111 protein-coding genes and 1 tRNA gene (1 of these 112 only partly in view) are annotated in these 100,784 nt (G+C 59.7%); 49 read left to right on the top strand and 63 right to left on the bottom strand.

The features are described from left to right. The 4 genes from Q0677_RS14725 to Q0677_RS14710 form a co-directional block, all read left to right on the top strand. The coding region (locus Q0677_RS14725; RefSeq protein ID WP_298911306.1) for a thiamine pyrophosphate-dependent enzyme at positions 1-735 on the top strand (735 nt) is incomplete at its 5' end. Positions 736-844: 109 nt separating this feature from the next. Beyond that, positions 845-1,885, top strand: coding sequence for a YeiH family protein (locus tag Q0677_RS14720; protein ID WP_298911315.1), 1,041 nt, complete (start codon positions 845-847; stop codon positions 1,883-1,885). Positions 1,886-1,911: 26 nt separating this feature from the next. Then, on the top strand, positions 1,912-2,934 hold the full coding sequence (gene pta, locus Q0677_RS14715; protein WP_298911304.1) for a phosphate acetyltransferase: 1,023 nt from the start codon (positions 1,912-1,914) through the stop codon (positions 2,932-2,934). Positions 2,935-2,945: 11 nt separating this feature from the next. Further along, a complete protein-coding gene (locus Q0677_RS14710; RefSeq protein WP_298911302.1) occupies positions 2,946-3,314 on the top strand; it encodes a cupin domain-containing protein in 369 nt (122 codons plus the stop codon). A gap of 230 nt (positions 3,315-3,544) precedes the next feature. On the opposite strand, the gene Q0677_RS14705 is transcribed toward Q0677_RS14710, so the two are convergent. Continuing rightward, a complete protein-coding gene (locus Q0677_RS14705) occupies positions 3,545-4,252 on the bottom strand; it encodes an IS6 family transposase (protein WP_298911300.1) in 708 nt (235 codons plus the stop codon). Positions 4,253-4,515: 263 nt separating this feature from the next. On the opposite strand from Q0677_RS14705, the gene Q0677_RS14700 reads away from it, so the two are divergent. Next, positions 4,516-4,902, top strand: a complete 387-nt coding sequence (locus Q0677_RS14700; protein WP_298911298.1) for a hypothetical protein — start codon at positions 4,516-4,518, stop codon at positions 4,900-4,902. Positions 4,903-5,265: 363 nt separating this feature from the next. Here the strand turns inward: Q0677_RS14700 and Q0677_RS14695 are convergent. The 7 genes from Q0677_RS14695 to Q0677_RS14665 form a co-directional block, all read right to left on the bottom strand. Beyond that, positions 5,266-5,340 (bottom strand) — tRNA-Gln (locus Q0677_RS14695). A 193-nt stretch (positions 5,341-5,533) separates the two neighbouring features. Further along, a complete protein-coding gene (gene kdsA / locus Q0677_RS14690) occupies positions 5,534-6,358 on the bottom strand; it encodes a 3-deoxy-8-phosphooctulonate synthase (RefSeq protein WP_298911296.1) in 825 nt (274 codons plus the stop codon). A gap of 1 nt (position 6,359) precedes the next feature. Beyond that, on the bottom strand, positions 6,360-8,024 hold the full coding sequence (locus tag Q0677_RS14685) for a capsule biosynthesis protein (protein ID WP_298911294.1): 1,665 nt from the start codon (positions 8,022-8,024) through the stop codon (positions 6,360-6,362). Then, positions 8,002-8,661, bottom strand: a complete 660-nt coding sequence (locus Q0677_RS14680; protein ID WP_298911293.1) for an ATP-binding cassette domain-containing protein — start codon at positions 8,659-8,661, stop codon at positions 8,002-8,004. Before Q0677_RS14680 ends, Q0677_RS14685 begins: the two co-directional genes overlap by 23 nt. 209 nt (positions 8,662-8,870) lie before the next feature. Beyond that, a complete protein-coding gene (locus Q0677_RS14675) occupies positions 8,871-10,169 on the bottom strand; it encodes a Na+/H+ antiporter NhaA (protein WP_298911291.1) in 1,299 nt (432 codons plus the stop codon). A 160-nt stretch (positions 10,170-10,329) separates the two neighbouring features. After that, a complete protein-coding gene (locus Q0677_RS14670) occupies positions 10,330-11,367 on the bottom strand; it encodes a permease (RefSeq protein WP_298911289.1) in 1,038 nt (345 codons plus the stop codon). Continuing rightward, positions 11,360-11,701 carry a metalloregulator ArsR/SmtB family transcription factor gene (locus tag Q0677_RS14665; protein ID WP_298911287.1) on the bottom strand — a complete coding sequence of 114 codons (342 nt, stop codon included), beginning with the start codon at positions 11,699-11,701 and terminating at the stop codon, positions 11,360-11,362. The genes Q0677_RS14670 and Q0677_RS14665 overlap by 8 nt, the downstream gene beginning before the upstream one ends. A gap of 96 nt (positions 11,702-11,797) precedes the next feature. Between Q0677_RS14665 and Q0677_RS14660 the strand changes: the two genes are divergently transcribed. Then, entirely contained in the window at positions 11,798-12,385 is a 588-nt protein-coding gene (locus Q0677_RS14660) for a uracil-DNA glycosylase family protein (protein WP_298911285.1), read from the top strand. Between the two features lie 12 nt (positions 12,386-12,397). Beyond that, a complete protein-coding gene (locus Q0677_RS14655) occupies positions 12,398-13,186 on the top strand; it encodes an SseB family protein (protein WP_298911283.1) in 789 nt (262 codons plus the stop codon). 215 nt (positions 13,187-13,401) lie between these two features. Here the strand turns inward: Q0677_RS14655 and Q0677_RS14650 are convergent, their stop codons facing one another. Further along, positions 13,402-13,644, bottom strand: coding sequence for an accessory factor UbiK family protein (locus tag Q0677_RS14650; RefSeq protein ID WP_133487168.1), 243 nt, complete (start codon positions 13,642-13,644; stop codon positions 13,402-13,404). A gap of 94 nt (positions 13,645-13,738) precedes the next feature. Between Q0677_RS14650 and lgt the strand changes: the two genes are divergently transcribed. Genes lgt through pgeF form a run of 3 tightly spaced genes read left to right on the top strand, consistent with a single transcriptional unit; the run spans position 13,739 to position 16,474 of the window. Beyond that, positions 13,739-14,635 (top strand): prolipoprotein diacylglyceryl transferase, encoded by an 897-nt coding sequence (lgt, locus tag Q0677_RS14645; protein WP_298911280.1) that lies wholly within the window; start codon positions 13,739-13,741, stop codon positions 14,633-14,635. Then, the gene (locus tag Q0677_RS14640; protein ID WP_298911278.1) at positions 14,632-15,699 is read left to right on the top strand and encodes an SAM-dependent methyltransferase; all 1,068 of its coding nucleotides are present in this window, start codon (positions 14,632-14,634) and stop codon (positions 15,697-15,699) included. Before lgt ends, Q0677_RS14640 begins: the two co-directional genes overlap by 4 nt. Positions 15,700-15,715: 16 nt before the next feature. Next, positions 15,716-16,474: a peptidoglycan editing factor PgeF gene (gene pgeF / locus Q0677_RS14635; protein ID WP_298911277.1), complete on the top strand. Its 759-nt coding sequence runs from the start codon at positions 15,716-15,718 to the stop codon at positions 16,472-16,474. Between the two features lie 57 nt (positions 16,475-16,531). Here the strand turns inward: pgeF and Q0677_RS14630 are convergent, their stop codons facing one another. Continuing rightward, positions 16,532-17,032 (bottom strand): Lrp/AsnC family transcriptional regulator, encoded by a 501-nt coding sequence (locus Q0677_RS14630; RefSeq protein WP_133487176.1) that lies wholly within the window; start codon positions 17,030-17,032, stop codon positions 16,532-16,534. A 243-nt stretch (positions 17,033-17,275) separates the two neighbouring features. Here Q0677_RS14630 and trxB point away from each other — a divergent pair, with 243 nt between their 5' ends. The 3 genes from trxB (at position 17,276) to Q0677_RS14615 (ending at position 21,323) form a co-directional block, all read left to right on the top strand. Beyond that, the gene (gene trxB / locus Q0677_RS14625) at positions 17,276-18,217 is read left to right on the top strand and encodes a thioredoxin-disulfide reductase (protein ID WP_298911275.1); all 942 of its coding nucleotides are present in this window, start codon (positions 17,276-17,278) and stop codon (positions 18,215-18,217) included. A 229-nt stretch (positions 18,218-18,446) separates the two neighbouring features. After that, a complete protein-coding gene (locus Q0677_RS14620; protein WP_298911273.1) occupies positions 18,447-20,522 on the top strand; it encodes a bifunctional sulfate adenylyltransferase/adenylylsulfate kinase in 2,076 nt (691 codons plus the stop codon). Positions 20,523-20,690: 168 nt separating this feature from the next. Then, positions 20,691-21,323: a DUF1629 domain-containing protein gene (locus Q0677_RS14615; protein WP_298911271.1), complete on the top strand. Its 633-nt coding sequence runs from the start codon at positions 20,691-20,693 to the stop codon at positions 21,321-21,323. A gap of 6 nt (positions 21,324-21,329) precedes the next feature. Here the strand turns inward: Q0677_RS14615 and Q0677_RS14610 are convergent, their stop codons facing one another. Next, a complete protein-coding gene (locus tag Q0677_RS14610; RefSeq protein ID WP_298911269.1) occupies positions 21,330-22,436 on the bottom strand; it encodes a hypothetical protein in 1,107 nt (368 codons plus the stop codon). A gap of 87 nt (positions 22,437-22,523) precedes the next feature. Continuing rightward, positions 22,524-22,937, bottom strand: a complete 414-nt coding sequence (locus Q0677_RS14605; RefSeq protein WP_282181254.1) for an Hsp20 family protein — start codon at positions 22,935-22,937, stop codon at positions 22,524-22,526. A gap of 161 nt (positions 22,938-23,098) precedes the next feature. Here Q0677_RS14605 and Q0677_RS14600 point away from each other — a divergent pair, with 161 nt between their 5' ends. From Q0677_RS14600 to Q0677_RS14590, 3 genes are all read left to right on the top strand, one after another. Next, the gene (locus Q0677_RS14600) at positions 23,099-23,317 is read left to right on the top strand and encodes a DUF465 domain-containing protein (protein WP_108855770.1); all 219 of its coding nucleotides are present in this window, start codon (positions 23,099-23,101) and stop codon (positions 23,315-23,317) included. A gap of 76 nt (positions 23,318-23,393) precedes the next feature. Then, positions 23,394-23,882, top strand: coding sequence for a 5-(carboxyamino)imidazole ribonucleotide mutase (gene purE, locus Q0677_RS14595; protein WP_298911265.1), 489 nt, complete (start codon positions 23,394-23,396; stop codon positions 23,880-23,882). Continuing rightward, positions 23,875-24,951, top strand: a complete 1,077-nt coding sequence (locus Q0677_RS14590; RefSeq protein ID WP_298911263.1) for a 5-(carboxyamino)imidazole ribonucleotide synthase — start codon at positions 23,875-23,877, stop codon at positions 24,949-24,951. The genes purE and Q0677_RS14590 overlap by 8 nt, the downstream gene beginning before the upstream one ends. Here the strand turns inward: Q0677_RS14590 and Q0677_RS14585 are convergent. Beyond that, positions 24,932-25,126, bottom strand: a complete 195-nt coding sequence (locus tag Q0677_RS14585; protein ID WP_298911261.1) for a hypothetical protein — start codon at positions 25,124-25,126, stop codon at positions 24,932-24,934. The genes Q0677_RS14590 and Q0677_RS14585 overlap by 20 nt on opposite strands. Positions 25,127-25,188: 62 nt before the next feature. On the opposite strand from Q0677_RS14585, the gene Q0677_RS14580 reads away from it, so the two are divergent. Then, complete coding sequence (locus Q0677_RS14580) at positions 25,189-25,902, top strand: outer membrane beta-barrel protein (protein WP_298911259.1); 714 nt, start codon at positions 25,189-25,191, stop codon at positions 25,900-25,902. A 29-nt stretch (positions 25,903-25,931) separates the two neighbouring features. Here the strand turns inward: Q0677_RS14580 and Q0677_RS14575 are convergent, their stop codons facing one another. Both Q0677_RS14575 and proS read right to left on the bottom strand, forming a co-directional pair. Next, a complete protein-coding gene (locus Q0677_RS14575) occupies positions 25,932-26,417 on the bottom strand; it encodes a DUF2937 family protein (RefSeq protein ID WP_298911257.1) in 486 nt (161 codons plus the stop codon). A 159-nt stretch (positions 26,418-26,576) separates the two neighbouring features. Next, positions 26,577-27,929 carry a proline--tRNA ligase gene (gene proS / locus Q0677_RS14570; protein ID WP_298911256.1) on the bottom strand — a complete coding sequence of 451 codons (1,353 nt, stop codon included), beginning with the start codon at positions 27,927-27,929 and terminating at the stop codon, positions 26,577-26,579. Positions 27,930-28,088: 159 nt separating this feature from the next. Between proS and Q0677_RS14565 the strand changes: the two genes are divergently transcribed. Then, positions 28,089-29,453, top strand: coding sequence for an FAD-dependent oxidoreductase (locus Q0677_RS14565; protein WP_298911255.1), 1,365 nt, complete (start codon positions 28,089-28,091; stop codon positions 29,451-29,453). Here Q0677_RS14565 and Q0677_RS14560 read toward each other — a convergent pair whose 3' ends face one another. Further along, complete coding sequence (locus Q0677_RS14560; protein WP_298911254.1) at positions 29,454-29,645, bottom strand: hypothetical protein; 192 nt, start codon at positions 29,643-29,645, stop codon at positions 29,454-29,456. 177 nt (positions 29,646-29,822) lie between these two features. Here Q0677_RS14560 and Q0677_RS14555 point away from each other — a divergent pair, with 177 nt between their 5' ends. Genes Q0677_RS14555 through Q0677_RS14540 form a run of 4 tightly spaced genes read left to right on the top strand, consistent with a single transcriptional unit; the run spans position 29,823 to position 35,429 of the window. Continuing rightward, positions 29,823-30,911 carry an AI-2E family transporter gene (locus tag Q0677_RS14555; RefSeq protein WP_298911253.1) on the top strand — a complete coding sequence of 363 codons (1,089 nt, stop codon included), beginning with the start codon at positions 29,823-29,825 and terminating at the stop codon, positions 30,909-30,911. Beyond that, positions 30,911-31,594, top strand: coding sequence for a DnaA/Hda family protein (locus tag Q0677_RS14550; protein WP_298911252.1), 684 nt, complete (start codon positions 30,911-30,913; stop codon positions 31,592-31,594). The genes Q0677_RS14555 and Q0677_RS14550 overlap by 1 nt, the downstream gene beginning before the upstream one ends. Before the next feature lie 41 nt (positions 31,595-31,635). Next, positions 31,636-33,834 carry an RNA degradosome polyphosphate kinase gene (locus Q0677_RS14545; protein WP_298911250.1) on the top strand — a complete coding sequence of 733 codons (2,199 nt, stop codon included), beginning with the start codon at positions 31,636-31,638 and terminating at the stop codon, positions 33,832-33,834. A gap of 50 nt (positions 33,835-33,884) precedes the next feature. Further along, the gene (locus Q0677_RS14540) at positions 33,885-35,429 is read left to right on the top strand and encodes a Ppx/GppA family phosphatase (RefSeq protein WP_298911248.1); all 1,545 of its coding nucleotides are present in this window, start codon (positions 33,885-33,887) and stop codon (positions 35,427-35,429) included. Here the strand turns inward: Q0677_RS14540 and Q0677_RS14535 are convergent. From Q0677_RS14535 to Q0677_RS14475, 13 genes are all read right to left on the bottom strand, one after another. Then, positions 35,426-35,758: an AAA+ family ATPase gene (locus Q0677_RS14535; protein ID WP_298911245.1), complete on the bottom strand. Its 333-nt coding sequence runs from the start codon at positions 35,756-35,758 to the stop codon at positions 35,426-35,428. The genes Q0677_RS14540 and Q0677_RS14535 overlap by 4 nt on opposite strands. Before the next feature lie 27 nt (positions 35,759-35,785). Continuing rightward, the gene (locus tag Q0677_RS14530; protein WP_298911243.1) at positions 35,786-36,811 is read right to left on the bottom strand and encodes an endonuclease/exonuclease/phosphatase family protein; all 1,026 of its coding nucleotides are present in this window, start codon (positions 36,809-36,811) and stop codon (positions 35,786-35,788) included. Between the two features lie 9 nt (positions 36,812-36,820). Then, positions 36,821-37,501, bottom strand: coding sequence for a molecular chaperone DjiA (locus Q0677_RS14525; RefSeq protein ID WP_298911241.1), 681 nt, complete (start codon positions 37,499-37,501; stop codon positions 36,821-36,823). Positions 37,502-37,531: 30 nt separating this feature from the next. Beyond that, positions 37,532-38,008 (bottom strand): GNAT family N-acetyltransferase, encoded by a 477-nt coding sequence (locus Q0677_RS14520; RefSeq protein WP_298911313.1) that lies wholly within the window; start codon positions 38,006-38,008, stop codon positions 37,532-37,534. Next, positions 38,005-38,619: a VOC family protein gene (locus Q0677_RS14515; protein WP_298911239.1), complete on the bottom strand. Its 615-nt coding sequence runs from the start codon at positions 38,617-38,619 to the stop codon at positions 38,005-38,007. The genes Q0677_RS14520 and Q0677_RS14515 overlap by 4 nt, the downstream gene beginning before the upstream one ends. Positions 38,620-38,687: 68 nt before the next feature. Continuing rightward, entirely contained in the window at positions 38,688-40,814 is a 2,127-nt protein-coding gene (gene scpA, locus Q0677_RS14510; RefSeq protein ID WP_298911237.1) for a methylmalonyl-CoA mutase, read from the bottom strand. 58 nt (positions 40,815-40,872) lie between these two features. Continuing rightward, a complete protein-coding gene (locus Q0677_RS14505; RefSeq protein WP_298911235.1) occupies positions 40,873-41,388 on the bottom strand; it encodes a hypothetical protein in 516 nt (171 codons plus the stop codon). Continuing rightward, on the bottom strand, positions 41,385-42,941 hold the full coding sequence (locus Q0677_RS14500) for a hypothetical protein (RefSeq protein WP_298911233.1): 1,557 nt from the start codon (positions 42,939-42,941) through the stop codon (positions 41,385-41,387). The genes Q0677_RS14505 and Q0677_RS14500 overlap by 4 nt, the downstream gene beginning before the upstream one ends. A gap of 1 nt (position 42,942) precedes the next feature. Beyond that, positions 42,943-44,991, bottom strand: a complete 2,049-nt coding sequence (locus tag Q0677_RS14495; RefSeq protein ID WP_298911231.1) for an acetyl/propionyl/methylcrotonyl-CoA carboxylase subunit alpha — start codon at positions 44,989-44,991, stop codon at positions 42,943-42,945. Between the two features lie 143 nt (positions 44,992-45,134). After that, positions 45,135-45,341: a hypothetical protein gene (locus Q0677_RS14490; RefSeq protein WP_298911230.1), complete on the bottom strand. Its 207-nt coding sequence runs from the start codon at positions 45,339-45,341 to the stop codon at positions 45,135-45,137. Positions 45,342-45,675: 334 nt separating this feature from the next. Next, positions 45,676-46,026: a hypothetical protein gene (locus tag Q0677_RS14485; protein ID WP_298911311.1), complete on the bottom strand. Its 351-nt coding sequence runs from the start codon at positions 46,024-46,026 to the stop codon at positions 45,676-45,678. 14 nt (positions 46,027-46,040) lie between these two features. Then, positions 46,041-46,511 carry a DUF6497 family protein gene (locus tag Q0677_RS14480; RefSeq protein ID WP_298911228.1) on the bottom strand — a complete coding sequence of 157 codons (471 nt, stop codon included), beginning with the start codon at positions 46,509-46,511 and terminating at the stop codon, positions 46,041-46,043. A 2-nt stretch (positions 46,512-46,513) separates the two neighbouring features. After that, a complete protein-coding gene (locus Q0677_RS14475; protein ID WP_298911226.1) occupies positions 46,514-48,046 on the bottom strand; it encodes an acyl-CoA carboxylase subunit beta in 1,533 nt (510 codons plus the stop codon). Between the two features lie 198 nt (positions 48,047-48,244). Between Q0677_RS14475 and Q0677_RS14470 the strand changes: the two genes are divergently transcribed. Together Q0677_RS14470 and Q0677_RS14465 are read left to right on the top strand one after the other, a co-directional pair. Further along, positions 48,245-49,477, top strand: a complete 1,233-nt coding sequence (locus Q0677_RS14470) for a multidrug effflux MFS transporter (protein ID WP_298911224.1) — start codon at positions 48,245-48,247, stop codon at positions 49,475-49,477. 89 nt (positions 49,478-49,566) lie between these two features. Next, positions 49,567-50,970, top strand: a complete 1,404-nt coding sequence (locus Q0677_RS14465; RefSeq protein WP_298911310.1) for a short-chain fatty acyl-CoA regulator family protein — start codon at positions 49,567-49,569, stop codon at positions 50,968-50,970. Positions 50,971-51,047: 77 nt separating this feature from the next. Here the strand turns inward: Q0677_RS14465 and Q0677_RS14460 are convergent, their stop codons facing one another. From Q0677_RS14460 to betI, 4 genes are all read right to left on the bottom strand, one after another. Beyond that, the gene (locus Q0677_RS14460) at positions 51,048-51,287 is read right to left on the bottom strand and encodes a YdcH family protein (protein WP_298911222.1); all 240 of its coding nucleotides are present in this window, start codon (positions 51,285-51,287) and stop codon (positions 51,048-51,050) included. Positions 51,288-51,369: 82 nt separating this feature from the next. Further along, a complete protein-coding gene (gene betA / locus Q0677_RS14455) occupies positions 51,370-53,025 on the bottom strand; it encodes a choline dehydrogenase (RefSeq protein ID WP_298911220.1) in 1,656 nt (551 codons plus the stop codon). Between the two features lie 22 nt (positions 53,026-53,047). Next, entirely contained in the window at positions 53,048-54,556 is a 1,509-nt protein-coding gene (gene betC / locus Q0677_RS14450) for a choline-sulfatase (protein ID WP_298911217.1), read from the bottom strand. After that, positions 54,553-55,134: a transcriptional regulator BetI gene (gene betI, locus Q0677_RS14445; RefSeq protein WP_298911215.1), complete on the bottom strand. Its 582-nt coding sequence runs from the start codon at positions 55,132-55,134 to the stop codon at positions 54,553-54,555. The genes betC and betI overlap by 4 nt, the downstream gene beginning before the upstream one ends. A gap of 186 nt (positions 55,135-55,320) precedes the next feature. On the opposite strand from betI, the gene choX reads away from it, so the two are divergent. The 4 genes from choX to choV all read left to right on the top strand — a co-directional run bounded on the left by choX (position 55,321) and on the right by choV (position 58,801). Beyond that, positions 55,321-56,253: a choline ABC transporter substrate-binding protein gene (gene choX, locus Q0677_RS14440; RefSeq protein ID WP_298911213.1), complete on the top strand. Its 933-nt coding sequence runs from the start codon at positions 55,321-55,323 to the stop codon at positions 56,251-56,253. Positions 56,254-56,324: 71 nt separating this feature from the next. After that, positions 56,325-56,939, top strand: a complete 615-nt coding sequence (locus Q0677_RS14435; protein ID WP_298911211.1) for a LysE family translocator — start codon at positions 56,325-56,327, stop codon at positions 56,937-56,939. 3 nt (positions 56,940-56,942) lie between these two features. Then, positions 56,943-57,779 (top strand): choline ABC transporter permease subunit, encoded by an 837-nt coding sequence (gene choW / locus Q0677_RS14430; protein ID WP_298911210.1) that lies wholly within the window; start codon positions 56,943-56,945, stop codon positions 57,777-57,779. 2 nt (positions 57,780-57,781) lie between these two features. Then, positions 57,782-58,801 (top strand): choline ABC transporter ATP-binding protein, encoded by a 1,020-nt coding sequence (choV, locus tag Q0677_RS14425; protein WP_298911209.1) that lies wholly within the window; start codon positions 57,782-57,784, stop codon positions 58,799-58,801. A 10-nt stretch (positions 58,802-58,811) separates the two neighbouring features. Here the strand turns inward: choV and Q0677_RS14420 are convergent, their stop codons facing one another. Continuing rightward, positions 58,812-59,252, bottom strand: a complete 441-nt coding sequence (locus tag Q0677_RS14420) for a hypothetical protein (RefSeq protein ID WP_298911208.1) — start codon at positions 59,250-59,252, stop codon at positions 58,812-58,814. 107 nt (positions 59,253-59,359) lie between these two features. Between Q0677_RS14420 and Q0677_RS14415 the strand changes: the two genes are divergently transcribed. The 3 genes from Q0677_RS14415 to Q0677_RS14405 all read left to right on the top strand — a co-directional run bounded on the left by Q0677_RS14415 (position 59,360) and on the right by Q0677_RS14405 (position 61,288). Beyond that, positions 59,360-60,118 (top strand): TIM barrel protein, encoded by a 759-nt coding sequence (locus tag Q0677_RS14415; protein WP_298911206.1) that lies wholly within the window; start codon positions 59,360-59,362, stop codon positions 60,116-60,118. Positions 60,119-60,193: 75 nt separating this feature from the next. Further along, positions 60,194-60,562 carry a VOC family protein gene (locus Q0677_RS14410; protein WP_298911204.1) on the top strand — a complete coding sequence of 123 codons (369 nt, stop codon included), beginning with the start codon at positions 60,194-60,196 and terminating at the stop codon, positions 60,560-60,562. A gap of 3 nt (positions 60,563-60,565) precedes the next feature. Continuing rightward, a complete protein-coding gene (locus Q0677_RS14405; protein ID WP_298911202.1) occupies positions 60,566-61,288 on the top strand; it encodes a YafY family protein in 723 nt (240 codons plus the stop codon). Positions 61,289-61,355: 67 nt separating this feature from the next. On the opposite strand, the gene polA is transcribed toward Q0677_RS14405, so the two are convergent. The 4 genes from polA to Q0677_RS14385 form a co-directional block, all read right to left on the bottom strand. Then, positions 61,356-64,148 (bottom strand): DNA polymerase I, encoded by a 2,793-nt coding sequence (gene polA, locus Q0677_RS14400; protein ID WP_298911200.1) that lies wholly within the window; start codon positions 64,146-64,148, stop codon positions 61,356-61,358. Positions 64,149-64,242: 94 nt separating this feature from the next. Next, positions 64,243-64,431 (bottom strand): zinc-finger domain-containing protein, encoded by a 189-nt coding sequence (locus Q0677_RS14395; RefSeq protein WP_133487263.1) that lies wholly within the window; start codon positions 64,429-64,431, stop codon positions 64,243-64,245. Between the two features lie 69 nt (positions 64,432-64,500). Beyond that, a complete protein-coding gene (locus Q0677_RS14390) occupies positions 64,501-64,884 on the bottom strand; it encodes a histidine triad nucleotide-binding protein (protein ID WP_298911198.1) in 384 nt (127 codons plus the stop codon). A gap of 3 nt (positions 64,885-64,887) precedes the next feature. After that, on the bottom strand, positions 64,888-66,465 hold the full coding sequence (locus Q0677_RS14385) for a DUF5928 domain-containing protein (protein ID WP_298911196.1): 1,578 nt from the start codon (positions 66,463-66,465) through the stop codon (positions 64,888-64,890). A gap of 150 nt (positions 66,466-66,615) precedes the next feature. Here Q0677_RS14385 and Q0677_RS14380 point away from each other — a divergent pair, with 150 nt between their 5' ends. Together Q0677_RS14380 and Q0677_RS14375 are read left to right on the top strand one after the other, a co-directional pair. Next, positions 66,616-67,434 carry a sulfotransferase family protein gene (locus Q0677_RS14380; RefSeq protein WP_298911194.1) on the top strand — a complete coding sequence of 273 codons (819 nt, stop codon included), beginning with the start codon at positions 66,616-66,618 and terminating at the stop codon, positions 67,432-67,434. 26 nt (positions 67,435-67,460) lie between these two features. Next, positions 67,461-67,877, top strand: coding sequence for an OsmC family protein (locus Q0677_RS14375; protein ID WP_298911192.1), 417 nt, complete (start codon positions 67,461-67,463; stop codon positions 67,875-67,877). Positions 67,878-67,940: 63 nt separating this feature from the next. Here Q0677_RS14375 and Q0677_RS14370 read toward each other — a convergent pair whose 3' ends face one another. Continuing rightward, a complete protein-coding gene (locus tag Q0677_RS14370) occupies positions 67,941-68,933 on the bottom strand; it encodes an adenosine kinase (RefSeq protein WP_298911190.1) in 993 nt (330 codons plus the stop codon). After that, positions 68,930-69,574 (bottom strand): endonuclease III, encoded by a 645-nt coding sequence (gene nth / locus Q0677_RS14365; protein WP_298911188.1) that lies wholly within the window; start codon positions 69,572-69,574, stop codon positions 68,930-68,932. Before nth ends, Q0677_RS14370 begins: the two co-directional genes overlap by 4 nt. Before the next feature lie 116 nt (positions 69,575-69,690). On the opposite strand from nth, the gene Q0677_RS14360 reads away from it, so the two are divergent. From Q0677_RS14360 to Q0677_RS14350, 3 genes are all read left to right on the top strand, one after another. Beyond that, positions 69,691-70,551 (top strand): bifunctional helix-turn-helix domain-containing protein/methylated-DNA--[protein]-cysteine S-methyltransferase, encoded by an 861-nt coding sequence (locus tag Q0677_RS14360; RefSeq protein ID WP_298911187.1) that lies wholly within the window; start codon positions 69,691-69,693, stop codon positions 70,549-70,551. Positions 70,552-70,652: 101 nt separating this feature from the next. Further along, on the top strand, positions 70,653-71,315 hold the full coding sequence (locus Q0677_RS14355) for an OmpA family protein (RefSeq protein ID WP_298911185.1): 663 nt from the start codon (positions 70,653-70,655) through the stop codon (positions 71,313-71,315). Positions 71,316-71,433: 118 nt separating this feature from the next. After that, complete coding sequence (locus Q0677_RS14350) at positions 71,434-72,189, top strand: FCD domain-containing protein (RefSeq protein ID WP_298911183.1); 756 nt, start codon at positions 71,434-71,436, stop codon at positions 72,187-72,189. Positions 72,190-72,257: 68 nt separating this feature from the next. Here Q0677_RS14350 and Q0677_RS14345 read toward each other — a convergent pair whose 3' ends face one another. The 5 genes from Q0677_RS14345 to Q0677_RS14325 form a co-directional block, all read right to left on the bottom strand. Continuing rightward, positions 72,258-72,818: a F0F1 ATP synthase subunit B gene (locus Q0677_RS14345; RefSeq protein ID WP_298911181.1), complete on the bottom strand. Its 561-nt coding sequence runs from the start codon at positions 72,816-72,818 to the stop codon at positions 72,258-72,260. Positions 72,819-72,822: 4 nt separating this feature from the next. Further along, positions 72,823-73,362, bottom strand: coding sequence for a F0F1 ATP synthase subunit B' (locus tag Q0677_RS14340; RefSeq protein WP_298911179.1), 540 nt, complete (start codon positions 73,360-73,362; stop codon positions 72,823-72,825). A 76-nt stretch (positions 73,363-73,438) separates the two neighbouring features. After that, on the bottom strand, positions 73,439-73,675 hold the full coding sequence (locus Q0677_RS14335) for a F0F1 ATP synthase subunit C (RefSeq protein ID WP_055188564.1): 237 nt from the start codon (positions 73,673-73,675) through the stop codon (positions 73,439-73,441). A gap of 60 nt (positions 73,676-73,735) precedes the next feature. Beyond that, the gene (locus tag Q0677_RS14330) at positions 73,736-74,539 is read right to left on the bottom strand and encodes a F0F1 ATP synthase subunit A (RefSeq protein WP_298911309.1); all 804 of its coding nucleotides are present in this window, start codon (positions 74,537-74,539) and stop codon (positions 73,736-73,738) included. A gap of 40 nt (positions 74,540-74,579) precedes the next feature. After that, entirely contained in the window at positions 74,580-74,918 is a 339-nt protein-coding gene (locus Q0677_RS14325) for an AtpZ/AtpI family protein (protein WP_298911177.1), read from the bottom strand. 229 nt (positions 74,919-75,147) lie between these two features. Here Q0677_RS14325 and Q0677_RS14320 point away from each other — a divergent pair, with 229 nt between their 5' ends. Then, positions 75,148-75,480, top strand: a complete 333-nt coding sequence (locus tag Q0677_RS14320) for a metalloregulator ArsR/SmtB family transcription factor (protein WP_298911176.1) — start codon at positions 75,148-75,150, stop codon at positions 75,478-75,480. Here the strand turns inward: Q0677_RS14320 and Q0677_RS14315 are convergent. After that, positions 75,477-76,370: a LysR family transcriptional regulator gene (locus Q0677_RS14315; RefSeq protein WP_298911174.1), complete on the bottom strand. Its 894-nt coding sequence runs from the start codon at positions 76,368-76,370 to the stop codon at positions 75,477-75,479. The genes Q0677_RS14320 and Q0677_RS14315 overlap by 4 nt on opposite strands. A 124-nt stretch (positions 76,371-76,494) precedes the next feature. On the opposite strand from Q0677_RS14315, the gene Q0677_RS14310 reads away from it, so the two are divergent. Both Q0677_RS14310 and Q0677_RS14305 read left to right on the top strand, forming a co-directional pair. Next, on the top strand, positions 76,495-77,055 hold the full coding sequence (locus Q0677_RS14310; RefSeq protein ID WP_298911172.1) for an NAD(P)H-dependent oxidoreductase: 561 nt from the start codon (positions 76,495-76,497) through the stop codon (positions 77,053-77,055). 99 nt (positions 77,056-77,154) lie between these two features. Then, positions 77,155-77,868 carry an SOS response-associated peptidase gene (locus Q0677_RS14305; protein WP_298911170.1) on the top strand — a complete coding sequence of 238 codons (714 nt, stop codon included), beginning with the start codon at positions 77,155-77,157 and terminating at the stop codon, positions 77,866-77,868. Positions 77,869-77,926: 58 nt separating this feature from the next. On the opposite strand, the gene Q0677_RS14300 is transcribed toward Q0677_RS14305, so the two are convergent. Beyond that, the gene (locus Q0677_RS14300) at positions 77,927-78,589 is read right to left on the bottom strand and encodes a hypothetical protein (RefSeq protein WP_298911168.1); all 663 of its coding nucleotides are present in this window, start codon (positions 78,587-78,589) and stop codon (positions 77,927-77,929) included. Positions 78,590-78,801: 212 nt separating this feature from the next. Here Q0677_RS14300 and infC point away from each other — a divergent pair, with 212 nt between their 5' ends. Continuing rightward, positions 78,802-79,347, top strand: coding sequence for a translation initiation factor IF-3 (infC, locus tag Q0677_RS14295; protein WP_133487300.1), 546 nt, complete (start codon positions 78,802-78,804; stop codon positions 79,345-79,347). An 88-nt stretch (positions 79,348-79,435) separates the two neighbouring features. On the opposite strand, the gene Q0677_RS14290 is transcribed toward infC, so the two are convergent. The 4 genes from Q0677_RS14290 to Q0677_RS14275 all read right to left on the bottom strand — a co-directional run bounded on the left by Q0677_RS14290 (position 79,436) and on the right by Q0677_RS14275 (position 82,199). Further along, complete coding sequence (locus tag Q0677_RS14290; RefSeq protein WP_282181297.1) at positions 79,436-79,792, bottom strand: c-type cytochrome; 357 nt, start codon at positions 79,790-79,792, stop codon at positions 79,436-79,438. Positions 79,793-79,974: 182 nt separating this feature from the next. Further along, a complete protein-coding gene (locus tag Q0677_RS14285; protein ID WP_298911167.1) occupies positions 79,975-80,958 on the bottom strand; it encodes an XdhC family protein in 984 nt (327 codons plus the stop codon). A 104-nt stretch (positions 80,959-81,062) separates the two neighbouring features. Beyond that, the gene (locus Q0677_RS14280; protein ID WP_298911166.1) at positions 81,063-81,647 is read right to left on the bottom strand and encodes a DUF6691 family protein; all 585 of its coding nucleotides are present in this window, start codon (positions 81,645-81,647) and stop codon (positions 81,063-81,065) included. A gap of 3 nt (positions 81,648-81,650) precedes the next feature. Further along, on the bottom strand, positions 81,651-82,199 hold the full coding sequence (locus Q0677_RS14275; RefSeq protein ID WP_298911164.1) for a YeeE/YedE thiosulfate transporter family protein: 549 nt from the start codon (positions 82,197-82,199) through the stop codon (positions 81,651-81,653). Positions 82,200-82,322: 123 nt separating this feature from the next. On the opposite strand from Q0677_RS14275, the gene Q0677_RS14270 reads away from it, so the two are divergent. The 4 genes from Q0677_RS14270 to Q0677_RS14255 all read left to right on the top strand — a co-directional run bounded on the left by Q0677_RS14270 (position 82,323) and on the right by Q0677_RS14255 (position 86,225). Continuing rightward, positions 82,323-82,751, top strand: a complete 429-nt coding sequence (locus Q0677_RS14270; protein WP_298911162.1) for a hypothetical protein — start codon at positions 82,323-82,325, stop codon at positions 82,749-82,751. 80 nt (positions 82,752-82,831) lie between these two features. Next, positions 82,832-83,875: a dihydroorotase gene (gene pyrC / locus Q0677_RS14265; RefSeq protein ID WP_298911160.1), complete on the top strand. Its 1,044-nt coding sequence runs from the start codon at positions 82,832-82,834 to the stop codon at positions 83,873-83,875. A 25-nt stretch (positions 83,876-83,900) separates the two neighbouring features. Next, positions 83,901-84,581 (top strand): orotate phosphoribosyltransferase, encoded by a 681-nt coding sequence (locus tag Q0677_RS14260; RefSeq protein ID WP_298911158.1) that lies wholly within the window; start codon positions 83,901-83,903, stop codon positions 84,579-84,581. 150 nt (positions 84,582-84,731) lie between these two features. Beyond that, complete coding sequence (locus tag Q0677_RS14255; protein ID WP_298911156.1) at positions 84,732-86,225, top strand: replicative DNA helicase; 1,494 nt, start codon at positions 84,732-84,734, stop codon at positions 86,223-86,225. A gap of 18 nt (positions 86,226-86,243) precedes the next feature. Here Q0677_RS14255 and Q0677_RS14250 read toward each other — a convergent pair whose 3' ends face one another. Further along, complete coding sequence (locus Q0677_RS14250; protein WP_298911154.1) at positions 86,244-86,651, bottom strand: DUF6314 family protein; 408 nt, start codon at positions 86,649-86,651, stop codon at positions 86,244-86,246. Positions 86,652-86,779: 128 nt separating this feature from the next. Between Q0677_RS14250 and purB the strand changes: the two genes are divergently transcribed. From purB to Q0677_RS14230, 4 genes are all read left to right on the top strand, one after another. Next, entirely contained in the window at positions 86,780-88,087 is a 1,308-nt protein-coding gene (gene purB / locus Q0677_RS14245; protein WP_133487319.1) for an adenylosuccinate lyase, read from the top strand. A 68-nt stretch (positions 88,088-88,155) separates the two neighbouring features. Further along, positions 88,156-88,317: a chitin-binding domain-containing protein gene (locus tag Q0677_RS14240; protein WP_133487321.1), complete on the top strand. Its 162-nt coding sequence runs from the start codon at positions 88,156-88,158 to the stop codon at positions 88,315-88,317. Positions 88,318-88,447: 130 nt separating this feature from the next. After that, complete coding sequence (locus Q0677_RS14235; protein WP_298911149.1) at positions 88,448-89,506, top strand: FliG C-terminal domain-containing protein; 1,059 nt, start codon at positions 88,448-88,450, stop codon at positions 89,504-89,506. A 92-nt stretch (positions 89,507-89,598) separates the two neighbouring features. Further along, the gene (locus tag Q0677_RS14230) at positions 89,599-90,492 is read left to right on the top strand and encodes a lysophospholipid acyltransferase family protein (protein ID WP_298911147.1); all 894 of its coding nucleotides are present in this window, start codon (positions 89,599-89,601) and stop codon (positions 90,490-90,492) included. Between the two features lie 3 nt (positions 90,493-90,495). Here Q0677_RS14230 and Q0677_RS14225 read toward each other — a convergent pair whose 3' ends face one another. The 10 genes from Q0677_RS14225 to yajC form a co-directional block, all read right to left on the bottom strand. Beyond that, the gene (locus Q0677_RS14225; RefSeq protein WP_298911145.1) at positions 90,496-91,227 is read right to left on the bottom strand and encodes a thioredoxin family protein; all 732 of its coding nucleotides are present in this window, start codon (positions 91,225-91,227) and stop codon (positions 90,496-90,498) included. A 511-nt stretch (positions 91,228-91,738) separates the two neighbouring features. Then, positions 91,739-92,290: a DsbE family thiol:disulfide interchange protein gene (locus tag Q0677_RS14220; RefSeq protein WP_298911143.1), complete on the bottom strand. Its 552-nt coding sequence runs from the start codon at positions 92,288-92,290 to the stop codon at positions 91,739-91,741. Further along, the gene (gene ccmD, locus Q0677_RS14215) at positions 92,283-92,438 is read right to left on the bottom strand and encodes a heme exporter protein CcmD (protein WP_298911141.1); all 156 of its coding nucleotides are present in this window, start codon (positions 92,436-92,438) and stop codon (positions 92,283-92,285) included. The genes Q0677_RS14220 and ccmD overlap by 8 nt, the downstream gene beginning before the upstream one ends. Beyond that, on the bottom strand, positions 92,431-93,165 hold the full coding sequence (locus Q0677_RS14210; RefSeq protein ID WP_298911140.1) for a heme ABC transporter permease: 735 nt from the start codon (positions 93,163-93,165) through the stop codon (positions 92,431-92,433). Before Q0677_RS14210 ends, ccmD begins: the two co-directional genes overlap by 8 nt. Before the next feature lie 69 nt (positions 93,166-93,234). After that, entirely contained in the window at positions 93,235-93,891 is a 657-nt protein-coding gene (gene ccmB, locus Q0677_RS14205; protein WP_108855698.1) for a heme exporter protein CcmB, read from the bottom strand. Beyond that, positions 93,888-94,529, bottom strand: a complete 642-nt coding sequence (gene ccmA / locus Q0677_RS14200) for a heme ABC exporter ATP-binding protein CcmA (protein WP_298911136.1) — start codon at positions 94,527-94,529, stop codon at positions 93,888-93,890. Before ccmA ends, ccmB begins: the two co-directional genes overlap by 4 nt. 10 nt (positions 94,530-94,539) lie before the next feature. Further along, complete coding sequence (locus Q0677_RS14195; protein WP_133487339.1) at positions 94,540-94,893, bottom strand: Mth938-like domain-containing protein; 354 nt, start codon at positions 94,891-94,893, stop codon at positions 94,540-94,542. Positions 94,894-94,903: 10 nt separating this feature from the next. Further along, positions 94,904-95,659 carry a sulfite exporter TauE/SafE family protein gene (locus tag Q0677_RS14190; RefSeq protein WP_298911134.1) on the bottom strand — a complete coding sequence of 252 codons (756 nt, stop codon included), beginning with the start codon at positions 95,657-95,659 and terminating at the stop codon, positions 94,904-94,906. Next, positions 95,652-98,282 carry a protein translocase subunit SecD gene (gene secD, locus Q0677_RS14185; protein ID WP_298911133.1) on the bottom strand — a complete coding sequence of 877 codons (2,631 nt, stop codon included), beginning with the start codon at positions 98,280-98,282 and terminating at the stop codon, positions 95,652-95,654. The genes Q0677_RS14190 and secD overlap by 8 nt, the downstream gene beginning before the upstream one ends. Positions 98,283-98,340: 58 nt before the next feature. Continuing rightward, entirely contained in the window at positions 98,341-98,670 is a 330-nt protein-coding gene (yajC, locus tag Q0677_RS14180; protein ID WP_133487345.1) for a preprotein translocase subunit YajC, read from the bottom strand. Between the two features lie 165 nt (positions 98,671-98,835). Between yajC and serS the strand changes: the two genes are divergently transcribed. Beyond that, positions 98,836-100,128 (top strand): serine--tRNA ligase, encoded by a 1,293-nt coding sequence (gene serS, locus Q0677_RS14175; protein ID WP_298911128.1) that lies wholly within the window; start codon positions 98,836-98,838, stop codon positions 100,126-100,128. A 9-nt stretch (positions 100,129-100,137) separates the two neighbouring features. Here the strand turns inward: serS and Q0677_RS14170 are convergent, their stop codons facing one another. Then, positions 100,138-100,784, bottom strand: the 3' portion of a protein-coding gene (locus Q0677_RS14170; RefSeq protein ID WP_298911126.1) for a DUF2235 domain-containing protein. It continues 499 nt past the right edge of the window; only the last 647 of its 1,146 coding nucleotides appear in the window; its start codon lies beyond the right edge, outside the window; it ends in the stop codon at positions 100,138-100,140.

Genomic DNA, 100,784 nt, shown 5'->3' with positions numbered 1-100,784 from the left:
CAGAAGAAATCGGCCTGGGCCCAGCAGCTGACCGAGATGACCCACGAGGACGACGATCCCGGCACCACCTGGAACGAGCGTGCGCGTGCGGACAAGCCCGACTGGATGAGCCCCCGCATGGCGTGGCGCGCAATCCAGCAGGCGCTGCCGAAAGAGGCGATCATCTCGTCCGACATCGGCAACAACTGCGCCATCGGCAACGCCTATCCGTCCTTCGAGGAAGGCCGCAAGTATCTGGCCCCGGGCCTGTTTGGCCCCTGTGGCTATGGTCTGCCGGCTGTTGTTGGCGCCAAGATCGGTTGCCCGGACGTGCCGGTTGTGGGCTTCTCGGGCGACGGTGCCTTCGGCATCGCGGTGACCGAGCTGACCGCCATCGGCCGCGAGGAATGGCCCGCCGTGACCCAAGTGGTCTTCCGCAACTACCAGTGGGGTGCGGAAAAGCGGAACTCGACCCTGTGGTTCGACGATAACTTCGTGGGCACCGAGCTGGACCAGCAGGTCAGCTATGCCGGCATCGCCAACGCTTGTGGTCTGAAAGGCGTCGTCGCCCGCACCATGGACGAACTGACCGCCGCGATGAGCCAGGCTGTGGAAGACCAGAAGAACGGCATCACCACCCTGATCGAAGCGATGATCAACCAGGAACTGGGCGAACCCTTCCGCCGCGACGCGATGAAAAAACCCGTCAAAGTCGCTGGCATCAACAAAGACGACATGAAACCGCAACAGGTTTGATGATCTCTCCCTTGCCGGGGCAGGCCTACGCCCCGGCAGTCCCTGCGCCCTCTCTTCGACCACCCTTGAAGAAGAGGGGGCGCACTTTTCTTTTTGAAGGATGAAAGTGATGATGCAGGACAGCACAGCCCCCGCATTTGCACCCCGTATGATGGCGTTTCTGCAGGACAACTGGCGCGGATTTCTGGTGTCAGTCGTCGTGGCTGCGGCGGCGCAATTTTTGTCGGAGCATTACGGCGCGCCCGCGATGCTGATGGCGCTGCTTCTGGGCATTGCTTTTCATTTCTTGGCAGAAGACAGCGGCGGCGTCTGTAAAGCCGGGATCGAGTTCACCGCCCGTACCGTGCTGCGCTTTGGTGTAGCGCTTCTGGGCGCACGCATCAGTGTCGAGCTGATGGTGGGCCTTGGGCCAAAGCTGATCGCGGTTGTTGTGCTGGGTGTGATCCTGACCATCCTGTTTGGCCTTCTGATGGCACGTGTCCTAGGGCGCGGCTGGCGCTTTGGTCTTTTGACCGGCGGATCGGTTGCAATCTGCGGTGCCTCGGCGGCTATGGCCATCGCTGCAGTCCTGCCGAAGAACGAACATTCCGAGCGCAACCTGATCTTCACCGTGCTGTCGGTCACCGTCCTGTCGACCATTGCGATGATCGCCTATCCGATCCTGACCGAGGCCTTCGATTTCAACGACGAAGTCTCGGGCGTGTTCCTTGGCGGCACGATCCATGACGTGGCGCAGGTGGTTGGCGCGGGCTTCTCGGTCTCGGATCAGGCGGGCGAAGTGGCCACGATGGTCAAGCTGATCCGCGTGGCAATGCTGGCCCCAGTGGTCCTGATCATCTCGATCATGGTGCGCCGCTTTGCTGAGGACAATGCAGCAGAGGGCAAACGCCCGCCAATCCTGCCGACATTCGTCGTCGGCTTCCTGATCTTCGCCACCCTGAACTCGCTTGGCCTGATCCCGGCTGCTTTGGTCGATGCCATGTCGTCGCTCAGCCGTTGGGCGCTGCTGGTGTCGATTGCCGCGGTGGGCATGAAAACCTCGCTCAAGCGCATTCTAGAAGTAGGCGGGCAGGCCATTGCGATGATCGTGGTCGAGACAATTTTCATTGCGCTCTTTGTCCTCGCTGGCGTCCTGATGTTGGGCCACTAAGCAAATCCGTCGAGAAGGATCAGACGATGAAACCGCTTGAAATGCTTTTGAAAAACGCGGCACGCTCGCAAAAGAAGATCGTGCTGAGCGAAGGCGCCGATCCGCGCGCGGTGGCAGCGGCCATTGAGGCACGCGCCCAAGGGATCGCCCGGATTGTGCTGGTGGGGCCTGAGGCCGATGTGCAGGCCGAACTTGCCCGCGCGGGTGCCGCGTCTGGTGACGGGATCGAGATCCAAGACCCGGCAACCTCGCCTTTGTTGGACGAGCTAGCAGAGCTGTTTCACAAGCTGCGCGCGCACAAGGGCGTCACGCCAGAGATGGCCCGCGACGCAGCGCGTTCGCCCCATGTCTTCGCCGCCCTTCTGGTCAAGTCGGGCCACGCCGATGGCACAGTCGGAGGCGCTGTCGCCACCACCGCCGAGATCGTGCGCACCGCCATTCAGGTGATCGGCCCCAAGCCCGGCTCCAAGCTGATTTCAAGTTTCTTTCTGATGCTGTTCTGCAAGGATCACCACGCCAAGAAGGGCGCGCATATCTTCACCGATAGCGGCCTTGTGGTGGATCCCTCGGCCGAGGAAATGGCCCAGATCGCGCAAGCTTCGGCCGAATCCTTCGTCGCCCTGACCGGTGACACGCCGCGGGTTGCGATGCTGTCGTTCTCAACGCGCGGGAGTGCCTCGCACGACAAGGTGTCGAAAGTGGTCACGGCGACCGAACTGGCACGGGCGGCCAACCCAGATCTGTTGATTGATGGCGAGCTTCAGTTCGATGCGGCGTTCGTTCCGGATGTGGCGGCCTCGAAGGCCAGCGGATCGCCGTTGGGTGGCGATGCCAACATCTTTGTCTTCCCCAATCTGGAAGCAGGTAACATCGCCTACAAGATTGCACAACGCGTGGGCGGTGCCGCGGCAATCGGCCCAATCCTTCAGGGTCTTGCACGCCCCGCCAACGACCTGTCACGCGGCTGTTCGGCGGAAGACATCTTGCACATGATCGCAGTAACCGCCGCACAGGCCGAGGCCGCAGACATCCCGAACACTGAAGCTTAAGGAGAAGACGCATGATCCCTCACGTTGTTGATCTCAGCACACCTACCGACACCAAAACCTCGCGCCGCCTTGCGAATATCCCGGATTGCGTGGTCGAGGGCGACCCGCATCAAGATATCTGGGTTCATTCGACGAGCCCGGATAGGAAGCTGACCGTTGGGGTCTGGACCTCGACCCCCGGAAAATGGCACGCCTTCGCAGGCAAGGACGAATACTGCTATATCGTGTCCGGGCGATGCGCTTTGATCCATGAAGACGGGACGCGGCAAGAGTTCACTGCGGGGGGCTCTTTCTTCATCCCCGATGGGTTCAAAGGATTCTGGGAAGTTCTGGAAACAACAACGAAGCATTTCGTGATCCGCGATACCAGTTCCCAGTGAACTTCCCGTCTTCAGTGTGCTGTCAGACGAATTCCAATCAGTCTCACCTAGGGCAACAGGACTGTCCCTTATGCCGCGCAGGTCCCTCGCCATTCGACAAGAGCAGCGGTGCGAGTATGCGTAAAATGTTCACGCCTAAATAGGCTGTGATCCTGATTGAAGTGGTTGAAGACGGAGTGTGTTGTCAGACTAATTCGAACCAGTCTCAGCTAGGCCAGTCTCGCTGTCCTTTATGCTGCACAAAGACCGCGCCACTCGGCAAGAGCGGCGGTTCGGTTGAGCTTGAAATGTTCGCGTTTCGAAAGACTGCGATCCTGATTGAAGTGATTGAAAACGGAAGAGTGGTTGGCGACGAATTTCTGTAGACTTCGCATCCTTCGAAATCGTGACATCGCGCGTTCTCGTCGTCGAAACGGAAGATTCGAGTTTTCAATCCGGTTGTTCAGGTAGCGGCCGGTTGCCTGCTTCTCGGCGTTTCCAATCTCCCGCATTGCAGCTCCGTAGGATCTGAGTTGATCTGTAACGATAAGTTCAGGTTGGCCATACCGTTTCATCGCTTTCTTCAAGAATTTATTGGCTGCACGCTTATTCCTTCGCTTCGTGACGTAGCTTTCCAGCACCTCCCCTTCATGATCAATCGCTCGCCAAAGGTAATGCCGTTCACCATTGATCTTCACGAACACCTCATCCAGGTGCCACTGCCAACGTGAAAAAGTACGGAGCTGCTGAACCCGTTTTCTCCGGATCTCAGATGCGAACAGCGGTCCAAATCTGTTCCACCAATACCTTACGGTTTCGTGGCTCACATCAATCCCACGTTCATGCAGCAGGTCCTCGACATTACGAAGCGAGAGTGGAAACCGAACGTAGGGCATTACCGCCAAACGAATGATCTCAGGGCTGGTTTTGAAATAGCGGAAAGGGGAAGGTTTGGACATGACAGCACGCTAAGTCAGCACCCTGCCCGTCTCAAGCTGGTTTCTTCTGACAGAGCCGCCAGCATCTCTCACGGGCGGCACACCGTCATGAGCTGCTGGTTGTTCCCGATGTCGTTGCCTCCGGTCGCGCGCAATCTGCCGCCGAAGCGTTTGTTGCCAAGCTACAGCCTGACGGGTTGAACGGCTGCCCACAGATTATCAAGACGGGCACAGTATCCCCAGATCATCTGCAAATGGAGCTCTGCGCGGAAGCGCTGTCCAAAGTGCTGGATATTCCACCTCAGGACATTCAGCCCTCCTTGCGTCAGATCATGGCGCCCTTCGCCTGCCGTCGGCGCGGGGTCGAGATGAAGATCATTGCCGGAGAGCGTGAACCCATTCCAGGCGCAACGCTCAGGCGTGCCCTGCACAATGCCCACATTTGGACAGATCAGCTTAAGACGGGTGAGACACTAAAACAGGTCGCAGCACGTGTCGGAAAGACGGAGAGCTATATTCGGCGGATCACACCTCTGGCCTTTCTCTCGCCCCGCATTCAAACCGCCATTATGGAAGGCACCCAGCCCGTCGAACTTACATTGGAATCTCTGGTCAGAACGTCCCTTCCTCTGGATTGGAGCGTGCAGGAAAAACTGCTCAGGTTTGCATAACAGCCCTTCCCTGATCGTCTCCGAACAATCCCTGTTACCTCAAAAGATTTCCCTGTTATTGCGATTAATTTCCCTGTTCCGCGAAGCAGGGAAATCTCTCTCCAAGCCCCTGATTTAATGCGGAAACATCAGCGTCAAATCAGCCAAATCCGGTCAAAAAAGTAAAAATTCCCTGTAAATTCCCTGTTAACAGGGAAATCACGGCAATCCGCACCGTCGAAATTGCGCGCCTGAGACGATTGGGAAAATGTGATGAAAACCGTGCGACGACTGCGTCTCAGGGAAACACTCAACGCCACAACGCACGGAAATCGCGCGATGAATTCGCAAGAAACGCGTGAAGGGATTTGAGACGGGAATGACTGGCTGGGGTGGTAGGATTCGAACCTACGGTACGCGGTACCAAAAACCGTTGCCTTACCACTTGGCTACACCCCAACCGTGCGGGTGTAACTAGCCAAAGCGGAAACGGGGTGCAACCCCAAAAGTTTGCTTCTTGCGGGAATTTTGACTGGTTCACTTGATGCATGAACGTTCAGCGTCTTTTCCTGCACTGTACGTCGTCTGAGCGTTAATTTTTTGAAACTGCAGTAACGTCAATCAGACGTCATGACAAGTTAGCGCACGGTCCTCACGGGCGGGCCTTCGCGAGAGAATCGAACGCCGCGAGTTCCTTAAGTAGCGCGGGTATCTGGTCGATAGGAATCATGTTCGGACCATCCGATGGTGCAGTGTCTGGATCCTGATGAGTCTCGAGAAAAACGCCAGCCACACCGACCGCGACAGCAGCCCGCGCCAGCACCGGTGCAAAATCCCGCTGCCCACCAGAGGACGCGCCCTGCCCGCCCGGCATTTGGACGGCATGGGTGGCATCCATGATTACAGGATGGCCCAGCCCAGCCATCTGCGGAAGCCCTCGCATATCGGTGACCAGCGTGTTGTAGCCGAAACTCGTGCCTCTTTCGGTCAGCAGGATTTGTGCATTTCCGGCCGTTTCCAGCTTACCCGCCACATGCGCCATATCCCACGGGGCAAGGAACTGACCTTTCTTTACATTCACAGGCCTGCCAGTGCGCGCGGCGGCCACCAGAAGATCGGTCTGCCGGCACAGGAAGGCCGGGATCTGCAGCGCGTCCGCGACCTCGGCCACTGGGGCGCATTGATCTGGCGAATGAACATCCGTGATGACCGGCACGCCAATGGCGGATTTGACCGCCGACAGCATCTCAAGTCCGGCTTCAAGCCCCGGGCCGCGCGCACCCTGCGCGGAGGTTCGGTTGGCCTTGTCAAACGAGGCTTTGAAGACGAGCCCCACGCCCGCATCCTCGCAGGCCTGTTTGAGCCGCTCGGCCAAAAACAGGGCGTGATCGCGTGTCTCAAGCTGGCAGGGCCCTGCAATCACCGACAAGGGCAGATGGTTGCCAAAGCGCACCGGGCCGATCAACACGTCAGACATATCAGGACGAGATCTGTTCACGCAGGATCGACGCGGTCAGCGACAGCATCAGGTAGATGCCGGAAAAAATCAGGAACGCCAGAAGCGTGTTTTCGAACGCTTTGGGATAGGTCGGCTGGTCCGGCGCCACGGGACTAACGTTGGTCGACAGATAGCGGGTCTGCTTGTTGGCTTCGATACGGGCGACTTCCAATTGCTGCAACGCCTGTTGCATCAAAAGCGTCCGCGTTTCCAGATTGGTTTGCGCGATCCGCAGCTGCCCACTGATGGACGCCAGAGACCCGTTTTCGCCCCCAGTATCCGTCAGCTTCCCACGCAGCTCGGCAATCAAGGTTTCAAGCCGCGCAATATCACCTCGCACACCATCCACACGGGCTTTGTTGGGATTGGCATTGTCCAGAAGTTGGTCCAACCGCAACCGTTTGTCCTGCAATTGCAGTTCAAAGGTGTTGACCTGCGCCATCAAGGAAGACGCATCCGAGGTCGCATCAAATACGCCCATATCTTCCTGCAATCTCAACACGCGGTCCTGCGCGGCCAGCATCTCGGCCTCGGCGTCTTCATAGCTGTCTTGCGCGCCTTGCATCTGATCCTCGCGCTTGCGCTGGGTCAGGTTGTCGACACGCTCTTCCGCATAGGCGATCAGCGATTTCGAATACCGCTCGCTGACCTCGGGCGAGGCAGCGACCACCTCCATCTTGATGATACCTTCTGTCGGGTCGAAACCTATCTTCACCCGTTTGCGATAGACCTTATAGGCGGTTTCATTGCTGGCATCAGGATCAAGCCGTTGCACAACATCAATCGACGGATCGCTGAAATGCTCTTTGAATCCGACATCCCGATCTAGCCGCAACATCGCCTCGCGCGAGGTCAGATAGCCCTGCACACCGATGCTGTCCTGACTGGACGCAAGGCCTGTCCCGGCAAACAAACCGGCAGCCCCGCCGCCGCCCGCCCCATCGGCCTGCTGGATCACAAACTCGGACTTTGTGGCGTACATCGGGGTGGCCACGTTGTAATAGTAATACCCGGCCACGATCGACGGCAGCACCACGAAAAATGCCAGACGCAGCAACAGCATCCGCAAATTGCGGCGGCGCCGGCGTGCGATGTCCAGCTGGATGTCCATAACCGAACGCGCGCGCGCGGCGGCGTCAAATACGCCCGGCCCAGGTGCATTCGTCGGCGCAGCCGGCTGCGGCAGATTGGCCGCATTTCGGTCGCCCTCGCCCTCGACCAGCTCCAACATATTGGCGCGCTTAAACGGATCGATCCCGGCCTGCCGCAGCCGATAGACGGCCTCGTGGTCGTCGTCGGTCTGGATGCCGTGTTTTTGCGCAACGCGCCGGGCCATCCGCAGCTGGCGCGCAGTCAGACCTTCCTGACGCACCTTTTCGATCTCTGCGGCCTCATCGGCCCCTTCTGGATTGGCGCCACGTTGCACGCGAACCCTTGGCGTCGCCCCAGCAGGTGGCAACCCATCCTCTTGTGGACCGGCAGCCATTTCCTCAAGCGGGTTCATGGCACGATCCGGAGCATTGGCAGCGTCATGATCCGTGTCCTGCCCAGACTGAACCGACCCAGCATCACCCCCTTCAGTGTGCGAAGCAGGTCCGGTATCCCGACGGATGCGATAACGATTAGCCTTGGGTTTGGTAGTCATAGAGCTGCTTCGCTTCTTCCAAAGTCTCGAACTGGTAAAATTGGCCATCTTTCAGAACAGCCGCAGAATTGCACAGTTTCTCCAATGTTCCCGCCTGATGGGACACCACGATCACCGTGGCGTCTTTCAGCCGTTCCTGCAACACTGTCCCCGCGCGACGGTTAAATTCGGCATCTGTTGTGCCCGGCATGCCTTCGTCAATCAGGTAGATGTCGAACTCCATCGCCAACAAAAGCGAGAAGGTGAACCGCGCGCGCATCCCCGAGCTATAGGTCGCGATCGGGAAGTCATAGTATTCCTCAAGATTGCACAGCCAGCGGGTGAAGGCTTCAAGATAGTCAGGATCCAGCCCGTAAAGGCGCGCAATATGCCGGGCATTGTCTCGGGCAGACAGTTTTCCGACCACGCCCCCCATATACCCCAAGGGGAACGAGACCCGGCACCCGCGCACGATCTCTCCCTCATCCGGCTTTTCCAGTCCGGCCATCATGTTGATTAGCGTGGTCTTGCCTGTGCCGTTCGGGGCCAGAATGCCCAGCGAGTTGCCCAGCTCAACCCGAAACGACGCCTGGTCCAAAATGACCTTGCGTTGTTTTCCGGTCCAAAAGGACTTGCTGACATTCCTGAATTCGAGCATTCGCGCCCCGATACCTGAAGTGGTCCTACTACTCTTAGGCCGACTTTCTTAATGAAGAACTATAGGCCGTCATTTCGGCGAAACTATGTCTGTTTTTACAAGAAATCTAGCGTGTGACGGCGCGATATAAAGAAGAAAGCGCCAGAAGATCTGACGCTTTCCAAAAGTATCGAATGGCAGGCAGGCCTGCCAAAAGCCCGGGATCGGGATTAGCCGTGCTGTTTTTCGACCCGCAACAGCTTGCCCGAGATAAAGGACAAAGCCACCGCGCCAAAGCTGAACAGCGCACCCATTTTGGCGGCGTCCTGCACCGGTCCCGGCGCAAAGGCGACCGAGGCCACGAAGAGCGACACGGTAAAGCCGATCGCGGCGACAAAGCCGATCACGATCAGGTCGACCAGCCGCATGCCCGCAGGAAGGCCAAGTCGCATCGGCCCGACCGCGATCCATCCCATGATGAAGACCCCGATGGGCTTGCCGATGACCAGCCCAGCCAGCACCAGCCACGTGGCCTCGCCGATGGCGCCGAACTCGACACCCGCGTTTAGAAGGCCGAAGAAAAACAGCACGATGTCGACCGGAATAGCCAGCGAATGCTCCATCTGGTTCAGCGTGTCGTGCAGGTATTTCTCGGCCTCGGCAAAGATGCCGAAAGCGCGGTCAGCATGGGGTATCGCAGGAATCACCGGCAAAAGGCCCAGCGCCGGGTGGATGCCAGCCTGTGCAAAGCCATACCAGCTAAGGCAGCCCGCGATAGCGTACGGGATCCAGCCCAGTTTCTTGCGTACGAAGGTCGAATACTGGCGCAGCTGATCGCCCCGGTCGAGGTGGCGCGGCAGCCAGTTAAACAGCACGAATGCGATGACCGAGGCCGCGACAGACAAGAGCAGCCATTCTGGCGCCAGCTCGCCAGAGGGATAGAAGATCGCCAGAATGATTAGACCTGCCGCATCATCCGCGATGGCCAGAAGCAGCAGGAAGCGCACCGCCGGGTGGCCTGCGCCGAAGACCAGACGGCCTACCAGATAGCTGAACGCAATATCCGTTGCCGTCGGGATCGCCCACCCGCGCGACACGGCGTCAAACGTGCTGGAGCCAAGGAAATAGGCAATGCCCAGATAGACTGCGATCGGACCCAGCATACCGCCAGCGGTCGCCACCAGAGGCGTCGCGGCTTTCTTGCCACGCAGGCTGCCGTTTTTCAGAATGACGGCTTCCCAGACCTCTTTACCGGCGATGGCAAAGAACAGGGCCATCAGCATGTCATTGATCAGGTAGTGGAAGGTCAGAACCTTCTCGACATCGCCGTACTCAAAGTACTGGGCGCCATGCCCATAGGCCTTTTCCCAATACCCGATGTCGATGCCGATCCAGCCGTTAAACCACAGAGGATACTCGACAAAATGGTGATAGGAATGGGGGTCGATGTTTGCCCAAACCAAGGCAATCAACGCACCACTGATAAGAAGAATGGAATAGGTGGTGATAAAATTCCACACACGATACATGGCGTTCCCCGTTCAAACTTTTCTCGCAAACAGGCCGCACCCCAGCAATCACGCGGGGATGCGACCGCATCCTGTTACAATTGGAAATAATTCATTTGCGGTCAAACAACAACAGGGGGCCAGCAATTCTCCGCTTGTCAGCCACCCTAGTCGTTCACGTTCACGCGATGGCACTCCAACCGATACCTGCGAGCACAGCCCCCACGACGGCGATACCCAGATAGGCGGCGAAGACGCGCGGCTTGACCAAGGCCCAGACTGCGATGGCTGCCGGGATACAGCTGACACCACCTGCGATGACAAAGGACATGGCCGCACCGTTGGACATGCCTTGCTCAAGCAGGGCAGCCACCATTGGCACAGCGGCATAGCCGTTCAGATAGGCAGGCGCGCCCACGATGGCCCCTAGCAAGATCGGCCCGATACCGGTTCCGCCCAGTACCTGCGCCACAAGATCGGCAGGAATATAGCGCAGCATCAGCGCCTCGATCATATAGGCCAGAAGCAGCCACTTCCCGAGGAACAGAGCGTTCTCGACGGCGGCGGTCTTGAACGTGTCGCGGCGATTTGCCTCGGTCCAGAACTTCCAGTTCACGTCGCCCGAATACACGTCTGCGCCGGTTCCGCAGGACGAGCTGCAGCAAGACTTGACAGGCGCGTTCTTCAGCGGATCAGCAAACACGGCAGAGGTTGCGAAGGTTTTCACGATGAAACCACCCAGAAGCCCGATGCCCACAGCCGACACCAGCTTGGCCGTGGCAAACCCCGTACCCAACGTGCCTGCCGTGATGGCGAACATCGCCGGGTCCATCAGGGGCGAGGACAGCCAGAAGGCCATGACCGCCGACAGCGGAGCACCGACGGCCAGAAGGGCCGCGATAAACGGGATCACCTCGCATGAACAGAAGGGCGACAGGCCGCCCGCAAAGGCCGCCAACACGATCATGCGCGTCTCACGCCCCTCAAAGGCGCGAGCCAGCAGATTTTCGGCCCCAGTGGACTTCAGAAACGCCACCGCGAGGATCGCAAAGAGGATAAACGGTGCCGTGTGACCAAGTGCCGTCAGCGCGAAACGCAGCATCGGCATGACTTCGGCCGGGTCCACAAGCGCAACGATCAGCGGAACCAGCAGGACAAATACCCACGCCCAGTCCGGTTTGAACCGCCGCGGCGGTTGGGTTTGCGTCGTCTCAGCCATGATTGTGGCCCTCTCCTTCAGCGCAATCTGCGCAGCATTCTGACAAAAGGTAATCCGACAGGGCGCGCATCACGTCATATTCCGCAGCCGCACAGATGATCGAGCGGCCTTGTTTTTCCTGTGTGACCAAGCCTGCAGCGGCAAGGATTTTCATGTGATGGGTCAGGGTCGACCCCGTGATTCCGCAGCGTTCGCCCAGCGCGCCGATGGTCAGCCCTTCCGGGCCGGCCCGCACCAAGGTGCGCAAAACGCTTAGACGATGTTCCGACCCAAGGGCTGCGAACTGCGAGGCAAAGACATCCACGTCTTTGGGGGATGGGGATTCCTGTTTCATATTTCTAGAAATATCGAAATAAATGCGTGACGCAAGATTTATTTCGACAAAACTAGAAATATTGAAATCTCCGCAAACCCTTTCTAGGCTGCGCCCATGACCGACCTGAAAACCCAGATCACGTCCTGCACCCTCTGCGCAACCCGTTTCGCCCAGACAGAAACCGCTCACACGCCGCGCCCCGTGGTGTGGTTCGAACCCGGTGCGCGGATCAGGGTCATTGGGCAGGCGCCGGGGATGCGCGTGCATAAGTCAGGCATTCCCTTCGACGATCCCTCGGGCGATCGGTTGCGGCAGTGGATGGGTGTGGATCGAGACGTCTTCTATGACCGCGCGCGTATCGCCATCACGCCGATGGCCTTTTGCTTTCCCGGCTATGACGCCAAAGGATCCGACCTTCCGCCCCCGCCGCTTTGCGCCAAGACATGGGCCGACCATGTGGATCAGGCGTTGGGCGACATCCCCCTCACCCTGCTTGTCGGGGGCTACGCGCAGGTCCGCCATCTGGGGCGCGGCAAGGGGGTCACCGCCACCGTGGCCAACTGGCGCGCCCATGCGCCGCGGCTCTTCCCCTTGCCACATCCGTCTTGGCGCAATACGGGTTGGCTGAATAAAAACCCGTGGTTCGAGGCCGAGCTTCTGCCCGAACTACAAAAGCAGGTCGCCATCGCGCTGACCGCATAGCCGGAGATTGCAATGAGCGAACCCACGCAACTGGACCACGCCCACGCCGCCATGCAGGCAGACCTGAACGATGACGCTGCACGGTTGCGGTTCTATGAACGGCTCGCAGATCGCGAGCTGTTCCTGCTTTTGTCCAGCGAACCGCAAGGTGAGGATATCGAACCCGAACTGTTTGAACTCGAGACCGAGAAATACGTGTTGGTGTTCGACCGCGAGGATCGTCTGGCCGAATTCGTCGGCGCCCCCGCCCCCTACGCCGCCCTTCCGGGCCGTATCATCGCGGGGATGCTGTCTGGTCAGGGCATCGGGCTTGGCGTCAATCTGGGCGTCGCGCCCTCGTCCATCCTGATCCCGGCCGAGGCGATGGACTGGCTGGCCCAGACGCTGTCCAGCGCGCCTGACGAGGTCGAGGCACAGATCACCGAGGTGCTGCCCCCGTCCGCCCCCGAAGTCTTGCTGAACGCTTTGGCAGAAAAACTGGGCTCTGCCGGTGGCTTGGCGCAATATGCCTGTTTGGCCGCCGTCGGCCACGCAGATGGGCGCCGAGGACATCTTCTGGCCTTCATCAACCCGGCCGAGGGCGCGGAACGCGCGCTGGCGGGTGCGGCGAATGAAGCGCTCACCTTCTCGGGCATTGATGTTGGAGAGTTGGACGTGGGCTTTTTCGCCGAAACGGATGAGATCGCACAGAAACTGACCACCATCGGCCTGCGCTTTGACCTGCCCGCGCCTGAGGCCCGCGAACGGCTTGCCCCGGTTGCCCCCGGCTCGAACCCCGAGAAGCCGCCGATCCTGAAGTAATCAGAAGGCGTGTGTGGCTTCACAAAAGAAAAGGGCGCAGAAAACCCGCGCCCTTCCCCACCAGGAACGCCCCCGGCAAAGCCGTATTCCTAGGTTGGTATCTCGACCAGTACGGGTGAAAAGTGGCAATCTCATGTCACAATTCCATGACATTGTTACTAAAATTAGAAAATCCAAGCGCGGCGTGAACAATACACCCCGCGCCCGACTATTGATTACTTCTTAGCTTCCAATGCGTCCAAACGGGCCTTCAGCGCCTCGTTTTCTTCGCGGGCTTTCTGCGCCATCGCGCGCACTGCGTCGAATTCTTCGCGGGTCACGAAATCACGATCTGCCAGCCAGCGATCCATCCAGCTTTTCATCGCGGTTTCAGCTTCATCCTTCGCGCCCTGTGCCACGCCCATGGCGTTGGTCATCAGCTGGGAAATATCGTCAAAAACCTTGTTGCGCGTCTGCATCTGCTTCTCCTCGCTTGAGTTGCCCCCTATATGGGGGTTTGCGCAGGCAGAGACAAGGTTGACTTGCCCCGAAGAAGAGGTTCAACAACGACCCATGTATATGGCCATCCCCTTTCCCAATATCGGGCCCGAGATCTTTTCGATTGATCTGGGCAGCTTCACCTTTGCTCTGCGCTGGTACGCGATGGGTTATCTTGTGGGGATCGCGATTGGCTGGTGGATCATCGCCCGCGCACTGGCCCGTCCGGCGCTATGGCGGGGAGAGCCCCCCATGACGAAGGCGCAGCTCGAAGATCTGGCCACATGGATCATCCTCGGCATTATCGCGGGTGGTCGTCTGGGCTTCGTCGCCTTCTATCAACCGGAATACTATCTGGCGAACCCGCTGGACATTCCCAAAATCTGGCAGGGCGGCATGTCCTTCCACGGAGGCTTTCTGGGCGTAATCGTCGCGGTCTGGCTGTTTAGCCGCCGCAACGGGTTGCTGACCGCCTCGATCGCCGACCTTTTGGCCATCGCGGCACCCATCGGTATCGGTCTTGTCCGCGTCGCAAACTTTATCAATGCCGAGCTCTGGGGCCGTCCAACCACCTCCCCGTGGGGCGTGATCTTTCCCGGAGAATACGCCCAAAACTGCCCCGGTTGGGACACAGCCCTTGGCGCCTGTGCCCGCCACCCCAGCCAGCTGTATGAAGCCGCGCTGGAAGGCGCTGTTCTGGCCATCGCCCTTCTCTATCTGGCCTATCGTCGCGGCTGGCTGAAAACGACGGGCCGCCTGACCGGCCTTTTCTTCTTGGGCTACGGCCTGTCGCGCTTCGTGGTCGAGTTCTTCCGTCAGGCAGATGCGCAGTTCATTACACCGGACAACCCGTGGGGCCATGTGATCCGTCTGGGCGACCTGGGCATCACCATGGGCCAGACCCTGACGCTGCCGATGATCGCGATTGGTATCGCCACGCTGATGTGGGCCAGCCGGCGGGCGCCCGAATGAACGCTCTCGAAAAGCAACTTATCGGTCGCATTTCAAAAGCAGGCCCGATTTCGATCGCGGACTATATGGCCGAATGCCTGCTGCATCCTGAGCACGGATATTACGCCACCCGCGATCCGTTCGGCAAAAAGGGCGACTTCACCACCGCGCCCGAGATTAGCCAGATGTTCGGCGAAATGCTGGGCCTTGCGCTGGCGCAAGCGTGGCTTGACCAAGGCGCCCCGTCGCCCTTTACACTGGCCGAGCTTGGGCCGGGACGCGGCACCTTGATGGCCGACATTCTGCGCGCCACCAAAGGCGTGCCGGGATTCCATGCCGCCGCACAGGTGCATCTGGTCGAGGCCTCGCCCGTGCTCCGCGCCCATCAGGTTAAGCGACTGTCGCCTACTCAAGTGACCCATCACGATAGCATCGGCAGCCTGCCCGACGCGCCCTTGTTTCTTGTGGCGAACGAGTTCTTCGACGCCCTCCCCATCCGCCAATACCAACGCGATGGCGACGGCTGGCGCGAAGTTCAGGTGGGGCTTGAGGGCGACAATCTCGCACTGGGCCTGACCGCGCCCCTGCCCGTTCCGGCTCTGGATCACCGGCTGGCTGACACTCAGAACGGCGACGTGGTCGAAATCTGCGCCCCGGCCCAAGGTGTCATGTCCAAGCTGGCGGGTTTCATCGACGCCCATGGCGGCGCGGCGTTGATTATCGACTATGGCGACTGGCGCTCTGTTGGCGATACGTTTCAGGCGCTGAAAGACCACACGCCGGTGTCGGTGCTGGACACACCCGGCGAAGCCGACCTGACCGCGCATGTAGATTTCGAGGCCTTGGCCCGCGCAGCAAGCCCCCTGACAGCGCACCAAATGACCCCGCAAGGCGTGTTTCTGGAACGCCTCGGCATCACCGCCCGCGCGCAAGCCTTGGCCGGACAGCTCAGCGGCGACGCGCTGGAGAGCCACATCGCGGCACACCGGCGCTTGACGCACCCGGACGAAATGGGGACGCTCTTCAAAGTGCTGGGACTGACTCGCGCCGACGCGGCTGATCTGCCCGGCCTGCACCGCAACTGAACACAGGCCCACCCGGATGGCACTTGAGATCCTAACCTCTGACGCCCTTGGCCAAACACGGCACGGGTTCTTCACCCGCAAGGGCGGCGCGTCCTCGGGCGTCTATGCCGGGCTGAACTGCGGCAGCGGCAGCAAAGATCAAGCCGAGCTGGTTCAGATCAACAAAGACCGCGTGGCGCAGGCGCTGGACGTGGCGCCCAGCCATCTGTGCGGCGTTTATCAGGTGCATTCGCCGGATGTAGTCGTGGCAGAAGGCCCGATCACCGGTGACAAACCCCACGCAGACGCGGTTGTGACCGCCACACCGGGGCTGGCCCTGTCGATCCTGACCGCAGATTGCCAACCGGTCCTATTCGCAGACCCCGACGCAGGCGTAATTGGTGCCGCGCACGCAGGTTGGAAAGGCGCGCTTGGGGGCGTGCTGGAAGCTACGCTCGACGCAATGGAAACGCTTGGTGCCTCTCGCGCCAACATCACCGCCGTCATCGGCCCGACGATTAGCCTTGAGGCCTATGAGGTCGGCCCCGAATTCCGCGAGGCCTTTACCGCTGAAGACACAAGCTATGACCGCTTCTTCACCGACGGAGACGGCGACCGCGCCATGTTCGATCTGCCTGCTTTCGGCCTGCATCGTCTGACCGCGGCGGGGGTGAAACACGCGGAATGGACCGGCCACTGCACCTATTCCGATCCCGAGCGGTTCTATTCCTATCGCCGCACCTGCCACCGGAACGAACCCGACTATGGCCGGCTGATCTCGGCGATCCGGCTGTAAGGTTCAAAATTCTTCGAAGAATTTTGCCCGGAATTTTGCAAAATTCCGGTGCGATGCTTACGGCGTGTCTTCCATCCGTGCTTCCAGCACATCAAACGGCACGCCCGGCTCGTCCTTGGCGCCACGAATGACCAGCGATGTTTTCACCGAGGCCACGTTCTCGGCGGCGGTCAGTTGTTCGGTCAGGAAGCTCTGGAAGGTCGACAGGTCGGGCGCGACACATTTCAGGATGAAGTCCACCTCGCCGTTCAGCATGTGGCATTCACGAACCAGAGGCCAGTGGCGGCACTGTTCCTCGAACGCGGACAGGTCAACCTCGGCCTGACTGACCAAGCCAACCATCGCGAAAACCTGCACCTCGAAGCCCAGCGCGCGGGCATCCACATCCGCGTGATAGCCCCGGATCAACCCATGTTCTTCCAGCGTGCGCACACGCCGCAGACATGGCGGTGCGGAAATCCCGACACGTTTGGCCAGTTCCACGTTGGTCATGCGACCGTCGGCCTGAAGTTCGGCCAGAATCATACGGTCGATAGGGTCAAGTTTGCTTGCGGACATTGAATTGCCTTCTGATGAGCATCCGGTGGCACGCCAAATGGCGGCATTCGTTCGGAAATTGCGCAGAGATTATATCCAGACGTTGCATTGCGCAACAATCTTTCGCACCCGCGCAACATCATTTCTTGATGATTTCGCCATCGACATCCTCACAGGGTCGCGACGGGCCTTGGCTCGGGCCTTTCAATACAGGTCCGGCTCGCTTATATGCGTCACGAACCAAGAATGCTCAAGGAAGTTCCAATGTCCGAGACCCGCCATACTAAAGTTCTGATCATCGGCTCCGGCCCTGCTGGCTACACCGCTGGCGTCTACGCCTCGCGCGCCATGTTGGAGCCGATCCTTGTGCAAGGCATGGAGCCAGGTGGCCAGCTGACCACCACGACCGAGGTCGAGAACTACCCTTCCTTCATCGACATCCAAGGCCCCGAGCTGATGATGAAGATGGAAGAGCATGCCCGCGCCATGGGCACCGAGGTCGTTGGCGATCTGATCGTGGATCTGGACATCTCGAAACGCCCCTTCACCGCGAAAGGCGACAGCGGCACGGTCTACACTGCCGATGCTGTCATTCTGGCCACCGGCGCCCGCGCCAAGTGGCTGGGGCTGGAAAGCGAAGAGAAATTCAAGGGCTTCGGCGTCTCGGCCTGTGCAACCTGTGACGGGTTCTTCTATCGCGGCGAGGAAATCGTCGTTGTGGGCGGTGGCAACACTGCGGTTGAAGAAGCCCTGTTCCTGACCAAATTCGCCTCGAAGGTCACCCTGATCCACCGCCGCGATACGCTGCGTGCGGAAAAGATCCTGATCGACCGCCTGATGAAGAACGAAAAGATCGTGCCCCTGTGGGATCACCAACTGGACGAGGTCGTAGGCGACGAAAACCCGCTGGGCGTCACCGGCGTGCGCGCCAAACACGTCGAAACCGGCGAGATCACCGAGATCCCGGCGAAGGGTGTTTTCATCGCCATCGGCCACGCGCCCGCCAACGAGCTGGTGAAGGACACGCTGGAAACCCATATGGGCGGCTATGTTGTCACCAAACCGGATTCGACCGCAACGTCCGTGCCCGGCGTCTTCGCCGCGGGCGACTTGACAGACCACAAGTACCGCCAGGCCGTGACGTCGGCCGGCATGGGCTGCATGGCCGCGCTGGAAGCCGAGCACTTCCTGTCTGAGAACGAATAAGGCCAAGAGCCTTCACGAAACACACCCAAAGGCGGCCTCTCGGTCGCCTTTTTCGTGCCTGCCAGAACGCAAACGTCCCGCTACGCCCTCCAAATTCAAAACACTGTTCCCCAATCCACACAGTCTTAGCGACATTCCCCGTAAATTAGAATCCTGCCGAAATACTCCTTTGCTGGGCAGTTGTTTCATGCGATGCGTTCACGCGTGAACACACTTTGAGTCGCAAGACATGTCGTCAACCGAAGCCAAACCCAACCCCGAGGAAGAAGACCAGCTCTTCCGCCTTCTGCGCCAACTCGATACGGCGCCAGAGGCATCGCAGCGCGCGATTGCGTCTGCCATTGGGGTATCTCTGGGACGGCTGAACGCGCTTCTGCGCGCGGCGGTCGATGCCGGGCTGATCACGATCAGCGAGCGCGACGGCCCCGACAAGCGCCAGCGGTTTGCCTATACGCTGACCGCACGCGGCGCGTCCGAGAAGGTACGGCTCACAGACATTTTTTTGGACCGCAAGCTTGCAGAATATGACGCATTGCACGCGGAACTCACCGGTACAACCAGCGGCCTGGTTCCGCTTAAACACAGGACCAATCTTATGGAAAACAACCTTGCTCCGATCCCCGAGCTCTATGTCAGCCACGAAAGCGCGCTGAAACTGAAAGTCGAAGCTGCGGATCTGACCAGCCACGACCTGACCCCGCGCCAGATCTGTGACCTTGAGCTTCTGATGAACGGCGGCTTCAACCCGCTGAAAGGCTTCCTGACCGAGGAAGACTATAACGGCGTTGTGGAAAACATGCGTCTGGCCGACGGCCAGCTGTGGCCGATGCCGATCACGCTGGACGTGTCGGAAGACTTTGCTGCCTCGATCGAGCTGGGTCAGGACATCGCCCTGCGCGATCAGGAAGGCGTCATTCTGGCCACTATGACCGTCACCGACCGCTGGGAACCGAACAAATCCAACGAGGCCGAGAAGGTCTTTGGCGCCGATGACGACGCCCACCCGGCGGTGAACTATCTGCACAACCAGGCAGGCAAGATCTATCTGGGCGGCCCAGTTGTCGGCATCCAGCAGCCCGTCCACTATGATTTCCGCGCGCGTCGCGACACCCCGAACGAGCTGCGCGCCTATTTCCGCAAGCTGGGCTGGCGCAAGATCGTGGCCTTCCAGACCCGCAACCCGTTGCACCGCGCGCACCAGGAACTGACCTTCCGCGCCGCGAAAGAGGCGCAGGCCAACCTGCTGATCCACCCGGTTGTTGGCATGACCAAACCCGGTGACGTCGACCACTTCACCCGCGTGCGCTGCTACGAAGCTGTTCTGGACAAATACCCGGCATCGACCACCAGCATGTCGCTTCTGAACCTGGCCATGCGCATGGCTGGCCCGCGTGAAGCTGTGTGGCATGGTCTGATCCGCAAGAACCACGGCTGCACCCACTTCATCGTTGGCCGCGATCACGCTGGCCCCGGCAAGAACTCGGCTGGTGAAGACTTCTATGGCCCCTATGACGCACAGGACCTGTTCCGCGAGCATCAGGCCGAGATCGGCATCGAAATGGTCGACTTCAAACACATGGTCTATGTGCAGGAACGCGCCCAGTACGAACCGAATGACGAGATCAAGGACCGTGACAACGTCACCATCCTGAACATCTCGGGCACCGAACTGCGCCGCCGCCTGCAAGAGGGTCTGGAAATCCCCGAGTGGTTCTCGTTCCCCGAAGTGGTCAAGGAACTGCGCCGCACCAAGCCGCCGCGTTCGAAACAGGGCTTCACCGTGTTCTTCACCGGCTTCTCGGGTTCGGGCAAATCGACCATCGCCAACGCGCTTATGGTGAAGCTGATGGAACAGGGTGGCCGCCCCGTGACGCTTTTGGATGGTGACATCGTGCGGAAAAACCTGTCGAGCGAGCTTGGCTTCTCGAAAGAGCACCGTGACCTGAACATCCGCCGCATCGGTTACGTGGCCTCGGAGATCACCAAGAACGGTGGTATCGCGATCTGCGCGCCCATCGCGCCCTACGCCACCACCCGCCGCGCCGTGCGCGAGGACATCGAACAGTTCGGTGCCTTTGTGGAAGTGCACGTCGCAACCTCGATCGAGGAATGCGAGCGCCGCGACCGCAAGGGCCTGTATAAACTGGCCCGTGAAGGCAAGATCAAAGAGTTCACCGGCATCTCGGACCCCTATGACGTGCCCGTAAACCCGGAACTGTCGGTTGAGACCGAGAATGTGGACGTCGACAACTGCGCCCACCAGGTTCTGCTGAAGCTGGAAAGCATGGGTCTGGTGAAAGCCTGATACGACCTGCTCTAACGAAAAGCCCGGCAAGCACGCCGGGCTTTTTTTGTTTGGGGCATGGGATGCTGGGTTCACAATCCTAACATCGCCTCAGCCTCGCCTAAAGGTAGACTCGAATTGCGCCCTGATGCTAGCTGTTGGCACAAAGCAATTTGAGAGAACTCATTCATGGCTCCAGCAAAGAAACCGTCGGTCTGGTTTAGTAAGGTTTTTGTCGATTCTACGCTTCTAAAGGGTTTTGGTTCGGACGTGCATGAGCACGACAGAGTGCGCGCCGTCGACGCAATGCGAAGAAACGTGCTGGGTGAAGATTTGCCTTCGGAGCGCTTCGCCAAGGAGTTTTGGTACGAATACCCAGACAAAAAAATCCGCAAAGTGCCCGATTTTGCGATGATTGGCGGCTATTGGGTCGTCTCGAACGAGATGAAACAAGTGTTGGAGCAATTTGACCTGGGGAAGACCACATTTTACCCAACAAAGCTTTATGAGCATGACCGCAAAACCGAAGTTGCAGGCACACACTACTGCATCAACTTTGCAGAGGTTAAAGACAGCTTTCTTCCCGAGCATTCGCCGGAGGTCAAGAAACCGTATGACAGTGTTGACTACTACAACCTAGAAGCTTGGATGGAAGAGGGATTGGTCGCTGTGTCAGGCGACACGTTCGGCGGTGTTGATCTTTGGTTGGAAAAGAACCTTCGCCAGGCCCTGTTCTTCAGCGACCGCCTTGTGTCAGCCCTTAAGAAAGCCAAGCTCACGCGTCGTCTTAGCTTGCGCAAATGCACCGTCGTAGACGGCTAGTCTCCATTAGCTGCTCAACCCATCCGGCATGGGGTTCCAATCGAAATAGGCTTTGACAATCCCATGGTCTGACGCGCCCAATTCCTCTTCAAAGCTGTCGCGGTTCAGGTGGTCGTTGATCACCTCCATCTCGCGGAACGACCACAGGCGTTTGCGCGAGTGATCGTAGAACTCCTCGCTGACCAGAATATGATCGAGGCTCTCGCGTTTATGTTTGTAGACATGGGTGTAATAGACATGCCGCATGGATCGGTATTGTTGTAGCCGTTCGACCGAATACAGCCCCTTGTCTGATGTCAGCCCCGCACGACTTTTCTGCACCATGCGATAGGTCGGTTGATCGGAAATAAGCTCGTTTGTCACCGACATGGTGTCGTCGTTCAGATCGCCCATCACGATGGTGGGCGAGATGTCGTTTTCCTCTTCCGACTTCATCCAGCCATCCAGAAGCACGCGTAGCGCGCCGGCCTCCATCACGCGCCGCATATGGGCCAATGTGGATTTCGCGTGTTTCGCATGGTGTTGCAGGATCAGGGGTTGCGGCTGCGCAAAGGACACGCGGGCCGGACCCTTGGATTTCAAATGCGCGACGACGACGGTGACTTCCGGCGGCGTTGGATTATCCCCTTCCGGCTGGATCTTGGCGATCAGAAGCGGACGCGAAAATTTGTTGATCGTGATAGTGATCTCTTCTTCGGCGCCTGCGGTTTCGCGCACCTTGTCGAAGCGGAACTGCGGCGGGAAATCCGCGTGCCAGCCGCCTTGCGCCAGCTGGGAATTGCCATGCCGATCCTTACGCACCGCCAACGCCACCTGAGGCCGCCCCCGACCCGGCGCATCCCGCGCCACGAGGTCATAGTCGTTGGTCAGCCCCGCCTCGGCGAAACATTCGCGTAAGGCGACAACAGACCAGAGCTCCTGAAAGGCGATGACCTCGGCATCGACCTCTTTCAGGCGCGCAGCGGTCCACTTGATTTTGCGCTGGTAATAGGCGCGGCCATCGGCGTCGTCCTCGATATGCGGACGGTTGGAGTAGGTAATCCCGCCGGGAACCTGCAGATTAAAAAGATTGATCGTTGCGAAGCTTAAATCGCGCATATTCGCACGGGCCATGACAAAGTCCTCCTGAAATCAACTTCAGGAAGAATAGCATGATTCTGTGCGATTACGTGACTGCAGGCGGGTGTCGCCCTTTGTGACCTAGGCTTTGTTGATCGTGATGGTCTGTACCACGGTCTCTGGCTCGGCCCGTTCAAGGTCGATATGCAGAAGCCCGTTTTCGGTTTTGGCGCCCACAACCTCGACCCCTTCGGCCAGCACGAAGCTTTTCATGAACTGGCGCGATGCGATGCCACGGTGCAGGTACACCCGGCCTTCGTGCGTGTCGCCCTGCGATCCGCGGATCACCAGCTTGGCGTTCTCGACCGTGATCGACAGATCCTCGTCGGCAAAGCCTGCCACGGCCAGCGTGATCCGATAGGCCCGGTCCGAGACCTGTTCGATATTGAAAGGGGGATAGCCGTCCTTGCCGGATTTCGCGGCCTGTTCAACCATGCGCTCCAGCTGTTCAAAGCCCAAGAGAAAGGGATGCGTTCCCAAGCTTACTTTTGTCATCGACACGTCCTTGAATAAGCGACACGTTTGATATGGCCCCCGCAGGCGACCACATCTTGAATATGGGTGTCCCGCCAATCAGTTGCAAGGCGGCTTTTGCTTGGCGATCCCCCCCGGCAGACGTTATGGTCAGGCAACCACTCGACAAGAACGACTCGCACATGAGCAATGCCAAAGAAATGAAGACCGACGACGTGCTCCGCGTAGAGCTCGAGGTCTTCCGCGCCGAACACCGGGATCTGGACGAAGCCATCCACGCGCTTGAGGAAAGCGGGCGGGCGGATCAGTTGCGTCTGCGCCGTCTGAAAAAGCAGAAACTGGCTTTGAAAGACAAAATCGCCCGGATCGAGGACAAATTGACCCCGGATATCATCGCCTGATTGCAACGCAGCATTGCATCGCAGGGCGTGAAGCCTGTATGGAAACGCCAACTGACGCAAGGGATGCGAGGGACACATGACGGACGTGAAAGTCGGGATCATTATGGGCAGCCAGTCGGACTGGCCCACGATGAAAGAAGCCGCCACCATTTTGGATGAACTGGGCATTGCCTATGAGACCAAGATCGTCTCGGCGCACCGCACCCCGGATCGCTTGTGGGACTATGGCAAGACCGCAGCGGATCGCGGGTTGCATGTGATTATTGCGGGCGCGGGTGGCGCGGCCCACCTGCCCGGCATGATGGCCTCGAAAACCCGTGTGCCTGTTGTGGGCGTTCCGGTGCAGACGCGTGCGCTGTCGGGTGTCGATAGCCTCTATTCCATCGTGCAGATGCCCAAGGGCTTTCCGGTTGCCACGATGGCCATCGGTGCCGCGGGTGCTGCCAATGCGGGTCTGATGGCGGCGGGCATTCTGGCCGTGTCGGACGCGGAACTTGCAACCCGGCTGGATGCGTGGCGTGACGCGCTGTCGGCCTCGATCCCGGATGAACCCTCGGATGACTGATATGCTGCAAACAGGCGCCACGATTGGCATTCTTGGCGGTGGTCAATTGGGCCGTATGCTGTCGGTCGCGGCCTCGCGCCTTGGCTTCAAGACGCACATCTTTGAACCGGGCGCCAACCCGCCCGCCGGTCAGGTCGCCGACCGTGTGACCACCGCAGGCTATGACGACATCGCCGCGCTAGAGGCGTTTGCTGCTTCCGTCGATGTCATCACCTACGAATTCGAAAACATCCCCACCACCGCGCTGGACGCGCTGGAGGCGCATAAGCCGATCCGTCCGGGGCGCGAGGCACTGCGCGTCAGCCAAGACCGCTTGACCGAGAAGGACTTCCTGTCCGGTCTGGGCCTGAAGGTTGCGCCCTACGCGAATGTGGAAAGCGCCGAGGATATGGCCGCTGCGGTCGCGCAGATCGGCGCGCCCTCGATCCTGAAAACCCGCCGCTTTGGCTATGATGGCAAAGGACAGGCGCGATTGAAGTCGGACGCAGATGCAGACTCGGCACTGGCCGACATGCAGGGCGCGCCCGCCGTGCTGGAAGGCTTCGTGAACTTCACCCACGAGGTCAGCGTGATCGCCGCGCGTGGCACCGGCGGCGACGTCGCCTGCTTCGATCCCGGCGAGAACGTCCACAAAGACGGCATCCTGGACACCACGACTGTGCCCGCAACCCTGACCGCGTCGCAACGGATGGACGCGGTACTTCTGGCGGCAAACATCCTGAACGCGCTTGATTACGTCGGCGTCATGGGGGTCGAGCTGTTCGTCACGCCGCAAGGGCTGATCGTGAACGAAATCGCCCCGCGCGTGCACAACTCGGGCCACTGGACCCAGCAGGGCTGCACCATCGACCAGTTCGAGCAGCACATCCGCGCCGTGGCCGGCTGGCCGCTGGGCGACGGATCGCGTTATGCGGACGTGGTGATGGAAAACCTGATCGGAGACGACATGGACCGCGTGGCGGACATTGCCAAGGAAGGCAACGCATCACTGCACCTTTATGGTAAGGCCGAGGTGAAACCGGGGCGCAAGATGGGGCACGTGAACCGCATCACACCGCGCCAAAGCTGATTCCCCTCATATGAAACAGAACATCGCCCGCGCCATTCCCGCGGGCGATTTTCTTTTTATTGCGAACAGTTTTGGCCCAGAAATCCCTTTGCGCCACCACCAGCAACAATCCCCCCACAGATAGTGGGCAATCCGCCACGCCCCACCAGATGTGGCAAAATAAAAGTTCCCACATTAACATTATGTAGATAAAAGGGATCAATCTTACTTTTGCGATTAGACACGAGTTTACCGATGATGAAAACTGCCAGCCTTCTGACCTGCGCAACCGTACTTTTTTCGACCGGAACTGCACTGGCAGGCTCTTTAGAAGAGCCGGTGATCAATGCACCTGTCACACCAGTCGTTGAAAGCTCTAAACCTTGGCAGGGAGCCTATGTCGGGGGCACTCTTGGTTATCATTTCGCGGGCGGCGACCGGATCGGACTGACACCCGCCTTGGGGCCTTCGTTCAGCACCGGAGAAGAACTGAACATCAGCGGTCCGGCCCTATCCTTGCGCGCTGGTTATCGCTGGCAGTTCAACGACTTTGTTGTCGGGGGCGAAGTTGCTGCCGAAGCGGGGAATGTCGAGGATTCGTTCTCGGGTGTAGACTACAGTGGGTCGACCAAAATGAACCACGCGCTTTCGCTGCGCGTAAAGGCTGGCACGGCCTCGAAGCTGTTCAACGCGTTCATCTACGGCACCGTAGGCCTGGCGCGCGCCGAGTTTGACTATGTCGTCTCGGGCTCTGGCGGCGGCGGCGCGGTGTCCTTCGATGAAACCTACTCGACCAATGGCTATATCCTTGGCGTGGGTTTTGAGCGTCCGATTTCGGATCGCTGGACCATGACCGGTGAATACGAATACGTCAACTTCGGCACAGACGAGCTGACGGATGGCGGAGGGACCACCACCTTGGCGACACCGCTGTTCCACACCATCAAACTGGGTGTGAACTACAACTTCTAAGCCATGCGGCGCGCCTTAAACGGGCGCGCTTAGGCCAGCCTGCGAAACGGGCGTAGAAATGCGCCCAACACCAGCGACACGATCAACCAGCCGCCCACATATCCGATCCCGGCGCATAAAAGGCCGTCCGTGGTCACAGGTATAGCCGGGCGGTATTCGTTCCACGTACGTTCAACCAGATCCACATCGCGGAAATGCCATAGCTTGGTCAGACGCACCAAGGGCTCGGTGCCTTTAAGCGCGGCATAGGACGCGTCCAGACGATCGTAGCGATCGAAATTGTCCTGCATCTGGTCGCGCAGATCATTCTGGAAGTCCGACCCGCTCATCTGATCCAGAGCTTCCTCACGGGTATAGCCCGCCGCCTTCGCCGTCAGGTCAAAGCCGGTGGTGATCACCTTCAGCTCGGTCCGTGCGCCGGACAGGCGCTGCATGTATTGCTGCGTGAACTCGGGGAACTGGCTGAGCGCCACGGCGCCTGCCAAACCACCAATCATGGCCAGAGTACGGATCATGGTCTGCTCTCACTTCTGTGGTGTGTTTTCCCAACACTACCGCAGGGTAGCTTCCCCCGTCAAAGGGGCCGTTTTGGAAGTTGGTCCCCCCTGCCCCAAGGCGACCCAAAAGAAAAAGCCCCCGGAGATCCGAGGGCTTTCTTGTTTTACAGGCTGTAATTACAGACCGGTCACACGGTGCGGTTCGTAGATCTCGATAATCTTGGCGATGGCCGCTTCCGGCGTCATCTCTTCGCTTTCGCCGGTGCGGCGGCTGGTCACTTCGACCACGCCGTTCTTCAACCCGCGTGGACCGACTGTGATACGCCACGGCAGACCAATCAGGTCCATGGTGGCGAACTTACCGCCTGCGCGTTCCTTGCGGTCGTCATAGAGCGGCTCAAGCCCCGCGTTGGTCAGTGCCTTGTAAAGCGCTTCGCACGCCTCGTCGGCAGCTTCGTCACCCTGCTTCAGGTTCACGATGCCACAGTGGAAGGGGGTCACGCCTTCGGGCCAAATGATGCCGTTGTCGTCATGCGAGGCTTCGATGATCGCGCCCAGAAGACGGCTGACGCCAATCCCGTGCGAACCCATGTGGACCGGAACCTGCTTTTGCTCACTGTCGATCACCTTGGCGCCCATGGCCTCGGAATACTTGGTGCCGAAATAGAAGATCTGGCCGACTTCGATGCCACGGGCAATCCGGCGGCGATCTTCCGGGATCTCGTTGAAGATCGCTTCGTCGTGGGTTTCATCTGTGCGCGCATATTTCGAGGTGAACTCCTCGAGCACGCCCTGACACTGCTCCACGCTGTCATAGTCGATCTCGCGGTCGCCAAAGGTCAGGTCGGTCACGGCGCTGTCATAGAACACTTCCGACTCGCCGGTTTCGGCCAGCACCAGGAACTCGTGGGTATAGTCGCCGCCAATCGGGCCACCATCGGCGCGCATCGGGATGGCTTGCAGGCCCATACGTTCGTAGGTGCGCAGGTAGCTGACCAGATGGCGGTTATAGGCGTGCAGCGCGTCTTCCTTGGTCAGGTCGAAGTTATAGCCGTCCTTCATGTAGAACTCGCGGCCACGCATCACGCCGAAGCGCGGGCGGATCTCGTCGCGGAATTTCCACTGGATTTGGTACAGGGTCAGCGGCAGGTCCTTATAGCTCGATACGTTCGAGCGGAAGACGTCGGTGATGACCTCTTCGTTGGTCGGACCATAGAGCATATCGCGGCCGTGGCGGTCCTCGATGCGCAGCATCTCTTCGCCGTAATCGTCATAGCGTCCGCTTTCGCGCCACAGGTCGGCGGGCTGGATCGTCGCCATTTGCATCGGAATGTGACCCGCGCGGATCTGTTCCTCGTGCACGATGTTTTCGATCTTACGCAGGACTTTGAAGCCCAGCGGCAGCCAGGTGTAAATACCAGCGGCTTGCTGTTTGATCATGCCGGCCCGCAGCATGTAACGGTGGCTGACAATCTGGGCGTCTGCCGGGGTTTCTTTCAACACGGGCAGGAAATAGCGGGACAGGCGCATAGTGACCTCTGTTCATTCATTCGTCCCAAGCGGTCTACGCCATTGGACGGGCCGGGGCAATCGTCCAATGTCACTTGGTGGATACCGACAGTGGCGGTCGCAAAAGGGATTGCATTCCACCGCCCTAATGGCAGGGTGGCGGGACGCACAGGAGGCCCCATGACAGACACCATTCTGGAACCCGCACGCCACACACCGATCATCCACCGTACTGATGTGCTGGTGGTGGGCTCTGGTCCCGGTGGGTTGGCGGCTGCCTTGGCAGCAGCGCGCGCCGGGGTCGAGGTAACGCTCTTAGATCGTTTTGGTTGCTTTGGCGGCAACATCACCACCGTCGGGGTCGAAGGCTTCGCGTGGTATCGGCACGAGCAGACCGTCGAAGCAGGCGGCATCGGGCGCGAGTTAGAAGACCGCGCGAAAGAGATGGGTGCCGCTGTGCCCGAAAGCCAGTCCCTCTCTTATGAACTGGACAGCGAAGGGTTCAAGCTGGTGGCGGACCGTCTGGTGGAAGAGGCGGGCATCCACCCCATGCTCCACCGCACTTTCGTCGCCCCCATCGTGGACGGCAACACCATCACAGGCGTGATTGTTGAAAGCAAAGCAGGGCGCGAGGCGATCTTGGCCAAACGCGTGATTGACGCAACGGGCGATGCGGACATCGCGCAGATGGTGGGTGCGCCGACCGTAAAGACGCCGGTAGAAGAGATGCAGGCGGCATCCGTCATGTTCCATATTGCAGGCGTCGACAAGCAACGTTTCATGGAGGGCGTGCGCGCCGATCCGCAGACCTATGCCGACTGGTCCTCGGGCGAATGGCAGGTGGAAACCGACGGGAAAGAGGACGCGATGTTCTCGCCCTTCCTTGGTAAACCGTTCGAGGCCGCAATCCGCGACGGTCTGATCCCGCCGCATCTGAACACGATCGGCGGCACATGGGGCGCGGTGCATGACAGCGGCGAGATGACCTATATGAACCTCGTCCATCTGGCGGGGATTGACGGAACAGATCCCGACAGCATGACCAAAGGCGAGATCGAGGGGCGCAAGCAGGCGATGCTCGCCATTGACGCGCTGCGGGCCTATACGCCGGGTTGCGAAGGTGCGCGGCTGCGCAACTTCGGCATGACCATCGGCATTCGTGACACACGTAAAATCGACGCGGTTTATAACATGACCGAGGCCGACGCCCGCGCTCAGGGCCGGTTTGAGGATACGATCGGCATCTATCCGGAATTCATCGACGGCTACGGCGTGCTGATCCTGCCCACCACGGGGCGCTACATGCAGATCCCCTACCGCGCCATGCTGCCAAAAGGGGTCGAGGGGCTTTTGGTGACAGGCCGCGCCATTGGTGGCGACAAGATCGCCCACGCCGCCACCCGCAACATGGCCTGCTGCGCCGTCGCCGGACAGGGCGCGGGTATCGCCGCGGCCCTGTCGATCAAGTCAGATGTCGCTCTGGATCGGGTGGATATCACTGCCGTTCAGGCCGAGCTGACCCGACAAGGCGTGCGCATTCACTGATCAGATAGATCCCCCCATACTGATGGTCAGCTTGGTCGAGGTATGCGGGCTGACCTCGCCACCATTGTAGACGACTCCAACTCCTGCCTCGCCCGAAATGATCACACCGGGCTCTTTCCGCTCGTACTGATGCCCACCGCAGGCGGCAAGCAGCAGGGACATAGCAAGGGCGGCAAATGCTGTCTTTCTCATGGACTATCCTTTCGGGTCGAATAGCCACATTGACCCCAACGTTCTGGTGAAACGCAAGCTGAAACCAAAAACACGTGCAATATCCCGCCGATAGCAGCTGCGCCCTTATTTCGCCCTCCCCTTGAAAACCGCGTTGGCTTGGGCGACATAGAGTTAAGTTCATTTACCGGAGCCCGTATGCCGCTTCCCGTTCAGACACAGGCCAAATACTGGTCGATTGTCATAGCCCTTTTCGCTCTTGCCCTGTGGTTTCTGGGCGATGTGATCATGCCCTTCATTTTGGGCGGCGCGATTGCCTATTTCCTGGACCCGGTTGCCGACCGGCTGGAAAAGGCAGGCATGTCGCGCGTGCTGGCGACGGTCGTGATCTCGCTTCTTGCGGTGATGGTGGTAATTCTTGGCTTCCTTCTGGTGATACCAACGCTTGTGTCGCAGGCCATTGCGCTGGCGAACTCTGCCCCTGACCTGCTGCGCGAATTGCAGGCCTTCCTGACCGAGCGCTTCCCCTCGCTGATGGACGAGACCTCGACCATCCGGCAATCGCTGGAAAGTCTGGGCCAGAAAATTCAGGAACGCGGCGGCGAGCTGGTGGGCACACTGTTGTCCTCGGCGATGAGTGTCATCAACGTCGTGATCCTTCTGGTCGTCACGCCCGTCGTCGCCTTCTACATGCTGCTGGACTGGGACCGTATGGTCGAAAAGGTCGACAGCTTCCTGCCGTTGGATCACCGCCCTGCCATTCGCCAAATTGCCAGCGACATCGACCGTACGCTTGCAAGCTTCATTCGTGGGCAAGGCTCGGTCTGTATCGTGCTGGGCACGTACTATGCGGTGGCCCTGATGCTGGTTGGCCTGAACTTTGGTCTTGTGGTTGGCTTCATCGCGGGCCTGATCACCTTCATCCCCTATGTCGGCGCGCTGGTCGGCGGTGCCTTGGCCATCGGGCTGGGCCTGTTCCAGTTCTGGGGCGAATGGTGGAGCCTTGGCGCCGTTGCCGTGATCTTCATGCTGGGCCAGTTCTTTGAGGGCAACATCCTGACCCCGAAACTGGTGGGCAGTTCTGTCGGGCTGCATCCGGTCTGGCTGATGTTCGCACTGTCGGTCTTTGGTTCGCTTTTCGGCTTCGTCGGGATGCTGGTCGCGGTCCCCGTTGCCGCCTCAATCGGTGTGGTTGCCCGTTTCTTCATCGTGAAGTATCAGACTGGCCGGCTGTATCAGGGTCTTACTGGACAGCAAGCCGCGCTGGACGAGGACATAGCCGAGTAATGCCCGAACAACTGACCTTTGACCTGCCCGCGCGCCCCGCGCAGGGGCTAGATGATTTTCTTGTCACGCCCTCGAACGCCAACGCGATGGCGACGATCGAAAGCTGGCAGAACTGGCCCAATCGCAAGCTGGTTTTGGCGGGCGAGGCTGGCACTGGGAAGACCCATCTAACCCACGTCTGGGCTGGCTTGTCCGGCGCGCAGATCCTGCACGCCAGCGCCCTGCCCCAGATCCAGATCGAGGAACTGGCAGGCCACTCGGTCGCTCTTGAGGACGCCGATCAGATCTCAGGCAATGCCGATGCCGAAAACGCGCTATTCCATTTGCACAACCTTGTTCTCGCCGAAGGCGGTGCGTTGCTGGTCACTGCCCGCACTGCCCCGTCCCGCTGGGGCTTGACCCTACCAGATCTGCGCAGCCGGATGGAGGGCACCACGCTGGCCCGTCTCGACCCGCCGGATGACATGCTGCTGTCGGCTGTTCTTGTCAAACTGTTCCATGACCGCCAGATCACCGTGCCGGCCAACCTGATCGACTATCTTTTGCCGCGCATGGAGCGCTCGCTAGCCGAAGCTGCGCGCCTGGTCTCGGTTCTGGATCAGGCGGCACTGTCAGAAGGGCGCGCCTTGACGCGTGCGTTGGCATCACGCGTGCTGGACAAAGACCCAGAAAACGAGGCATAACGTCACCTTCCCGTCACACTTTCACGCGATAGAGTGCCGTTATGAATACGTCCAAAACGCCCCAGCTTCCGCTTGTCGATTTCCTGTCGGCTGATTTCCCGCCCGCAACCGCCTTGCCCGCCGAGGAGTTCGCCGACTCCAAGCGGTTCTTCAACCGCGAACTCAGCTGGCTGGGGTTCAACTGGCGTGTGCTGGAAGAGGCCGAAAACACCCGCGTCCCCCTGCTGGAACGGCTGCGGTTCCTGTCGATTTCGGCAACCAATTTGGATGAGTTTTATACCGTGCGCGTCGCCGGTCTGCGCGAGTTGGTCCGCGAGGGTGTAACGACCCCCGCCGCCGACGGCCTTTCCCCGACAGAACAATTGGAACTGATCAATGACGACGCCCGTGCGCTGATGGCGCGTCAACAATCGGTGTTTGAAATTCTGTCAGGCGAAATGCGCGACGAAGGCATCATCATCGCCCGCCGCGAAGATCTGACCGATGCGGACCGCGCCCATTTGGATCACGTCTTCCTGACGCAGGTGTTCCCCGTTCTGTCCCCGCTGGCCATTGACCCGGCCCACCCGTTCCCGTTCATCCCGAACACGGGCTTCTCGCTGGCGCTGCAGCTGGAGCGCACCAAGGACAAACAGAAGCTGAAAGCACTGCTGCCGATCCCGCACCAGATCGACCGCTTCGTCGCCCTGCCTGCCGACGACGGCCAGTACCGCTTCCTGCCGCTGGAAGACCTGCTGCTGGAACATCTGGGCCAGCTCTTCCCCGGCTATGTCGAAAAAGGCCACTGCGCTTTCCGCATCCTGCGCGATAGCGATCTGGAAGTCGAAGACGAAGCCGAAGATCTGGTCCGCGAGTTCGAAACCGCCCTGAAGCGCCGCCGCCGGGGCGAAGTTGTCCGCCTGAAAATCACTGCCGGCGCCCCCTCGGCCCTTCTGTCCATGATCAAACGCGAGCTGCGCATTTCAAGCAAAGAGATTGTCGAGGCGAACGGCATGATCGGTATGGCCGATCTGGGCGAGCTGGTCCTGAAAGAACGCCCCGACCTGCTGTGGCCCAGCTTCACACCTCGCGTCCCCGAGCGTGTGCAGGATCACGAAGGCGACATGTTTGCCGCGATCCGCCAAAAGGACATGCTGCTGCACCACCCGTACGAAACCTTCGACATGGTGGTCCGCTTCCTGCATCAGGCCGCACGTGACCCCAACGTGGTGGCGATCAAGCAGACGCTTTATCGCACGTCCCATGACAGCCCGATCGTGAAAGCGCTGTGCGAGGCTGCCGAGGATGGCAAATCCGTCACCGCCCTGGTCGAGCTGAAAGCCCGCTTTGACGAGGCTGCCAACATCCGCCAGTCGCGCCGGTTGGAACGTGCTGGCGCGCATGTGACCTATGGTTTCATCAACTACAAAACCCACGCCAAGATCTCGACCGTGGTGCGTCGTGAAGGGGACGAGCTGGTCACCTATACCCACTATGGCACCGGCAACTATCACCCTATTACGGCACGGATTTACACTGACCTCAGCCTGTTCACCTGTGACACAGCACTGGGGCGCGACGCCACGCGGGTCTTCAACTATCTGTCCGGTTACGCCGAGCCGCAAAGCCTCGAAAACCTCTCTATTTCGCCATTGGATCTGAAGTCGACGCTGATCAAACGGATCAACGAAGAAGCCGAATATGCCAAGGCGGGCAAACCTGCACAGATTTGGGCCAAGATGAACTCGCTGGTCGAACCGGATGTGATTGACGCGCTTTATGAAGCGTCGCAAGCGGGTGTGAAGATCAGCCTAGTGGTACGTGGCATCTGTGGGCTGCGTCCGGGCATCAAAGGCCTGTCCGAGAACATCCGTGTAAAATCCATCGTCGGCCGTTTCCTTGAACATTCGCGCATCGTCTGCTTCGGCAACGGGCATGGCCTGCCGTCGAAAAAGGCGCGCGTTTACATGTCGTCAGCCGATTGGATGGGCCGCAACCTCAACCGCCGCGTCGAAACTCTCGTCGAAATCAAGAACGCCACCGTGAAAGCCCAGATCGTCAGCCAGATCATGGCGGCCAACTTGGCCGATGTGGCGCAAAGCTGGGTAATGGGGCCGGATGGCAAGTTCACCCGCGCAGACCTTGATGCGATCGAGCATCCGTTCAACTGCCACCGCTTCTTTATGGAAAACCCGTCCCTATCGGGCCGCGGCTCTGCCGGGGCGTCGGATGTTCCGGAACTAACGCACTCACAAGATTGAGTAATGTCGGACGCGCCGTTAAAGTACACTCACTGACACGGGGGGATTCTATGGACGGACGTGGCGATACCGGGGACGATTGGGGCCCGTTTGGACGACCACTGTTTGATGACCCCTCGGCCCGCAGGCTGAGCCGCGTTGGTGTGGTGGATGTGGGATCGAACTCGGTCCGTTTGGTGGTGTTTGACGGCGCGGCCCGCTCGCCCGCCTATTTCTTCAACGAAAAGATCCTCTGTGGTTTGGGCCGCGGCATTTCTGAGACCGGCCATCTGCACCCGGAAGGTCGTGAACGTGCCCTGTCCGCGATCAAACGCTTCCAACGCTTGGCGGACGGCATGAACCTTGGGCCGCTCTCGGCTGTGGCCACCGCCGCCGTGCGCGACGCGACCGACGGCCCAGACTTCCGCGCGCAGGTGTTGCGCGAAACTGGGTTAGAGCTTTACGTCATCGACGGCGAAGAAGAGGCCCGCCTGTCTGCGCAAGGCGTGTTGCTTGGCTGGCCGGACGCCCAAGGCCTGATGTGCGACATCGGCGGCTCGTCTTTGGAACTGGCCGATATCCGGGACGGAGAGGTCGGCAAGCGTGTGACCTCGCCCCTTGGACCGCTGAAGCTGGCGGGTGTGCCCGGCGGCAAAAAGGGCTTAAAGGCCGAGATCGCGCGCGTCGTGGACGAACTCGCCGACGAAATGGGCACCGATCACAAGCGCCTGTTCCTTGTGGGTGGATCGTGGCGTGCTATCGCTCGTCTGGACATGGAGCGCCGCGGCTATCCGCTGACCGTTCTGCACGAATACCGGATGACCCCGAAGTCGCTGTCCAAGACCTTAAAGTGGATCAACGAGGTCGATCTGGACGAGGTGCGCCAACGCACCGGCACATCCTCGGCCCGTATGGCGCTTGTGCCGATTGCAGCACAGGTTCTGAAACGCCTGATGCATGTGTTCCGCCCGAAAGAGATCGCGATTAGCTCTTACGGGATCCGCGAGGGGCTGCTCTTTGAACAGATGCCCGACCGCCTGCGAAAACGCGATCCGCTGATCGAGGCCTGCTATCACGCGGAAAAGAAGGACGCGCGCAATCCGGGCTTCGGCAAGGCGCTGTTTCGCTTCCTGACGCCGCTCTACAAGTCGCTGAAGCACGAAGACCTGCGCATCATCCGCGCCGCTTGCCTGCTGCATGACGTCAGCTGGCGCGCGCACCCGGATTACCGGCACGAAGTTTGTTTCGACAACGCCACCCGCGCCAACTTGGGCGGGCTGACGCATGAACAACGTGTGTTCCTGGGGCTAGCGCTACTGCATCGCTATAAGAATAGCCGCGAGGGGTCACATTTCGCACCACTGTTTGACATCCTGTCCCACAAGATGCTGGATCGGGCCGAGGTGCTGGGCAAGGCGATGCGGTTCGGGGCCATGTTTTCTGTCGAGGATCCGACGCGTCTGGCCGAATTGCGCTGGTTCCCGAAGAAACGCGAGCTGGTGCTGATCCTGCGCAAAGAGGCCGATGGGTTGTTTGGGGAAGTGGCCGAGGCACGGTTCCAGACGCTGGCCGACGCGCTAGGGGCCACGCCCATTGTTAAAAAGAAGCGCGGTTAGATATCAGTTTCACCCGGCGCGGGCGGATCCAGTGGGGTGCGACGGCGGATGATGATGTCGCCATTGGGCAGCACTTCCGGCGGGTGATAGACCTGCATGTCGCCGAATTTCTCGACCAGATCGGCCCAACCTTCGGCCCATTCGTCCGCCATCGGCTCCAATTCGTTGGCAAGCCCTTCCAGTAGAAGCTGAAAACCCCGATTCAACAGCTCGGCCCCTTCGGAAAGCTCGGGATTATCCGGCGGCGTGTCGTCCTGCGCAAAGGCAGGCGTGGTCGCCAGAAGCACGGCAAGGGCGGTGGATGTCGCAATCTGTTTCATAAGACACATGTAGGCGGTCCTCTCCAAAATTGAAGATCACAGCCTTAGATCAATCGACACCGGGAAGTGGTCTGAGGCCGTCAACAGCGCCTCGCGCAGGGCCTTATCCTGATAGCAAAGCGAGTCATCAAACGGGTGCCAAATGCGCCAGTTGGGTTTGGTCGCCAACAGGTCCGGGGACACCATGATATAGTCCAGAAGCGCCTGCAGATACCGCTTTTCCTTCGCGATATAGAACCGCGATGTCGTCGGGCGTGCGCCCGTGCGTTGTAGCAAAGCCATGCGGGCATGGGGGTCATACATGCAGGTGGCACCGTTTTCCCCCAGCACAACCTCGACCCCCGAACGGCCGAACAGCTTCTCGTATTCATCCAGCCCCGGACCGTCGTTGAAATCGCCCAAGACGATCAGTGGCTCGCCAACGCCAAGATGTTCATCCACGCGTTTTCGGATCCAGATACACTGCGCCATCTGCTTGCGGCGGTTTTCGATCGCAACACGCATGACCTCGGCCGCGCCACGCGCCCCATGGGGGGCTTTCGACTTGGCATGCACACCGATCAATCGAAGCTCTTTGCCGCTTTCACGGTGGGTCAGTGCGACCTCAAGCGGGGGTTTCGAGAACACGACGACCTCGGGCGTGGCATCGGTGTCCAGATCCAGCTCGAAACTGCTGTCGAACCGGGGCGCAGCATATGCGTCATCCACATTCTCAGCCCCCAGTGGGTCATGGCGTGCACTGATTACTCGGGGATCATACAACAGCGCGATTTCCTGCTGCGTGTCATTGGCGAAACCGATCATCGCCTTGCGTGCGCGCAACCCAAAGAGCTCGGCGAAGGTTTCAAGCGCGGGAACGGTATCGCGTCTGCGGCTTTGGTCCGGTGCTTCGATGATCATCACGGCATCGGCATCCAAGGCCTGAAATACCTTGCCCACAGCATTCCACTGGGCGGCGCGGGTGACGTCTTGTCGGCCGGACCAGCCATTGTCCACGATCGGAACGCCCTCGTCGTCGAACAGGTTGTCGAACCATTCAACGTTATAGGTCGCAATCCGCATCAGCCCGCCCTACCCTTGCCCTGCGTTGATCTCGTCCCAGGCGCGATTAACGGCGATCAGGCGCTTTTCGGCAAGTTTGATGGCTTCCTCGGGAACGCCACGGGCGATCATCCGGTCGGGATGGCTTTCGCGCACCTCGTTGCGCCAGACCTTGCGGATTTGATCCAGCGGAGTGTCGCGTGTCACGCCAAGCACCTGATAGGGGTCGGGATGTTCATCCGGCACCATGCGCGAGCGCAGGGCGGCGAACCGTTCCTCGGGCATCCCGAAAATCCGCGCGACCTCTTCCAGATAGGCGTTTTCGCCGGGGTGATATTCACCATCGGCCAGCGCGATGTGGAACAGACCTTCCATCAAGTCGCATAGGGCCGGGTCGTCGGGGCCAAACATCGCCGCAACCCGCTGGGCGTACAGTTCAAACCCGGCGACATCCGTGCGCGCCAGATTGAACAGACGAGCCGCATTCTTTTCTTCCGATTGCGGGATGGTGAAGACCTCGCGAAAGGCCGAGACCTCGTCCCGCGTCACCTGTCCATCCGCTTTGGCCATCTTCGCGCCCAGCGCAATCACAGCAATCGCAAAACCCGCCGAGCGTTCCGGCGGCGTGCGCAGATGCGAGAACACGTCTGACAGGCTTTCGCCCTTGGCAAGCGCGGACAGCGCGTCGGAGATACGGGACCAGATAGACATAAGGCAGTGTTAGCGGCTTTCGCGACCGGGTCACAGGACTTTCTGCATCAGCACAAGATCATGCCACTGATCGAACTTGCGCCCGGCCTCTGGGACGACCCCAACAGTCTTATAGCCCATCGCCGCGTGAAACGGTTCGCCCATCGGATTTGAACCCGATACCCCGGCAATTAGCGAATGAAACCCTTGCGCACGCGCCTCGGCCTCGATCCGATCCATCAAGGCCCGCCCTGCCCCGCGGCCCCGGGCCTGCGGGGCCAGCATGATCGAGTGTTCAGCGGTGTGGGCATAGCCGATCCCGGCGCGGAACTGGTCGAAGCTGGCATAGCCGATCACCTCGCCGTCGTCCTCGGCGACCAGCATACACTTGGCGGTTTCAATGGCGTTCTCAACATCCAGCAGCGTTTTCGGGACCGAATTAAACGTGATCAAGGTCTCGCGAATGGCGAGGTTCCACAGTTCTTGGATCGCGTGCGCATCGACCAGAGAGGCAGCGCGGATGATCATAGCTGGACCAGCCCAGAGGGCGTGTCGATCCATGCGACAACTCCCGGCGCGCCCGAATGGACCGAGATCCTCGTGTCTTCGACCAGCGGATGCAAGGCCACGCGCAGCGCCTCAGCCTCGGGGTGGGTGATTTCCAGCGCGGCCAGTCGCAGCCCGTGATCGGGCAATCGCGGCGCAGGCATGTCGCCCCGCCATGACAAAAGCCCCGGCGCGCAGCCCGCAAATGGCAACCGCCCATCAGAGGGCACGGCCATATCCCAGCGCAGATCGCCGCGGGACATCTGCAACTCATCCCCCGACCCATCGGGCGCACGTAAAAGCGCCTGATGCAGATCCGGCACCCGCAATGCCCAGTTGGTCAGCCGTGCAGGGCCGGTGAAATAGTCCAGATCGAACCAGCGCGCATGATCGGGCGCATCGGCGTCAGGATTGACGGCAATCACTTCCAGATAGGTGGCTGGGCCAAGGGACAGAAGGGCATTGTGGGTGCCCATGAGCGGATGGTCTCCTCCCTCCGACATGGACACCCCAAGCAGGTCCTCGATATACGCAACGCCTTCTGACAGGGTCGCGGAGGACACCACAAGATGATCGACTTCTCCCAGAGCCATTTCGTTCCCTTCGATGGTCTGGGTTGAAGCTGGCGGGAAACGCCGCCAGCCGCAAGTGTTTTTGCGCTTTAGCTGCGGGCTTCGCGCACCAGCTTCAGGATGTCCTGAGCCGCTTCGGGGATGTTGGTGCCCGGGCCGAAGATGGCTTTCACGCCATTTTCATACAAGAAGTCATAGTCCTGCTGCGGGATAACACCGCCACAGATCACGATGATATCCTCGGCGCCCTGCTCTTTCAAAGCCTGCACCAGTTGCGGGGCCAGCGTCTTGTGACCCGCCGCCTGCGAGGAAATCCCCACGATGTGCACGTCATTGTCGATGGCGTCCTGAGCAGCTTCGTCCGGGGTCTGGAACAGCGGTCCTACGTCCACGTCAAAGCCGATGTCGGCAAAGGCGGTCGCGATGACCTTGGCGCCACGGTCGTGACCGTCCTGCCCCATCTTCACCACCAGCATACGCGGGCGGCGGCCTTCGGCCTCGGCGAAGTCTTCGACCGATTTCTGAATGGCCGCAAAGCCTTCGTCGCCTTCGTAAGCCGCGCCATAGACGCCAGCCAGCGTTTTCACTTCGGCGCGGTGACGGCCGAACTCTTCTTCCATAGCCATCGAGATCTCTCCTACGGATGCGCGCGCACGCGCGGCTTCGACGGCAGCCTCGAGAAGGTTACCACCTTCCTTGGCGCGGCGGGTCAGCTCGGCCAAAGCGGCCTCGCACGCAGCTGCGTCGCGGGTTGCGCGGATGTTTTCAAGGCGGGCGATCTGGCTGTCACGCACGGCCATGTTGTCCACGTCCAGAATGTCGATCTGGTCTTCTTCAGCCAGCTTGTACTTGTTCACGCCAACGATGACTTCGTCACCTTTGTCGATCATGGCCTGACGCTTGGCGGCCGATTCCTCGATCCGCAGTTTCGGCATGCCCGAGGCCACAGCCTTGGTCATCCCACCCATGCTTTCGACCTCTTCCATCAACTCCCAAGCCTTGTTGATCAGCTCGTCGGTCAGGCTTTCCACATAGTAAGAGCCCGCCAACGGATCGACCACGTTGGTCACGCCGGTTTCTTCCTGCAGGATGATCTGGGTGTTACGTGCGATACGGGCCGAGAAGTCGGTGGGCAGCGCAATCGCTTCATCCAAAGCGTTGGTGTGCAACGACTGGGTGCCGCCAAGGGCAGCCGACATGGCTTCGTACGCGGTGCGGATCACGTTGTTATAGGGATCCTGTTCTTGCAACGACACGCCCGAAGTCTGGCAGTGGGTGCGCAGCATTTTCGAGCGTTCCGACTTCGCGCCGAACTCGGTCATCACGCGGTGCCACAGGGTACGCGCGGCGCGCAGTTTTGCGGCTTCCATGAAGAAGTTCATACCGATGGCGAAGAAGAAGCTCAGGCGACCTGCGAACTTGTCCACGTCCATGCCGGCTTCAATCGCGGCACGTACATATTCGCGACCGTCAGCCAGCGTATAGGCCAGTTCCTGCACCAGGTTCGCGCCCGCTTCCTGCATGTGATAGCCGGAAATCGAGATCGAGTTGAATTTCGGCATCTCGTTGGACGTGTATTCGATGATGTCCGAGATGATCTTCATCGACGGTTCAGGCGGGTAGATATAGGTGTTGCGCACCATGAATTCTTTCAGAATGTCGTTCTGAATGGTGCCGGCCAGCAGCGACTTGTCGTGGCCCTGTTCTTCACCGGCGACGATGAAGTTCGCAAGAATCGGGATCACCGCGCCGTTCATCGTCATCGAGACCGAGACCTTATCGAGCGGAATGCCGTCGAACAGGATCTTCATGTCTTCGACGCTATCAATCGCCACACCAGCTTTACCAACGTCACCCACAACGCGCGGGTGATCCGAGTCGTAGCCACGGTGGGTGGCAAGGTCGAAGGCGACCGAGACACCCTGCTGACCAGCGGCAAGGTTGCGGCGGTAGAAAGCGTTCGATTCTTCAGCGGTCGAGAAGCCCGCATACTGACGGATCGTCCACGGACGGCCCGCATACATGGTCGCCTTCACGCCACGGGTGAATGGGCCGAAGCCGGGCAGCGTGCCCATGTGATCAAGGTTCGCCGTGTCCTCTGCCGTATAGAGCGGCTTGACGTCGATGCCTTCCAGCGTGTTCCAGGTCAGGTCGTCCAGAGCGCGGCCGCGCAGCTCCTTCTCGGCCAGTTCCTTCCAGTTCTTTGTGTCGCTCATCTTGTCGTCCTTTTCGTCTTGATGCGCCTCTCAGCGCAGGCTGGTTCCGGGCCGCGGATCACAGGGGATCTCCGGCGGCAAAAAAGAGTTTTCGTTCAACGGGATCGAGGATCATGACCCCCTGCACCCCAGTGTCATAGGCGATGGTCGCACCGGGCCGCGTTAGGGCGCGGCGGAAGTCTTTGCTGTCCGCATCCGACAGGCATTTCCCGACCAGCGCAGCAGCGGCCAGCGCCTGACGGCCAAAGGCACCGTCTTCAGACGTCAGCATCTCATCCGTCAGGTCATGCGGTGTCTGCCCGTCTGCGCGCAGAGCGGCCTTGCCCGAGGCGCGGAACAGCTCTTGCGCTTCAACGCTTGTCGCGGCCAGCGGCATGCCGGGCTTAACGTCGTTCAGCGCCGCGCGGAACACGGCGGCTGTGCAGGTCATCTTGCTTTCAAAGGACAGCGTATCGCCCAGCGTGAAATATTTCCCAAGGGTCGCACGCAAATCGGCTTCGCCATGCAAGTTGCAGGCGGTCAGGCTGATCAGGCAGGCCACTGCACCCCCAGCCGCTATGCGTGCGGCAATCATTCCTGCCCCTTTGGTTCGACCCACATCTCAGCAGGCCCGACAACGTTGGGTGCAAACTCGGCGATCAGGCGACGCAATTCTGGGGCGGCTTCCGGCGACGTCGCATAGTAAGACACGCTGCGTCCGCCCAAAAAGGCAATGTTATACTTGTAGCGCAGCGTGCCAACTTTCACCCAGTTCTTGCCCAGCCCATCCTTGAACCAACGGTCATAGACAATCGCAAGGTCGATACCAGCTTCGTCGGTAAGGTCACCGGCCCAGCCCTCATACGGGGTATCCATCCGGGTGGTGAGCGCCTTGTAGGAAGCCAGCCCCCACAGATCCAAGACATAGTTTGGATTGCCCCAGGCCACAAAGCCCAAGTCGTTCACAGCGATGGGTTTATTCCAATAGTCTTTCACAAAGGTGCTGGCATTGCGGTGCTGCGCCAGAATGCCTGCTGTGCACCAGGTTCCATACCTGAACATCCAGTTCGAATAGTTCCCGGTCAAAAACAGCAAACCCACAAGAAATAACGTGCGCAAGGTGGCAAAATCATCCCGCGTAAACACAACGAGCAGTAACAACCCGAAGACAAAGCTCATCGCGTAGAGTTCATAGCGATGAAAATACCCGAATTGCCCCAATAGAAGCTGCGCCACACCGGCAAAAACCAAACCCGCCAGAACCGCCCGCGTCTGAGGGGCCGAGCGCCACACGCGCAACATCATCGTGGCCGCGATGATCACGACCACCGCCATTGCAATGGCAGTATAGCTGCGCAACTGCACCATCAGCTTGATCAGCATATTCTCGAGCGCAAAATCGGGGCTACCCGTTGGTCCAGCAATCTTGGCCATGACCGAGTTTGGAAGAGGCTCAAGGCCCAGTGACACTAGAAAGGCCATGTAAGCGCCAGCCAGCAGCGCAGACAGTGCAAACAGCGCGCCACCCGCTTTCCAGCGACCCGTCATCGCCAAGATAAGCGCAACGCCACCAGAGACAGCAAGACCCTCAAACCGGAACATAACCCCAAGCGCCGTTCCGACGAACAGAAGCCAGGTCACACGCCCATCGCGCAGGTAAATCTGCATGCCCCTCAACACGACCATGACGGTCAAGACGTGCAGCATATGCTCCATCGCAACCATCGTGAGACCCGCAAGGTTGAAAGCAAGCGGTCCGAGCAACGCCAGCCCCCAAGCCCATTTCTTGTCGGTCACCGCATCCAACACGATCCGGACCCACAAGATCGTCGCAGCGACCATCGCGAAGATGTTCCAGAGGACCACGACCCAAATCTGCCCCACGGTTCCAGCGAACGGCACCAACAAGAAGGGATATAAAGGAGAAGACGCAGCCGAAGTATATTCGCCTGCGTTAACGCCATAGCCTCCTGCAGCAATCTGCTCGGACATGGCAAGGTGTATGTACACGTCATCCAAGGGGAACTCGAACGCACCTGCCCTGGCATAGGCCATCAACTGGTAAATGAGATATAGTCCCGAAACCAAAAGCAGAGACGCCGCGATCTGCGGCGCCCCTGACAGGGTACGATGACGTGCATCGATCATTTTATTCGAACTCCATGATCACTTCGTCAACGGCAAGGCTGTCGCCTGCGCCTGCGTTGATCTTGGACACGATGCCCTTCTTCTCGGCGCGCAGGATGTTCTCCATTTTCATGGCTTCGATCGTGCAGAGCGCCTGACCTTCCTGAACTTCCTGACCGACTTCCACGTCGACCTTCACCACCAGACCCGGCATCGGGCAGAGCAGCATTTTCGAGGTATCCGGCGGCAGTTTTTCCGGCATCAAGCGGGCAAGTTCAGCCTGACGCGGGGTGCGGACATGCACCTTCAGGTCAGCACCCCGCGAGCGCATACGGAAGCCCGAGGTGATCTTGTCCACCTTCAGCACCAGCGGCGAGCCATCCACGTCCAGCGTGGCAAGGCTGTCGCCCGGCGTCCAATCCGAGGAGACGCGCATTTTGGTGCCGTCTTCGAACTTGATGGTCGAGCCTTTCTTGTCGGCCTTGATCTTCACAGCGAACTCTTCGCCCTGAAGGGTCACGACCCAGTTCTTGCCCACTTTACGCTCGTGGTTGTCCATACGGCCCGAGATACGGGTGCGGCGGATTTCAGCGACGCGGTACATGGCAGCCGCCGAAGCAGCGATGCGACGCAGCGCGTCGGTGCTCAGCTCTACACCTTCGAACCCGTCGGGATACTGCTCTTCGATGAAGGCGGTGGTCATCTCGCCTTTCATGAAGATCGGGTGATCCATCACAGCCGACACGAAGGGCAGGTTGTGACCGATGCCTTCCAGTTCGAACCCGTCCAGCGCGTTGCGCATGGCTTCGATGGCTTCGTTCCGGGTCGGTGCCCAAGTACACAGCTTGGCGATCATCGGGTCGTAGTACATCGAGATCTCGCCGCCTTCATAGACGCCGGTATCGTTACGTACTGCAAAGTTGGTGCCTTCGATGGCTTCATCAGCCCATTTGCCGTTGGCCTGCATCGGACCAGCCGCAATTTCTGCGGGCGGACGATAGCGGGTCAGGCGACCGATCGACGGCAGGAAGTTACGATAGGGGTCTTCTGCGTAGACGCGGTTTTCAATGGACCAGCCATTGATGCCCACATCGTCCTGCGTGATCGACAGCGGCTCGCCATTGGCGACGCGGATCATCTGTTCCACAAGGTCGACACCGGTGATCAGCTCGGTCACGGGGTGTTCCACCTGCAGGCGGGTGTTCATTTCCAGGAAGTAGAAGTTCTTGTCGCCATCAACGATGAATTCCACCGTACCGGCCGAGGTATAGCCCACGGCTTTGGCCAGTGCGACCGACTGTTCACCCATGGCTTTACGGGTGGCTTCGTCCAGGAAGGGCGACGGGGCTTCTTCCACAACTTTCTGGTTACGACGCTGGATCGAGCATTCACGTTCGTTCAGATAAATGCCGTTGCCATGCGCGTCGCACAGAACCTGAATTTCGATGTGACGCGGCTGGGTCACGAACTTCTCGATGAAGATACGATCGTCACCAAAGCTGTTGGCAGCTTCGTTCTTGGACGACTGGAAGCCTTCGCGGGCCTCTTCGTCGTTCCACGCGATCCGCATCCCTTTACCGCCGCCACCGGCCGAGGCTTTGATCATTACCGGGTAGCCGATCTCGTTCGAGATCTTCACGGCTTCGTCCGCGTCTTCGATCAGGCCCATGTAACCGGGAACGGTCGACACTTCGGCGTCCTGAGCGATCTTTTTCGAGGTGATCTTGTCGCCCATGGCTTCAATGGCGCCTTTGGGTGGGCCAACGAAGGCAACGCCAGCGGCTTCAAGCGCCTCGGCGAATTTCGAGTTTTCCGACAGGAAGCCGTAACCGGGGTGCACAGCCTCGGCGCCGGTGTCCTTGATGGCCTGCATGACCTTGTCGATGACGATATACGACTGGTTCGCCGGGGGCGGGCCGATGTGAACGGCTTCGTCGGCCATTTTCACATGAAGCGCATTCCGGTCGGCATCCGAATAGATTGCCACCGTCTTGATGCCCATTTTGCGGGCTGTCTTGATCACGCGGCAAGCGATCTCGCCTCGGTTCGCAATCAGGATCTTGTTGAACATGTCCTGTCCTTTCGATTCATGTGAGGGCGCGACACGGCAGAGTGTCCCGCTGATTGACATAGAAAAGCCCGCCGAAACCAAAGGTCTCGGCAGGCCGATTGTGCGTGGAGGATCCGCTGTCAGCGGAGCCAGAGAATTTCAGATCAGTTGCAGATACCGACGCCCAAGTCGTCGCACAGCGCACCTGCGCCTGCGCCGATGACGGCTCCGGTGAGAACACTGCCATTGGTTGCACTTGCGACCACGGCACCTGTCGCCGCACCGACACCGGCGCGTTCAAGGTCGTTCCACTGGCATCCTGCCAGCATGGCAAAGGCAAGCGCCCCTGCGATAAGCGATTTGTACTGCATGTAAGACTGCCTCTTTCAGAGTGGTTTCTTGCAGTCATTCTGCCCCGTTTGCACAAGGTACCCAAGTCGAATTTTCGCGACCCACGACGCCGGGCATCATGCGACCGGCTTGCACCGGGTGAAAAAAGGCCCGGTTCAGAGGCAAATGCACTGAACCGGGTAGAAGAAGGGGAAGGGTAATGGTTTCGACAAACCATTGCAGAGAACGGGGATTTGCTCTCTGCGTGTGTATCATGTTGGCATGAACGACGGCCCGCGCAAGACCCCTCCAGACGCGTTGCATCCGGTTGGGCTGTTTTTTGCCAATTGGTGTTCAATGCGGGCGAATTCATGCCTATTGTTCCTCGAACGCATCCGGGAACGAGGCCCGCGCACGGGCTTCATCGATCACAAGAAGGGCTTCATAGTCTTCGGGATCAAAGGGATCCTGCGCAGGCAGAACCTCGCGTTCAAAGAGCCACGACAGGCGTCCGGCATCCAGATTTCCGCGTTCAAACGGCTGGTCGCCGAAATAATCCCACAGCGCCTTCATAAAGCCGATATCTGCACGCCGATCTGCCGGTTTGCGGTCTGCGTAACGTTCGCGGGCGGCAAGCTTCGTCGCACCCGTCTTGCTGGCACGGCGAATAACAAACTGATAGTCGGTCCCCGTTAGTCGCCCGGGGAAGCCTTTGTGCTTCAACATATAAGGCAGTGCCATCAGAACCCGTCCCATACACACGCCCCGTCTTCGGGGCGGAAAGCTTCGAAAAACTGGGTCGCGTCCATGTCAGAGACGCCGAACTCGACCCAACGATCTGCCAGAACGATCACGATCTGCTCTGGCTCTGTTTCCGTGAGCCGGGACAGGTGCGGCAGCACGTAGTCCTGACAAATCACGGCCATATCCTCTTCCGCCTGCGAGAAATCTATACGTCCCGTGTTGCGGGAAATCTCGGGCGCGAGAAACCGGACATGGATCGCCGATTCCTCTTGATTGCCGTCCTGCTGATTGACCTCAAGCAGGGTGACGGTTTGGCCTGACGGAACCTTTAGCGGTGCACCGTCAAACCAGTCTTCTTGCGCCGCTGCAACGGACGCGGGCACGGTCAGGGATAGGGCCAGGGTGGCAGCGGCAGCTGCCACCCCGGTCAGGCCACGCGGGCCCGTATATCCCGCCGTGCGACCCATGATCACAGCGGAATATTGTCGTGCTTCTTCCAGGGGTTCTGCAGCTTCTTACCACGCAGCGAGGCAAACGCGCGGCTGATCCGGCGACGCGACGAACGCGGCTGGATAACCTCGTCGATGAAGCCACGCTCGGCAGCCACGAACGGGTTGGCAAAGCGGTCTTCATAGTCCTGCGTACGCTGCGCGATCTTCTCGGCATCGTCCAGTTCCGAACGGTACAGGATCTCGGTCGCGCCTTTTGCGCCCATAACCGCGATTTCAGCCGTCGGCCAAGCGTAGTTGAAGTCGCCGCGCAGGTGCTTGGACGCCATAACGTCATAGGCACCACCGTAAGCTTTACGGGTGATCAGCGTAACTTTCGGCACGGTGGCTTCGCCGTAAGCGAACAGCAGCTTCGCGCCGTGCTTGATCACGCCGCCATATTCCTGGCTGGTGCCCGGCAGGAAGCCCGGCACGTCGACCAGCGTCAGGATCGGAATTTCAAACGCGTCACAGAAGCGAACAAAGCGAGCAGCTTTGCGCGAGCTGTCGATGTCCAGACAGCCGGCCAGAACCATCGGCTGGTTGGCCACAACACCCACGGTCTGCCCTTCCAGGCGAATGTAACCGGTGATGATGTTCTTGGCGTAGTCTTCCTGGATCTCGAAGAAGTCGCCCTCGTCACCAAGCTTGGTGATCAGCTCTTTCATGTCATAGGGCGAGTTCGGGTTGTCCGGGATCAGGGTGTCCAGGCTGTCATCCACGCGGGCAGGATCGTCGAAGAACGGACGAACCGGCGCTTTGTCGCGGTTGTTCAGCGGCAGGAAGTCGACCAGACGGCGGACTTCCGACAGGGCTTCCACGTCGTTCTCGAACGCGCCATCGGCGACCGAAGACTTCTTGGTGTGAGTCGAGGCGCCGCCAAGCTCCTCGGCAGTGACCACTTCGTTGGTCACGGTTTTCACAACGTCGGGACCGGTGACGAACATGTACGAGCTGTCTTTCACCATGAAGATGAAGTCGGTCATGGCGGGCGAATACACAGCACCACCAGCACACGGGCCCATGATCACCGAGATCTGCGGCACCACGCCCGAGGCCATGATGTTGCGCTGGAACACTTCAGCGTAACCAGCAAGCGAGGCAACGCCTTCTTGAATACGTGCACCACCCGAATCGTTGATGCCGATCACAGGCGCGCCGTTCTGCATCGCCATATCCATGATCTTGCAGATCTTTTCAGCGTGGGTTTCCGACAGCGAGCCACCGAACACGGTGAAGTCCTGCGAGAACACATAGACCATACGGCCGTTAATCGTGCCCCAACCGGTGATAACACCGTCGCCTGCGGGCTTGTCGGCTTCCATGCCGAACTCGGTGCAGCGGTGGGTTTTGAACATGTCGAACTCTTCAAACGAGTCCTCATCCAGCAAGAGCTCGACGCGCTCGCGCGCGGTCAGCTTGCCCTTCTTGTGCTGGCTGTCGATCCGACGCTGACCGCCCCCAAGGCGGGCTTTCTCGCGGCGGCTCTCAAGTTCTTGGAGAATATCTTTCATGTGGCGGCACTCCTTGATTTCGCCGCAAACTAACGCGACCTCGCCGTTGCGGAAAGCAAAAAGGGGCGAATTTGCAAATAAAATGCAAGTACGCTTGTGCAAATTGCAAATGTGCAAAATCCGCACACAATCCCGCGCGCCCACTCACCCCCAGCAAAACGGCTGGACAGCCCGTGATGCTGGGATTAGCTCTGTCTCATGCAACCCAAAGATGTCAACCCAGCACAAGCCAACCGCTTTCTGGATCCCTCTACACCGCCCAGCTTGTTTACGCTGACCTTTGTGGCCGCGATGGCGGCGGTGTCGATGAACATCTTCCTGCCCTCGCTACCCGGCATGGCACGCCATTTTCAAGCGGACTACCACCTGATCCAACTGTCCGTCGCGCTGTATCTGTTCATGAACGGCGCGTTGCAGCTTGTGGTCGGCCCGCTTTCGGACAGGTACGGGCGCCGCCCTATCATCATGTCCGGCTTTGCGATCTATATCCTCGCCACCTTCGGCTGCCTTGCCGCACCGGATGTGTACACCTTCCTAGCGTTTCGCATGATGCAGGCCACGGTTGCGGTCGGCATGGTGCTGTCACGCGCCGCCATTCGCGACATGGTTCCCGGCGATCAGGCCGCGTCGATGATTGGCTATGTTACGATGGGCATGTCCGTGGTTCCAATGCTGGCCCCAAGCCTGGGCGGCCTGCTAGACCAGCATTACGGATGGAAAGCCAGCTTCTGGATGCAAAGCCTGACCGGCCTGCTTGCCCTGACACTTCTGTGGCGCGATATGGGCGAAACCGCCCCACGGCAATTCGACGGCTTTGCCGCCCAGTTTCGCGCCTACCCTGCCTTGCTGACCTCGCCCCGATACTGGGGCTATTGCCTGACTGCGACCCTGACCTCGGGCGCGTTCTTTGCCTATTTGGGCGGCGCACCCTATGTGGGTAGCGAAATCTATGGAATGACGCCGTCGCGTCTTGGCTATTTCTTTGGCGCACCTGCCGCAGGGTATTTCGTCGGGAACTTTCTGTCCGGGCGATATGCCGTCCGGGTCGGCATGATCCGCATGATCTTTGGCGGCGCGCTGATCACAGCGTTCGGCATGATCGCCGCAATGCTGATCTTCGCCATCGGCGGCGGATCAGAATACATCTTCTTCGGCGCGATGATTCTGGTTGGTGTGGGCAACGGCCTGACGCTGCCATCGGCCAATGCAGGGATCATGAGCGTCCGCCCCGAGTTGGCTGGCAGTGCGATTGGACTGAGCGGGACTTTGATGATGGTCGGCGGTGCAGGCGTGTCGGCCTTTGCCGGGTTTGCCTTGGGCGATGGCATGTCGCCCATGCCGCTTTTGTGGGTGATGCTTGGCTCGGCCGTGCTGGCCGTGGTCACGATGCTGGGCGTGATCCGCCGCGAGCGACGACTTGGCGTATCCTAAGAACCGCCGAATATCTTTGACCCGAGTGGTTTGCAAATGATACTCGGAAAGATGACGAAATTTGCAAAGCGAGTTTGGTGAGCAACGCAATGGCCACGCAGAAACTCTATGCCGGTGTAAAACTTAGGGAAATCCGGTCCCGCCTGAACCTGACCCAGAAAGCTTTTGCCGAAAAGCTGGGCGTCAGCCTGCCCTATCTTAACCAGATGGAAAACAACAACCGCCCTGTGTCGACGGGCGTGGTGTTGGCGCTGGCGCAGGAGTTTGGCTTTGACGTGGCCGAGCTGTCGACCGGCGACGCGGAACGGCTGGTGACAGACATGCGCGAGGCGTTCGCGGACCCAGTGTTCTCGGACATCCCTCCGCTGGCAGATTTGCGATTGGCGGCGTCGAACGCCCCGGCCCTCGCCCACGCGCTTCTGGAGCTGCATCGCGCCTACCGGCTGGGCCACGAGCGTCTGGCCTCGATGGATCAAGAAATTGGCGCCGATGACACCCCAAACCAAGCCAGCCCGTGGGACGAGGTGCGCGACTTCTTCCATTACTGCGACAACTATATTGATGCAGTGGACCGCGCGGCGGAACATTTTGCGCAGACCGGCAAAGCCCGTGGTCTGGATCAGGCCGCGATGGCTGAAACGGTGCTCAGCGACCGCGGCATCACCTTGATCCGCGAGGATGTGGACAAGGTGCGCAGCTATGACGTCGAGCGGAGGGAACTGACCCTGTCGACCCGCCCGCCACGCGCGACGCAGGAATTCCAGCTCCTGATGCAGGTGGCGCTTCTGACGCAAGACGCGCTGCTGGAAGCCACGCTGGATTTCGCGCGTTTCCAGACGGACGAGGCCCGCGCCATCGCCAAGCTAGGGCTTGCGAACTACTTTGCAGGCGCCGCCCTTCTGCCCTATGAGCAGTTTCTTGCCGCCGCCCACGAGACCCGCCACGACCTTGAACGGCTGGCCGATCGCTTCGGCGCGTCGATCGAACAAATCGCCCACCGTCTGTCCACCTTGCAGCGTCCCGGATCGAAGGGCATTCCCTTCTTTTTCGTGCGCGTAGATCAGGCCGGCACGATCACCAAACGCCACTCGGCCACGCGCCTACAGTTTGCCCGTTTCGGCGGTGCCTGCCCCCTGTGGAATGTCCACCAAGCCTTTGAAACGCCGGGACGTTTCCTGCGCCAACTGGCGCAGACCCCGGATGGCGTGCGCTACTTCTGTCTGGCGCGAAACGTCACCAAATCCGGCGGCAGTTTCGATGCACCCGTACGCCGTTACGCCATCGGGCTGGGTTGCGAGGTGAAACACGCCGGCGCCTTGGTCTATGCGGATGATTTCGATGTCTCGAACGACGCTGCCTATGAACCCATCGGGATCTCGTGCCGGATCTGCGAACGGCAGCTGTGCCACCAGCGCTCGGTCCCCCCCCTTGAGCGCAAATTGCAGGTCGATCCCTATTCGCGCGGAACACTTCCTTACGAGATTTCAAGATAACCGGATTTTCGCCCCCTTACAGCGCAATAGAAAAGGCCGGGCAATGCCCGGCCTTCTGTCCCTCGTGATGGTGGCGCTTACGCAGCCGACAGCATCCGATAGATTTCGTCCTTCAAAGCAGCGCGTTTTTTGCGCATGTCTTCTTCGTTGAACTGGTCAGTCGGCTCAACATTTGTTTCGGCACGGTGAATCGCACGGTTCACCTCGTGATACTCGTCCGCCAGCTTCGAGAAATGCGCATCTGCTTGCTTCATTTCGCTCATTTTCTCGGCGTATTCCGGGAATTCTTCGCCCAGTTCATGCGGGGTGTGTGACATTCGCGTGTCTCCTTCGTCTAAAGTCAGAGGGAGTTTGCGTCCAGCAAACGCCCCCCGCTTTGACAGGGATCAAATCACACGTTCATCGTTGCGAATTTTGCCAATCCGGATGGATCCACGGCTCGTCATTCGCAGACGGAAGACGGCGGCCCAGAATGTGGTCCGAGGCTTTCTCGCCCACCATGATCGACGGCCCGTTCAGGTTGCCGTTGGTGATACGCGGGAAGGTCGAACTGTCGGCGACCCGCAGCCCGTCCACGCCGATCACGCGCATCTCGGGATCAACCACCGCCATCGGATCATCCGCGCGCCCGATCTTACAGGTCCCGCAGGGGTGATAGGCGCTTTCGGCGTGTTCACGAATGAAGCTGTCGATCTCGTCATCCGTTTGCAGCGCGTTACCCGGCTGGATCTCGAACTTCACGAAAGGCTCGAACGCAGGTTGCGAGAAGATCTCGCGCGTCAGGCGGATACAGGTGCGGAAGTCTTCCCAGTCTTGCTCGGTCGACATGTAGTTGAAGAAGATGCGCGGGGCATCTTTCGGGTCCGCCGATTTCAGCGTGATTTCCCCGCGCGAGGGCGAGCGCATCGGGCCGGTATGGGCTTGGAACCCGTGGCCTTCCGCCGCTGCCTGCCCGTCATAGCGCACGGCAATCGGCAGGAAGTGATACTGGATGTCCGGGTATTCGACGCCCGCCTTCGAGCGAATGAAGGCGGCACTTTCGAACTGGTTCGACGCGCCCAGACCGGTCTTGGTGAACAGCCACTGCGCGCCCAGAATGCCCTTCCAGACAAGGTTCCAATAGCGATAGAGCGTAATCGGCTGTTTCGAGGCGTACTGCATATAGACCTCAAGGTGGTCCTGCAGGTTCTGCCCGACGCCGGGACGGTCGACGACAACCTCGATCCCGTGTTCTTTCAGATGCGCCGCGGGTCCGATCCCCGAGAGCATCAGAAGCTTCGGAGAGTTGATCGAGCTTGCGGCGATGATCACCTCGGCCTCGGCGCGGATCACTTCGATCTTGCCGCCGCGCTCCACTTCAACGCCAACCGCGCGACCATCTTCGATGACCACTTTGCGGGCGAAGGCGCGGATGAGTTCGCAATTCTCGCGTTGCAGAGCAGGTTTCAAATAGGCATTCGCCGCCGACCAGCGACGGCCCTGCCAGACGGTCTGCTCCATCGGGCCGAAGCCTTCCTGCTTCTGGCCGTTATAGTCGTCGGTGACTTCGTATCCGGCTTGCTTCCCAGCCTCGACAAAGGCGTGGAAAAGCGGGTTTTTGCGCGGGCCGCGGGTCACATGCAGCGGACCATCCTTGCCGCGCCAATCCGGATCACCGCCGTGGCCGCTGTCATGCCAGCTTTCCTGCCGTTTGAAGTACGGCAGCACGTCGGCATAGGACCAGCCATCGGCGCCCTGTTCGGCCCAATGATCAAAGTCCTTCGCGTGGCCGCGCACATAAACCATCCCGTTGATCGAGCTGGACCCGCCCACGACCTTGCCACGCGGGGTCACCAGCGTGCGGCCCGCCAGATGCGGCTCGGGCTCGGTCTGGAAGCCCCAGTCATAGGTCTTCATGTTCATCGGATAGCTCAGCGCCGCCGGCATCTGGATGAATGGCCCAGCATCGGTGCCGCCGTGTTCGATCACCAGCACCCGCTTGCCTGCTTCCGCCAGCCGATACGCCATTGCGCATCCTGCGCTGCCAGCGCCAACGATGATATATTCTGCTTGCATTGTTTTTCCGTCAGATCAGGGGTTACTCGCCACGGGGGAAGCGAGCGTTTTCTTCAACATTGTCGAGGTTCATGTGGTTGCGCATATAGCGCTCGGACGCCTTGCGCAGCGGCTGGTAATCCCACGGGAAATACGCACCGTTGCGCAGTGCCTCGTAGACCACCCAGCGGCGGGCCTGGCTTTCGCGGACCTCGTTGTCATAGGCGTCCAGATCCCAGCGCGCTTCCGACTTCGCCCGCAGCGAATTCAGCGTGCCTTCATGCGCCGGATCGCCGGCCAGATTGACCAGCTCGTGCGGGTCAGCCTCCAGATCAAACAGCTGATCGGGGTCCAGCGCGCAGCGGTTATACTTCCACTTGCCATAACGCAGCGACACGAGCGGCGCATAGGACGCCTCTGCCGCGTATTCCATCGCCACGGGGCTGGTACGCTCGGCACCATTCGCCAGCGACACAAGGCTCTCTCCATCGACCCACGGCTTCACTTCGTCCAGCGAAATGCCCGCCAGTTCGGCCAGCGTCGGCGTCACATCCAGCGTCGAGACAGGCGCCTCGATCAGGCCCGGCTCCATTCCCGGTGCCGAGATCATCAGCGGCACCCGCGCCGAGCCTTCATAGAAGTTCATTTTGAACCACAACCCGCGCTCGCCCAGCATGTCGCCGTGGTCGGACACGAACATGATGATGGCCTCTTGCCGGGTGCTTTCGAGGATATCCAGCATCTCGCCGACTTTGTCGTCTAGATAGGAAATATTGGCGAAATAGGCGCGGCGCGAGCGGCGGATGTCTTCTTCGGTGATGTCGAAATTGCGCCAGTCATTGGCGTCGAAAATCCGCTGTGCGTGGGGGTCGTGATCTTCATAGTCCCACGCCGGAACCTTGGGCAGCAAATGCTCGCAATCCTCGTAGAGGTCCCAATACTTGCGCCGTGCCACATAGGGGTCATGTGGGTGAGTAAAGCTAACGGTCAGGCACCACGGGCGCTCATCGTGACCGCGCGCTAGGTCATAGAGCTTGGCGCAGGCGTTGTACGCCACCTCGTCATCATACTCCATCTGGTTCGAGATCTCGGCGACCCCTGCCCCGGTCACGGACCCCATATTATGATACCACCAGTCGATCCGCTCGCCGGGTTTGCGATAGTCCGGCGTCCAACCGAAATCGGCGGGGTAGATATCGGTGGTCAGGCGTTCCTCGAACCCGTGCATCTGGTCGGGTCCGACAAAGTGCATCTTGCCCGACAGCGCGGTCTGGTATCCCGCGCGGCGCAAATGGTGGGCATAGGTCGGAATATCCGAGGCAAACTCGGCCGCGTTGTCATAAACCTTGGTGCGACGCGGCAGCAGGCCCGACATGAAGCTGGCCCGGCCCGGCGCGCACAGCGGGCTGGCAGTATAGGTATTCTGGAAACGAACCGATCGCGCGGCCAGTTTCTTCAGATTCGGCGCATGCAGCCAGTCTGCCGGGCCATCCGGGAACAGCGTGCCATTCAGCTGATCCACCATGATGATCAGGATATTCGGGGAGGTCATGCGTAGGTCTCCAAAATGATATCAAGGCAGGCCAGAACGCGGTCACAGGCGCGTTTGCCACTTGGGGTTTCTTCACGAAGGGCGTGGCGGATATAGAGCCCGTCGATCATCGCGGCGAGCGTATCCGCAACCTCGTGTGCGTCTTCCCCCACCAAGGGGCGCAGGTCGTAGACGAGGTTCGAATGCAGTCGGTGCTGATAGACGCGGAGAAGCCGCCGTGCACCGTCATTGCTTTGAGACATCACGTAGAAATTCAGCCAGGCGCTGATCACCTCGGGGCGGAAGTTTCCCGCTTCGAAGTTCGCACGAATAATCGCCTCAACCCGCTCGCGTGGGGTCTTCGCCCCGAGCACCGCAGCACGCACCTGCGCCCCATAGACCGACAGAATGTGGCGCATCGCGGCCAGAAAAATCTGATCCTTCCCGCCGAAATAGTGATGCGCCAAGGCGCTGGACACCCCAGCGCGCTTGGCGATCTGCGTAACGGTCACGTCAAGACTTCCAGCGCGGCCGATCTCATCGATCGTGGCCTGCACCAGTGCGCCTTTCCGTATGGGTTCCATCCCCAGCTTTGGCATGTGCCTCTCCGATTTGCGTACATCAGGGTTGCTTTTTTTAATTGACTCGTCAATCAATAAAAAGCACCGTCTGCACCAATGAAGCCGGTTCCACCCCTGCGCTACCTGCGTTAGGGTCACGCCGAGTGGTCTGCATATGCGGGCCCCGGCCAGCAAAACCGCACCAAAAAAACAGGGAGCGAACATATGAAACTCAAATCCACACTTTCCGCCATCGCGCTGTCGGCTGTTGCCACCACCGCGTTTGCTGATGGCCACTGCGACGAAGTAACCTTCTCGGACGTTGGCTGGACAGACATCACCGCAACCACCGCGGCCACCACCGTTGTTCTGGAAGCTCTGGGCTATGAGACCGACATCAAGGTCCTGTCCGTGCCGGTAACCTATACCTCGCTTGCTGAAGGCGACGTTGACGTATTCCTGGGCAACTGGATGCCCACCATGGAAGCCGACATCGCGCCCTATCGCGAGGCAGGCACCGTCGACACCGTGCGCACCAACCTGGAAGGCGCCAAGTACACGCTGGCCGTGAACAAGGCCGCCGCTGATCTGGGCATCAAGGATTTCGCTGACATTGCGGCCCAAGCAGACGCGCTGGAAGGCAAGATCTATGGCATCGAGCCGGGCAATGACGGCAACCGCCTGATCCAGTCGATGATCGACGGCAACGCATTTGGCCTTGAAGGCTTCGAGGTTGCTGAAAGCTCGGAACAGGGCATGCTGGCCCAAGTGGCCCGCGCCGATAAGAAAGGCGAGCCGATCGTATTCCTGGGCTGGGAACCCCACCCGATGAACGCCAACTTCGAGATGTCCTATCTGACCGGCGGCGACGACTTCTTCGGCCCGAACCTGGGTGGTGCCGTGGTCGACACCAACACCCGTGCAGGCTACGTGAGTGAATGCGCCAACACCGGTAAGTTGCTGCAAAACCTCAGCTTCTCGCTGGCGATGGAAAACGAGATCATGGGCGCCATCCTGAATGACGGCCAAGATCCCGCTGACGCTGCCAAAGCATGGCTGGCTGCCAACCCCGACGCCTACATGGCATGGCTGGACGGCGTGACCACCAAAGACGGTGGCGATGCTGTGGCCGCGGTTAAAGCCTCGCTGGGCATGTAAACCCAACACAATTTGGAACGCGCCGGGGATCCTCCCGGCGCGTTTCGTTTTGACATCCTGAAGAACCAGATATGACACTTGCCACGCTCGCCCTGTTCATTCCGGCCTGCTTCGCGCTGAACATCGCGCCGGGGCCCAATAATGTATTGGCCTTTTCGAACGGTGCGCGGCGCGGGCTTTTGGTTGGGCTTGCTGGGGGCATGGGCCGTATGCTGCCCTTTGCCGCGATGATCCTGCTTGTGGGCATTGGTCTGGGGGCAGTTCTTGCTGCCTCGGAGGCTGCGTTCAACGCGGTGAAATACGCGGGCGCCGCCTATCTGATCTATGTCGGCTGGCGCATGTGGCGTGCAAAACCGCAGGCCGAAACCACGCCACTATCGGATGAACCGGTTACCGCGCTAATCCGCCGCGACTTCCTGATCGCCATCGGCAACCCGAAAGCCATCGCAATCTTCACAGCTTTCTTCCCACAATTCACCGACCTTGCCCAACCGCTCGCCCCGCAATATGCGCTTCTTGGCGGGCTGTTTCTGGTGCTCGAATGTCTTGCGGTTGCACTTTACGCAGGATTTGGCGCAGGCTTCCAAGGCCTTCTAACCCCGCACCGCCTGCATACCCTGAACAAGGGCGTCGGCGGCTTCCTGATCTTCTCTGGCCTTGCCCTGGCCCTTAATGAAAGGCACTGACACGTGGACTGGCTGACAGATACCAAAATTCCGGTCGGCAAAACCATCTCGAATGGGTTTGACTGGCTGACCGACGCATTTGGCCCCTTCTTTGACTTCGTCGATGATGTCCTGAGTGACGGGATCGACGGGTTCCTGTGGCTCTTGCAATACCCGCCCGCCCTGCTGATCGTCGCACTTCTGGGTGCACTGACCTACTACATCCAGCGTAGCTGGGGCCGCGTCGCCGTTGTCGCGCTGTGCTTCCTTTACGTGCTGAACCAAGGCTATTGGGAAGAAACCACAGAAAGCCTGACGCTGATCGTCTTCTCGGTCCTGTTCTGTATGGGCGTTGGCGTGCCGATCGGCATCTACGCCGCCCACCGCCCGCGCTTCTTCCAAGCGATCCTGCCGGTTCTGGACATGATGCAAACGATCCCGACCTTCGTGTACCTGATCCCGATGATCGTGCTGTTTGGCATCGGCATGGTGCCAGGCCTTGTGGCGACCTTCATCTTCGTGATCCCGGCCCCAATCCGCCTGACCCAACTGGGCGTCAGCCAAGTGCCGAAAGCCCTAACCGAGGCTGGACAGGCCTTTGGCGCCACCCGGATGCAGACCCTGTGGAAGATCGAGCTGCCCTCGGCCTTCCCGCAGATCATGACCGGGTTGAACCAGACCATCATGCTGTCGCTGTCGATGGTCGTCATCGCGGCCCTGGTTGGTGCAGACGGCCTTGGTGTGCCGGTGGTGCGCGCCCTGAACACGGTGAACGCATCGCTGGGCTTTGAAAGCGGGCTGGTCATTGTGGCGGTCGCCATCGCCCTTGATCGCATGCTGCGCGTAGAACGGGAGGCGTAATCATGACCGCTGTAGAATTTGACAATGTCTCGATCGTGTTCGGCGACAAACCGGAAAGCGCCCTGCCCGCAATGGATGCGGGCAAGGACCGCTCGGTCGTAAAGACCGAAACCGGCCAAGTGCTGGGCGTGCACAACTGCTCGCTGTCCGTGGCCGAGGGCGAAATCCTTGTGCTGATGGGGCTGTCCGGATCGGGCAAGTCCACCCTGCTGCGCGGCGTGAACGCGCTGAACCCGGTGGTGCGTGGCTGCGTGCGGGTAAATGACGGAAACGGGCTGGTTGATGTGACCAATGCCGACGCTGGCACGCTGCGCCGGATCCGCCAGAACCACGTGGCGATGGTGTTCCAGCAATTCGGCCTTCTGCCATGGAGAACCGTGCGCGAGAACGTCGGGCTGGGTCTGGAACTAGCCGGTATGGCCAAAGCCGAACACAAAGCCCGCGTGGACGAGCAGCTAGAGCTGGTCAACCTCAGCGAATGGGCCAACCGCAAAGTGGGCGAGCTGTCGGGCGGCATGCAACAGCGTGTGGGCCTTGCCCGCGCCTTTGCCACCCAAGCGCCGATCCTTCTGATGGACGAGCCGTTCTCGGCCCTCGACCCACTGATCCGAGCGCGCCTGCAAGACGAGTTGATCGAGCTTCAGCAACGCCTGAAACGCACCATCATCTTCGTCAGCCACGATCTGGACGAGGCGTTCAAACTGGGCGACCGGATTGCCATCATGGAGGGCGGGCGCATCGTCCAATGCGGCACGCCGCGCGACATCTTCACCCATCCGGTGAACGACTACGTGGCGGATTTCGTGGCGCATATGAACCCGCTGGGCGTTCTAACCGCGCGCGACGTGATGGAAGGTGGCGCCTCGGCCGCATCAATCACCGTCGACGTGGCAGATCATGTGGATGTGGTGATGAAAGCACTGACTGGGCAAGACGAGATTGGCGTGACCGAAGCCGGACAGTCCGTCGGGCGCATTACTTCGGACGCCGTCATGGCCCGCCTTCTGGACCCGCGCAGCTAAGCGCGCGGGCCTAATTGGTCAAACAATAGGTCTTGCCGCCTTCAATCCCGCCCAGACCGACCGCCTTACGTGGACAGGCATCTTGGGCAATGGCGGGTTGAAGGCGCGCGCCCGCGTTGCGGACCAGAAAGAACTCGTGTGCAAAGCCATAGGGGCGCACTTGAAGGTCCCATCCGGAGACCGCGTTGCCCTTCAGATGTGGATCATTCGGCGGCACCAACAGCCAGAAGTCTCGCCCTGTCAGCTTGGTGCTGACCTGCTGTGACCGGAACCACAGCGCGTCGGGCTGGCTCAGTGCGCAAATCTCGGGCCGCGATACCGCGCGTTTGGTCTTTGCGTCCACAACCTCCCACCCGATCAGGCGGTCGCAGAAACTGGCCCTTTCACTGCTTTCGCTCGGCTGGCAGGCCGACACCGCAAGGCTCGCAATAAGGGCAAGAACAAAACGCATGGAAAACACCTTTAAATTGCGAGAATCCTACAACACCTTTGCCTTGCGTCAAACACCGCCATCGGCAAGTTTGGCGTAACCCCGCTGACAAGGACCCGAAGACTGCCATGCCTCGTTTCGCCGCCAACCTTACTTTGCTGTTCACCGAACTGCCCTTTCTGGACCGGTTCGACGCCGCCGCCGAGGCCGGGTTTGCCGCGGTCGAGGTGCTGTTCCCCTATGACGATCCGGCCAAGGACATTCAGCGTCGGCTAACGGCAAACGGGCTGCAAATGGCGTTGATCAACACGCCGCCACCCAACTGGACGGGTGGTCCGCGCGGCTTTGCGGCCATGCCGGACGGACAAGACCGGTTTCGCCATGATTTTAAGCGCGCACTGCGCTTTGCACAGGCCTTTAACGCCACGCATCTGCACATCATGGCAGGCGCGGCGGAAGGGGGTGCAGCTCGTGCGGCATTTGTCGAAAACCTGATATGGGCCGCTGACGCTGCCCCGAAACAAAGCCTGACCATCGAACCGATCAATCGAGACGACATGCCGGGCTATTTCCTGTCGGACTACGATTTGGCAACTGAGATTCTGGCCGAGGTCAATGCACCTAATTTGCACATGCAGTTCGACGCCTACCATGCCCACAAAATCACTGGCGACATGCAAGCCACTTGGGAAAAGGTGAAACACCTGACCCGCCACATTCAGGTGGGTGGCATACCAGACCGGCACGAGCCTGAGACAGGCGTGATCGACTATCCCGCGTGGTTTCGGCAGTTGGATGACGAGGGCTATGCAGGATGGATCAGTGGTGAATACCACCCCTCTGGCCGAACCGAAGACGGGCTGTCATGGATAAATGGGTTCGGCTGACAGGCTCCTGACACTATGCTGTCAGGAGGGGTATGTCAGAACCGCCTCATCAACACTGATGAAAGGACTGACCCAATGACCCCCACGATTGTATGCTGGAGCGAGATCCCCGTTTCTGACCTGGAAAAAGCCGTGAGTTTCTATAGCACTGTCTTCAAATGGACGATGAAGATCGACACCACCGGCCCCGTGCCGATGGCTGATTTTGGCGGCACCGACGCGCCGGGTGGCGGGCATCTCTATGCCGGCAAGCCTGCGGTTGATGGCAGTGGCCCGACCGTGCACATGGTGGTGCCGGACGCGCTGGAAGACGCGATTGCGCGCTGCGAAGGTGCGGGTGGCAAGGTGACCAGCGATCCAATCCCGCTGCCGATGGGGCGCTTCGTCTATGCCTCGGACCCCGATGGCAACGCGATCGGCATGTTTGAACCGAAAGCCGCCTGATCCATGCGCCGTGCCGATCGCCTTTTTCAGATTGTTCAGCTGCTTCGAGGCGGTCGGCTGACCACGGCGCGGGATCTGGCCGAAAAACTCGAGGTCAGCGAGCGCACGATCTATCGTGATGTCGCTGACCTGATCGGTTCGGGCGTTCCGATCGAGGGCGAGGCGGGCGTCGGGTACGTGATGCGGGCGGGCTATGATATGCCGCCCCTGATGTTCAACCGGGACGAGATCATGGCCGTGATCGCAGGCACCCACTTGATCGAACGGATGGGCGGGGCTGCGATGGCCGCCGCCGCCCGCGAAGCCCTGATCAAAATTCGCGCGGTGCTGCCGGAAGCATTAGAGGCCCAAGCCAAGCGGGTCGAGATCCACGCCGGCCCCACCTTGCGCCCCTCTGATCGTGACCGGCATTTCATCGACCAAATCGAAAGCGCCATTGATACGCGGCTACGGTTGATCATGACATATGCGGACGAGGCAGGCGCAAAGTCCACCCGCACAATCCGCCCCTTGGCCCTTTGGCTCTGGCGCAATGGGTGGACCGTGGTGGGCTGGTGCGAGCTACGTGAAGACTTCCGTATGTTCCGCGTCGACCGGATCGAAGGGTTCTCGACCGGAGACCGCTTCCGCGAGGAGCGCGACAAGGGGCTGAACGCGCTTTACGACAAGTTGGAAGCGCAGGGGTTAGACCCGCGCGGCGATGGGGATGTGCCGGTGCGCAAGTAAGGGGCGCTGCCCCTCGCCCGTGCCGGGCTCACCCCGGGATATTTGGGACAAGAAAAGCGGGCCGTGTTTAGTGTGCCTCGGCCCAGTTCATGCCCACGCCTGCATCGACCACCAGCGGTACGTCCAGTTTGATTGCCGGTTCCGCCGCGCCTTCCATGACGTGGCGCACGGTTTCGATCACCTCGTCCACGGCGTTTTCGTCCACTTCGAAGATCAGTTCATCGTGGACCTGCAACAGCATCTTGGCAGGTAGTTTGGCGATCGCATCTGGCATACGGATCATAGCACGGCGAATGATATCCGCGGCGGTGCCTTGGATGGGCGCGTTGATCGCTGCGCGTTTGGCGAAGCCCGCCTGCGGGCCTTTTGCGCCGATTTCGGGCGTGTGGATGCGGCGACCGAACAACGTCTCGACCCGCTTGTGTTCCTTGGCGAACTCAATGGTGGTGTCCATGTATTTGCGAATGCCGGGGAAGCGTTCGAAATAGCGGTCGATGAAGCCCTGCGCCTCGGAGCGCGGAATGCGCAGATTGCGCGCCAGACCGAAGCCCGAGATGCCATAGATGACCCCGAAGTTGATCGCCTTCGCCTGTCGGCGGATGTCCGGCGTCATTTCGTCCAGCGGTACATCGAACATCTCGGACGCGGTCATGGCGTGGATGTCGTGGCCGTCGCGGAAAGCCTGTTTCAGCGCGTCGATCCCGGCCATATGGGCCAGAATGCGCAGTTCGATCTGGCTGTAGTCGAGGCTGATCAGCTTAGTCCCTTCGGGGGCGACGAATGCCTCGCGAATGCGGCGGCCTTCCTCGGTCCGGACCGGGATGTTTTGCAGGTTCGGATCGCTGGACGCCATGCGTCCCGTGTTCGCCCCGGTTTGCAGGTAAGACGTATGCACACGACCCGTTTCCGGGTGAATGTGATCCTGCAGCGCGTCCGTGTAGGTCGATTTCAGTTTTTGCAGCTGTCGATAGTCCAGAACCCGCGCGGCAAAAGGATGTTCGGCGGCGAGGTCTTCCAGCACATCGGCGGGCGTCGACCACTGACCGGTCTTGGTTTTCTTACCGCCGGGCAGTTCCATCTCGCCAAACAGGATTTCGCCCACCTGCGCCGGGGATTGCACGTTGAAGTCGCGCCCTGCGATTTCGTGCAGCTCGGCCTCATATCCCGCCATTTTCTGGGCGAAGGCGTTGGACATGCGCGACAGGACCTCGCGATCGACCTTGATGCCGGTCATCTCCATCTGCGCCAGAACCGGGACCAGCGGGCGTTCAAGCCGTTCATAGACGCGCGTGACGTGGCTGCTGTGCAGACGCGGCTTCAGGATTTGCCACAGGCGCAGGGTAATGTCTGCATCCTCGGCCGCGTATTTCACCGCGTCTTCGATGGGCACACGATCAAAGGTGATGGCAGACTTCCCGGTGCCCAACAGCGACTTGATCGAGATCGGGCTGTGCGACAGGTATTCTTCCGACAGTTTGTCCATGCCATGCCCATGCAGGCCCGCATTCTGGGCATAGGACATCAGCATCGTGTCATCGATCGGGGCGACGTTTACGCCATAGCGCGCCAGGATCTTGGCGTCGTATTTCATGTTCTGGCCGATCTTCAGGATCGCGGGATCCTCCAGCATCGGTTTAAGCGCCGCAATGACCTGATCCAGCGGCAATTGCCCCTCGGCCAGATCCGAGCCACCGAACAGATCGTCTGCCTGACTGGTCTTGTGGGTCAGTGGGATATAGCAGGCTTCCCCGGCCTCGACGGCCAGCGAGATGCCGACCAGATCAACCAGCATTTCGTTCAGGCCGGTGGTTTCGGTGTCGAAGGCCACATAGCCACGCGCGTAAGCCCGATCTATCCACGCGGAAAGAGCGTCCATGTCTTTGACCCACTCGTATTTCTCGGGGTCGATGGCGGGCATTTCGGGCGCTGCGGGCGCATCGCTGCCTTCCGGCTGCGCGATCTCGGGGGCGTCCATCCCCAGCTTGCCAGCGACGCGATTGGTCAGCGTGCGGAACTCCATTTCAGCCAAGAAATTCAACAGCGTTTCTGGTTCTGGATCTTTCAGTTCAAGATCCTCGAACGCCACGTCCAGATCCATCTGATCGTCCAACTTCACCAGCTGGCGCGAGATGCGGATCTGGTCGGCTTTCTCGATCAGGGTCTGGCGGCGCTTGGGCTGTTTGATCTCCTCGGCGCGTTCCAGAAGCGTGTCGAGGTCGCCGAATTCGTTGATCAAAAGCGCGGCGGTCTTGATGCCGATGCCGGGCGCACCCGGCACGTTGTCGACGCTATCGCCTGCCAGTGCCTGCACATCGACCACACGGTTGGGGCCGACGCCGAATTTCTCTTCCACGCCCTCGACGCCGATCCGCTTGTTTTTCATCGGGTCGAGCATTTCGACCCCGCCGCCCACAAGCTGCATCAGGTCTTTGTCCGAGGACAGGATGGTCACGCGACCGCCCGCCTCGTCCGCTTGACGGGCAAGGGTGGCGATGATGTCGTCGGCCTCGAACCCTTCGACCTCGATACAGGCGATATTGAAGGCGCGGGTGGCGTCGCGGGTCAGCGGGAATTGCGGGCGCAGGTCTTCGGGTGCAGGGGGACGGTTGGCTTTGTATTCGGGGTAGATGTCACTGCGGAACGTCTTGCCGGAATGGTCAAAGATTACAGCCACATGGGTGGGAGCATCTGCACCCGCATTGTCTTCGATGAACTTGAACAACATGTTGCAGAATCCGGCCACCGCCCCGATGGGCAACCCGTCGGATTTGCGCGTCAGCGGAGGCAGCGCGTGATAGGCCCGAAAGATGAAGGCCGATCCATCGACCAGATGCAGATGACAACCCTTGCCAAAGCTCATTGGAATTCCCCCTGAAACGCGTGTGACCAGTTAAGACGCAAAAGGCCGCGAGGCACCAGCCCGCGGCCCGGATTTAAGTGCAGCCCGGCAGAAATCAGGCGGCTTTGTCGTCGTCTGCGTGATCCTTGTGGACGAACTTGCAATCGCAATAGGGGCATTCCACCCAGCCATGTTCGTTCGGGATCTGCAAGTAGACGCGCGGATGACCCAGCGCGCCCTCGCCGCCGTCGCAAGAGACCTTGTAGCTGTCTACGATTTTGGTTTCAGGAGCCGGTTGGGTCATGTGAGACACCTCTGTCATTTGTGTTGGTCTATTTACGCCCCGCGCGGGTGGTGCCGCAAGGGCGAACCGTCAATCCGCGCGCGATACCATGCGCCCGATGGGGCGGCCTGCCAGAATATGAACGTGCAGGTGCGGAACCTCTTGCACGCCATGCTCGCCCGCGTTTGAAATCATACGGTATCCGTCGCCAGCATTACCTGGCTCGACCCCCAGAAGCGCGCAGACCTTGCCCACGGCACGGGTGAAGCCCACGATTTCTGCGTCCGAGCCGTCAGTGGCCAGATGATCGAAGGTCACATACGGGCCTTTGGGAATCACCAACACGTGGTGCGGCGCTTTTGGCATGATGTCCTTGAACGCCAGCGCGTGCTCGTCTTCATAGACGGTGTCATTCGGGATCTCGCCGCGCAGGATCTTGGCGAAGATATTCTGGTCGTCATAGCTGTAGGGCATTGGTCAGTCCTCAAACAGGTGATTGGTCTGTGCGATCTGAAGCGCCTCGTCGGGCTGGATCGACAGGAATTGCGAAATGGCGAGCGCGTTTTCCGGCGCCTCGCGCAGCTCGCTGATGCGATAGTAGTTCTGAAAGCCCGCGTCCCGGATCTGGTCGCTTTCGCCCGTCACATCCGCACGGATTGTGGGCAAAAGCCGGTCCATTGCGGCTTTCGAGGTGTTCTCGCCCGCAAGCCCGATACGGATGGCATGCCCGGCAAGATAGTCGTCCGTGAAGGCGCTTTCGACTTCCAACAGCCGTGTGGTGCAGCGGTCCGCGAAGAAGTCTTGGAACATCTCCATATTCTTGGGGTCCATGCAGACGACCATGCGATCAGTATTGTAATACTCGAGCAGCATCCGCATCAGTGCCCGGCGGTGGCGCGCACGCTTGCCCATTTGGGTCTGAATACCGCCCAGATCAGGCATCGGGCAGCTATCTTCGTCGAACAGGTATTCGATGGTCTCGATCCCCGTGACTTCTTTAATCTTGTGGACCAGACGTTTGGCCACATGCCATTTCTTGGCCACGACAATCAGAAGCTCTCGCTCACGGCCCAAGCTGGCCTCGGCCTCCCAGAAGCGGGGCGCGAAGCGGACGCCATTGCGACCCCGGCTGGTCAAGAAGCGAAACAGGCTGCGCCCTTCGTTCGAGATCTGGAAATCGACACCCTTCGCCGCATAAAGATCCCCCAAACGTTGCTTCAGCTCAGTCGCCTCGGGGCTGATCTTGCGGGCAAACAGAAAGTCCTGGCTCAGCAGCAAGTCATAGTGGTCGTTGTAGAAGGTCACCGGCATCCCATAGTCTGTGAACATCAGGAAGGTCAGCGTGCTGGTGCGGATTTCGCTGTCCGGCACCAGATGGCGCACAATGGTTTGAAAGAAGGTCTCGTCTGGAATCCACGTGGTGCGAAAGAAGCGCATCACGTCTTTGCGCTCTTGGCAGAACTTCATCACCCATTCGACGGTGCGGCGGCGCAGACACCACCATTGGCTGCCGATCATCACCTGAATGTCAGCAGGAATTTCGCGCGTCAGGCCCAGCTTCTTTTGCAGCTGGAACGAGGTGTAAAACAGCTTCTTGTGTTTGCGTTCGTTCAGGAAGTGGCGATAGATCAGCCGTTCTTCCTTCATGCCGGTCTTGATCCAGTCGCTTTCGAAAAAGTCGAAGCTTTCGATATAGTCGACGTCGTCGCGGTCCAGCAATTCATGGGCATATTCGGCCGATTTGATCGCCATGCAATCGCCTGACAGCATGTAGAAATGCGTGGCGCGCGGGAAGGCCCCCAATGCAGCTTCGACCGCGTTCAGGGTCGCCTGCACCAAGGACCATTCCCCCCAGCCGCATTTGATGCGCTTCGCCGCAAAAGCCACATTGGGATTGCCCTTCAACGCATCCTGAATGCGCTGGAAATCGGCGGGATTGGCGCGCGCATCGAAGTGGATCGCCATATAATCACCCGCCGCCGTCAGCTGCCGCGCTTGCGAGATGATGGATTCGGGGTCTTTGTGACACAACAGAATGAAGGCAATTTTGGCCATGTAACCGCGTAAGACCTTTGGGATTGACGATATCCCGACCTAAATAGCGTGAACATCTATCAGAAAAACAGAGATTCTTTACTTTTTTACGCAATCTGTTCACAAACAAACTATCTGCGCGAACCAAGTATTTAGAAGACGAGGTATTTTATGGGGTTTCCCGGTGTCTGGATGACTGAAAGCGAAAGCGTAGTCTATCGCGTGGTTCCCAAATGTGCGTGTTCCACCATTGGGCAGATCATGTACTATTCGGATCATGGCGAGTTCTTCGATGGCGACATTCACGACAGCAAAGACCGGATGCACAAGTGGGCGCAGGACTATTCCCAACCGATGATCGAAGCGAATGTGCGCGATCACAAAAGCTATGCCTTTACCTGCGTGCGCAACCCCTACACGCGGATTCTGTCCAGCTTCTTTGACAAGATTTGTGGCATTCAACGCAACGGTAAGCGCTATCGCGGTAATCTGGTGCCCCTACTGATCCAAAAGTACGGGATCGAGGTGGGCGAGCCGGACACCGGATTCGAGTTTGACCAGATCCAAAGCTTCCGCCGCTTCCTTCTGTTTGCCCGCGACACCATCCGCTGGCGCAAGCCGATGGACCCGGACATCCATTGGTCGGCCATGTCGGGCCACGTCTCGACCTTCATCGTGAATGGTGGGCGCTACAACAACATTTTCTGGACCGAGAAATTCAACGACGGCATGCAGTCTGTCTTGGACGCCATTGATACCCCGCATGCGGTGGACCTTGCCCAGATCCCCCGCTTCAACGAAAGCGAAGGCCACGGCCCCAAACGCGCCCACCCGGTCGAAGACTATTTCGACGATCTGTCGATGCATCTGGTCTATGAGATCTTCAAGAAGGACTTCGAGTTGTTTAAGTACGACTTCGAAAATCCCGGGAACAAAATGCCCATCGGCGAGATTGATCTGGACGAGGTCCACGCCAAGCTGGGCGACTGATCCCGTCTGACTGCGAAGGAAAGCACATGAAAGCGCGCGTAAAATGGGCCGAGGCCCGCACCTTTATTGGCACCTCTGGCACCGGCCATAATATTGTTCTTGGCACGGGCCATGACGGTGCAGGGACACCCGGCCCCAGCCCGATGGAACTGCTGTTGATCGGAACTGCGGGCTGCTCGGCCTATGATGTTGTGTCGATCCTGCAAAAACAACGCCAGCGCATTGAGGATGTCGATGTGGAAGTCGATGCCGAACGCGCCGAGACCGATCCCAAGGTCTTCACCAAGATCCACCTGCACTTCATCGTCAAAGGGCGTGGGGTCAGTGCGGACAAAGTGGAACGCGCGATCTCGCTGTCGGTCGATAAATACTGTTCGGCCTCGGCGATGATGGCTGCCTTGGCGAACGTCACCCACGATTTCCAGGTCGTGGACACCGAATAAGCTCCATCTCGCCCAAAAAAAGAAAGCCCGGATCCTGCGATCCGGGCTTTTCCGTTTTACGGCTTAGATCAGCCCTTTTTCGCGGAACAGCGCGGGCAGATTTCGATCCGCGCGCGGGCCGATATGGCGGATCACCTCGCCTGCCACGGTGCAGCCCATCTCGCCGCAGACACGCATATCGGCGCCGGTAGCCAGACCATAGAGGAACCCGGCAGCAAACCCGTCCCCTGCCCCGGTGGCGTCCACTGGAACGATACGTTCGACCGGCACGTCGACACGTTCACCACCGGCCAAGATCGACACCCCGTCACCCGAACGGGTGCAAGCGACCAGCGGGCAGATCTCGGCGGTTTTTGCCATTGCCTCTTCCAGATCATCGGTTTGGAACAGCGACTTCAGCTCTTCCTCGTTGCCGATCACATAGTCCAGCTCGTGCTCGATCAGCATCAGGAAGTCGGTGCGGTGACGCTCAACACAGAACGGGTCAGAGATCGCGATCCCAGCCTTACCGCCAGCCGAACGACAGGCGCGGGCCATGGCGATAAACGCCTCTTTCCCTTTGTCCTTGTCGAACAGGTAGCCTTCAAGGAACACGATCTCGGCGTCCGCGGCGACGTCCGGGTCCACATCGTCCGGGCCAAGTTCGGCCGAGATGCCCAGATAGGTGTTCATCGATCGCTCGCCATCGGGTGAGACGAAGATCATCGAACGCGAGGTCGGCAGCTCGCCTCCGGGCACCGGCGGATTCACAAAACGGGTGCCGTCCATCTCCATCGCGTCGGCATAGAAATGACCAAGCGCGTCGTCATGCACGCGGCCCACAAAGCCGGTGGTCAGACCCAGATTGCCGATCCCGGCGATTGTGTTTGCAACCGATCCACCCGCCGCTTGTTTGCGTTCTTGCATCGCGGCGTACAGCACCTCGGCCCGGTCTTTCTCGACCAGTTGCATGATGCCCTTCTCGATGCCCATCAGCTCCAGAAAGCTGTCATCGGCGGTGGTAATGACATCCACAACCGCGTTGCCAATCCCGACAACCTTGTACTTTTTCGTCATAATTTCTTTTCCTCGAAGGGACAGAGGTCCCGAATAATGCAATTACCGCACATTGGCTTGCGGGCCTTGCAGGTATAGCGCCCATGCAGGATCAACCAGTGATGCGCATGTTGTTGAAAGTCGGCGGGGATGTTGTCTTCGATCGCGCGCTCGACCGCATCGACGTTCTTACCCACGGCGATGCCGGTGCGATTGCCAACCCGGAAGATATGCGTGTCCACGGCCTGCGCGGGCACCCCCCACCACATGTTCAGAACCACATTGGCGGTCTTGCGCCCCACGCCTGGCAGCGACTGAAGCGCTGCGCGCGAGTTCGGCACCTCGCCCCCATACTCATCCACTAAGATCTGGCTCAGCTTCATCACGTTCTTGGCCTTCTGGCGGAACAGCCCGATGGTTTTGATGTGCTCGGTCAGCCCCTCTAGCCCTAGATCCAGCATCTTCTGCGGCGTGTCCGCCACTTTGAACAGTGCCCGCGTGGCTTTGTTCACGCCCGCATCGGTCGCCTGCGCCGACAGGGCCACCGCCACGACCAGCGTGTAGACATTCACATGCTCCAGCTCGCCTTTAGGTTCGGCTTCCAGTTCGCGGAAGCGCTCAAAGATCTCGCGGATCTGATGATATCCGAGTTGTTTTGCCATCGCGTCCATCCATTTCCGCAGATCGTCTTACGCGAGCCACGTTCAATGCGCAATTTCCGGGTCGCCTTGCCGGGGCAGAAAAGGCAAGCTCGTGGCATAGACGCATGAGGCTTCAGATGACACCGACCGAAGACAGCTATCATTACAACGTGATCCGCCGCGCGATTGACGAGATCGACGCGGCAGGCGGCGAGACTCTGTCACTGGACAGCTTGGCCGCGAAGATGGACATGTCGCCCGCACATTTTCAGCGCGTGTTTTCGCGCTGGGTCGGTGTGTCGCCTAAACGCTATCAACAGTTTCTGACGCTGGGCCACGCCAAAACATTGCTGGCCGAGCGGTTCTCGACCCTAGAGACGGCGCAGTCGGTGGGCCTGTCCGGCCAAGGGCGTCTGCATGACCTTTTCCTGCGCTGGGAGGCGATGAGCCCCGGCGAGTATGCCAAGAAGGGCGAGGGCCTGACGATCTATTGGGGCTGGTTCGACAGCCCGTTTGGGGCGTCCTTGGTGATGGGCACGGAACGCGGCATCTGCGGCATCGGATTTGCAGACGAAACCGGGGTTCAGGAAACCTTCGCTGATCTGACCTCACGCTGGCCCAACGCCACCTTCATCGAGGATCCAATGTTCCTGCGGCCTTGGGTTCTGGCGGCCTATGACACCACGCCGGGAGAAGGCGGAAAGACCCCACTGCATCTGATCGGCTCGCCCCTACAGATCAAAGTCTGGGAGGCGCTCTTGTCGATCCCCTCGGGCCACGTCACCACTTATGGGCAGATCGCCGAGACGATCGGACAGCCCCGCGCCGTACGCGCCGTGGGCACTGCGGTCGGACGTAACCCGGTCAGCTGGCTGATCCCCTGCCACCGCGCCTTGCGCAAGTCCGGGGCACTTGGGGGCTATCACTGGGGCCTTCCGGTCAAGCGCGCTCTTTTGGCGTGGGAAAGCGCCGAATTGGAACAAGAGCGCACAGGGTAAAGGTCTGTTTTCCGCCGAGTTTCCCCATAACCGGGCCTTGTTATTCGATATCAGGGCCCTTTTCTGTATGGAGAACACGAAAACAAACCGAGGACCGCAGTATGCAACCAAGACATATGATTCTCTCGTTCGGCCTGATCGCCGGACTTGCCACCAGCGCCTGTACTTCCCCAACCAGCCCCTCTGCCAATATGGGGCCGCGCACCCAAAACGGCGCCGCGATTGGCGCGATTGCCGGCGGGCTTTTTGGCGCGACCCGCAAGGGTGACGGCAAGCTGGGCAAGGCCGCCGTGGGTGCCGTCATTGGCGCCGCGATTGGCGGCGCAATTGGGCAGCAGCTGGACAAACAGGCCGGTGATCTGCGTCAGGCCATCGACAATGACGACGTGAAAATCGTCAACACCGGCAACGAGCTGATCGTGACCATGCCACAGGACATCCTATTCGCCACGGACAGCGTGCAGATCAGCCAAGCTTTACGTGGTGATCTAGCGGCGTTGTCGCGCAACCTGATGCAGTATCCGAACTCGGTCGTCGAGGTGCGCGGTCACACCGACAACGTGGGCAACGCAGACTACAACCTGTCGCTGTCGCGCAATCGTGCGGCCGCCGTGGCTTCGGTTCTGTCGGCCAATGGCGTGCCCAGCTGGCGCATCCAAACCATCGGTTACGGTGAAGACCAGCCGATCGCATCGAACCTAGATGCCTATGGCCGTCAGCAAAACCGCCGGGTCGAGATCGTCATCCGCCCCACTCAGTCTTAAGTTTCGCACCAGTATCGTCAGTACGACGCGGAAAAGCCGGGCCCCGTGCCCGGCTTTTTTGTTTGAGGCCAGAGCCGGGATGTGGTCATATAATCTGACCAATTCAAACGAGACGCCCATGCCCTTTCAGAAAATCGCCGCAAGCAAGCTGTCAAAATCCGTGGTCGAACAAATCGAGCTTTTGATTTTACGCGGTGTGTTGCGCCCGGGAGAGCGTCTGCCCTCGGAACGGGATCTGGCGGATCGCCTTGGCGTGTCGCGTCCATCCCTGCGTGATGCGCTGGCCGAACTTGAAGCTTCGGGGCTTCTATCGCGCCGGGCCGGGGCGGGGATCTTTATTTCAAATGACCTAGACAGCTCGTTCTCGACGGCACTCACCAGTCTTTTCTCGCGTCATGATGAAGCCGTTTATGACTACATCACCTTCCGCCGCGATATGGAGGGTCTAGCCGCCGAGCGCGCAGCACAGTTCGGATCTGACACCGATCTGGCCGTTATCAACGAGATTTTCTTGAAGATGGAAAAAGCGCCGGAAGGCCAAGGCGCCGATCTGGATAGTGATTTCCACATGGCAATCATCGAAGCCAGTCACAATGTGCTGATGGTCCACATGATGCGCGCCATGTATGACCTGCTGAAGCAAGGCATCCTGTATAACCGGCAGGTGGTCGTGCAAATCACCAACACGCGGATGGACCTGCTGGAACAGCACCGCGCCATCAACGACGCCTTGCAAATCCGCGATCCCAAAGCCGCACGCACTGCGATCGAGGCGCACATGGACTTTGTGGCGCAAGCCTATACCGACCTGCGGCGCACCGAGCGGAATGAAGAGGTCGCACAGCAGCGGCTGGATTATGAGATGCAGCGCTAGGCTGCCCTCACAAATGAAAAACCCGGCCACAGGGCCGGGTCTCTCGTAAGTCGTAGGTATCAGCCAGCTTAGTGCAGCTTGGCTTCCACGTCCTTGATGGCCTCGTCGATCAGCTTGTTGCCGTCGGTTGCGGTCATCTGTTTGGCGATCATGTCGCGGGCAGCGCCAACAGCAACCTGAACTGCGCTGTCGCGCACTTCTTTCACGGCAGCCGCTTCAGCCGATGCGATCTGGTCTTCAGCAGCAGCCAAACGGCGTGCGATCGAAGCTTTCAGATCTTCTTTAGCCTGAGCAGCCGCGTTAGCTGCTTCTTCCTTGGCGTGCGCAACGATGCGCTCGGCCTGTTCAGCCACTTCCTTTTGCTTGCGCTCGTAAGAGGCCAGAACAGTCTGGGCTTCTTCGCGCAGGGCACGGGCTTCGTCGAGTTCCGACTTGATGCCCTCGGCACGTTTGTCGAGCTGACCGCCCAACATTTTGTGCACGCCCATGTAACCAAGGAAGGTCACGAACAGCAGGAATGCCAGCGTGACAACCAGGTTGGTGTTGGCCAGATCGGTCCAACCAGCGTCGCCTGCGGCAAATGCCGGGCTTGCTACCAGAGCGAAGGGGAGAACTGCGAGTTTCTTCATCAGTTTACCCTTTCATCCGTGCGGTCACAGCCGCAGTTACCGACTTGGCGTCCGCCTTGTAGCCCATCGAACCCAGGATTTCCTTGACGGCATCCTTGGAGACGGCCTTGACGCTGTCGACAGCACCGGCGCGGATCTCGGCGATCGCGGCTTCGCTTTCGGCAGCCTTGGCGGAGATCTCGGCATCTGCCTTGGCGGCAGCTGCATCCAGATCAGCCTGAATTTCAGCGCGGGCTTCAGCAACAATCTTGTTTGCTTCTGCTCGGGCGTCAGCCAGGGCCTTGTTGTAAGCTTTCTCGGCTTCTACAGCCTTCTGCTTCAGCTCTTCGGCAGCAGCCAGATCGTTGGTGATCGTACCCTGACGTTCAGACAGCACAGCCTCGATACGGGGCAGAGCAATCTTGGTCAGGACGAAGTAGATCACGACCAGCGTCACCACGAGCCAGAAAATCTGGTTCCCGAAGGTCGAGAAGTCCAGTTGCGGCATGCCAGCGGCTTCTGCGCCACCGTGTGCTGCTTCTGTGCTATGTGTGTTACTTGCCATGTCTTAAGTCCTCTGGAACCGAGTTACTTGGGGCGAAACGCAGGCGCCTCGCCCCGGCGTAAGGATGGTTCAGGTCTTAGACAGCAAACATCAGCAGCAGAGCGACCAGGAACGAGAAGATGCCCAGGGCTTCTGCAAATGCGATACCGATGAACAGGGTCGCGGTCTGAGCGGCAGCTGCCGACGGGTTGCGCAGAGCACCGGCCAGGAAGTTACCAGCAACGTGGCCTACACCGATAGCGGCGGCACCCGAACCGATAGCTGCCAGACCTGCACCGATGAATTGACCCATTTGAGCGATATTGCCTTCCATTGTGATTTCTCCTTACGTTGGAATGCTTGAATTAGGATTGGTTAGCGGGCTGCAACCGTCTTAGTGCGACGGATGCAGAGCGTCTTTCAGGTATACGCAGGTCAGGATGGTGAACACGTAGGCCTGGATGAAGGCTACGAGCACTTCCAGTGCGTAGACGGCCGAGATGGCCAGGATCGGCAGGAAGCTGAACATGCCCAGGGCAGCAGCGAAGCCGGCGAATACTTTGATAACTGCGTGGCCAGCCATCACGTTACCAGCCAAACGAATGGAGTGGCTGACGGGGCGCACGAAGTACGAGATCAGTTCGATAACGGCCAGGATCGGGCGCAGCGCCAGCGGAGCCGACGACACCCAGAACAGACCCAGGAAGCCAGCGCCGTTCTTGACGAAGCCCAGCACGGTCACGAAGACGAACACGATCATGGCCAGCACAGCGGTCACAGCGATGTGGCTGGTGGCGGTGAACGAGGTCGGGATCAGACCCAGGAAGTTGGCGAACAGGATGAACATGAACAGGGTCATGATGCCGGGGAAGTATTTCACGGCGTCTTTACCAGCCACGTCCTCGACCATCTTATAAACAAAGCCGTAGGCCATTTCGGCAACCGACTGGCTGCGGTTCGGCACGATTGCGCGGCCGCTCGAGCCAACGACCAGCATCAGCACGATACCGATGATCGCGAGAACCATCCACAGGGTCTGATTGGTCACGGTGAACATGCCCAGTTTGCCGTCACCAAACAGCGGTTTGATTTCGAACTGATCCATCGGGTGGATGGCCAGGCCAGGATGTGCAGGCGAGAACAGCACGCCCGACAGCAGAACCACTGCCAGAACGGCAAAGAATGCAATCTTGATGATCGGGCCTGCACCCTGTTTTGCGCCTTGTTCAGCCACGTTCCTATCCCTCTTTCTTGTCAGAAGCCTGCGCCTTTGACGCATCCTCTGCTTTCTTCTGCATCTGGGCCGCAGTTCCCAGCATGACCTTCATGCCTGCCGCGAAGCCCAACAATATGAACAGCACCATGAATATCGGCTTGGTCCCAAAGAGACTGTCCAGCCCGTATCCGATGCCAAAGCCGATCACCAGACCGACTGTAAGCTCTATGACCATCTGCCAAGCGAACGATGCTTGGTTATAGGCCTCGTCTCCAGTTTTCGTCTCTTCCTCTTCCCCTTTCGCCGCTTTGATGCGGGCGTCGAGCTCTTTCAGGCGCTCGGGATCAGGGTGGTCGGACACGAAAAATCCTCCGGTGACGGTTAGGGGGAGTGCTAAGGGGTGAGAGGCAATGAGTCAACGACGTTTAGCGCCAACACGCGAGACTTTAAGATGCTGATATTATTTCGTTTTATTATCTGAATGGATTCCGCACGGCGTGAAAGCCACCCCCAAGCCCCAGAATCCGGCCAAATGCGTTTATTTAACCGATTGGTTGACGATTGATCGCGTGCGCCCTAGGCCCATAGACATGGAAACCCGCCTTGACCTCGTCTTCGCCGCCCTGTCCGACCCGACACGCCGCGCCATCCTGACCATGCTTCTGGAAGATGACATGGCGGTCACCGACGTGGCCGAACCGTTCGAGATGTCGCTGGCTGCGATTTCGAAACACCTGACGATCCTGTCGCGGGCCGGTCTGATCGCGCAGGAAAAACGCGGGCGCGTGAAATGGTGCAAGCTGGACCCTAGCGCATTGCGCGAGGCGTCGGTCTGGATGCAGGGCTTTGGACAGTTCGAACCTGTCAATCTGGATGCGTTCGAGCGGTTCTTGGAAGAAGAACTGCGCGACGACAGCCTCTAATCCGGCAAGCTGACCGCTGGATCTGTCGCCGCCCAATTCTTGGCAGCCTCTTTAAGCCATGTCAGCACGGCCTGAACTTTCGCCGTGCGATGCAGGTCAACATGCGTCACCAACCAGAACTCTGACCGCCATTCGGGCTGTGGCGGCATAACCTCGATCAGCTCTGGGTGCTCTCCGCGTACGGCGAAGCCCACACCCGCCCCCGAGAGCAATGCCTGCTGCATTGACACATCATCCGTGACACGGAAGGTCACATTTTCATCCGGGATGTTCTGTGCCATCCACCGCGCAAAGGGTGCCCGCGAGTTGATGTCATCCCCGCCGATGAACCTGTGCTTGTCCAACGTATCCTCGGTCGGCAGCCCATAACGCTCTACATATTCTGACGACACATAAAGCGAGAGGTCCATCTGCAGAAACCGCTGGGCGACGTTGTCGGGTTCTTGCGGCGCTGTTCCAGCACGGACCGCCACATGAGCCTCGCCATATTCCAGCCGAAATAGACGCAGCCCCGTGCGCAGACGGATCACGGTATTCGGGTGGGCGTGCTGAAAATCGGCCAGAACCGGGGTCAGGCGCGGGGAAAACGAGGCGAGCGCTGTGACGACCACCTCGCCCGAGACATCCTCGCCCTGCCCTTTCAGGCGTGTGCCCAATTGCGCGAATTGCTCTTCCGTGGTCGAGGCGATGCGGGCCAGATCCGCCCCCGCCTCGGTTGGGGTATAGCCGCGCGCATGGCGTTGGAACAGCTTCACACCCATTCGTGCTTCAAGCGAATCTACATGGCGGATCACGGTGGCGTGGTGGATGCCCAGACTCTCCGCCGCCCCGCTGACGGTACCAGCGCGGGCCACATGATAGGCGGTGCGGATTTCATCCCAATGGTCCATGCGGGCCTCCTGTGTCGGCGCATGTGCATTTTCACACATATTATGTTGATTTACTCAGATTGCGTTCGGAAATGCAAGGGCACACATTCCCCTCAACAGACACAACCACACTCGGAGACATCCTATGCATATCCTTCGTATCGACAGCTCGACCCGCACCGACACCTCGCTTTCGCGCAAGCTGGCAGATGACGTTCTGGCCCGTTACGCGGACGCCACCGTCACCACCCGCAACCTGGGCGAGGGCATTCCGCATATCGACGCTGATTTCACCCGCGCGACCTTCACTCCGCCCGAAGCGCGCAGCGATGCCGACAAAGCCGCGCTTGCCCTGTCGGACGACATTGTGGCCGAGGTTCAGGCCGCCGACCTGATCGTAATCTCGATGCCCGTCTACAACTTCTCGGTGCCTTCGACCCTGAAAGCCTGGATCGACCAGCTGGCCCGCGTTGGCGTGACTTTTAAATATACTGAAACTGGCCCGGTCGGCCTGCTCGAGGGCAAACGCGTGATCGTGGTCAGCGCCTCGGGCGGGACGCCGGTGGGCGCACCTTACGAATTCGCCTCGCCCTATCTGACCCATGTTCTGGGCTTCATGGGCCTGACGGACGTGTCCTTCGTTGGCGCCGCGGGCGAAGCGGGTCTGGAAGAGGCCGAAAACGCCATTCAGGCGCTTGCCGCTTAAGACCAGACCAATAGACGCGAAACGGGGCCGGGCTTGGCCCCGTTTTTGTATGCGCCGCACGGCATGGACAGCCCGTGAAATTGCAGGCAAGCTTTCCTCATGTGTGGAAGACTGATCGCAGGCGAGATGACGCAGGCCCAGATGGCGGCCATTATCGAAGGGTTTATCTATCCCAGTCGCTCGGTCGTCATTGCCAGCGACGCGCCCCCGGCCGCGACTGGATATAATGTGAAACCCACGCAGCAGGTGAACATCCTGTTCCCGCAGGGGGAAAGCCTGATCGCCTCGACCGCGCGCTGGTGGCTGGTACCGCATTGGTTCAAAGGCCCGGCGGAAGAGTGGAAAGCCACCACCTTTAACGCCAAGATCGAAACCGCGCACGAGAAACCCACCTTTCGCGAGGCATGGCGGCACGCGCGCTGTGTGATCCCTGCGATGGGATATTATGAATGGAGCGGTCCGAAATCCGATCGCCAGCCCAATTATATCTCTCTTCAGCAAAACGATCCGCTTACGCTGTTTGCCGGGCTACGCAGCACCTTGGCGGACGGACGCGAGACCTGCACCATCCTGACCCGCCCTGCCCTGCCCGAGATCCACGACCTGCACCCGAGGATGCCGGTGATGCTATCGGCCGAGGAAGCGGCGCAGTGGATGGACCACTCCACGCCGGATGACGAAATCCGCGCGGCATTCGGCACCCATTGGACTGGGCGGTTCCAGACGCATCAAGTGGCAAAGTTCGGCATGAAAGATGATGGCCCGCAATTGATCGAACCCGTCGGCACCGGCAGTTTCGATTTCGGGGACTGATACAAAAAGCCGCGCAGATCGCTCTGCGCGGCTTTGGAATTCTCTGTGAAGCCTAAGCTTACATGCCCAGCGCTGCTTTGATCTGATCCAGAGCGGCCTGAAGCAGGGCCGGGTTGCTGGCAGCCGCGTCCGCAGCCGCTTTCAGCGCCACTTTGGTGGCGTCATCCAACGACGAGCCGTCGATCATCTCGCCCACTTTGGCCGCATCGAACCCTTCGGTGGTCAGCAGGTCTTCAGCAGCAACTTCTTCTGCAGGCGCTTCGGCAGCGGCCTCGGCAGTTTCGCCGGTTACCGCAGCAGCGGCATCTTCCACGGCGCCGGTAACAGCTTCGGTTGCAGCGTTGGTCGCGGCGTCCAGAGCCTCGGTCACGGCACCATTTTCGCCAACGATGTCAGTCACAGCTTCGCCAACGGCTTCCATCGCGCCTTCAACAGCAGTGGTTGCGGCTTCGGTGGCAGCAGCGGCAGCAGCTTCGGCGGCGGCGGCGGCAGCTTCAGCCGCAGCGGCCTCGGCGGCGGCGGCTTCTTCAGCGGCTTTTGCTTCAGCTTCAGCCTTGGCAGCAGCTTCCGCAGCGGCGGCTTCTTCAGCAGCTTTGGCTTCCGCAGCCGCAACAGCAGCAGCCTCTTCAGCCGCGATCTTGGCCTGATTGCCTTCGTACCACTTGTAGCCGCCAAAACCGGCAGCGATCACAACCAGAAGGGCGATAATGGACTTGTTCATGTCGACATCCTCAATTCGTTATCAGCACAAGGTCACGGGATTGACCCTGTTCTCGCCACGGATGTGCGTGGTTCGCGGCAAAGGCGCAAGGGGAGTTTCTTGGATTCGGCGTCAAAACGCTTAGAAAACCCAAACTATCGGGTTGAAAGCAGCGCAGCACAGCTTTACCTTTCGCCCCCATAGTTTAGCGAAACGACAGAAGGAATGGCACCATAGCCCGCAGACCTCATAACGCGCCCCCGACGCGCGACACCGGCCCCCGCATCAACGAACGCATCCGGGCCCCGGAAATCCGCCTGATTGGCGCTGAAGGCGAAAACGTTGGGGTTGTGCCCCCGGCGCGTGGCCTTGCAATGGCGCAAGACGCAGGTCTGGATCTGGTCGAGATCTCGCCCAATGCCAATCCGCCCGTCTGCAAGATCATGGACTTCGGCAAGTTCAAGTACGAACAGCAGAAGCGCGAATCTGAAGCTCGCAAGAAGCAAAAGACGATCGAGGTCAAAGAGGTCAAGTTCCGTCCGAACACCGACACCCATGACTATGACGTCAAGATGCGCAACGTGGTGAAGTTCCTGGAAAAGGGCGACAAGGTCAAAGTGACCCTACGCTTCCGCGGCCGCGAAATGGCCCACCAGAACCTTGGCCGCGAGTTGCTGCTGCGTGTTGCGGAAGACATCAAGGAACTGGGCAAGGTTGAAAACATGCCTAAGATGGAAGGCCGCCAGATGGTCATGATGATCGGCCCGCTGCCGAAATAATCCCATCAGACAGTAATTTGGAAACGCCCTGCTTTCGCAGGGCGTTTTTTGTTGCGGTCCCGCCCATCACGCGGGACATATACAGCGCTTACTTCTGGATGCTCTCTAGATAGTAGACAAGCGACAGAATGCGTCCGCGCACCTCGTAGACGGCGCTAAGGTCGCGCTCCATCCCACTTCCTGCTCCCACCGAAAACTGATCACCCCAGACAGGCATGTCCGATCCGTGTGCCATCACACCGGTACGGCCATCCACCATGTGGACCACCTCGAGAAACGGGAACTTCCCGTCGTTTCTTTGGGCAATCGTGGTCAGGTCAGGAACACTCATATTCAGAACATCCCCCAAGGGACCATTCCCGTCGGCCTGCGCTCCGTGACAAGACGCGCAATAGTTCCGGAACTGCTCTTCTCCCGGCATATCGGCGTAAGCAGTCTGTGCCATCAACCCGCATGCGAATGTGATCGTAGCGGTAAGCTTTGGCAAATAGTTCAACATGATCCGTCCTCCTCATCGTTCGCGCGACGCTGGACTCAGCGGTTCATGGGCTCCTTCACCCGCATACACTTTAGCACAGATTAACGTATTCACATTGATTCAAAACAATGCAGGCCTTTCGCGCCCCTTCAGCGCGATGGGCGCCGATGCCGGGCGACAAGCTCGGCCATGATCGAGACGGCAATTTCCGCAGGTCCCAAAGCGCCGATGTCCAGCCCGACCGGGCCGTGGATCCGCCGCAAGTCTTCTGGGCCGTAGCCGCGCGCAGACAGACGTTCCAGCCGCTGCCCTTGCGTACGGCGCGATCCCAGTGCGCCGATATAGAACGCGTCCGATGCAAACCCGGCCTCAAGCGCGGGATCGTCGATCTTCGGGTCATGCGCCAGCGTCACGATGGCGGTGCGATGGTCGATGCCGATTTGGGGCAGAACATCATCAGGGTAGTCCTCATAAATTGTCATGCCCGGAAAGCGATCTTGCGTCGCAAAGGCGCCGCGCGGGTCGATCAGCACGATGTCGAACCCGACAATTTGCGCCATGGGGATCAACGCCTGCGCAACGTGAACGGCCCCGGCGATGATCAGCCGCAAGGGCGGCTCATGCGGATGGATATAGAGCCCATCGTGAAGACCAATCTCCACCTCGGTGTCCCGTGGCGACCGCAGGCTGCGTGTCCAACCCTCCAGCGTCACCTCATAGACGATGCGCGTGCGGGTCGATCGGGCGGCCACCAGTTCTTCCAGCATCGCAATGGGCAGACCGTAGCCCGCGCCAACCCCCTCGCCCACAGGTTCGACCAGCACCTTGATCTCACCCCCACAGGCCAGCCCGGCCGAGAATGCATCTTCGCCGGACACCCCAAACTCCAAGAGGACCGGCAGGCCCGTGCGCAACGCTTCTTGCGCTTCGATCACCACCGCACCTTCAACGCACCCGCCCGAGACCGAGCCTTCGATCTGGCCACTTTCGGCAATCAGCATCTGGCTGCCAGTCGGGCGCGGCGCGCTGCCCCATGTGGACACGACCGTGGCAATGGCGACTTGCCGGCCTTGGGCAATCCAGTCCAGCGCCAGTTCGGGAATGCGGTCGAAGGAAGAAAGGGGGTTTGTCACGGCAACCTCTTATTTCGCTTCGAGCGAATGTGGGCATTCCCCGCGGCCCACGCAAGAGAAAGGGCCGCACAAGGCGGCCCGTTTCTGTGGATTTCTGGTCGTGGTTACTCGGCAGGTGCCGGCACCGCATCGCCCCCCGGGGCTTCCGGCACGGCAAAGGCCACGGCAACAAAGATCAGGCCCAGCACAATGCCCAGCACGTCGCCCGGCATGGCCATTAGCCCGTCATATTTCGCGCCCGGCACCGTGCCCAAGGTCACCTTGCCGCCAGCGATGGCGTCAAGAATGCCGGTGGCTTTCACCGACGGGTAAGTGATCATATAGGCCGCCGCGCCCAGCAGGCCACCAAGGATGAAGAACAGCGCATCTTTGCGGCCAGTCGCCGCTGCGCAAACACCCGTGCCGGGGCAAAAGCCCGACAGCGCCCAGCCGGCGCCCAACAGCAGACCACCGATGAACACACCGACATAGGCGGTTTTGACTGACATGTGACCCACATCAACAAGGCCAGCCATCTGGCCACCGAACATCAGGATCGAGCCGACGCCGATCGCCAACAGGATGGCTTTCATCAGGCCCAGCGACCGCAGGCTCAGCATGCGGATCAGGACGGTGGGGTTGGTGGCACCAATGCGATCAAGGACGAAGCCGAAGAGCGCGCCGATGATCAGAGCAAGTACAATCTGCATGGCTTATCCTTTCTTATACATCATCATGGCGACAGGCACCGCCGCTGCAAAAGCACCCGCAGCAAAGATGTAGCCCGACAGCGCGGTCTGCATCATGCCCGACATCATATGTCCCGAGGTACAGCCCCCGGCCAGACGCGCGCCGTAGAGCACAATGAAGCCACCCACAAAGGCGATGGCGTAGCGCTTGATCGGCGTGTCTCCGAAATTGGCATAGTGGATCGCGGGCAGCTTGTTTTCATCTGCGCCATTTCCGCCGCGCATCATGGCCGACAGGAACGCGCCGACCATCATCGCGATCACGAAAATGAAGCTATAGTTCAGCAGGTTCGCGACCGACTTGGCGTATTTGCCGCCGGATTTTGCCAGATAGGCATTGGTGGACGTATAGCCATCGTCGGTTTTCGTCACCAGTTCAGGGTTCACGACATCTGCAATGATCCCATCCAGGATCACGAATTGCGTCGACACCCCGATGGGTTTGACCAAAAGGACAGCAAGGAAGAACACAAGGCCCAGCGCCACCCCTCCGATTTTCCAGTTCAGTGTCATGGGACACCTCCTTCACATTCCTTTATGCGAATATGTTTCATTGTAAATGATACGAATGTCAAGACATGGCCGACTGAACCGCAGTTAAACCGGCTTTAACCAAACGGAACCCATGCTGGGTTCATGAAACAGATTCGCACCCCACTGACCGGAACCCCTCTTGTCCTGCCGCAGGCCAGCCACCCATGTGGCACGGCGCAAGACATGCCCCTTCATCCCGCGGATGAGCTGGCCCAGATCCGGGCCGAGCTGAAACGCCTGCATCAGCGTGAAGACGAGCTGAAGCGGTTCTTTCGCGAAGACGCGCAGGAACAGGATTTCAGCAGCGCTGCGCATGATGTCACCGTAATCGCGCATAAGAAGCGGGTGTTTGATCCGTCAAAGCTGCCGCAATCCATTCTGGCCAATCCCAGTTTCTATCGCGACGAGTTGCGCACTCTGATCTCGACCACCGAGAAGCCGCTGGCCCTGCCCTATCAGGCACTCTTGCCCGTGATGGACGACTTTGAAGAGGATCTGGTGGAAGAGACGCTGGACGCGCTGCCGAACTAAAGCATCCGTGGGGCATTCCTTTCCATGTGACACGCTTTCCACTGGACCATATAGGCAGGGCTGCGCTATGCCATGCTCCGATGACCCAGACACTTACGATCCGCCGCCCCGACGACTGGCACCTGCATCTGCGCGATGGCGAGATGCTAAAGACGGTCTTGCCCGAAACCGCGCGCCACTTTGCCCGTGCCATTGTCATGCCGAACCTTGTGCCGCCCGTGGTCACCAAGGCCGATGCCGCCGCCTATCGCGAGCGCATCATGGCGGCTCTGCCCGACGGCATGTCGTTCGAACCCCTGATGACGCTTTATCTGACCGAGGATACGGATCCGGAAGATTTGGCCGCAGCGCACGCGTCAGGCCTGATCACGTCGGTGAAGCTTTATCCTGCGGGGGCTACAACGAACTCGTCCAGCGGCGTGCAGAACTTCGACAAGGTGCGCTCGGTGCTGGAAAAGATGGCCGAGATCGGCTGTCCCTTGTGCGTCCACGGCGAAGTCACCGACCGTGACATCGACATTTTCGACCGCGAAGCCGTGTTCATCGACCGCGTGCTGGACCCGATCCGCCGTGCCACGCCCGAGCTGCGCGTAGTGATGGAGCACATCACTACGAAGGACGGCGCCGATTACGTCAAAGCGAACGACAGCAAACTTGGCGCGACCATCACGGTGCAGCACCTGATCCTCGACCGCAACGACATGTTGGTTGGCGGCATGCGCCCACATTATTATTGTCTGCCGATCCTGAAGCGCGGCGAACATCGCGAGGCGCTGATTGCGGCAGCCACCTCGGGCGACCCGCGCTTCTTCCTTGGCACCGACAGCGCCCCGCACCCGACTCATGCCAAGGAAAGCGAATGCTGTTCCGCCGGCTGTTTCACCGCGCCCAACGCCCTGTCGATCCTGGCCCACGCGTTCGAGGCAGAAGGCGCATTGGACAAGCTGGAAGGCTTCATCTCGCTTCATGGCCCCGCCTTCTATGGCCTGCCAGTGAACGAGGACACCATCACGCTCACTAAGGTCGACGACCCCGTCACCTATCCCGCGACACTGCCCGCAGGCGACCACACCGTCACCACATTTGACCCCGGCTTTCCGCTGCACTGGCGCGTTGACGCCTGATCATACCTAACGAGGACCGCTGCCCATGATCCCCTCCACTTTCCCCGCGAAAGAAGAAATCGCCCGCCTGACCGCCCGGATGCTTCTGGAAATCGGCGCTGTGAACTTCAACACGGACGAACCGTTCACACTGGCCTCGGGCCTGCCCAGCCCCAGCTATATCGACTGCCGCAAGCTGATCAGCTTCCCGCGCATCCGCTCGACCCTAATGGATTTCATGGCCGTCACGATCATGCGCGAAGCGGGCTTTGAGGCCTTCGACAACATCGCCGGTGGCGAAACCGCGGGCATCCCCTTCGGCGCATGGGTCGCCGAACGTCTGGCCCTGCCGATGACCTACGTCCGCAAGAAGCCGAAGGGCTACGGCAAGAACGCCCGCATCGAGGGCGCGATGGATGACAGCCAACGCGTGCTGCTGGTCGAGGATCTGACCACGGATGGCGGATCAAAGCTGTCCTTCGTAGACGCGATTCGCGACACCGGTGCCACCTGTGGCGCCACCGCCGTGATCTTCTATTACGATATTTTCCCCGAGACGGAAAAAACCCTGTCCGATCATGGCGTTCAGCTAATCCACCTCTGCACCTGGTGGGATGTGCTGGCCGAAGCCAAGGCGCAGGGCGCGTTTTCGGCCGAAACACTGGACGAGGTCGAGCGCTTCCTGAAAGACCCGCGCGGCTGGCAGGCCGAGCGGATGAACGCCTGACAGACACTACATTCTGACAGAATTTTGCAGGACTCCACCAAATCTGGTAGAGTTCTGCAGACCTGACTTATCCACAAGTTACTCACAGAAACATACATTTTGCGTCGGACTATCCGAACACGTAAAACAGCGGCCTAAGGACAGGTGGCGATGAACGAGATCAGCAATATCCAGCAAGGTGCAGCTTCCGGTGACGGCGAGGTACAGGACAGCCTGCCCCACCACATCGAAGCCGAGCAGCAGCTTCTGGGCGCGATCCTGACCAACAATGACGTGTTTGACCGTGTCGCCTCGATCATCAATGCTGGTCATTTCTACGAACCCGTCCACGCCCGCATCTGGGACATTGCCGCCAGCCGGATTTCCAAGAACGCCTTAGCCAGCCCCGTGACGCTGAAAGCGTTCATGGAGGATGATGAGGGCCTGAAAGAACTGGGCGGCCCGGCCTATCTGGCGCGCCTTGCCGGTGCCGCGATTTCCAGCTTTGCCGCGCGCGACTATGCCCAGATGATCTATGACCTCGCCATCCGGCGCGAGCTGATCCAGCTGGGTCAAGACATCGCGGCGAAGGCGCAGAAGGTCGACATCTCGTCCGAGCCAAAGGAACAAATCGTTGAAGCCGAACAGGCGCTTTATAAGCTAGGCGAAGCGGGCCAGACCGAAAGCGGCTTCCAAAGCTTCCTGAAAGCCGTGACCGAGGCCGTGCAGGTCGCCAACGCTGCCTATCAACGTGAAGGCGGTATGGCCGGGATTTCCACCGGACTGGTGGATTTGGACGGCAAGTTGGGTGGCCTTCACCCGTCCGACCTTCTGATCCTTGCCGGTCGTCCCTCGATGGGAAAAACCTCGCTTGCGACCAACATCGCCTTCAACGTGGCGAAGGCCTATAAGAAAGGCATCAAGCCGGACGGAACCGAGGGCGCGATTTCTGGCGGTGTAGTTGGCTTCTTCTCGCTCGAAATGTCGGCAGAACAGCTGGCGGGCCGTATTCTGGCCGAAGCGTCCGAGATTTCGTCGCACAAAATTCGTCAGGGTGACATGGATGAAAACGAGTTCCGTCGTTTTGTCCAAGCCGCCAAGGATCTGGAAAGCTGCCCTCTGTTCATTGACGACACGCCTGCCCTGCCGATCAGCCAGCTGGCCGCCCGCGCCCGTCGCTTGAAACGGACCCACGGGCTGGATGTCTTGATTATCGACTATCTGCAGCTGTGCCGCGGCATGTCCGATAACCGCGTGAACGAGATCGCCGAGATCTCGATGGGCATGAAAGCGATTGCGAAAGAGCTGAACATCCCAGTCATTGCGCTGTCCCAGCTGTCGCGTCAGGTGGAAAGCCGCGACGATAAACGCCCGCAACTGTCGGACCTGCGGGAATCGGGCTCGATCGAGCAGGATGCCGACGTGGTCATGTTCGTGTTCCGCGAGGAATACTATAAGGAACGTGAAAAGCCCGGCGATCACGAGCTGGACCGCATGGCCGCATGGCAAGACGAAATGTCGAACCTGCATGGCAAGGCCGAGGTCATCATCGGCAAGCAGCGTCACGGCCCGATCGGCACGGTCGAGCTGTCCTTCGAGGCGCAGTTCACCCGCTTCGGCAACCTTGTCAAACAGTGGCAACAGGGGCCGAGCGACGGGTTTTGATCCGCTGGGTCGCGCCGCCTAGCGCTGATACCGCGTTGTCATCCGATAATCCTTGCGCGGCCCAGACACGGTCCAGACGGACTGCCAATTGGGCCATGCGCTGAAATCATAGGACACGCGGTACTGATCCGGATCGCACCAATGCTGGTCATCGGGGCGGCCTTCGGTCAGGTCGAAGGTGTGAAAATCGCGGCCATCTTCGAAGAGCACCTGAATGCGCCCGCCGGGCGCCTCGAGCCAGTGATAGACTCGGCTGGCCGCGAAACTGACGCCTGTATCAGTCACCAGAACCCCGTCTTCACGATAGAGCATCCCCGTAGGGTCTGGCGAAAACTGCGCCGTGCCAGTCAGGCGATGTGTGGCGCCGCCTGCCTCGACAATCTCGCGCTCGATCCGCCATTCGCCCTGAAAATCCGTGAATCTCACCCAGATCCCCCCTTTTTCGTCGCAAACATGGGCCCCACGCGCCCATTCACGGCACGCGTCTCTTGTTCGCTGCATCGCGGCAGTTTATGAGAAGCGCGACTGCCAACCAAACGAAAAAGGCTTCGCCGATGATCCCTCGTTATGCCCGCCCCGATATGGTCGCCATTTGGTCGCCCGAAACCAAGTTCAAAATCTGGTACGAGATCGAGGCCCATGCCTGCGACGCCATGGCCGATCTGGGCGTGATTCCGCGCGAAAACGCGGACGCCGTTTGGAAAGCCAAAGACGTCGAGTTCGACGTGGCCCGCATTGACGAGATCGAAGCCGTCACCAAACATGACGTCATCGCCTTCCTGACCCACTTGGCCGAACACGTGGGCAGCGAAGAAGCCCGTTTTGTGCACCAGGGCATGACCTCGTCCGACGTGTTGGACACCTGCCTGAACGTGCAGCTGGTGCGCGCCGCCGACCTGCTGCTGGACGGCATGGACAAGGTTCTGGCCGCCCTGAAAAAACGCGCGCTTGAGCACAAAGACACCGTTCGTGTCGGTCGCTCGCACGGCATCCACGCCGAACCCACCACGATGGGCCTGACCTTCGCGCGTTTCTACGCCGAGATGGACCGCAACAAGAACCGTCTGGAAAAAGCCCGCTGGGAAGTCGCCACCGGCGCGATCTCGGGCGCGGTTGGCACCTTTGCCAACATCGACCCGGCGGTTGAAGAACATGTCTGCGAGAAGCTGGGCCTGCGCCCCGAGCCGATCAGCACGCAGGTGATCCCGCGCGACCGCCACGCCATGTTCTTCGCCACTCTGGGCGTGATCGCCTCGTCGATCGAAAACATTGCCGTCGAAATCCGCCACATGCAGCGCACCGAGGTTCTGGAAGGCGCCGAGTTCTTCTCGATGGGCCAGAAGGGCTCGTCGGCGATGCCGCACAAAAAGAACCCGGTTCTGACCGAAAACCTGACCGGTCTGGCCCGTCTGGTGCGCATGACCGTCATCCCCGCGATGGAAAACGTGGCCCTGTGGCACGAGCGTGACATTTCGCACTCGTCGGTTGAACGCGGCATTGGCCCGGACGCCACCGTCACGCTGGACTTCGCCCTGCACCGTCTGGCTGGCGTTGTCGACAAGATGCTGATCTTCCCCGAGAACATGCTGGACAACATGAACAAATTCCCCGGTCTGGTCATGTCGCAACGCGTGCTGCTGGCCCTGACTCAGGCTGGCGTATCGCGTGAAGACGCGTATTCGATGGTTCAGCGCAACGCATTGAAAGTCTGGGAAGAACGTCTGGATTTCCGCGAGCTGCTGCTGGCTGACGAAGCCGTGGTCGAGGCTCTGGGCGTCGACGCGATCAACGAGAAATTCGACATGGGCTATCACACCAAGCATGTCGACACGATCTTCAAGCGGGTCTTCGGCGACAGCTAATCCGCGCTTGAATTTGGGCGCATCGCCCATCTGTGTTATGATAGGGGCCTTCTGAACAGGAGGCCCCTATGCAATTCAAGACCCTGCTTTTCTCAGCCATGTTGGCCCTTGTCCCAACGCTGTCCATCGCTGGCCAATGCAACCGCGGTTCGCACGAAGCATCGACCTGCGCGGCCGGACAGGTTTGGAACGACAAACTACAGGCGTGTGTCGACGAAAAATCGGCCTGATCCGCCCGGCGTAAAGGTGGTTTTAACCCACAGCTGTCAATCTGCCTGAAACCAAGGCGGAGGTGGCGCTGTGCCAAATGACATGACGGTTGGGGCAGACCTGATACCCAGGGAAAGTCCAGGGCAGGTTATGCCCAGTGGTGCTCCTGACCCGACGATCAATCCGGCGCAACCTCTGCGCCATCTTCCCCGACATCTCTCGCGGCGTCAAAAGGCGGCGATCATCGTGCGGCTCTTGCTGGCGGAAGGTGCTGAATTGGCCCTGCAGGATCTTCCAGACAGTTTGCAGGGGGAACTGGTCCACCAGATGTCCACAATGCGCTATGTGGACCGCGCCACCCTGAAAGCGGTGATTGACGAGTTTGTCTACGAGATCGAAGAGATCGGCCTGTCCTTCCCCGGCGGTCTGGAAAACACGCTGTCCGTGCTTGATGGCACGATCAGCCCGGCCACAGCCGCACGCGTGCGCGAACTTTCCGGCGTCGAGATCGCGCATGATCCTTGGATTACGGTCTCTAACACACCGGTCGAGCAGCTGTTGCCCTTGTTAGAAACCGAAAGCGCCGAAGTCTCGGCGGTGTTGTTGTCTAAGCTGAAAACCTCGGTTGCGGCAGAGCTACTGGGCAAGCTGCCCGGGCAAACGGCCCGCAAGATCGCGTTTGCGGTGTCGTTGACCAGTACCATCGCGCCCAATGTCGTCGCGCGGATCGGGCGATCACTGGCAGAGCAGCTCAGCGACCGGCCCGCGAAAGCCTTTGACGACGATCCCAGCGAACGCGTGGGCTCGATCCTCAACGTCTCGGCCGCGACCACGCGGGAAGAGGTTTTGGATGGACTAGAGCAAGAAGACACCGTATTTGCCAGCGCCGTGCGCAAGTCCATCTTCACCTTCGCCAACATCCCCGAACGTCTGCAACCGGGCGACGTGCCAAAAGTCACCAAGGATGTCGACCAGACGGTTCTTGTCACGGCTCTCGCCGCAGCCACAGGCGATCTGGCGCCTGTCGCGAATTTCATCCTCGACGCTATGTCGAAACGCTTGGCCGAGGGCATCCGGGAAGAAATGGCTGAGCGTGGTGCCGTCAAACCCGCCGACGGAGATGCCGCCATGAACGAGGTGATCGCCCAGATCCGCCTTCTTGAAACCGAGGGCGAGATCACTTTGATCACGCCTGACGAAGATGACTGACACCAAGGCTGAAGCTTGCAGGCTGCAGCGCTGCCCGCTATGTGTGACCGGCAGCCCATTCGGATGATGGGCACAAGACCGGGAGCAACCAAATGGTGCAAGAAAAACGTGGGGTCGGCCCCTATCTGACCCACTTGGCGCTGGCCGGTGTGCTGAACCTGCCCCGCATCCTGCCCTATAAAATGCGCCTGCCCGTGGTCGGCTGGTTTGCCTCGCGCGTCATCGGTCCCATTGCGGGCTATGACAAGCGCATTCGCAACAATCTGGCGCTGACCTTTCCCGATATGCCAGCAGACGAGGTCAAACGCATGGAACGTGCGGTTCTGACCAATGCGGGCCGGTTCCTAGCCGAGATGTGGTCCGGCGACGAACTGTTCAATCGCATGAAGAACACCCAGCTCAGCGGGCCGGGTGTTGCCGCACTGGAAAAGGCCAAGGCTGAAGGCCGCCCGATCATCGCAACCTCGGGCCATTTCGGAAACTACGACGCCGCCCGCGCGGTCCTGATCCAGGCAGGTTTCAACACCGGCGCGCTGTATCGCCCGATGTCCAACGCCTATTTCAACGAAAGCTACATCAAGCGCATGGAAGGTTTCGAAGGCAAAGCGTTCGAACAATCCCGACGCGGCATGGGCAGCATGGTCAAACACCTGCGTAGCGGTGGGCTTTTGGCGATCCTCTTGGACCAACGCGAAGATCAAGGCGCCAAGCTCAGCTTTTTCGGAAAGCCCGCAATGACCACGCTCGCCATTGCCGAGATGGCCCTGAAATACAACACGTTGTTCATCCCGGTCTTCGCAATCCGCAAGGAAAATGGCGTGGATTTCGACGTTGTGGTCGAGGAACCGATCGAACACTCGGATCCTGAAACCATGATGCAGGAATTCAATGACCGGTTCGAGGCCCGTGTGCGTCAGAACATGGATCAGTTCCTGTGGATCCACAAACGTTGGCAGATGCCGGAAAGCCCCAAATCGGGGACGTAACCGTCAGTCCAGCGCAATCGCGGCCACGATTTCTCCGGGATAGTCGCCCATCCGCGTAGCCTGCAACAGGATCGCCGCGCTCTGCCCTTCCGGGGCCACAGGGTTGGGCAGCGTGAACTCGATCTCGCCTTTACCGTCCCATTTTCCAAAGGCCTGAATGTTGGTCACGATATTGGTCGAGGTGATCGAGCGCCCGGCGTTTTCACCGCGCTTGACCGCCACAGTCGCCTTGGGCGTGAAATGCACGATCTGCGCAATCAGAACCTCGGGCAAAGGCAGGTTCGAGATGTTGGCCACGCGGACAATGCGTCCGTTTTCACCCTCATGTGTCGATAGGCTGACACGCCCCACAGCCATCTGATGATGATGCAAGATCTCCATCACCTTCATGACATGGCTGCCAACGGCCTGATCGACACCACCGATTACCATCTGCGGCGTGTAGATCGACTTGGTGCCAAATCCATAGGCATAAGCCTTTTGCCGCTTGGTATGCTCGGGCCGGGCAAAAGTGTCTTTCCAGCCGATATAGTCCCAGTAATCCACATGCATCGCCAAGGGCAAAACGTCATCCTGACGCGACAGCTCGCCCAGAAATTCGTCGGCGGGCGGGCAAGACGAACAGCCTTGCGAGGTGAACAGCTCGACCACCACGACGGGACGATCCCCAGCCATAGCCAGCCCGGCAAAAGTGCTTAGGATAATACTGATCAACCCGGTCAGAAGTGCCCGCATCGGTGTCTCTTTCTGTTGTGTTCTGAACCCTAGATAACGATCCCGTCGCTGACCTTCCAATCAAGGATTTGCGAGGTGTTTGTTACAGTTTCTCGGAGAAGGGGAATTTCCGCCGGTGAACGCGACTGCGCGGGCAGCTGAGACGCCTAGCGTATTGGCGCCGAAGCCACCCGATTCGGCCCCGTAGTACTGCATTCCGCTGATTTTCGAGGGCTGGCACACAGTTCGCCCACCCTATGGCGGCAGATCGCACCCTGTTCTGTGCGTCACTGTTGAATGCGTTAGGGTAATCTAAACTGATGTTAGAAAAACAAACCGTTTCTGGCTTGCATTCTAGAACACAGAGAACAGGCAGTTTACCCTGTCTCTATCCGTCGACGGACGTGTTTCGACCTTCGACGCCGTAACCAGTGAGGTCAAAGTAATTGAATAATCTATTTCGACATATCCCGATTCCGCTTCTGGAATCTTTCGGTTTTGTCATCATCATCCTAATGCTGAACTCAGCAAGTTAACGTGCTTCCGCTTCGGCGATGGCAGGGCGAATGATGCTTTCCAGAATGCCTTCGGTAATCGGGCCAGCAAAGCGTTTTACCACAGTGCCGTCGCTGGCAATCACGAAAGTCTCCGGAACACCGTAAAGGCCCCATTCCAGACCTGTGCGCCCATCGGCATCCGCCATCAAAGCGGCGTAGGGATTGCCCAGTTGGGCCAGAAAACGTTTGGCATTGGCAGGATCGTCCTTGTAGTTGATCCCGTTGATCTGCACGCCTTCCTCGGCCAGCTTTTCCAAAATCGGATGCTCGGCTCGGCACGGTGCGCACCAGCTGGCCCAGAAGTTCACCAGCTTCACACCACCGGTTTTCAGGTCTTCTTGAGTAAAGCCGGGTTCGCCGTCAAAAGCAGTGACTTGCATGGCCGGAACGATGCCGCCTTCGCGGGTCGACGGCAGAGCATCACGGTCATCTTGTGTCATGCCCCACAGGAACATCGCAGCAAGCCCCATAAACAGGACCGGCGGCAGGATCATCAGCCACGAGATACCTTTTTTTGTCTCAGTCATTCCGCTTTGCCCTTTCTTCGGCCGCATCCAATTCACGTTTCACTTGGGCCGACCGGCGCCAAGTGACAAGGACCAGAGCGATCAAAAGTACGAGAGTAATGATCCAGGACGACAGGATCGCGTCCGCATATTTTCCCAGCTCAAGCATCTTTCATCCTTTCACGAACGTCCAAACGATGCAGACGCACCAAGCGAAGCTCGGTCCGGGTGCGGATCAAAACAAGGGCAACGAACAGCAGGATGAATCCGGCGATACATAGTAACAGGGGCTGGTAGTAGACGTTCGACACGTGCTCTTCCTTGTCCAGCGACAGGGACGCGCCTTGATGCAGGCCTTGATTCCAGAAGTTTACCGCATAGCGACTGAGCACGGCGAAAACCGATCCTACGATGCACAGGACGGATGTCAGGTCAGCGGCGGTATCCGGATTATCGATGGCGGCCCAAAGCGCCATGTAGCCAAGATAGAACAAAAACAGGATCAAGAAGCTGGTCAGGCGTGGGTCCCATGCCCAATAGGTGCCCCACATGGGCTGGCCCCAGATCGCTCCGGTAATCAGGGCGATCACCGTCATGGTGACCCCGATCAGCGCCGCCGCCTTGGACGCGCGGACCGAGACATGGTGACGGCGCACGATCCAGATCAACGAGGTGACAAGCATCATCACCCAGATGTTGATCGCCATCATCGCGCTTGGCACATGGATGTAGATGATCTTGACCGAGTTGCCGAAGTTGGCGGCCTCGGGCGTGAAGAAAAAGCCCCAGATCATTCCCGGGATCAGGGTCACGGCGCACAGTCCAATTACCCAAGGCAAAACCTTGCCGCTGAGGGCCATGAACTTGACCGGGTTTGCGAATTCCCAAAGTGACATGTGTTTCCTCTGTGGCTTCCTTCAGTCGGTGGCGCAGGCAGCATATGGTGCTGCCCTAGGTTATTTGGCCTATCTCAGGTTCACACGCAAGGCAGCCGCGGCGGCAAATGGTAGCAGGGCGATGGATCCGGCGGTGATCCCCGCCATCATCAACAATGGGGTCGAGGCCGACAGGCCCGCAGTTCCCCGCGTTGCGGCCTCGGCCCCGAAGATCAGCGTGGGGATGTAAAGTGGCAGGACCAGAAGTGACAGAAGCAACCCGCCGCGTTTCAGCCCCACGGTCAACGCGGCCCCGAAGGCTCCGATCATCGACAGCGCCGGTGTGCCGATCAACAGCGTGATGAAGATCCAATAGTGGCCGGGGCTTTCAAGGTTCATCAGCGTTCCCAGCACGGGAGCGGCGAGTGTCAGCGGAAGACCAGTGACCAGCCAGTGCGCCAGCGCTTTGACCGCGACGATCCCTTCCATCGGGATAGGGGCAGTAGCCAGCAGATCCAGCGAGCCGTCTTCGAAATCCAGCTGGAAAATGCGGTCAAGCGACAGAAGGCAGGCCAAGAGCGCACCCACCCATAGGATGCCCGGGGCGATGCGCGACAGGATCGCGGCTTCGGGGCCGACACCGAAGGGCACAAGGGTCGAGACGATCAGGAAGAACGCCAAGCCCAGCCCGAAGCCGCCCCCTGCCCGCATGGCAAGCCTAAGATCCCGCACCAGCAAAGCGATCATGAAAAGGCCTCGTCGAAATCTGCGTAGGCGTCGCGGTGTGTATCGCCCCGCGGGCGGTTCACATCTGCTTTGAAGGGGCCAACGTCAAGGGTCTCGGCCTGCAGGCCGAGGTCGATATGGGTGGCGATCAGGGCCGAGCCGCCGCCCGCCACATGCGCGCGTACAGCGTCCGCGAACAGCGCGACCGAGGCCGCGTCCAGTGAAACCGTCGGCTCATCCAGAAGCCAAATGGGCCGACCGGTGACCAACAACCGCGCCAGCCCCAACCGCCGTTTCTGACCTGCTGACAGGTTGGCCGAGGGACGCTCGAGCAACCCACGCAGATTGAACCCATCCACCGCAGGCGCGATATCCGAAATCCCGTGGACCGAGGCCCAAAAGCGCAGGTTCTCTTCGACGCTCAGCGTGGCTTTCAACCCATCCGCATGGGCGCCATAGGTAATCTGCTCCGGATCGGCCGAGACACTGCCCGTCAACGGCGGCTGCAATCCTGCAAGGGTCCGCAACAGCGTGGTTTTTCCCGATCCGTTCGGGCCACGCAGGATCAACACCTGACCGGGGGAGAGGGTGAAGTCCAACCCCTCCAGCACCGGCACGCCTCCGCGTGCCACGGTCAGATTTTCGACCCGAAGTTCCATGCAGACAGCCTTAGACCGGAAGGGCGGCCAGCGCAATGCGGCGGCCCTCGGCGATCAGGACGTTATAGGTGCGGCAGGCCTGCGCGGATGCCATCATCTCGATCCCGATCCCGGCGTCCTCGAGCGCGTCGCGCAAGGGTGCGGGGGGATGTGCGATCTCGGCTCCCATGCCCAGAAACAGAACGTCGATCTGGCCTTTCAGGGCGGTCAGGGTCGCGATGTCCTCAAGCCCGCCCCAGCCGGTAGCGGTTTCCGCCGTGACCAGCACCGGGCCTTCGATCACCTCGCCCGCGACACGGAAAAAGCCGGGGCCATAGCTGTCGACCGGTTGCGCGCTGTCATATCGGACTTCGTGAAACTGCATCGGGATCTCCTTAACCTAGGGCAGCGTATAGCCCCGACAGGGCCGATCCTGCAATGATTGCATAGGCGACGCGACGATATAGCTTTTCGTGTGCGGGATTGAAAATCCACCCGCCCAGCAGATTGCCCGCCAGATTGGGCAGCATCGCGATTAGCCCCAAGGCCAGCGGCATGCCCAGCAGTTTCCCCAAGCTCATGAACACGCCCAACATCAGCACATCATAGAGGAACAGAAACGCCGTGATGTTGGCGCGAATTACGCGGGGGTTATGGGGGGACGCCATGTAGAGCAGGATAACCGGCGGTCCGGGGATGCCCGCAGCGCCGCCCAACAGGCCCGACGCACCGCCGGTGGCCCAGACCATTTTCGCGGTCATTTGCCCTTGATAACGCCACCCGCTAACCAGCGCGGCGAGCATCGCAAGGCTGACCAAGGACACGGCCAGCTTGAACACGATGGGGTCTACGATGAACAAAGCCGCCAAGCCCAGCGGTAAGGTCAGCGCCATGCTCAGTGTCAGGCGCACCAGATCGCGCGGGTGGCCGTCTTTTAGTGCGCGCGGGATCGCGGGCGCAGGCCCGGCCAGATCCATCACGATCAAAATGGCAATGGCCCAGACCGGATCAACGATCTGGGCCGCAACTGGCAAGAAAATCAAGGCTGTACCAAAGCCTGCAAAGCCGCGCACAAGCCCGGCTGTAAAGGCAATGGCAAGAAGCCAACCAAGCCCCGGCAAGGCCAGAGCTTGGGTCAGCAGATCATGCATCTACGTTGGCAAACTGGTTGCCCGCGGTGGCATCGGGCTTGGACCAATCCCGCTTCACGCCAAGGCGCAGCAGGATGGCCGAAGCCACGAAGATCGACGAATACGTCCCCACGATCACGCCCCAGATCATCGCGAAGACGAAGCCGCGGATAACGTCTCCACCCAGCACATACAGCGCGATCAGCGCCAGCAGCGTGGTAACCGAGGTCATCATGGTACGCGCCAGCGTTTCGTTGATCGACAGGTTCAGAACCTCTTTCAGGTCCATCTTCTTGTAGCGGCGCAGGTTCTCGCGCACGCGGTCGAAGACGACCACGGTGTCGTTCAGCGAATAGCCCACGATGGTCAGAAGCGCTGCGATGATGGCGAGGTCGAACTTGATGCCCAGCAGGCTGAAAATCCCGATGGTCAGCACCACGTCGTGCACAAGCGCGGCCACCGCCCCAAGCGAGAACTGCCATTCGAAACGTAGCCAGATATAGACCAGAACGGCGGCAATCGCGGCGACAACAGCCAGAACAGCCGTGGTCACCAGCTCGCCCGAGACTTTCGGCCCCACGCTTTCCACGCTGGGGAAGGTGATGGCGGGATCGACATTGGCCAGCGCTTGTTCGATCAGGGTCATGGTTTCCGGTGTGATCGCCTCTTGTCCCTCTTGGGCTTCGATGCGGATCTGGCTGACATGCTGGTCGGCGCGGAAGTTCACGTCGTTCACCTGAACAATCGAGATATCGCCAAGCGCCAGCGGCGTCAGCGCGTCACGGTATGCGCCTACATCCACGGCCTGCGTGCTTTCGGTGCGGATCGTCGTGCCGCCACGGAAGTCGATGCCGAAGTTCAGGCCGATCACAAGGAACAGCACGACTGAGGCGACCATGGCCAACCCCGAAGCGCCCAATGTCGCAATCGAGCGTTTGAAGAAATCAAACACGCGACCCTGCGGGGCAAGGCGGATGCCTTTGATCTCGAAGGTGCGGGGGCGTTTACGTTCGAACCACATGACGACCATCAGGCGCGTCAGGAAGATCGCGGTAAAGACCGAGGTGATGATCCCCAGCCCCAGCGTGACCGAGAAGCCGCGCACCGGACCCGAGCCCATAATGAACAGGATCACAGCGGTGATGAAGGTGGTGATGTTGGCGTCCAGAATGGCGGAAAGGGCTTTTTCATAGCCAAGCTCGATGGCCCGGGCGGGGCCGCGACCGGCTTTCAGCTCTTCGCGAATGCGTTCAAAGACCAGCACGTTGGCGTCCACCGCCATACCGATGGTCAGCACGATGCCCGCGATGCCCGGCAGGGTCAGCGTGGCGCCGATCATCGACAGAAGGCCGAAGATCATGCCCACGTTCAGGATCAGCGCGACATTGGCGATCACGCCAAACCAACCATACGAGGCCACCATGAAAATCAGCACGGCGGCGAAAGCGACAAGCGACGCGATCTTGCCCGCATCAATACTGTCCTGCCCCAGTTCCGGACCAATGGTGCGTTCTTCAACATAGGTCAACTCGGCCGGCAGAGCACCGGCACGCAGCAGCACAGCCAGATTGGTCGATTCTTCGATCGAGAAGTTGCCGGTGATGATGCCAGAGCCGCCGCAGATCTGTTCGTTGATCCGCGGGGCCGAGATGACCTCTTCATCCAGCACAATCGCAAAGGGCGCACCCACATTGGCGCCGGTATAGTCACAGAACAGACGCGCGCCCGAAACATTGAAGCGGAAGTTCACTGCGGGCTGGCCGTTCTGGTCGAAAGCGGGCTGTGCGTCGTTCAACTGCTCGCCGGTGACAACCGGGGTCTGTTCCAGCACATAGAAGATGCCCTCTTCGTCAATCGACGGGTACAGAACATTGCGCGGACCGGGCGTGGTGGTGTCGTCGGTGGTGCGCGTGACAACCGGGTGGAAGGTCAGCTTCGCGGTTTTACCGATAATCTCTTTCAGCTCGGACGCCGAACCGATGCCCGGCACCTGAATCAGAATGCGTGTATCGCCCTGACGCTGAATGGTGGGTTCGCGGGTGCCAACCTCGTCCACGCGGCGGCGAATGATTTCAAGCGATTGCTGGATGGTGCGGTCATCCGTGGCAACGCGTTCGGCCTCGGACAGGGTGACGACGAACTCGCCTTCGCGGCCCGCGTTCACCTCGATATCGGTCGAACCGACACCCGACAGGCTAACCACCGGCTGCGCCAAACCACGTACGATTTCAATCGCTTGTGGCAGAGCCTCGGGCTTCGAAATTTTCACACGCAGTTCAGACGGGTCGCTGTCCTGACGGCGAATGGTGCCGATGGTGGCGCGCTCGTCCCGCAGCGCGTTGCGGATCTCCGGCCAATAGCCATCCATCCGCGCCTCATAGACATCCGCGACCTGAACCTCGGCCAGCAAATGCGCACCGCCACGCAGGTCGAGCCCCAGATTGACCAGCGCATTCGGCGCCCAATCGGGCCATGCGGACCGATCTGCCTCAAGCTCAGCCGTGGTGCCGGTGGCTTCGATCGTGGCCACCGCATCATTATGCGTCTCGACGCGGTCATAGAACCCGTTCGGCGACGCGAAATACAGGCCAAGGAGCACCAGCCCCCAGATCACAAGACGTTTCCAAGTTGCGATTTGAAGCATGTGCCCCTGCCCTATAAATTCTTACTCTTCAGTTGGTTGGGTCGGTAACCCGCGCAGTTCAGCTTTCGACCGGCTCGGTCTTGCCCATGACGGTCGTGATGGTCGCACGCACGATACGGACCTTCACGCCCGATGCGATTTCGACTTCAACCTCGGTGTCATCTTTGACCTTGGTGATCTTACCGATCACACCGCCCTGCGTGACGATCTGGTCGCCCTTGCGCAGCGCACCCAGCATCGCCTGATGCTCTTTCATTTTCTTCTGCTGGGGGCGGATCATGAAGAAATACATGATGGCGAAAACCAGCACCATCGGGACCAGCATCCCGTTCAGAAGTCCGCCCGCAGGCGCGCCCGCGGCTTGTGCAAAAGCAGGAGTTACAAACATCGTTATGTCCCTTTCTTCGTGGGCTGGTCCCTGTGTCCGCCCAAATGTCCGGCGCACCCTATATGGGGGTCTGAGGGTTGTCCAGCAAGCAGGGGGGTGGTTTTCTCTTCCCCCCGGCGCGCCCATCTGGCATATGCGCGTCAGGTAAAATCAAAGGACAGATCCATGCATGATATCCGCCTGATCCGCGACAACCCCGAAGCGTTCGACAAGGCTATGGCCCGTCGGGGCCTTTCGGCACTGTCGGGCGAGGTTTTGTCGCTGGATGAAAATCGTCGCGCCGCCATTCTGGCCGCCGAAACCGCACAGGCCGAGGCCAACAAGGCCGCCAAGTCGGTTGGGGCCGCGAAAGCGTCTGGCGACGAGGCTGAATTCGAACGCCTGCGCGCACTGGTCGGTGAGAAGAAGGCCGAGATCGCCAGCCTGAACGAGCAAGCGAAAGAGCTCGACGCGCAACTGACCGACATGCTGATGGGTCTGCCCAACATCGTGGCCGACGACGTGCCGGACGGCGAAGACGAAGACGACAATGTCGAGATCAACCGCTGGGGCACACCGCGCGAATTCTCGTTCAAGCCGGTTGAGCACTATGAACTGCCCGCCGTTCAGGACGGTCTGGATTTCGAAACCGCCGCGAAGCTGTCCGGCTCGCGCTTCATGGTTCTGTCGGGCGCCGTCGCCCGCCTGCACCGCGCTCTGGCCCAGTTCATGCTGGACGTACACGTCAATGAGAACGAGTTGACCGAGACCTGGACGCCTGTGTTGGTCAAGGAAGACATGATGCGCGGAACGGGCCAGTTGCCGAAGTTCGGCGAGGACAGCTATCAGACCACCAACGGCTGGTGGCTGGTGCCGACTGCCGAAGTGCCGCTGACCAATATCGTCAACGGTGCCACGATCGAAGAAGGCTATCTGCCCCGCCGCTATGTCGCCCACACCCAATGTTTCCGCTCGGAAGCGGGCTCGGCTGGGCGCGACACGGCAGGTATGCTGCGTCAGCACCAGTTTGAAAAGGTCGAGATGGTGTCGATCACCAAACCCGACGAGAGCGAGGCCGAACACAAGCGCATGACCCGCTGTGCCGAGGATATTCTGGAGCGTCTTGGCCTGCCCTATCGCACTGTGGTTCTGTGCACCGGCGACATCGGCTTCGGCGCAATCCGCACGCACGACATCGAGGTCTGGCTGCCCGGTCAGAACACCTATCGCGAGATCAGCTCGGTCTCGACCTGTGGTGACTTCCAAGCGCGTCGCATGAACGCACGAATGAAACCCACCGAGGGCGGCAAGCCGGTGTTCCTGCACACGCTGAACGGCTCGGGTCTTGCGGTTGGCCGTGCGCTGATCGCAGTTCTGGAAAACGGTCAGGAAGAGGACGGATCGGTCACTCTGCCCGAGGCACTACACCCCTATCTGGGCGGCAAAACCCGGATCACGGCTGAAGGCAAGTTGGTTTAACCAACTGACCTACTTCAGAAGATCCTCAATGACGGGATCAAGGGTGCGCGGACGATAAGAGGTCTGGCGCGCCCTTTCTTTTGCGGCTCCTGATATCTGACGGGCCGGGATGTCTTGGCTTTCGGGATCCCGCAGCAGGGTACGATCACACAGCAAAAGCCCCCACAGATTGCGCCACGCAGGTTGCAGCGCTGCCCCGCGATCATCGGCGTTCACATCAGCGACGGTCAGAAGCTCTTGTAGTCGCGACGGGTTGAAATCTAGCGCGCGTTCCTGCGCGCCTGCGACGATCCACGCCGTTGGAAATGCGGACAGTTCCGGGGCTGCGCCCGATCCCCCGACAATCCCGTGATTGCCCGCAAACCATAGCTGCTGATAGCGCGAGGTGCTGCCCGTGATCTCTCCGTTCAGCTTGTCCAGATTGGTCCAGAGTGCGGGTGGAAAGTGTTTGCGGCGTTCGTCAATCGCCACCGCATGTCGTGCTGCACCGACGGATCGCGACAGGTCCGCATCGTGAAAGGCGTAGCGCGCATTCAGGAACCGGGCGAGCGGCCCGAGGAAGGCGGGCACCCCCAGCGCGCCCACCGTGTCCCAGACGCCGACATAGGTGATGTCCAGCAGGTGACAGTCGATCCCCTGCGCCCTGCGCCACTCTG

The sequence above is a fragment of the uncultured Aliiroseovarius sp. genome (assembly GCF_947492455.1).
GTDB lineage: Bacteria > Pseudomonadota > Alphaproteobacteria > Rhodobacterales > Rhodobacteraceae > Aliiroseovarius.
Note: the sequence above shows the minus strand (reverse complement) of the source record. Positions and strands in the feature narration are given on the sequence as shown.

What these genes read in the sequence shown, in the direction of transcription:
- Q0677_RS14210 (WP_298911140.1), bottom strand. Translation starts at nt 93,165, where the DNA reads ATGTCACTTTGGGAATTCGCAAACCCGGTCAAGTTCATGGCCCTCAGC.
- Q0677_RS14640 (WP_298911278.1), top strand. Translation starts at nt 14,632, where the DNA reads ATGAACGCTCTCGAAAAGCAACTTATCGGTCGCATTTCAAAAGCAGGC.
- Q0677_RS14490 (WP_298911230.1), bottom strand. Translation starts at nt 45,341, where the DNA reads ATGCAGTACAAATCGCTTATCGCAGGGGCGCTTGCCTTTGCCATGCTG.
- Q0677_RS14705 (WP_298911300.1), bottom strand. Translation starts at nt 4,252, where the DNA reads ATGTCCAAACCTTCCCCTTTCCGCTATTTCAAAACCAGCCCTGAGATC.
- Q0677_RS14540 (WP_298911248.1), top strand. Translation starts at nt 33,885, where the DNA reads ATGGACGGACGTGGCGATACCGGGGACGATTGGGGCCCGTTTGGACGA.
- Q0677_RS14235 (WP_298911149.1), top strand. Translation starts at nt 88,448, where the DNA reads ATGCCCAGTGGTGCTCCTGACCCGACGATCAATCCGGCGCAACCTCTG.
- pgeF (WP_298911277.1), top strand. Translation starts at nt 15,716, where the DNA reads ATGGCACTTGAGATCCTAACCTCTGACGCCCTTGGCCAAACACGGCAC.
- Q0677_RS14515 (WP_298911239.1), bottom strand. Translation starts at nt 38,619, where the DNA reads ATGGCTCTGGGAGAAGTCGATCATCTTGTGGTGTCCTCCGCGACCCTG.
- Q0677_RS14605 (WP_282181254.1), bottom strand. Translation starts at nt 22,937, where the DNA reads ATGACAAAAGTAAGCTTGGGAACGCATCCCTTTCTCTTGGGCTTTGAA.
- Q0677_RS14580 (WP_298911259.1), top strand. Translation starts at nt 25,189, where the DNA reads ATGAAAACTGCCAGCCTTCTGACCTGCGCAACCGTACTTTTTTCGACC.
- Q0677_RS14615 (WP_298911271.1), top strand. Translation starts at nt 20,691, where the DNA reads ATGGCTCCAGCAAAGAAACCGTCGGTCTGGTTTAGTAAGGTTTTTGTC.
- lgt (WP_298911280.1), top strand. Translation starts at nt 13,739, where the DNA reads ATGTATATGGCCATCCCCTTTCCCAATATCGGGCCCGAGATCTTTTCG.
- betC (WP_298911217.1), bottom strand. Translation starts at nt 54,556, where the DNA reads ATGACCTCCCCGAATATCCTGATCATCATGGTGGATCAGCTGAATGGC.
- Q0677_RS14435 (WP_298911211.1), top strand. Translation starts at nt 56,325, where the DNA reads ATGACACTTGCCACGCTCGCCCTGTTCATTCCGGCCTGCTTCGCGCTG.
- Q0677_RS14350 (WP_298911183.1), top strand. Translation starts at nt 71,434, where the DNA reads ATGCCCTTTCAGAAAATCGCCGCAAGCAAGCTGTCAAAATCCGTGGTC.
- ccmD (WP_298911141.1), bottom strand. Translation starts at nt 92,438, where the DNA reads ATGCTTGAGCTGGGAAAATATGCGGACGCGATCCTGTCGTCCTGGATC.
- Q0677_RS14720 (WP_298911315.1), top strand. Translation starts at nt 845, where the DNA reads ATGATGCAGGACAGCACAGCCCCCGCATTTGCACCCCGTATGATGGCG.
- polA (WP_298911200.1), bottom strand. Translation starts at nt 64,148, where the DNA reads ATGAGCTTTGGCAAGGGTTGTCATCTGCATCTGGTCGATGGATCGGCC.
- secD (WP_298911133.1), bottom strand. Translation starts at nt 98,282, where the DNA reads ATGCTTCAAATCGCAACTTGGAAACGTCTTGTGATCTGGGGGCTGGTG.
- Q0677_RS14335 (WP_055188564.1), bottom strand. Translation starts at nt 73,675, where the DNA reads ATGGAAGGCAATATCGCTCAAATGGGTCAATTCATCGGTGCAGGTCTG.
- Q0677_RS14585 (WP_298911261.1), bottom strand. Translation starts at nt 25,126, where the DNA reads ATGTGGGAACTTTTATTTTGCCACATCTGGTGGGGCGTGGCGGATTGC.
- Q0677_RS14655 (WP_298911283.1), top strand. Translation starts at nt 12,398, where the DNA reads ATGAGCGAACCCACGCAACTGGACCACGCCCACGCCGCCATGCAGGCA.
- Q0677_RS14390 (WP_298911198.1), bottom strand. Translation starts at nt 64,884, where the DNA reads ATGCCCTACAGCTATGACGACCAGAATATCTTCGCCAAGATCCTGCGC.
- Q0677_RS14710 (WP_298911302.1), top strand. Translation starts at nt 2,946, where the DNA reads ATGATCCCTCACGTTGTTGATCTCAGCACACCTACCGACACCAAAACC.
- Q0677_RS14485 (WP_298911311.1), bottom strand. Translation starts at nt 46,026, where the DNA reads ATGTTGAAGCACAAAGGCTTCCCCGGGCGACTAACGGGGACCGACTAT.
- purB (WP_133487319.1), top strand. Translation starts at nt 86,780, where the DNA reads ATGATCCCTCGTTATGCCCGCCCCGATATGGTCGCCATTTGGTCGCCC.
- Q0677_RS14500 (WP_298911233.1), bottom strand. Translation starts at nt 42,941, where the DNA reads ATGATCGATGCACGTCATCGTACCCTGTCAGGGGCGCCGCAGATCGCG.
- Q0677_RS14495 (WP_298911231.1), bottom strand. Translation starts at nt 44,991, where the DNA reads ATGTTCAACAAGATCCTGATTGCGAACCGAGGCGAGATCGCTTGCCGC.
- scpA (WP_298911237.1), bottom strand. Translation starts at nt 40,814, where the DNA reads ATGAGCGACACAAAGAACTGGAAGGAACTGGCCGAGAAGGAGCTGCGC.
- Q0677_RS14550 (WP_298911252.1), top strand. Translation starts at nt 30,911, where the DNA reads ATGCCCGAACAACTGACCTTTGACCTGCCCGCGCGCCCCGCGCAGGGG.
- Q0677_RS14675 (WP_298911291.1), bottom strand. Translation starts at nt 10,169, where the DNA reads ATGTATCGTGTGTGGAATTTTATCACCACCTATTCCATTCTTCTTATC.
- choV (WP_298911209.1), top strand. Translation starts at nt 57,782, where the DNA reads ATGACCGCTGTAGAATTTGACAATGTCTCGATCGTGTTCGGCGACAAA.
- Q0677_RS14650 (WP_133487168.1), bottom strand. Translation starts at nt 13,644, where the DNA reads ATGCAGACGCGCAACAAGGTTTTTGACGATATTTCCCAGCTGATGACC.
- Q0677_RS14395 (WP_133487263.1), bottom strand. Translation starts at nt 64,431, where the DNA reads ATGACCCAACCGGCTCCTGAAACCAAAATCGTAGACAGCTACAAGGTC.
- Q0677_RS14355 (WP_298911185.1), top strand. Translation starts at nt 70,653, where the DNA reads ATGCAACCAAGACATATGATTCTCTCGTTCGGCCTGATCGCCGGACTT.
- Q0677_RS14420 (WP_298911208.1), bottom strand. Translation starts at nt 59,252, where the DNA reads ATGCGTTTTGTTCTTGCCCTTATTGCGAGCCTTGCGGTGTCGGCCTGC.
- Q0677_RS14290 (WP_282181297.1), bottom strand. Translation starts at nt 79,792, where the DNA reads ATGGCACAGACTGCTTACGCCGATATGCCGGGAGAAGAGCAGTTCCGG.
- Q0677_RS14465 (WP_298911310.1), top strand. Translation starts at nt 49,567, where the DNA reads ATGGCCACGCAGAAACTCTATGCCGGTGTAAAACTTAGGGAAATCCGG.
- betA (WP_298911220.1), bottom strand. Translation starts at nt 53,025, where the DNA reads ATGCAAGCAGAATATATCATCGTTGGCGCTGGCAGCGCAGGATGCGCA.
- betI (WP_298911215.1), bottom strand. Translation starts at nt 55,134, where the DNA reads ATGCCAAAGCTGGGGATGGAACCCATACGGAAAGGCGCACTGGTGCAG.
- Q0677_RS14565 (WP_298911255.1), top strand. Translation starts at nt 28,089, where the DNA reads ATGACAGACACCATTCTGGAACCCGCACGCCACACACCGATCATCCAC.
- Q0677_RS14660 (WP_298911285.1), top strand. Translation starts at nt 11,798, where the DNA reads ATGACCGACCTGAAAACCCAGATCACGTCCTGCACCCTCTGCGCAACC.
- Q0677_RS14380 (WP_298911194.1), top strand. Translation starts at nt 66,616, where the DNA reads ATGGGGTTTCCCGGTGTCTGGATGACTGAAAGCGAAAGCGTAGTCTAT.
- Q0677_RS14310 (WP_298911172.1), top strand. Translation starts at nt 76,495, where the DNA reads ATGCATATCCTTCGTATCGACAGCTCGACCCGCACCGACACCTCGCTT.
- Q0677_RS14620 (WP_298911273.1), top strand. Translation starts at nt 18,447, where the DNA reads ATGTCGTCAACCGAAGCCAAACCCAACCCCGAGGAAGAAGACCAGCTC.
- Q0677_RS14240 (WP_133487321.1), top strand. Translation starts at nt 88,156, where the DNA reads ATGCAATTCAAGACCCTGCTTTTCTCAGCCATGTTGGCCCTTGTCCCA.
- Q0677_RS14630 (WP_133487176.1), bottom strand. Translation starts at nt 17,032, where the DNA reads ATGTCCGCAAGCAAACTTGACCCTATCGACCGTATGATTCTGGCCGAA.
- Q0677_RS14300 (WP_298911168.1), bottom strand. Translation starts at nt 78,589, where the DNA reads ATGAACAAGTCCATTATCGCCCTTCTGGTTGTGATCGCTGCCGGTTTT.
- proS (WP_298911256.1), bottom strand. Translation starts at nt 27,929, where the DNA reads ATGCGCCTGTCCCGCTATTTCCTGCCCGTGTTGAAAGAAACCCCGGCA.
- Q0677_RS14385 (WP_298911196.1), bottom strand. Translation starts at nt 66,465, where the DNA reads ATGGCCAAAATTGCCTTCATTCTGTTGTGTCACAAAGACCCCGAATCC.
- serS (WP_298911128.1), top strand. Translation starts at nt 98,836, where the DNA reads ATGCATGATATCCGCCTGATCCGCGACAACCCCGAAGCGTTCGACAAG.
- Q0677_RS14560 (WP_298911254.1), bottom strand. Translation starts at nt 29,645, where the DNA reads ATGAGAAAGACAGCATTTGCCGCCCTTGCTATGTCCCTGCTGCTTGCC.
- Q0677_RS14505 (WP_298911235.1), bottom strand. Translation starts at nt 41,388, where the DNA reads ATGATTGCCGCACGCATAGCGGCTGGGGGTGCAGTGGCCTGCCTGATC.
- Q0677_RS14590 (WP_298911263.1), top strand. Translation starts at nt 23,875, where the DNA reads ATGACTGATATGCTGCAAACAGGCGCCACGATTGGCATTCTTGGCGGT.
- Q0677_RS14410 (WP_298911204.1), top strand. Translation starts at nt 60,194, where the DNA reads ATGACCCCCACGATTGTATGCTGGAGCGAGATCCCCGTTTCTGACCTG.
- nth (WP_298911188.1), bottom strand. Translation starts at nt 69,574, where the DNA reads ATGGCAAAACAACTCGGATATCATCAGATCCGCGAGATCTTTGAGCGC.
- Q0677_RS14460 (WP_298911222.1), bottom strand. Translation starts at nt 51,287, where the DNA reads ATGTCACACACCCCGCATGAACTGGGCGAAGAATTCCCGGAATACGCC.
- Q0677_RS14320 (WP_298911176.1), top strand. Translation starts at nt 75,148, where the DNA reads ATGGAAACCCGCCTTGACCTCGTCTTCGCCGCCCTGTCCGACCCGACA.
- Q0677_RS14190 (WP_298911134.1), bottom strand. Translation starts at nt 95,659, where the DNA reads ATGCATGATCTGCTGACCCAAGCTCTGGCCTTGCCGGGGCTTGGTTGG.
- Q0677_RS14340 (WP_298911179.1), bottom strand. Translation starts at nt 73,362, where the DNA reads ATGGCAAGTAACACACATAGCACAGAAGCAGCACACGGTGGCGCAGAA.
- Q0677_RS14225 (WP_298911145.1), bottom strand. Translation starts at nt 91,227, where the DNA reads ATGCGGGCACTTCTGACCGGGTTGATCAGTATTATCCTAAGCACTTTT.
- Q0677_RS14230 (WP_298911147.1), top strand. Translation starts at nt 89,599, where the DNA reads ATGGTGCAAGAAAAACGTGGGGTCGGCCCCTATCTGACCCACTTGGCG.
- Q0677_RS14195 (WP_133487339.1), bottom strand. Translation starts at nt 94,893, where the DNA reads ATGCAGTTTCACGAAGTCCGATATGACAGCGCGCAACCGGTCGACAGC.
- Q0677_RS14360 (WP_298911187.1), top strand. Translation starts at nt 69,691, where the DNA reads ATGACACCGACCGAAGACAGCTATCATTACAACGTGATCCGCCGCGCG.
- purE (WP_298911265.1), top strand. Translation starts at nt 23,394, where the DNA reads ATGACGGACGTGAAAGTCGGGATCATTATGGGCAGCCAGTCGGACTGG.
- pta (WP_298911304.1), top strand. Translation starts at nt 1,912, where the DNA reads ATGAAACCGCTTGAAATGCTTTTGAAAAACGCGGCACGCTCGCAAAAG.
- kdsA (WP_298911296.1), bottom strand. Translation starts at nt 6,358, where the DNA reads ATGTCTGACGTGTTGATCGGCCCGGTGCGCTTTGGCAACCATCTGCCC.
- Q0677_RS14575 (WP_298911257.1), bottom strand. Translation starts at nt 26,417, where the DNA reads ATGATCCGTACTCTGGCCATGATTGGTGGTTTGGCAGGCGCCGTGGCG.
- Q0677_RS14685 (WP_298911294.1), bottom strand. Translation starts at nt 8,024, where the DNA reads ATGACTACCAAACCCAAGGCTAATCGTTATCGCATCCGTCGGGATACC.
- Q0677_RS14370 (WP_298911190.1), bottom strand. Translation starts at nt 68,933, where the DNA reads ATGACGAAAAAGTACAAGGTTGTCGGGATTGGCAACGCGGTTGTGGAT.
- Q0677_RS14280 (WP_298911166.1), bottom strand. Translation starts at nt 81,647, where the DNA reads ATGCAGATTGTACTTGCTCTGATCATCGGCGCGCTCTTCGGCTTCGTC.
- Q0677_RS14520 (WP_298911313.1), bottom strand. Translation starts at nt 38,008, where the DNA reads ATGATCATCCGCGCTGCCTCTCTGGTCGATGCGCACGCGATCCAAGAA.
- trxB (WP_298911275.1), top strand. Translation starts at nt 17,276, where the DNA reads ATGTCCGAGACCCGCCATACTAAAGTTCTGATCATCGGCTCCGGCCCT.
- Q0677_RS14275 (WP_298911164.1), bottom strand. Translation starts at nt 82,199, where the DNA reads ATGACACTGAACTGGAAAATCGGAGGGGTGGCGCTGGGCCTTGTGTTC.
- Q0677_RS14670 (WP_298911289.1), bottom strand. Translation starts at nt 11,367, where the DNA reads ATGGCTGAGACGACGCAAACCCAACCGCCGCGGCGGTTCAAACCGGAC.
- Q0677_RS14545 (WP_298911250.1), top strand. Translation starts at nt 31,636, where the DNA reads ATGAATACGTCCAAAACGCCCCAGCTTCCGCTTGTCGATTTCCTGTCG.
- Q0677_RS14600 (WP_108855770.1), top strand. Translation starts at nt 23,099, where the DNA reads ATGAGCAATGCCAAAGAAATGAAGACCGACGACGTGCTCCGCGTAGAG.
- Q0677_RS14345 (WP_298911181.1), bottom strand. Translation starts at nt 72,818, where the DNA reads ATGAAGAAACTCGCAGTTCTCCCCTTCGCTCTGGTAGCAAGCCCGGCA.
- Q0677_RS14480 (WP_298911228.1), bottom strand. Translation starts at nt 46,511, where the DNA reads ATGGGTCGCACGGCGGGATATACGGGCCCGCGTGGCCTGACCGGGGTG.
- Q0677_RS14530 (WP_298911243.1), bottom strand. Translation starts at nt 36,811, where the DNA reads ATGCGGATTGCGACCTATAACGTTGAATGGTTCGACAACCTGTTCGAC.
- ccmB (WP_108855698.1), bottom strand. Translation starts at nt 93,891, where the DNA reads ATGATCGCTTTGCTGGTGCGGGATCTTAGGCTTGCCATGCGGGCAGGG.
- Q0677_RS14405 (WP_298911202.1), top strand. Translation starts at nt 60,566, where the DNA reads ATGCGCCGTGCCGATCGCCTTTTTCAGATTGTTCAGCTGCTTCGAGGC.
- Q0677_RS14375 (WP_298911192.1), top strand. Translation starts at nt 67,461, where the DNA reads ATGAAAGCGCGCGTAAAATGGGCCGAGGCCCGCACCTTTATTGGCACC.
- Q0677_RS14470 (WP_298911224.1), top strand. Translation starts at nt 48,245, where the DNA reads ATGCAACCCAAAGATGTCAACCCAGCACAAGCCAACCGCTTTCTGGAT.
- ccmA (WP_298911136.1), bottom strand. Translation starts at nt 94,529, where the DNA reads ATGGAACTTCGGGTCGAAAATCTGACCGTGGCACGCGGAGGCGTGCCG.
- pyrC (WP_298911160.1), top strand. Translation starts at nt 82,832, where the DNA reads ATGACCCAGACACTTACGATCCGCCGCCCCGACGACTGGCACCTGCAT.
- yajC (WP_133487345.1), bottom strand. Translation starts at nt 98,670, where the DNA reads ATGTTTGTAACTCCTGCTTTTGCACAAGCCGCGGGCGCGCCTGCGGGC.
- Q0677_RS14260 (WP_298911158.1), top strand. Translation starts at nt 83,901, where the DNA reads ATGATCCCCTCCACTTTCCCCGCGAAAGAAGAAATCGCCCGCCTGACC.
- Q0677_RS14525 (WP_298911241.1), bottom strand. Translation starts at nt 37,501, where the DNA reads ATGTCTATCTGGTCCCGTATCTCCGACGCGCTGTCCGCGCTTGCCAAG.
- Q0677_RS14220 (WP_298911143.1), bottom strand. Translation starts at nt 92,290, where the DNA reads ATGACTGAGACAAAAAAAGGTATCTCGTGGCTGATGATCCTGCCGCCG.
- Q0677_RS14305 (WP_298911170.1), top strand. Translation starts at nt 77,155, where the DNA reads ATGTGTGGAAGACTGATCGCAGGCGAGATGACGCAGGCCCAGATGGCG.
- Q0677_RS14315 (WP_298911174.1), bottom strand. Translation starts at nt 76,370, where the DNA reads ATGGACCATTGGGATGAAATCCGCACCGCCTATCATGTGGCCCGCGCT.
- Q0677_RS14255 (WP_298911156.1), top strand. Translation starts at nt 84,732, where the DNA reads ATGAACGAGATCAGCAATATCCAGCAAGGTGCAGCTTCCGGTGACGGC.
- Q0677_RS14475 (WP_298911226.1), bottom strand. Translation starts at nt 48,046, where the DNA reads ATGAAAGATATTCTCCAAGAACTTGAGAGCCGCCGCGAGAAAGCCCGC.
- choX (WP_298911213.1), top strand. Translation starts at nt 55,321, where the DNA reads ATGAAACTCAAATCCACACTTTCCGCCATCGCGCTGTCGGCTGTTGCC.
- Q0677_RS14680 (WP_298911293.1), bottom strand. Translation starts at nt 8,661, where the DNA reads ATGCTCGAATTCAGGAATGTCAGCAAGTCCTTTTGGACCGGAAAACAA.
- Q0677_RS14535 (WP_298911245.1), bottom strand. Translation starts at nt 35,758, where the DNA reads ATGTGTCTTATGAAACAGATTGCGACATCCACCGCCCTTGCCGTGCTT.
- Q0677_RS14415 (WP_298911206.1), top strand. Translation starts at nt 59,360, where the DNA reads ATGCCTCGTTTCGCCGCCAACCTTACTTTGCTGTTCACCGAACTGCCC.
- Q0677_RS14665 (WP_298911287.1), bottom strand. Translation starts at nt 11,701, where the DNA reads ATGAAACAGGAATCCCCATCCCCCAAAGACGTGGATGTCTTTGCCTCG.
- Q0677_RS14555 (WP_298911253.1), top strand. Translation starts at nt 29,823, where the DNA reads ATGCCGCTTCCCGTTCAGACACAGGCCAAATACTGGTCGATTGTCATA.
- Q0677_RS14270 (WP_298911162.1), top strand. Translation starts at nt 82,323, where the DNA reads ATGAAACAGATTCGCACCCCACTGACCGGAACCCCTCTTGTCCTGCCG.
- Q0677_RS14610 (WP_298911269.1), bottom strand. Translation starts at nt 22,436, where the DNA reads ATGGCCCGTGCGAATATGCGCGATTTAAGCTTCGCAACGATCAATCTT.